The sequence below is a fragment of the Luteococcus japonicus genome, from assembly GCF_003752415.1.
In the GTDB taxonomy this organism is placed as follows: domain Bacteria; phylum Actinomycetota; class Actinomycetes; order Propionibacteriales; family Propionibacteriaceae; genus Luteococcus; species Luteococcus japonicus.
In genome coordinates, this window is record NZ_RKHG01000001.1 from 397,526 (window position 1) to 510,414 (window position 112,889).

The 112,889-nt window shown below is 66.3% G+C and carries 114 protein-coding genes, 4 tRNA genes, 3 rRNA genes and 2 pseudogenes (2 of these 123 running past the window's edge); 84 read left to right on the top strand and 39 right to left on the bottom strand.

Annotation, left to right across the window (positions count from 1 at the left end; genetic code table 11):
- Positions 1–442 carry the 3' end of a S9 family peptidase gene (locus EDD41_RS01835; protein WP_123574768.1) on the top strand. 1,604 nt of this gene lie to the left of the window's left edge, so 442 of the gene's 2,046 nt are visible here — the last part of the coding sequence; its start codon lies beyond the left edge, outside the window; it ends in the stop codon at positions 440–442.
- A 190-nt stretch (positions 443–632) separates the two neighbouring features.
- Positions 633–929, top strand: a complete 297-nt coding sequence (locus EDD41_RS01840) for a DUF4193 domain-containing protein (protein ID WP_094765322.1) — start codon at positions 633–635, stop codon at positions 927–929.
- A gap of 76 nt (positions 930–1,005) precedes the next feature.
- Here the strand turns inward: EDD41_RS01840 and EDD41_RS01845 are convergent, their stop codons facing one another.
- Positions 1,006–1,302, bottom strand: coding sequence for a DUF4235 domain-containing protein (locus EDD41_RS01845; RefSeq protein WP_094765321.1), 297 nt, complete (start codon positions 1,300–1,302; stop codon positions 1,006–1,008).
- Positions 1,303–1,456: 154 nt separating this feature from the next.
- Between EDD41_RS01845 and EDD41_RS01850 the strand changes: the two genes are divergently transcribed.
- The 4 genes from EDD41_RS01850 to EDD41_RS01865 are packed head-to-tail and all read left to right on the top strand — an operon-like array spanning position 1,457 to position 3,556.
- The gene (locus EDD41_RS01850; RefSeq protein ID WP_094765320.1) at positions 1,457–1,957 is read left to right on the top strand and encodes a DUF3093 domain-containing protein; all 501 of its coding nucleotides are present in this window, start codon (positions 1,457–1,459) and stop codon (positions 1,955–1,957) included.
- Positions 1,957–2,412 carry a dUTP diphosphatase gene (dut, locus tag EDD41_RS01855; RefSeq protein ID WP_123574769.1) on the top strand — a complete coding sequence of 152 codons (456 nt, stop codon included), beginning with the start codon at positions 1,957–1,959 and terminating at the stop codon, positions 2,410–2,412. Before EDD41_RS01850 ends, dut begins: the two co-directional genes overlap by 1 nt.
- 56 nt (positions 2,413–2,468) lie before the next feature.
- Complete coding sequence (locus EDD41_RS01860) at positions 2,469–3,161, top strand: DUF3710 domain-containing protein (RefSeq protein WP_094765318.1); 693 nt, start codon at positions 2,469–2,471, stop codon at positions 3,159–3,161.
- On the top strand, positions 3,158–3,556 hold the full coding sequence (locus EDD41_RS01865; protein ID WP_123574770.1) for an OB-fold nucleic acid binding domain-containing protein: 399 nt from the start codon (positions 3,158–3,160) through the stop codon (positions 3,554–3,556). The genes EDD41_RS01860 and EDD41_RS01865 overlap by 4 nt, the downstream gene beginning before the upstream one ends.
- Positions 3,557–3,568: 12 nt before the next feature.
- Here EDD41_RS01865 and EDD41_RS01870 read toward each other — a convergent pair whose 3' ends face one another.
- Together EDD41_RS01870 and EDD41_RS01875 are read right to left on the bottom strand one after the other, a co-directional pair.
- Positions 3,569–4,240 carry a potassium channel family protein gene (locus EDD41_RS01870; RefSeq protein WP_123574771.1) on the bottom strand — a complete coding sequence of 224 codons (672 nt, stop codon included), beginning with the start codon at positions 4,238–4,240 and terminating at the stop codon, positions 3,569–3,571.
- A 35-nt stretch (positions 4,241–4,275) separates the two neighbouring features.
- The gene (locus EDD41_RS01875) at positions 4,276–4,923 is read right to left on the bottom strand and encodes a potassium channel family protein (RefSeq protein ID WP_245995709.1); all 648 of its coding nucleotides are present in this window, start codon (positions 4,921–4,923) and stop codon (positions 4,276–4,278) included.
- 102 nt (positions 4,924–5,025) lie between these two features.
- On the opposite strand from EDD41_RS01875, the gene EDD41_RS01880 reads away from it, so the two are divergent.
- From EDD41_RS01880 to dxs, 7 genes are all read left to right on the top strand, one after another.
- A complete protein-coding gene (locus EDD41_RS01880; protein ID WP_123576795.1) occupies positions 5,026–7,029 on the top strand; it encodes an APC family permease in 2,004 nt (667 codons plus the stop codon).
- A gap of 41 nt (positions 7,030–7,070) precedes the next feature.
- Positions 7,071–8,267 carry a class I SAM-dependent RNA methyltransferase gene (locus EDD41_RS01885; RefSeq protein ID WP_123576797.1) on the top strand — a complete coding sequence of 399 codons (1,197 nt, stop codon included), beginning with the start codon at positions 7,071–7,073 and terminating at the stop codon, positions 8,265–8,267.
- Positions 8,268–8,290: 23 nt separating this feature from the next.
- The gene (locus tag EDD41_RS01890) at positions 8,291–8,479 is read left to right on the top strand and encodes a DUF6767 domain-containing protein (protein WP_123574772.1); all 189 of its coding nucleotides are present in this window, start codon (positions 8,291–8,293) and stop codon (positions 8,477–8,479) included.
- Between the two features lie 185 nt (positions 8,480–8,664).
- Entirely contained in the window at positions 8,665–11,340 is a 2,676-nt protein-coding gene (acnA, locus tag EDD41_RS01895; RefSeq protein ID WP_123574773.1) for an aconitate hydratase AcnA, read from the top strand.
- A gap of 172 nt (positions 11,341–11,512) precedes the next feature.
- Positions 11,513–12,337 (top strand): hypothetical protein, encoded by an 825-nt coding sequence (locus tag EDD41_RS01900; RefSeq protein WP_123574774.1) that lies wholly within the window; start codon positions 11,513–11,515, stop codon positions 12,335–12,337.
- 175 nt (positions 12,338–12,512) lie between these two features.
- Positions 12,513–12,995 carry a hypothetical protein gene (locus EDD41_RS16485; RefSeq protein ID WP_148060441.1) on the top strand — a complete coding sequence of 161 codons (483 nt, stop codon included), beginning with the start codon at positions 12,513–12,515 and terminating at the stop codon, positions 12,993–12,995.
- 63 nt (positions 12,996–13,058) lie between these two features.
- Complete coding sequence (dxs, locus tag EDD41_RS01910; RefSeq protein WP_123574776.1) at positions 13,059–14,981, top strand: 1-deoxy-D-xylulose-5-phosphate synthase; 1,923 nt, start codon at positions 13,059–13,061, stop codon at positions 14,979–14,981.
- On the opposite strand, the gene EDD41_RS01915 is transcribed toward dxs, so the two are convergent.
- Positions 14,972–16,252 (bottom strand): HRDC domain-containing protein, encoded by a 1,281-nt coding sequence (locus EDD41_RS01915; RefSeq protein WP_123574777.1) that lies wholly within the window; start codon positions 16,250–16,252, stop codon positions 14,972–14,974. The genes dxs and EDD41_RS01915 overlap by 10 nt on opposite strands.
- Before the next feature lie 32 nt (positions 16,253–16,284).
- On the bottom strand, positions 16,285–16,878 hold the full coding sequence (locus EDD41_RS01920) for a DUF3000 domain-containing protein (RefSeq protein ID WP_245995498.1): 594 nt from the start codon (positions 16,876–16,878) through the stop codon (positions 16,285–16,287).
- A gap of 104 nt (positions 16,879–16,982) precedes the next feature.
- On the opposite strand from EDD41_RS01920, the gene hemE reads away from it, so the two are divergent.
- The 4 genes from hemE to EDD41_RS01940 are packed head-to-tail and all read left to right on the top strand — an operon-like array spanning position 16,983 to position 20,611.
- Positions 16,983–18,020, top strand: coding sequence for a uroporphyrinogen decarboxylase (gene hemE / locus EDD41_RS01925; RefSeq protein ID WP_123576799.1), 1,038 nt, complete (start codon positions 16,983–16,985; stop codon positions 18,018–18,020).
- A gap of 43 nt (positions 18,021–18,063) precedes the next feature.
- Complete coding sequence (gene hemQ / locus EDD41_RS01930) at positions 18,064–18,777, top strand: hydrogen peroxide-dependent heme synthase (RefSeq protein ID WP_123574778.1); 714 nt, start codon at positions 18,064–18,066, stop codon at positions 18,775–18,777.
- Between the two features lie 35 nt (positions 18,778–18,812).
- Positions 18,813–19,583, top strand: a complete 771-nt coding sequence (locus EDD41_RS01935) for an ABC transporter permease (protein WP_245995499.1) — start codon at positions 18,813–18,815, stop codon at positions 19,581–19,583.
- 11 nt (positions 19,584–19,594) lie between these two features.
- On the top strand, positions 19,595–20,611 hold the full coding sequence (locus EDD41_RS01940; protein ID WP_123574779.1) for an ABC transporter substrate-binding protein: 1,017 nt from the start codon (positions 19,595–19,597) through the stop codon (positions 20,609–20,611).
- Positions 20,612–20,643: 32 nt separating this feature from the next.
- On the opposite strand, the gene msrB is transcribed toward EDD41_RS01940, so the two are convergent.
- Positions 20,644–21,096 (bottom strand): peptide-methionine (R)-S-oxide reductase MsrB, encoded by a 453-nt coding sequence (gene msrB, locus EDD41_RS01945; protein WP_123574780.1) that lies wholly within the window; start codon positions 21,094–21,096, stop codon positions 20,644–20,646.
- Positions 21,097–21,135: 39 nt separating this feature from the next.
- On the opposite strand from msrB, the gene EDD41_RS01950 reads away from it, so the two are divergent.
- Both EDD41_RS01950 and EDD41_RS01955 read left to right on the top strand, forming a co-directional pair.
- The gene (locus EDD41_RS01950; protein WP_123574781.1) at positions 21,136–22,194 is read left to right on the top strand and encodes a DNA polymerase domain-containing protein; all 1,059 of its coding nucleotides are present in this window, start codon (positions 21,136–21,138) and stop codon (positions 22,192–22,194) included.
- A 45-nt stretch (positions 22,195–22,239) separates the two neighbouring features.
- Positions 22,240–23,160, top strand: coding sequence for a PPK2 family polyphosphate kinase (locus tag EDD41_RS01955; RefSeq protein ID WP_094765391.1), 921 nt, complete (start codon positions 22,240–22,242; stop codon positions 23,158–23,160).
- An 82-nt stretch (positions 23,161–23,242) separates the two neighbouring features.
- Here EDD41_RS01955 and EDD41_RS01960 read toward each other — a convergent pair whose 3' ends face one another.
- The 6 genes and pseudogenes from EDD41_RS01960 to EDD41_RS01995 all read right to left on the bottom strand — a co-directional run bounded on the left by EDD41_RS01960 (position 23,243) and on the right by EDD41_RS01995 (position 27,114).
- Positions 23,243–24,031, bottom strand: a complete 789-nt coding sequence (locus EDD41_RS01960) for a sirohydrochlorin chelatase (RefSeq protein WP_123574782.1) — start codon at positions 24,029–24,031, stop codon at positions 23,243–23,245.
- A 436-nt stretch (positions 24,032–24,467) separates the two neighbouring features.
- Positions 24,468–24,827: pseudogene (locus EDD41_RS17315) on the bottom strand (SRPBCC family protein); the annotation flags it as partial.
- Between the two features lie 95 nt (positions 24,828–24,922).
- Positions 24,923–25,177: a VOC family protein gene (locus EDD41_RS01975; RefSeq protein ID WP_094765285.1), complete on the bottom strand. Its 255-nt coding sequence runs from the start codon at positions 25,175–25,177 to the stop codon at positions 24,923–24,925.
- Positions 25,178–25,192: 15 nt separating this feature from the next.
- Positions 25,193–25,315: a hypothetical protein gene (locus EDD41_RS17715; protein WP_256763716.1), complete on the bottom strand. Its 123-nt coding sequence runs from the start codon at positions 25,313–25,315 to the stop codon at positions 25,193–25,195.
- A gap of 285 nt (positions 25,316–25,600) precedes the next feature.
- Entirely contained in the window at positions 25,601–26,698 is a 1,098-nt protein-coding gene (locus EDD41_RS17320; protein ID WP_245995500.1) for a helix-turn-helix domain-containing protein, read from the bottom strand.
- A gap of 74 nt (positions 26,699–26,772) precedes the next feature.
- Entirely contained in the window at positions 26,773–27,114 is a 342-nt protein-coding gene (locus tag EDD41_RS01995; RefSeq protein WP_094765283.1) for a mycothiol transferase, read from the bottom strand.
- On the opposite strand from EDD41_RS01995, the pseudogene EDD41_RS18050 reads away from it, so the two are divergent.
- The 15 genes and pseudogenes from EDD41_RS18050 to EDD41_RS02075 form a co-directional block, all read left to right on the top strand.
- Positions 27,069–27,200 (top strand): annotated as a pseudogene (locus EDD41_RS18050) (helix-turn-helix domain-containing protein); the annotation flags it as partial. The gene EDD41_RS01995 and the pseudogene EDD41_RS18050 overlap by 46 nt on opposite strands.
- A gap of 205 nt (positions 27,201–27,405) precedes the next feature.
- Entirely contained in the window at positions 27,406–28,008 is a 603-nt protein-coding gene (locus tag EDD41_RS17325; RefSeq protein ID WP_245995502.1) for a helix-turn-helix transcriptional regulator, read from the top strand.
- Between the two features lie 246 nt (positions 28,009–28,254).
- Positions 28,255–29,370 (top strand): tyrosine-type recombinase/integrase, encoded by a 1,116-nt coding sequence (locus tag EDD41_RS02010; protein WP_123574784.1) that lies wholly within the window; start codon positions 28,255–28,257, stop codon positions 29,368–29,370.
- Positions 29,367–29,840: a hypothetical protein gene (locus EDD41_RS02015; RefSeq protein WP_123574785.1), complete on the top strand. Its 474-nt coding sequence runs from the start codon at positions 29,367–29,369 to the stop codon at positions 29,838–29,840. The genes EDD41_RS02010 and EDD41_RS02015 overlap by 4 nt, the downstream gene beginning before the upstream one ends.
- A gap of 56 nt (positions 29,841–29,896) precedes the next feature.
- Entirely contained in the window at positions 29,897–30,097 is a 201-nt protein-coding gene (locus tag EDD41_RS02020; RefSeq protein ID WP_123574786.1) for a helix-turn-helix domain-containing protein, read from the top strand.
- On the top strand, positions 30,097–30,486 hold the full coding sequence (locus EDD41_RS02025) for a hypothetical protein (RefSeq protein WP_123574787.1): 390 nt from the start codon (positions 30,097–30,099) through the stop codon (positions 30,484–30,486). Before EDD41_RS02020 ends, EDD41_RS02025 begins: the two co-directional genes overlap by 1 nt.
- The gene (locus tag EDD41_RS02030; RefSeq protein ID WP_123574788.1) at positions 30,479–31,651 is read left to right on the top strand and encodes an AAA family ATPase; all 1,173 of its coding nucleotides are present in this window, start codon (positions 30,479–30,481) and stop codon (positions 31,649–31,651) included. The genes EDD41_RS02025 and EDD41_RS02030 overlap by 8 nt, the downstream gene beginning before the upstream one ends.
- Complete coding sequence (locus EDD41_RS02035; RefSeq protein WP_123574789.1) at positions 31,648–31,854, top strand: hypothetical protein; 207 nt, start codon at positions 31,648–31,650, stop codon at positions 31,852–31,854. Before EDD41_RS02030 ends, EDD41_RS02035 begins: the two co-directional genes overlap by 4 nt.
- Positions 31,855–32,413: 559 nt before the next feature.
- Positions 32,414–33,778: a terminase large subunit domain-containing protein gene (locus EDD41_RS02045; protein WP_245995503.1), complete on the top strand. Its 1,365-nt coding sequence runs from the start codon at positions 32,414–32,416 to the stop codon at positions 33,776–33,778.
- A gap of 12 nt (positions 33,779–33,790) precedes the next feature.
- Positions 33,791–35,098 carry a phage portal protein gene (locus tag EDD41_RS02050; protein WP_123574791.1) on the top strand — a complete coding sequence of 436 codons (1,308 nt, stop codon included), beginning with the start codon at positions 33,791–33,793 and terminating at the stop codon, positions 35,096–35,098.
- A 17-nt stretch (positions 35,099–35,115) separates the two neighbouring features.
- Positions 35,116–35,574, top strand: a complete 459-nt coding sequence (locus EDD41_RS02055) for a hypothetical protein (RefSeq protein ID WP_123574792.1) — start codon at positions 35,116–35,118, stop codon at positions 35,572–35,574.
- 55 nt (positions 35,575–35,629) lie between these two features.
- The gene (locus tag EDD41_RS02060; RefSeq protein ID WP_148060442.1) at positions 35,630–36,019 is read left to right on the top strand and encodes a hypothetical protein; all 390 of its coding nucleotides are present in this window, start codon (positions 35,630–35,632) and stop codon (positions 36,017–36,019) included.
- A 118-nt stretch (positions 36,020–36,137) separates the two neighbouring features.
- A complete protein-coding gene (locus EDD41_RS02065) occupies positions 36,138–37,004 on the top strand; it encodes a phage major capsid protein (protein ID WP_123574794.1) in 867 nt (288 codons plus the stop codon).
- Complete coding sequence (locus EDD41_RS02070; protein WP_211336555.1) at positions 37,004–37,312, top strand: hypothetical protein; 309 nt, start codon at positions 37,004–37,006, stop codon at positions 37,310–37,312. Before EDD41_RS02065 ends, EDD41_RS02070 begins: the two co-directional genes overlap by 1 nt.
- A complete protein-coding gene (locus EDD41_RS02075) occupies positions 37,309–37,635 on the top strand; it encodes a head-tail adaptor protein (RefSeq protein ID WP_148060443.1) in 327 nt (108 codons plus the stop codon). The genes EDD41_RS02070 and EDD41_RS02075 overlap by 4 nt, the downstream gene beginning before the upstream one ends.
- Positions 37,636–37,874: 239 nt before the next feature.
- Here the strand turns inward: EDD41_RS02075 and EDD41_RS02080 are convergent.
- A tRNA-Val gene (locus EDD41_RS02080) sits at positions 37,875–37,946 on the bottom strand.
- A 353-nt stretch (positions 37,947–38,299) separates the two neighbouring features.
- Here EDD41_RS02080 and EDD41_RS02085 point away from each other — a divergent pair.
- The 22 genes from EDD41_RS02085 to EDD41_RS02190 all read left to right on the top strand — a co-directional run bounded on the left by EDD41_RS02085 (position 38,300) and on the right by EDD41_RS02190 (position 56,200).
- Positions 38,300–38,372: transfer RNA gene (locus EDD41_RS02085), tRNA-Gly, on the top strand.
- 46 nt (positions 38,373–38,418) lie between these two features.
- Positions 38,419–38,489: transfer RNA gene (locus EDD41_RS02090), tRNA-Cys, on the top strand.
- 1 nt (position 38,490) lies between these two features.
- A tRNA-Val gene (locus EDD41_RS02095) sits at positions 38,491–38,565 on the top strand.
- A gap of 149 nt (positions 38,566–38,714) precedes the next feature.
- A complete protein-coding gene (locus tag EDD41_RS02100; protein ID WP_123574796.1) occupies positions 38,715–39,833 on the top strand; it encodes an ATP-grasp domain-containing protein in 1,119 nt (372 codons plus the stop codon).
- Between the two features lie 111 nt (positions 39,834–39,944).
- Positions 39,945–41,957: a threonine--tRNA ligase gene (thrS, locus tag EDD41_RS02105; protein WP_245995504.1), complete on the top strand. Its 2,013-nt coding sequence runs from the start codon at positions 39,945–39,947 to the stop codon at positions 41,955–41,957.
- A 35-nt stretch (positions 41,958–41,992) separates the two neighbouring features.
- On the top strand, positions 41,993–42,520 hold the full coding sequence (locus EDD41_RS02110; RefSeq protein ID WP_179110694.1) for an HIT family protein: 528 nt from the start codon (positions 41,993–41,995) through the stop codon (positions 42,518–42,520).
- Positions 42,521–42,525: 5 nt separating this feature from the next.
- Entirely contained in the window at positions 42,526–43,224 is a 699-nt protein-coding gene (gene pgsA, locus EDD41_RS02115) for a phosphatidylinositol phosphate synthase (RefSeq protein WP_094765279.1), read from the top strand.
- Positions 43,221–44,066, top strand: a complete 846-nt coding sequence (locus EDD41_RS02120; RefSeq protein ID WP_094765278.1) for an LpxL/LpxP family acyltransferase — start codon at positions 43,221–43,223, stop codon at positions 44,064–44,066. Before pgsA ends, EDD41_RS02120 begins: the two co-directional genes overlap by 4 nt.
- On the top strand, positions 44,063–45,220 hold the full coding sequence (locus EDD41_RS02125) for a glycosyltransferase family 4 protein (RefSeq protein ID WP_245995505.1): 1,158 nt from the start codon (positions 44,063–44,065) through the stop codon (positions 45,218–45,220). Before EDD41_RS02120 ends, EDD41_RS02125 begins: the two co-directional genes overlap by 4 nt.
- 23 nt (positions 45,221–45,243) lie before the next feature.
- Positions 45,244–45,846, top strand: coding sequence for a cardiolipin synthase ClsA (gene clsA, locus EDD41_RS02130; RefSeq protein WP_094765389.1), 603 nt, complete (start codon positions 45,244–45,246; stop codon positions 45,844–45,846).
- Positions 45,843–46,631: a DUF881 domain-containing protein gene (locus tag EDD41_RS02135; RefSeq protein ID WP_123574798.1), complete on the top strand. Its 789-nt coding sequence runs from the start codon at positions 45,843–45,845 to the stop codon at positions 46,629–46,631. The genes clsA and EDD41_RS02135 overlap by 4 nt, the downstream gene beginning before the upstream one ends.
- 22 nt (positions 46,632–46,653) lie before the next feature.
- Positions 46,654–46,986 carry a small basic family protein gene (locus EDD41_RS02140; RefSeq protein ID WP_094765276.1) on the top strand — a complete coding sequence of 111 codons (333 nt, stop codon included), beginning with the start codon at positions 46,654–46,656 and terminating at the stop codon, positions 46,984–46,986.
- Complete coding sequence (locus EDD41_RS02145) at positions 46,979–47,770, top strand: DUF881 domain-containing protein (protein ID WP_094765275.1); 792 nt, start codon at positions 46,979–46,981, stop codon at positions 47,768–47,770. Before EDD41_RS02140 ends, EDD41_RS02145 begins: the two co-directional genes overlap by 8 nt.
- A gap of 133 nt (positions 47,771–47,903) precedes the next feature.
- On the top strand, positions 47,904–48,290 hold the full coding sequence (gcvH, locus tag EDD41_RS02150; protein ID WP_094765274.1) for a glycine cleavage system protein GcvH: 387 nt from the start codon (positions 47,904–47,906) through the stop codon (positions 48,288–48,290).
- Positions 48,291–48,409: 119 nt separating this feature from the next.
- On the top strand, positions 48,410–48,958 hold the full coding sequence (locus EDD41_RS02155) for a double zinc ribbon and FHA domain-containing protein (protein WP_370597008.1): 549 nt from the start codon (positions 48,410–48,412) through the stop codon (positions 48,956–48,958).
- Entirely contained in the window at positions 48,958–49,680 is a 723-nt protein-coding gene (ftsR, locus tag EDD41_RS02160; RefSeq protein WP_094765272.1) for a transcriptional regulator FtsR, read from the top strand. Before EDD41_RS02155 ends, ftsR begins: the two co-directional genes overlap by 1 nt.
- Positions 49,681–49,709: 29 nt before the next feature.
- Complete coding sequence (locus tag EDD41_RS02165; RefSeq protein ID WP_123574799.1) at positions 49,710–50,174, top strand: bifunctional nuclease family protein; 465 nt, start codon at positions 49,710–49,712, stop codon at positions 50,172–50,174.
- A 182-nt stretch (positions 50,175–50,356) separates the two neighbouring features.
- Positions 50,357–50,920 (top strand): MerR family transcriptional regulator, encoded by a 564-nt coding sequence (locus tag EDD41_RS02170; RefSeq protein WP_094765270.1) that lies wholly within the window; start codon positions 50,357–50,359, stop codon positions 50,918–50,920.
- Positions 50,921–50,970: 50 nt separating this feature from the next.
- Complete coding sequence (gene gcvP / locus EDD41_RS02175; RefSeq protein WP_123574800.1) at positions 50,971–53,838, top strand: aminomethyl-transferring glycine dehydrogenase; 2,868 nt, start codon at positions 50,971–50,973, stop codon at positions 53,836–53,838.
- Between the two features lie 96 nt (positions 53,839–53,934).
- Positions 53,935–54,999 (top strand): YhjD/YihY/BrkB family envelope integrity protein, encoded by a 1,065-nt coding sequence (locus tag EDD41_RS02180; protein WP_094765268.1) that lies wholly within the window; start codon positions 53,935–53,937, stop codon positions 54,997–54,999.
- A 122-nt stretch (positions 55,000–55,121) separates the two neighbouring features.
- Entirely contained in the window at positions 55,122–55,487 is a 366-nt protein-coding gene (locus tag EDD41_RS02185; protein ID WP_094765267.1) for a CidA/LrgA family protein, read from the top strand.
- 17 nt (positions 55,488–55,504) lie between these two features.
- Positions 55,505–56,200 carry an LrgB family protein gene (locus EDD41_RS02190; protein ID WP_211336556.1) on the top strand — a complete coding sequence of 232 codons (696 nt, stop codon included), beginning with the start codon at positions 55,505–55,507 and terminating at the stop codon, positions 56,198–56,200.
- Between the two features lie 99 nt (positions 56,201–56,299).
- Here the strand turns inward: EDD41_RS02190 and EDD41_RS02195 are convergent, their stop codons facing one another.
- Positions 56,300–57,532 carry a pyrophosphate--fructose-6-phosphate 1-phosphotransferase gene (locus tag EDD41_RS02195; protein ID WP_094765265.1) on the bottom strand — a complete coding sequence of 411 codons (1,233 nt, stop codon included), beginning with the start codon at positions 57,530–57,532 and terminating at the stop codon, positions 56,300–56,302.
- 133 nt (positions 57,533–57,665) lie between these two features.
- Between EDD41_RS02195 and EDD41_RS02200 the strand changes: the two genes are divergently transcribed.
- From EDD41_RS02200 to EDD41_RS02220, 5 genes are all read left to right on the top strand, one after another.
- Positions 57,666–58,085 carry a hypothetical protein gene (locus tag EDD41_RS02200; RefSeq protein WP_123574802.1) on the top strand — a complete coding sequence of 140 codons (420 nt, stop codon included), beginning with the start codon at positions 57,666–57,668 and terminating at the stop codon, positions 58,083–58,085.
- A 77-nt stretch (positions 58,086–58,162) separates the two neighbouring features.
- Positions 58,163–59,128, top strand: coding sequence for a hypothetical protein (locus EDD41_RS02205; RefSeq protein ID WP_123574803.1), 966 nt, complete (start codon positions 58,163–58,165; stop codon positions 59,126–59,128).
- A complete protein-coding gene (locus EDD41_RS02210) occupies positions 59,125–59,979 on the top strand; it encodes a hypothetical protein (protein WP_094765261.1) in 855 nt (284 codons plus the stop codon). The genes EDD41_RS02205 and EDD41_RS02210 overlap by 4 nt, the downstream gene beginning before the upstream one ends.
- A 20-nt stretch (positions 59,980–59,999) precedes the next feature.
- The gene (locus EDD41_RS02215; protein ID WP_094765260.1) at positions 60,000–60,623 is read left to right on the top strand and encodes an L-threonylcarbamoyladenylate synthase; all 624 of its coding nucleotides are present in this window, start codon (positions 60,000–60,002) and stop codon (positions 60,621–60,623) included.
- 29 nt (positions 60,624–60,652) lie between these two features.
- Positions 60,653–62,701 (top strand): M3 family metallopeptidase, encoded by a 2,049-nt coding sequence (locus EDD41_RS02220; RefSeq protein ID WP_123574804.1) that lies wholly within the window; start codon positions 60,653–60,655, stop codon positions 62,699–62,701.
- A gap of 12 nt (positions 62,702–62,713) precedes the next feature.
- On the opposite strand, the gene EDD41_RS02225 is transcribed toward EDD41_RS02220, so the two are convergent.
- A complete protein-coding gene (locus tag EDD41_RS02225; RefSeq protein ID WP_123574805.1) occupies positions 62,714–63,589 on the bottom strand; it encodes an HpcH/HpaI aldolase/citrate lyase family protein in 876 nt (291 codons plus the stop codon).
- 103 nt (positions 63,590–63,692) lie between these two features.
- Positions 63,693–64,382: a cation efflux transmembrane domain-containing protein gene (locus tag EDD41_RS02230; RefSeq protein WP_094765257.1), complete on the bottom strand. Its 690-nt coding sequence runs from the start codon at positions 64,380–64,382 to the stop codon at positions 63,693–63,695.
- Here EDD41_RS02230 and EDD41_RS02235 point away from each other — a divergent pair.
- Positions 64,381–65,301 (top strand): GNAT family N-acetyltransferase, encoded by a 921-nt coding sequence (locus EDD41_RS02235; RefSeq protein WP_123574806.1) that lies wholly within the window; start codon positions 64,381–64,383, stop codon positions 65,299–65,301. The two genes, EDD41_RS02230 and EDD41_RS02235, sit on opposite strands and share 2 nt — an antisense overlap.
- Here EDD41_RS02235 and EDD41_RS18265 read toward each other — a convergent pair.
- A complete protein-coding gene (locus EDD41_RS18265; protein ID WP_211336557.1) occupies positions 65,294–65,515 on the bottom strand; it encodes a DUF4870 domain-containing protein in 222 nt (73 codons plus the stop codon). The two genes, EDD41_RS02235 and EDD41_RS18265, sit on opposite strands and share 8 nt — an antisense overlap.
- Before the next feature lie 332 nt (positions 65,516–65,847).
- On the opposite strand from EDD41_RS18265, the gene EDD41_RS16710 reads away from it, so the two are divergent.
- Positions 65,848–66,006 carry a hypothetical protein gene (locus EDD41_RS16710; RefSeq protein WP_170165197.1) on the top strand — a complete coding sequence of 53 codons (159 nt, stop codon included), beginning with the start codon at positions 65,848–65,850 and terminating at the stop codon, positions 66,004–66,006.
- A gap of 51 nt (positions 66,007–66,057) precedes the next feature.
- Here the strand turns inward: EDD41_RS16710 and EDD41_RS02245 are convergent, their stop codons facing one another.
- From EDD41_RS02245 to EDD41_RS02265, 5 genes are read right to left on the bottom strand one after another with little or no spacing between them, the layout of a single operon-like run.
- Positions 66,058–66,810 (bottom strand): tyrosine-protein phosphatase, encoded by a 753-nt coding sequence (locus tag EDD41_RS02245; protein WP_170165198.1) that lies wholly within the window; start codon positions 66,808–66,810, stop codon positions 66,058–66,060.
- A 31-nt stretch (positions 66,811–66,841) separates the two neighbouring features.
- Complete coding sequence (locus tag EDD41_RS02250; RefSeq protein ID WP_170165199.1) at positions 66,842–67,762, bottom strand: DUF4031 domain-containing protein; 921 nt, start codon at positions 67,760–67,762, stop codon at positions 66,842–66,844.
- The gene (locus EDD41_RS02255) at positions 67,759–70,701 is read right to left on the bottom strand and encodes an FAD-binding and (Fe-S)-binding domain-containing protein (RefSeq protein WP_123574809.1); all 2,943 of its coding nucleotides are present in this window, start codon (positions 70,699–70,701) and stop codon (positions 67,759–67,761) included. Before EDD41_RS02255 ends, EDD41_RS02250 begins: the two co-directional genes overlap by 4 nt.
- Positions 70,702–70,728: 27 nt before the next feature.
- Positions 70,729–71,160: a hypothetical protein gene (locus tag EDD41_RS17080; protein ID WP_179110686.1), complete on the bottom strand. Its 432-nt coding sequence runs from the start codon at positions 71,158–71,160 to the stop codon at positions 70,729–70,731.
- Entirely contained in the window at positions 71,157–71,858 is a 702-nt protein-coding gene (locus EDD41_RS02265; RefSeq protein WP_148060444.1) for a hypothetical protein, read from the bottom strand. The genes EDD41_RS17080 and EDD41_RS02265 overlap by 4 nt, the downstream gene beginning before the upstream one ends.
- Positions 71,859–71,917: 59 nt before the next feature.
- Between EDD41_RS02265 and tpx the strand changes: the two genes are divergently transcribed.
- A complete protein-coding gene (gene tpx / locus EDD41_RS02270; protein ID WP_123574811.1) occupies positions 71,918–72,415 on the top strand; it encodes a thiol peroxidase in 498 nt (165 codons plus the stop codon).
- Here the strand turns inward: tpx and EDD41_RS02275 are convergent.
- Complete coding sequence (locus EDD41_RS02275) at positions 72,385–73,890, bottom strand: Hsp70 family protein (protein WP_123574812.1); 1,506 nt, start codon at positions 73,888–73,890, stop codon at positions 72,385–72,387. The two genes, tpx and EDD41_RS02275, sit on opposite strands and share 31 nt — an antisense overlap.
- 101 nt (positions 73,891–73,991) lie before the next feature.
- Between EDD41_RS02275 and EDD41_RS02280 the strand changes: the two genes are divergently transcribed.
- The gene (locus tag EDD41_RS02280; protein ID WP_123574813.1) at positions 73,992–76,061 is read left to right on the top strand and encodes a coiled-coil domain-containing protein; all 2,070 of its coding nucleotides are present in this window, start codon (positions 73,992–73,994) and stop codon (positions 76,059–76,061) included.
- Between the two features lie 21 nt (positions 76,062–76,082).
- Here the strand turns inward: EDD41_RS02280 and EDD41_RS02285 are convergent, their stop codons facing one another.
- Complete coding sequence (locus tag EDD41_RS02285) at positions 76,083–76,817, bottom strand: NAD-dependent protein deacylase (RefSeq protein ID WP_094765248.1); 735 nt, start codon at positions 76,815–76,817, stop codon at positions 76,083–76,085.
- A 213-nt stretch (positions 76,818–77,030) separates the two neighbouring features.
- On the opposite strand from EDD41_RS02285, the gene EDD41_RS02290 reads away from it, so the two are divergent.
- A complete protein-coding gene (locus EDD41_RS02290; protein WP_123574814.1) occupies positions 77,031–78,248 on the top strand; it encodes a TerC family protein in 1,218 nt (405 codons plus the stop codon).
- 33 nt (positions 78,249–78,281) lie between these two features.
- On the opposite strand, the gene ppk2 is transcribed toward EDD41_RS02290, so the two are convergent.
- A complete protein-coding gene (ppk2, locus tag EDD41_RS02295; protein ID WP_094765388.1) occupies positions 78,282–79,175 on the bottom strand; it encodes a polyphosphate kinase 2 in 894 nt (297 codons plus the stop codon).
- A gap of 207 nt (positions 79,176–79,382) precedes the next feature.
- Between ppk2 and EDD41_RS02300 the strand changes: the two genes are divergently transcribed.
- Entirely contained in the window at positions 79,383–80,603 is a 1,221-nt protein-coding gene (locus EDD41_RS02300) for a globin domain-containing protein (protein ID WP_123574815.1), read from the top strand.
- Positions 80,604–80,657: 54 nt separating this feature from the next.
- A complete protein-coding gene (locus EDD41_RS02305) occupies positions 80,658–80,996 on the top strand; it encodes an antitoxin (RefSeq protein ID WP_094765245.1) in 339 nt (112 codons plus the stop codon).
- 104 nt (positions 80,997–81,100) lie between these two features.
- Here the strand turns inward: EDD41_RS02305 and EDD41_RS02310 are convergent, their stop codons facing one another.
- Entirely contained in the window at positions 81,101–82,372 is a 1,272-nt protein-coding gene (locus EDD41_RS02310; protein WP_211336558.1) for a DUF445 domain-containing protein, read from the bottom strand.
- A gap of 41 nt (positions 82,373–82,413) precedes the next feature.
- Here EDD41_RS02310 and EDD41_RS16715 point away from each other — a divergent pair, with 41 nt between their 5' ends.
- The 4 genes from EDD41_RS16715 to EDD41_RS02325 are packed head-to-tail and all read left to right on the top strand — an operon-like array spanning position 82,414 to position 83,747.
- Positions 82,414–82,590, top strand: coding sequence for a hypothetical protein (locus EDD41_RS16715; protein ID WP_170165200.1), 177 nt, complete (start codon positions 82,414–82,416; stop codon positions 82,588–82,590).
- Positions 82,591–82,620: 30 nt separating this feature from the next.
- Entirely contained in the window at positions 82,621–83,160 is a 540-nt protein-coding gene (locus EDD41_RS02315; RefSeq protein ID WP_094765244.1) for a MarR family winged helix-turn-helix transcriptional regulator, read from the top strand.
- Entirely contained in the window at positions 83,147–83,536 is a 390-nt protein-coding gene (locus EDD41_RS02320; protein ID WP_143813975.1) for a hypothetical protein, read from the top strand. Before EDD41_RS02315 ends, EDD41_RS02320 begins: the two co-directional genes overlap by 14 nt.
- A 10-nt stretch (positions 83,537–83,546) precedes the next feature.
- The gene (locus EDD41_RS02325) at positions 83,547–83,747 is read left to right on the top strand and encodes a DNA ligase-like domain-containing protein (protein ID WP_123574816.1); all 201 of its coding nucleotides are present in this window, start codon (positions 83,547–83,549) and stop codon (positions 83,745–83,747) included.
- Here the strand turns inward: EDD41_RS02325 and EDD41_RS02330 are convergent.
- Positions 83,724–84,947 (bottom strand): IS110 family RNA-guided transposase, encoded by a 1,224-nt coding sequence (locus EDD41_RS02330; RefSeq protein WP_123576808.1) that lies wholly within the window; start codon positions 84,945–84,947, stop codon positions 83,724–83,726. The two genes, EDD41_RS02325 and EDD41_RS02330, sit on opposite strands and share 24 nt — an antisense overlap.
- A 177-nt stretch (positions 84,948–85,124) precedes the next feature.
- Between EDD41_RS02330 and EDD41_RS02335 the strand changes: the two genes are divergently transcribed.
- The gene (locus EDD41_RS02335; RefSeq protein ID WP_123574817.1) at positions 85,125–85,973 is read left to right on the top strand and encodes an ATP-dependent DNA ligase; all 849 of its coding nucleotides are present in this window, start codon (positions 85,125–85,127) and stop codon (positions 85,971–85,973) included.
- Between the two features lie 35 nt (positions 85,974–86,008).
- Here EDD41_RS02335 and treS read toward each other — a convergent pair whose 3' ends face one another.
- Positions 86,009–88,267, bottom strand: coding sequence for a maltose alpha-D-glucosyltransferase (treS, locus tag EDD41_RS02340; RefSeq protein WP_245995506.1), 2,259 nt, complete (start codon positions 88,265–88,267; stop codon positions 86,009–86,011).
- A gap of 20 nt (positions 88,268–88,287) precedes the next feature.
- A complete protein-coding gene (locus EDD41_RS02345) occupies positions 88,288–89,130 on the bottom strand; it encodes a hypothetical protein (protein ID WP_123574818.1) in 843 nt (280 codons plus the stop codon).
- A 79-nt stretch (positions 89,131–89,209) separates the two neighbouring features.
- Here EDD41_RS02345 and EDD41_RS02350 point away from each other — a divergent pair, with 79 nt between their 5' ends.
- From EDD41_RS02350 to EDD41_RS16500, 5 genes are all read left to right on the top strand, one after another.
- Positions 89,210–89,584 carry a PAS domain S-box protein gene (locus EDD41_RS02350; RefSeq protein ID WP_094765240.1) on the top strand — a complete coding sequence of 125 codons (375 nt, stop codon included), beginning with the start codon at positions 89,210–89,212 and terminating at the stop codon, positions 89,582–89,584.
- A gap of 46 nt (positions 89,585–89,630) precedes the next feature.
- Positions 89,631–89,756, top strand: coding sequence for a hypothetical protein (locus tag EDD41_RS17720; protein ID WP_256763679.1), 126 nt, complete (start codon positions 89,631–89,633; stop codon positions 89,754–89,756).
- Between the two features lie 53 nt (positions 89,757–89,809).
- Entirely contained in the window at positions 89,810–90,445 is a 636-nt protein-coding gene (locus EDD41_RS02360; protein ID WP_123574819.1) for a recombinase family protein, read from the top strand.
- A 211-nt stretch (positions 90,446–90,656) separates the two neighbouring features.
- Complete coding sequence (locus tag EDD41_RS16495) at positions 90,657–91,004, top strand: hypothetical protein (RefSeq protein WP_148060445.1); 348 nt, start codon at positions 90,657–90,659, stop codon at positions 91,002–91,004.
- Positions 91,001–91,390, top strand: a complete 390-nt coding sequence (locus tag EDD41_RS16500) for a hypothetical protein (protein ID WP_148060446.1) — start codon at positions 91,001–91,003, stop codon at positions 91,388–91,390. The genes EDD41_RS16495 and EDD41_RS16500 overlap by 4 nt, the downstream gene beginning before the upstream one ends.
- Positions 91,391–91,649: 259 nt before the next feature.
- On the opposite strand, the gene EDD41_RS02370 is transcribed toward EDD41_RS16500, so the two are convergent.
- Positions 91,650–92,252 (bottom strand): cadmium resistance transporter, encoded by a 603-nt coding sequence (locus EDD41_RS02370; protein ID WP_048695616.1) that lies wholly within the window; start codon positions 92,250–92,252, stop codon positions 91,650–91,652.
- A complete protein-coding gene (cmtR, locus tag EDD41_RS02375; protein WP_123574821.1) occupies positions 92,249–92,608 on the bottom strand; it encodes a Cd(II)/Pb(II)-sensing metalloregulatory transcriptional regulator CmtR in 360 nt (119 codons plus the stop codon). The genes EDD41_RS02370 and cmtR overlap by 4 nt, the downstream gene beginning before the upstream one ends.
- 202 nt (positions 92,609–92,810) lie before the next feature.
- On the opposite strand from cmtR, the gene EDD41_RS02380 reads away from it, so the two are divergent.
- From EDD41_RS02380 to EDD41_RS18060, 6 genes are all read left to right on the top strand, one after another.
- Positions 92,811–93,398 (top strand): recombinase family protein, encoded by a 588-nt coding sequence (locus EDD41_RS02380; protein WP_425454327.1) that lies wholly within the window; start codon positions 92,811–92,813, stop codon positions 93,396–93,398.
- Positions 93,399–93,405: 7 nt separating this feature from the next.
- A complete protein-coding gene (locus tag EDD41_RS02385) occupies positions 93,406–94,803 on the top strand; it encodes a Mu transposase C-terminal domain-containing protein (RefSeq protein WP_123574823.1) in 1,398 nt (465 codons plus the stop codon).
- A complete protein-coding gene (locus tag EDD41_RS02390) occupies positions 94,800–95,618 on the top strand; it encodes an AAA family ATPase (RefSeq protein WP_037161208.1) in 819 nt (272 codons plus the stop codon). Before EDD41_RS02385 ends, EDD41_RS02390 begins: the two co-directional genes overlap by 4 nt.
- 88 nt (positions 95,619–95,706) lie before the next feature.
- Positions 95,707–96,282 carry a recombinase family protein gene (locus EDD41_RS02395; RefSeq protein ID WP_123574824.1) on the top strand — a complete coding sequence of 192 codons (576 nt, stop codon included), beginning with the start codon at positions 95,707–95,709 and terminating at the stop codon, positions 96,280–96,282.
- Between the two features lie 63 nt (positions 96,283–96,345).
- The gene (locus EDD41_RS16505; RefSeq protein WP_148060447.1) at positions 96,346–97,578 is read left to right on the top strand and encodes a phosphoribosyltransferase-like protein; all 1,233 of its coding nucleotides are present in this window, start codon (positions 96,346–96,348) and stop codon (positions 97,576–97,578) included.
- 410 nt (positions 97,579–97,988) lie between these two features.
- A complete protein-coding gene (locus EDD41_RS18060; RefSeq protein WP_425454345.1) occupies positions 97,989–98,900 on the top strand; it encodes a reverse transcriptase family protein in 912 nt (303 codons plus the stop codon).
- A 1,495-nt stretch (positions 98,901–100,395) separates the two neighbouring features.
- Here the strand turns inward: EDD41_RS18060 and mqo are convergent.
- The 8 genes from mqo to EDD41_RS02445 form a co-directional block, all read right to left on the bottom strand.
- Positions 100,396–101,943, bottom strand: coding sequence for a malate dehydrogenase (quinone) (gene mqo, locus EDD41_RS02410; protein ID WP_245995507.1), 1,548 nt, complete (start codon positions 101,941–101,943; stop codon positions 100,396–100,398).
- 295 nt (positions 101,944–102,238) lie between these two features.
- Positions 102,239–102,355: ribosomal RNA gene (rrf, locus tag EDD41_RS02415) — 5S ribosomal RNA — on the bottom strand.
- Between the two features lie 73 nt (positions 102,356–102,428).
- Positions 102,429–105,529 (bottom strand): 23S ribosomal RNA (locus tag EDD41_RS02420).
- 328 nt (positions 105,530–105,857) lie between these two features.
- Positions 105,858–107,374 (bottom strand): 16S ribosomal RNA (locus EDD41_RS02425).
- The 16S, 23S and 5S rRNA genes sit together here, the layout of an rRNA operon.
- Before the next feature lie 575 nt (positions 107,375–107,949).
- On the bottom strand, positions 107,950–110,187 hold the full coding sequence (locus tag EDD41_RS02430; protein WP_123574826.1) for a glycoside hydrolase family 3 N-terminal domain-containing protein: 2,238 nt from the start codon (positions 110,185–110,187) through the stop codon (positions 107,950–107,952).
- On the bottom strand, positions 110,184–111,362 hold the full coding sequence (locus EDD41_RS02435; protein WP_123574827.1) for a phosphatase domain-containing protein: 1,179 nt from the start codon (positions 111,360–111,362) through the stop codon (positions 110,184–110,186). Before EDD41_RS02435 ends, EDD41_RS02430 begins: the two co-directional genes overlap by 4 nt.
- On the bottom strand, positions 111,362–112,714 hold the full coding sequence (locus EDD41_RS02440; protein WP_123574828.1) for an NUDIX domain-containing protein: 1,353 nt from the start codon (positions 112,712–112,714) through the stop codon (positions 111,362–111,364). Before EDD41_RS02440 ends, EDD41_RS02435 begins: the two co-directional genes overlap by 1 nt.
- Positions 112,711–112,889: the final stretch of an HhH-GPD-type base excision DNA repair protein gene (locus EDD41_RS02445; protein ID WP_123574829.1), read on the bottom strand. The gene runs 403 nt beyond the window's last position; only the last 179 of its 582 coding nucleotides appear in the window; its start codon lies beyond the right edge, outside the window; its stop codon occupies positions 112,711–112,713. Before EDD41_RS02445 ends, EDD41_RS02440 begins: the two co-directional genes overlap by 4 nt.

Here is a 112,889-nt window from a genome sequence, read left to right on the forward strand (position 1 = left end):
CTTCGGTGGCTACATGGCCAACTGGATTGCGGGCCACACGGACCGCTTCCGGTGCATCGTGAGCCATGCCAGCCTCTGGAACCTGGACAGCTTCGGCCCCACCACGGACATTCCCTGGTACTGGGGGATCGAGTTGGGGGAGCGGATGATGCGGGAGCACTCTCCGCACCGCTTTGCCGACCAGATCACCACACCGATGCTGGTGGTGCACGGTGACAAGGACTATCGCGTCCCGATCGGGGAGGGATTGGCGCTGTGGTGGGCGCTGACCAGCAACCATCCGGGGCCACCGGAGAGCCTGCCGCACAAGTTCCTCTACTTCCCCGACGAGAACCACTGGGTACTCACCCCGCAGCATGCGACCATCTGGTACGAGACGGTGCGCGCCTTCCTCGCCGAGCACCTGGAGGGCCAGCCCTTCGTGCGTTCGGACCTGCTCTGAGGACTGACCACTGGGGCGTACCGGGGGGCCTCCGTCGGACAGGGACGCGGGCATGTGATACACATGTGCCTGCCGTTGGGCACACACACGTTGCTTCGCGCAGGAACAATGCGCAGGCCAGAGGCGTTGTGGGGCACACCGGGAGCACTTCACGGCCCCCTGGGGCCCCCGGACGACAGGGAAGGATGACATGGCGACTGACTACGACGCCCCGCGCAAGACTGACGAGGACGTGAGCGAGGACTCGATCGAGGAGCTCAAGACTCGTCGCAATGACAAGAACTCGGGCAAGGTCGACGAGGACGAGGTGGAGGCCGCGGAAGCCTTCGAGCTGCCCGGCGCGGACCTGTCCCACGAGGAACTGACCGTGCGCGTGCTGCCTCGTCAGGCTGACGAGTTCACCTGTGGGTCCTGCTTCCTCGTGAAGGCAGCCAGCCAGCGGGCCGAGAGCCGCAAGGGCATCGACTACTGCGTCGACTGCGTCTGAGCAGACCCAGCGCACAGCAAACACAACGACGGGCCGCATCCCCAAGGGGTGCGGCCCGTCGTCGTGCCTGAAGAGGTCAGAGCTTGATCTTGGTCCTGCTGGCGGTGTCGAGTCGTTCGCCCGTGACCGCTTCGAAACGGCGGCCGACGAAGCGGTTGAGTGCCACCTGCGAGACGCCGAGCCCAAGGCCACTCGCGAGGGCCCAGATAGCGGCATGCGTGGCGGGCACCTCCGGGTCATTGGGGTCCGGCGGGTTGTCTCCCGTCGCAGCCTTCCAGGCGGCCTGCATGAGCTTCTGCGTGACGATGGTGGTGACGGTGCCGAGCAGGCCGGCGTAGATCTTGAAACCGATGTTCTGGCTCGTGGTGGCCATCTGGTCTCCCTCACTGTCTGGCCAAGTGTGCGTGCACGGCGGCCGGTCGATTCGACATGTCGAACTTGCACTTCCATCGTAGGCATTGCGCCGGCATGGCAGGCACACGAAAGGCCGACTTTCGCCACCGGCGGACCACGGTAGGTTGGTGCACATGCCCGAAGCACCCGTGCCCCACGATGGCCCCCGGCACCGCGAACACCTGGTGGTGCCCCCGTCCTGGTGGTTGTTGACCCTGGGTTTCGCCTTCACCCTGGTGGTGGCCGTGGGCGCCTACCTGAACCTGCAGTTCGGCGCCGCCGTTGCCGTCCTGTGCCTGCTGGCCATCGGAATCGCCTTCTGGGCCTATGGACACACCCTGTTGGCCGCCGACGACCGGGGCATCCGGGTGGACCATTCCCTGGTGGAATGGCCGTGGATCAGCAGCGTCGAGGTGCTGGACCGGTCGCAGGTCCACGACGCGATGGGCCCGGGTTCCGTGGCCACAGCCTGGTTCGTCACCCGCCCCTATGTGAAGGAGGCGGTCAAGGTGGTGCTGGATGATCCCGCCGACCCCCATCCCTTCTGGCTGGTCTCGAGCCGCCATCCGGAACGGATCGCCGCGGTGGCCGCACAGCACCTGACCCGCACCGCACCGACGACGCAGGAGCCCTGATGGAACAGATTCGTGCCGTGCGCCTGGACAAGGACCTTCCGCTTCCCGTGCGCGCACATCCTGGGGATGCCGGGCTGGACCTGATGACCACCACCGATGTGTACCTGGCGCCGGGGGAGCGGGCCCTGGTGGGGACGGGACTCGCCGTGGCCATCCCCGAAGGGTGGGTCGGTCTGGTCCACCCCCGCTCCGGACTGGCGGCCCGCAGCGGCCTGACGGTGATCAATGCCCCGGGAACCGTGGACGCGGGCTATCGCGGGGAGATCAAGGTCTGCCTGCTCAACACGGACCTGTCGCAGCCGGTCGTCCTGAAGCGCGGGGACCGCATTGCCCAGCTTCTGGTCCAGCGCGTCGAGCTACCGGTCCTGATGGAGGTGGAGGACCTGGGCGAGAGCTCACGCGGTGCGGGCGGTCACGGCTCCAGCGGCGGGGTGTCGGCCTGGCAGGCAGGATAGAATCGAGGACGTTGCCGCGGCGAGAGCCGTCGCGGCCCACCGGAGGGAAGGCCACCGTGAGCGAGAACGACCAAGGCATCGAGAACGAGCCCCAGGAGCAGGCCGAGGTCGTCGACCCCACAGATCCGAAGTGGGACGAGCTCGACGCCCAGGACTGGCGCGAGGACGGCCCCTTCGACCTCGACGAGGTGGACCTGGATGCCGATGACGTGGACCGTCTGGACTTCGGCAGCCTGATCATGACGCCCTTCGACGAGATGCAGCTCCAGCTGCAGATCGACGAGGCCACCCAGCAGGTCCAGGCCGCGCTGGTGATGCACGCCAACTCCGCCCTCGAGGTGGCTGTCTTCGGCGCCCCCGCCACCAGCTCCATGGCCGGTGACATCCGCCGCGAAATGGTCGAGGTCACCGAGCAGCAGGGCGGTGACGTCCAGCTGGCCGAAGGGCCCTTCGGCACCGAGATCCGTCGCGTCATCCCGCTGCAGAATGACGAGGGCGAGACGATGTACCACGTCTCCCGCACGTGGTTCGCGCACGGTCCTCGCTGGCTGGTGCGTGGTGTGCTGATGGGTGAGGCCGGAATGACCGAGGGAACCGATGGCCCCGCCGCGGTCCTGTATGAGTTCTTCCGCAATCTTGTCGTGCGTCGCGACGAGAGCCCGCGCGTGCCCGGCGACCTGATCCCGATGACCATCCCCGAGGAGCTGGTCGCCCAGGCTCCCGAGGATGGCGAGGTCCCCGAGCAGTGAGCAGGACTGCCTCCACCAGCGCCGAGCGCTCCCGCAGGGGGGCGCTCGGCCGGCTTGTGCGCCGGTTCACCACCACGGAAGGCCAGACCCAGGCCGAGGCGATGCAGGAAGAGGCCATGAGTGCGGGTTGCGCCAGCCTCTCGCACTGCCGGATGCGCGAGCAGGTGCGGGTGCGTGGCGTCATCTCGCAGGTGACGCTGAATCCGCGCGGTGTGAACCGCTGGTTGGAGGCCATCCTCGACGACGGCTCGGGGGAGGTCACCCTGATCTGGATGGGCCGACGGATCGTGCGCGGCATCGAACCCGGCCGCAAGTTGGAGGTGGAGGGACGCCTGACCCTCTTCGAGGGCAGGCCCACCATCTACAACCCGAAGTATTCCCTGCTGAACCTCTGAACCCGTCGAAACTCAGCCCTGGTCGTCTCGGGGCGCGAGCAGCTGCGAGAGTTCGGCCTCGTGCTCCGTGGAGACCACGAAGAGCAGCTCGTCCCCGCCCTCCAGCGCCCCGTCCGGGTGCGGGGCGACGGCGCGGCCGTCGCGGATGATGGCGACCAGGATGGCGTCGCCGGGGAAGGTGATGGCGCGCAGCATCTCACCGACGCGGGGACTCTCGCCCGGCAGTGTCATCTCGACCAGGTTGGTGCTTCCCTTGCCGAAGGTGAAGATCCGCACCAGGTCACCGACGCTCACGGCCTCCTCCACCAGTGCCGACATCAGGCGCGGTGTGGACACCGCCACGTCGACCCCCCAGACCTCGTCGAACATCCACTCATTGCCCGGGTGGTTGACACGCCCGACGGTGCGGGGCACGCCGAACTCAGTCTTGGCCAGCAGGGAGTGCACAAGATTGGCCTTGTCATCGCCGGTCGCGGCGATGCACACGTCGCAGGTGTCCAGCCGGGCCTCCTGCAGGGTGTCCAACTCGCAGGCATCGGCGTGCAGCCACTCCGCCTGCGGCACGGAGTTCGGCTTGATGGCCTTCGGGTCCCTGTCGATCAGCAGCACCTGGTGGCCGTTGACGATCAGCTCACGGGCGATCGAACGCCCCACATTGCCGGCTCCGGCGATCACGATGCGCATGGACTTCTCCTGGATGGTGGGAGTTTGGTGGTGGCTCAGTGCCGTTCGGGGGCCTCACCGAGGACCTGTTCGATCTCGTCGGTGCGGTCCAGCTCAATGGCGGCATAGAGCAGGTCACCGTCCTGCAGGACGGTTTCAGCGGTGGGCACCATGGCGGTGCCGTAGCGCTGGAGGAAGGGCAGGGGGGTGCGCACTGCCTGCTGGATCTCGCCGATGGTGCTGCCGATCCAGCCCTCGTGCACATGGACCTGCACCAGGCGGGCACTTCCGGACGGATCCCGCCAGACGGGCTCCGACCCCTCCGGCAACAGGCCACGCAGGACCTGGTTTGCGGCCCAACGGACAGTGGCCACAGTGGGGATGCCCAGGCGCTCGTAGACCTCGGCGCGGCCCTGGTCATAGATGCGGGCGACGACATTGTGCACGCCGAACTCCTCACGCACCACACGTGCGGCCAGGATGTTGGAGTTGTCGCCGCTGGAGACCGCGGCGAAGCCGTCGGCTCCCCGGATCCCGGCCTTGACCAGCACGTCGCGGTCGAAACCGACGCCCTTCACGGTGGTCCCACGAAATTCCGGGCCGAGCCGACGGAAGGACTCCGCATTCGTGTCGATGACCGACACGTCGTGGCCTCGCTTCTCCAGACTCCGGGCCAGGCTGGAGCCCACGCGTCCGCAACCCATGATGACGATCTGCACGCTGATTCCTCCACTTGCCGGGCACGACAGGTGAACGCTACCGCACCGGCTGCCGGGCGAGGGGCCCGGCTGGACTACAGTCTGGTCGTGAGTTTTTCGCATGCGGTCAAGAGACTGCTGGTTGGACGCAAGCTGGCGAGTACCCAGCTCGGCGAGACCCTGCTTCCCAAGCGCATCGCACTGCCGGTGTTCGCCTCCGACGCCCTCAGCTCGGTGGCCTATGCCCCCGACGAGATCCTGCTGACCCTGAGCCTGGCCGGAATGGCGGGCTTCGCCTTCAGCTGGCAGATCGGCCTGGTCGTGGCCCTGGTGATGGCCGTCGTCGTGCTGTCCTACCGCCAGACGGTGCACGCCTACCCCTCCGGTGGCGGTGACTACGAAGTGGCGACGGTGAACATCGGTCCCAGCGCGGGGCTCACCGTCGCCAGCGCCCTGCTGGTGGACTACGTGCTGACAGTGGCCGTCTCGGTCTCCTCAGGAGTGCAGAATGCCGAGGCCATGCTGCCCTTCCTCCGGGGGCACGAGGGTGTCGTGGCGGCCGTGGTGATTGCCCTGCTGATGGCGCTCAACCTGCGAGGGGTCCGCGAGTCGGGCACCATCTTCGCCATCCCGACCTACCTCTTCATGGCCGGCATCCTGGGCATGACAGTCTGGGGCTTCTTCCGGATCCTGGTCCTGGGAACCGACCTCCAGGCGGAGACCGCGTCCTGGAGTGTGCAGAGCACCAGCGAGTACGGCGCCTTCACCGGATTCCTGATGGTGGCGCTGCTGGCCAGGGCATTCAGCTCCGGCTGTGCGGCGCTGACCGGTGTCGAGGCCATCAGCAATGGAGTCCCGTCCTTCAAGCAGCCCAAGAGCCGCAATGCGGCCACCACGCTCGCCATGCTGGGCATCATCGCCATCACGATGTTGCTGGGCATCATCGCGCTGGCCAACCGCATCGGCGTCAAACTGATCGACCCCCAGGGCGGTTCCCACTATGTGACGCCCACCGGGGAGCACGTGACCACGGCCGGGCGCACCGTCGTCGGCCAGCTGGCGCGCGCGGTCTTCTTCGACAGCTTCCCGCTCGGTTTCTACTTCATCGTGACGGTCACCATGGTGATCCTCTTCCTGGCGGCCAACACCGCCTTCAACGGCTTCCCGACGCTCGGGTCGATCCTGGCCCGCGATGGCTACCTGCCGCGTCAGCTGCACACGCGTGGAGACCGGCTGGCCTACTCCAACGGCATCATCTCGCTGGCCCTTGCGGCCATCGGCCTGGTGCTGGTCTTCAACGGCTCCGTGACGGCCCTGATCCAGCTCTATGTGGTGGGCGTCTTCGTCAGCTTCACCATCAGCCAGTTCGGGATGCTGCGCCACTGGACACGGCATCTGCGCACAGAGACCGATCCGGAGGTGCGACGCCACATGCAGCGTTCGCGGGTCATCAATGCGGTGGGCCTGACCCTGACCGGCATCGTGCTCGTCGTGGTGCTGCTCAGCAAGTTCATGCATGGTGCCTACCTCGCCATCATCGCGATGGTGGTGGTCTTCTCGATGATGAAGTCCATCCGGCGCCACTACGACAAGGTCGCCAAGGAAGTGGCACTTGCGGGCGATGCGGACCGGGTCCTGCCCAGCCGGGTCCGGGCGGTGATCTTCGTCGGCGCCGTGAACAAGCCCCTGATGCGCGCGTTGAACTTCGCCCGGGCCACCCAGCCGTCGCACATGGATGCGGTGACGGTGGCCGTGGACGACGACGAGTCGCGTGAGCTCGTGGAGGCATGGGAGGCGGAGAACATCGACGTGCCGCTGAAGGTGATCGCCTCGCCCTTCCGTGAGGTGACCGGGCCCTTCGTCGAGTACGTGAAGCGGCTGCGCACGGACAATCCGCGCGACGTGGTGTGCGTCTACATCCCCGAGGTGGTGGTGGGGCACTGGTGGGAGCATCTGCTGCACAACCAGACGGCACTGGTGGTGCGCACCCGGCTGCACTTCATGCCCGGCGTGATGGTGACCAGCGTTCCCTATCAGCTGCGTTCCTCGGTGGATGCCGACGAGAAGTATGCGCACGACGACCCGACTGCGTGGCGGATGGTGGGCAAGTGATGACCGAGCACTCCGCCCCGATGACCGAGTCCTGCGCCCCGATGACCGAGCCCTGCACCCCGACGACCGAGCTTGTCGAGGTCGAGGTGGGCCCCGTCGCGCACGGTGGTCACTGCGTGGCTCGGCACGACGGGCGCGTCATCTTCGTTCGCCATGCCCTGCCCGGTGAACGGGTACTGGTGCGGATCACCGACGAGTCCCACAAGCGCTTCTGGCGCGGCGATGTCGTTGAGGTACTGCAGGCCTCGCCCGATCGGGTCGACCCGCCATGTCCGGTGGCCGGGCCGGGTGGATGCGGAGGCTGTGACTTCCAGCACGTCAGTGCGCAGGGGCAGCGCCGGTTGAAGGCCGAGGTGGTGCGCGAACAGCTCGATCACCTGGCCGGCATCGCCTGGGAGCCCTTGGTGGAGGCCGTGGAGCCACTGACCGGATGGCGGACCCGCACCCGCTTCGCCGTCGACCGTCCCGGTGACGACGAGGGCGGGTCGCAGGTTCCCGTGGTGGGCATGCGTGCGCACCGTTCGCACGATCTGGTCTCCCTGCCGGAGCAGGGCTGTCTGATCGCGGCGCCCGGAACCCCTTCTCCACAGCAGCTGGAGGAGGTGGCGGCCCAGGGCTCGTCCGACGAGATCCGCGTCGTGGTCCCCGCCCGAGGCAAGCCGGTCACCATCACCACCCGGGAGCAGGGCGCCGAACTGGTCCAGGAGCTGTGCGGCGGCCACGGCTATCGGGTGCGTGCCGACGGCTTCTGGCAGGTCCATCCGCGTGCGGCGGAGATTCTCGTGGGCGCCGCGATGGAGATGCTGCAGCCGGTGGCCGGGGAGAGCGCCCTGGACCTCTACTGCGGGGTGGGCCTGTTCGCGGGCGCGCTGGCGGACCAGGGGCTGGACGTGATGGGCGTCGAACAGGTGGACCGGGCGGTCCGGTTGGCCCGTCGCAATGTCCCGAAGGCACGCTTCATCTCCGCACCCCTGGCGAAGGCGCTGCGAAAGCTGCCGCCCGCGGTGGACGTGATCGTGCTGGACCCGCCCCGCACCGGGGCCGGAGCCCAGGTGGTCGGCCACCTGGCCGGGCTCGGGGCGCGAGCCATCGCCTATGTGGGCTGTGATCCGGCAGCCCTGGCCCGGGACCTCAGGACCTTCGGCGAACACGGCTACAGTGCGGAGGCAATCCGGGCCTTCGACCTGTTCCCGATGACCCATCACGTGGAGTGCGTGGCCCTCCTGGTCAAGGCTTGATCCCGGCGGAGGAGAATGGAGCCGTGCCCAAGTCCACCGCGAAGTGTCCGATGCGTCCCGGCGACCCGTGCAGCCTGTGCCAGCCCGGTGCCGATGGTCCGCACAACTGCGGGCTGGTCTACCTGGTGATGGATGACCCGGACCTGAGGGAGGCCTGGAACCAGAACCGCAAGGAACTGCGCCGCAAGGCGCAGGCCGAGAAGCACGCCTAGTCACACCCCATTTTGGCAAGGATTTCGGCACGTTATTAGGCGGTCCATGCGGTGGCAGGTGGGGGCGCGATATAGCAGACTGGCCTCGGAATCGACGTTTCGTCGTGCAGCCTCGACGAACGTGATATCTTGACATCAAGAGACTTTGGCGCAGTCGCCAGAGCAGCCCGAATCAGGAGTGATGCATGAGCGTCAACAGCTTTGGGGCCAAGAGCACCCTTGAGGTGAACGGCCAGTCCTACGAGATCTTCCGCGTCGACGCTGTCGAGGGGCACGAGAAGCTGCCCTACAGCCTCAAGGTTCTGCTGGAGAACCTGCTGCGCACCGAGGATGGTGCCAACATCACCGCCGAGGACATCAAGGCCCTCGCGGCCGGCGCTCCCACCGGCGAGCCCGACCAGGAGATCCAGTTCACGCCTGCCCGCGTGATCATGCAGGACTTCACCGGCGTGGCCTGCGTCGTCGACCTGGCCACCATGCGCCAGGCCGTCGCGGACCTGGGTGGCGACGCCGACAAGGTCAACCCGCTGGCTCCCGCCGAGCTGGTCATCGACCACTCGGTCATCGCCGAGTACTTCGGCACCGCTGACGCGCTGCAGCTGAACACCGACGTCGAGTACCAGCGCAACCTCGAGCGCTACAAGCTGCTGCGCTGGGCGCAGGGCGCCTTCGACGAGTTCAAGGTCGTCCCCCCGGGCACCGGCATCGTGCACCAGGTCAACATCGAGAACCTGGCCCGCGTGATCTTCCCGCGCACCGTCGACGGTGTGCTGCAGGCCTACCCCGACAGCTGCGTCGGCACGGACTCGCACACCACCATGGTCAACGGCCTGGGTGTGGTGGGCTGGGGTGTCGGTGGCATCGAGGCCGAGGCTGCCATGCTCGGCCAGCCGATCAGCATGCTGATCCCCAAGGTCGTCGGCTTCAAGCTGTCCGGCAAGCTCAACGAGGGCGTCACCGCCACCGACATGGTGCTCACCATCACCGAGATGCTGCGCGAGCACAAGGTCGTCGGCAAGTTCGTCGAGTTCAACGGCCCCGGCGTCTCCGAGGTGCCGCTGGCCAACCGCGCCACCATCGGCAACATGTCGCCCGAGTACGGCTCGACCATCGCCATCTGGCCGATCGACGAGAAGACCACCGACTACCTGCGCCTGACCGGCCGCGAAGAGGACCAGATCGCCCTCGTCGAGGCCTACGCCAAGGAGCAGGGCCTGTGGCACGACGCCGCCAAGGAGCCGGTCTACAGCGAGTACATCGAGCTGGACCTGTCCACCGTGGTTCCCTCGATCGCCGGCCCGAAGCGTCCGCAGGACCGCATCGTGCTCGCCGAGTCGAAGCCCTCCTTCGAGGAGTCCGTCAAGGCCTACACCGCCGATCCGGCCAAGACCGTCCCGGTCACCCTGGCCGACGGCACGAGCTTCGAGCTGACCAATGGTGCTGTGACCGTCGCCTCGATCACCTCCTGCACCAACACCTCGAACCCCAGCGTCATGCTGGGCGCCGCCCTGGTGGCCAAGAAGGCCTCGGACCTGGGCCTCAAGCCCAAGCCGTGGGTCAAGACCACCGTCGCCCCTGGATCGCAGGTCGTCACCGACTACTACGAGAAGTCCGGCCTGCAGAAGTACCTGGACGAGCTCGGCTTCAACACCGTCGGCTACGGCTGCGTCACCTGCATCGGCAACACCGGCCCGCTGATCCCCGAGGTCTCCAAGGCGATCAATGACAATGACCTGGCCGTCACCGCCGTGCTCTCGGGCAACCGCAACTTCGAGGGTCGCATCAGCCCCGACGTGAAGATGAACTACCTGGCCAGCCCGCCACTGGTCATCGTCTACGCGCTCGCCGGCACGATGGACATCGACCTGGCCAAGGACCCGATCGGCCAGGACAAGGACGGCAACGACGTCTTCATGAAGGACGTCTGGCCCACCACCGAGGAGATCGAAGAGGTCGTCGGCGGCTCGATCAGCGCCGAGATGTACAAGTCTCGCTACGCCGACGTCTTCGCCGGTGACCAGCGCTGGCAGAACCTCGACACCCCCGAGGGCAACCTGTTCGCCTGGGACGAGGCGTCCACCTACATCCGTCGCGCACCGTACTTCGACGGCATGCCGGCCGAGCCGACCCCCGTCGAGGACATCACCGGTGGCCGCGTGCTGCTGAAGCTGGGCGACTCGGTCACGACCGACCACATCTCCCCGGCCGGTTCCATCAAGGCGGACTCGCCCGCGGGCAAGTACCTCACCGACTACGGCGTGGCGCGTCAGGACTTCAACTCCCTGGGTTCCCGTCGTGGCAACCACGAGGTGATGATTCGCGGCACCTTCGCGAACATCCGCCTGCGCAACCAGATCGCGCCCGGCACCGAGGGTGGCTTCACCAAGGACTTCACCCAGGCCGACGCACCCGTGACGACGGTCTACGAGGCCGCGGAGAACTACCAGAAGGCCGGCACCCCGCTGGTCGTCCTGGCCGGCAAGGAATACGGTTCGGGCTCGTCGCGTGACTGGGCGGCCAAGGGCACCACCCTGCTGGGCGTCAAGGTCGTCATCGCCGAGAGCTACGAGCGGATCCACCGCTCGAACCTGATCGGCATGGGCGTCATCCCGCTGCAGTTCCCGGAGGGCCAGAATGCCGAGACGCTCGGTCTGGACGGCACCGAGACCTTCGACGTCACGGGTGTCACCGCGCTGAACGAGGGCGTGACCCCGAAGACCCTGCCCGTGGTGGCCACCAAGACTGACGGCAGCAAGGTCGAGTTCGACGCCGTGCTGCGGATCGACACCCCCGGAGAGCGTGCCTACTACCTCAACGGCGGCATCCTGCAGTACGTCCTGCGTCAGCTGCTCAAGAAGTGATCGACGCCCTCCCAAGGGCAGATCCAACCGGCTCGGACCGCGTCTTCCGCACGGAAGGCGCGGCCCGTCCGCGTTTTCGCTGACAACGAATCCAGGACTGGTGTGGACCGGGATGCCGCTACCTTCGAGTCAGCTTCCCGGCACTTGGCCGGGACCCACCGCAGGAGATCACGTGAACACTCGCAGCACCAAGTTCCTCGCCCTGTCCGCCGTCACCCTGATGGCGATGAGCGCATGCTCCAGCAAGGAGAGTGCCACCCCGGCGGCATCCCCGAGTTCCTCCTCGTCCGCCGCCGGCAATGCCGCAAACAGCGAGGCCAGCACCTCGCCGGAGGCCACCGCGGCGGCCTCGTCGGAGACGAGCAGCACCGAGGGCTCCGGTGGTGCCGCCGCGAAGAGCTACACCGATGCCCAGTTGGCTGCGATGCTGAAGGGCGCCAAGGCCAAGGGCATCGCACTGGAGCCTGCTCCCGCCTCGCTGACCAATCAGCTGAAGAAGACCGACGCCACCCAGCAGATCGTCAAGGCCATGCAGCAGGCCACGGTCAACCCGGCGGAGTGCAAGACGGCCAGTCTGGAGGCGGCCAAGCTGGCTCCGGTCGGAACCTCGGTGGCGGTCTCCGGTGCGGAGAAGCTGCCGCTGGTGGTGCTGCGCAGCCTCAAGTCCTCCGATGACGCGGTGAAGCTGATGGAGGCCCAGAAGAAGACCTCCAAGGCGTGCAAGAGCTACTCCATGACCATGACGGCGCAGGGCAAGAAGATCTCGATGAAGGCCGTCACCAAGGACCTCAAGCTGGACTCGGCCACCTCGCAGGACGAGTCCGGGCAGCTCACCACCCTGACCATGGACGGACAGACGATGCTCACGACGACGGCCTTCGGCCACGTGGACAATGTGTTGATCCAGGTCACGAGCCTGAGCAAGACGCCGGTCAGCGAGAGCGACCTGTCCACCATTCTGGAGGACGTCGCGAAGGCGGTCGACGCGAAGAAGTGACCGTCGCCTGATCCACCCCTCGAACCCCCGCGCAGACCAGGCGCGGGGGTTCGAACATCCTGTCGAAAAAATTGTCAGAGGCGCCCGGCAGCATCTTCCTCGAGGGGCTCACGGTGCAGGCTTGTCCGGCCGCGAGACCCATCCTAGTATCGAACACATATTCGAGGAGGGTGTCATGTCGGTGGCCTTTCGCCAGTATCCGGACCCACACAACCAGGGCGAGTTCCATGCCGGTGGGAGCCTGCGCGTGGTCCCGGCCCGGGAGGAGCGCCGAGCCGGGGCGGCACCGCAGCAGATCTACGTCCCACCCGGCTGGCCCACCGAGGTGCTGCCACCGGGGGCGCCGGACTGGGAGACCAGCGCCATCACCTGGCTGATGGACCAGTGCCCGGCGGACTACCGCGCCTATCCCGTACTGCGCCGCCATCCCGTCGTGCTGGCCCGCTTCGCGGCGGAATTCGTCGAGGGCCAGATCCGCTCCTCGCGTCAGGCCCTGGCCACGGCCCGCCCCAGCCTGGGGGAGTACGTGGAGCACGCCGTCCTGGACCAGGCGGCCGAGGCAATCCAGTCCGAGTGGGCACGCCTGGTGCGGGTGCGGCGTGCTGTGATGCTGGTGGAGGAGGCCCTGAGGGGCCGCATCTTCCTCCGCAAAATGTGAGCACCCAACATTGGGTGCCCTTGTGAGAGGAAGCACATGAGCAACGGCTCTAGGATGTCTCCCATGGCTTTGTTGGACCAGATCACCCAGCCCAGCGACTTGCGGGGGCTCACCAGTGCCGAACTGGACGAACTCGCGCGCGAGATCCGCGCCTTCCTGGTCACCAACGTGAGCCGCACCGGAGGCCATCTGGGTCCAAATCTGGGCGTGGTGGAACTCACCATCGCGATACACCGCGTCTTCGACTCGCCGAAGGACCCCATGGTCTTCGACACGGGTCACCAGAGCTACGTGCACAAGATCCTCACCGGCCGCGCAGGCCAGTTCGAGTCGCTGCGCCAGAAGGGCGGCCTGTCCGGCTATCCCTCGCGCTCAGAGAGCGAGCACGACTGGGTGGAGAACTCCCACGCGTCCACCTCCCTGAGCTGGGCCGAGGGAATGGCCAAGGCCTTCCGGCTCAAGGGCGAGGACAGGACCGTCGTGGCCGTGATCGGCGACGGCGCCCTGACCGGAGGCATGGCCTGGGAGGCGCTGAACAACATCGCCGTCCAGACTGACCTGAAGCTCGTGGTCGTCGTCAATGACAACGGACGTTCCTACACACCCACCGTCGGCGGTCTGGCCACCCACCTGGCCGGGCTGCGCACGGACCGGCGGTACGAGGCCGCGCTGGACGTCGCCAAGCGGAGCATCAACAAGGCACCCATCTTCGGCCGCCCCGCCTATGACCTGCTGCACGGCATGAAGACCGGCCTGAAGGATGTCCTGGCCCCGCAGGGCATGTTCAGTGACCTGGGCCTGAAGTACCTCGGCCCCATCGACGGTCACGACGAGGACGCGGTCGAGAAGGCCCTCGAACGGGCCAAGGGCTTCGGCGGACCCGTCATCGTGCACGTCATCACGCAGAAGGGGCGCGGTTTCAAGTTCGCCGAGGACAACGAGGAGGACCGTTTCCACGCGGTGGGCAAGATCAACGAGCTCACCGGTGAGCCGCTGAGTGCCGCGGTGCAGGCCACCTGGACCGACGCCTTCAGCGACCACATGGTGCGGATGGGGGACAAGCACCCCGAGCTGGTGGCCATCACCGCCGCCATGCTGCACCCCGTCGGGCTGGCCCGATTCAGCCAGGTCTTCCCGGACCGTGTCTTCGACGTCGGCATCGCCGAGCAGCATGCCGTCACCTCGGCGGCCGGCCTGGCGGCCGGTGGCCTGCACCCCGTCGTCGCCGTCTACTCGACCTTCCTCAACCGCGCCTTCGACCAGCTGCTGATGGACGTCGCCATGCACGGGCAGGGCGTCACCTTCTGCCTGGACCGGGCCGGCGTCACCGGCAGCGACGGCGCCAGCCACAACGGCATGTGGGACGTGTCGATGTGCTCGCTGGTCCCCGGCCTGCGGCTCTCCTCGCCGCGTGACCGCCAGCGGATGGAGGAGGCGCTGGAGACCGCGATCGGTGTCTGTGACGCCCCCACGGTGGTGCGGTGGAGCAAGGAGAAGCTGCCGGACCCGATCGAGGCGGTGCGCCACGAGAATGGGTTGGACCTGCTGCGCGTGGCCGAGGACGCCGAGGTTCTGGTGGTGGGCCACGGCCAGTTCGTCGGACTGGCGCTGGATGTCGCCGAGAGGCTGACGCGGCAGGGGATCGCCGCCACTGTCGTGGACCCCCTGTGGTCCATCCCGGTCAACCCGGCGCTGGTGGACCTGGCGGCGCAACACCGCCTGGTGGTCAACGTGGAGGACTCCATGGTTGCGGGGGGGACGGGCAGTGCCCTGTCCCAGGAGATGCGACGCATGCGGGTGCAGACGCCCCTGATGTGCTTCGGAATCCCGCAGGAATTCCTGGCGCACGCCGGCCGCAATGAGGTACTCGCAGCCCACGGGCTGACCGGTCAGGACATCGCACGCGAGGTACTGGGTTGCTACCTCGCCGGGACCACCGAGCCGGCCACCGACGAGGTCATCGCCACACCCCGCCGTCAGGCCTGAGGCTCGAAGAGCTCCAGCAGCACGGGCACCAGGTGCTCGCGCTGCCAGGGCCGTGCGCCCAGTTCAGCCAGACGCGCGTCCAGTGCGTCCGCGGTCAGCGCGGGCGGCTCGAAGGTGATCCGACGCAGTGTGTCTGGGCTGACCAGGATCTCCGGCGGCATGCCGAGCTCCTCGGCCAGTTCCTGGGTGGCCGGGCGCACGCGGTTCCACCGGGCGAAGGCCTCCGGGTGGCGGCGTTCCCAGCTGCGTGGCGGCGGTGGTCCGTCGGGGGTTGCCCGCATGGGCGGGAACTGCTTGGGGCCCATCTGTCCCACCCGTTCCAGGGCCTGCAGCCAGTTGTTCTCGTACTGACGTGCGGTCCGACGCTTGAATCCGTTGACCTGGCGCAGCTCATCCTTCGTGGGCACATGGGCCGGCTTGGTGCTGGAAGCCTTGGCCGCCAGGTCACAGATCGCCGCATCCTGCACCAGGCGGCCCGGCGCCTTGTCCAGCCGTTGGGCCAGTTCGTCGCGGAGCGTCCACACCTCACGCACGATGGCCAGCCCCAGCGGGCTGCGCACGTGGTGCACCCCATTGGTGCGCCGCCAACGGTCGGGACGGGGTGCCGGCTCGTCGGTGCAGTGCTCAACCAGCCAGGCGAATTCCTGACGAGCCCACTCCATCTTCCCGGCGCATTCCAGCTCCTCGGCCATCCGGTCCCGCAGCTCGACCAACAATTCCACGTCGAGGGCGGCATAGTTCACCCACTCATCGGGCAGCGGGCGCCGGGACCAGTCTGCGGCGGAGTGCTCCTTGAGCAGGCGCACACCGAAGAACTGCTCGATCATGGGCCCCAGGCCCACTCGGGGAAGCCCCAGCAGGCGGCCGGCGAGCTCGGTGTCGAACAGGGAAGTGGGAACCAGCCCGGCCCCCACCAAGCACGGCAGGTCCTGGGTTGCGGCGTGGATGATCCACTCGGCATCGACGACGGCCGCACCGAGTACCGACAGGTCGCACCGGCCGTCCGCGTCCTCGAAGGCCACCGGGTCCACGATGTGGGTTCCGGATCCGGCGCGACGGAACTGGAAGAGGTAGGACTTGTTGGAGTAGCGGAAACCCTGCGCCCGCTCGGCGTCCACGGCCAGTGGCCCCGTACCTCCGGCCAGCGAGTCGATGCAGGCCTGCAGCGCCTCCGGGGTGTCCACCACCGAGGGCAGCCCGTCGGCCGGGCTGTCGAGCACCGGCGGTGGCTCTTGGTCAAGTGCCTGCTGCTCAGTCTGGTCCTGCGTCATGTCTGTCTCCTCGGACGTCGAACGGCCCGGACTCATCGTCCTCGGCCCATGCGCGATCCCAACAGGACCACGCCGTGTGGCAGGGCAGGCAGCCCCGCGGTGGTGCACAGCAGGTCCTGCCAGGCCGCCAGATGGGGTGCCAGCCCATGGCCCTCGTCCAGCAGTGGCGTCCACGACGCACGGATCTCCACCTCGGCGCGGTCCGGTTCGTCCTGCATTGCGCCGAAACAGCGGCTGGACAAGGCTGTGACAGTTCCCGAAGCGGCAGTGTAGAGGGCGCCATGGTTGTCCAGGGCATCGGCCAGCCAGGACCAGCCCACCTCCGCGAGCAGCGGATCGGTGACCATCTCCAGGTCCACGTCCGCCCGAGCGAAGGTCACGCAGCGGAAGGTCCCTTCCCAGGCCTCATTCCCCTGCGGGTCGTGCAGCAGCACGAGCCGGCCGTTGCCAAGATCCTCGCCGTCGCTGACCACATCGGCCTGGACCGCCGCGGAATGGGGCGCGATGCGCTGCGGGGAGCCGATCCGTTCAACCCTGACCTCGGGACGCCACGAGTGGTTGTCCAGCTCCCGGGTGAGGCCGTCGAAATCCACGGCCCCGGCCTCGGGTGGTAGTTGAGCACTCACGCGGATGACCCTATGCACTGGGACGCCTCGTGCCGCACAGGCTCGCCGCGATGTGTCCGGCAGTCTGCGGGTGTGGTTGAATCCGACCCGTGACCGACGCACCCATGCCCGCCCTCCTGGCCGCCGCAACGCGACAGCAGGGAACCCAGCTTCCCGTCTGGTTCATGCGCCAGGCCGGCCGCTCCCTGCCCGAGTACCGCGAACTGCGGGTGGGCACCCGAATGCTCGATGCCTGCGCCGATCCCGGCATGATCCACGAGATCACCATGCAGCCGGTGCGCCGCCACAAGGTCGACGCCGCCATCTTCTTCTCTGACATCGTGCTGCCGCTCAAGGCCATCGGGGTGGACCTCGACATCGTCGCGGGCACCGGGCCCGTCATCGCCCACCCCGTGCGCACCCGCGCGGACCTTGACCAGCTCGTTCCACTGGAGCCGGGTCACGTCGGCTTCGTCACCCAGGCCATCCGCTCGATCGTCGACGAACTCGGCCCGACACCATTGATCGGCTTTGCCGGCGCACCCTTCACCCTCGCCAGCTACCTGGTGGAGGGTGGCCCCAGCAAGGACCACGCCCTCACCAAGTCCATGATGGCCGGCGACCCCGAGCTGTGGGACGAACTGTGTCGTCGGCTGGCGCAGATCTCGGGAGCCTTCCTGCGGGTCCAGATCGACGCCGGAGCCCGGGCCGTGCAGCTCTTCGACTCCTGGGCCGGAGCCCTGGCCGAGCGGGACTACCGCGAGCGCGTCCTTCCGCACAGCACCAGCGTCTTCGAGTCCCTGGGCGCGGCCGTGCCCACCATCCACTTCGGTGTCGGCACGGCGGAACTGCTGGGGGCCATGGCCGAGGCAGGCAGCGACGTGGTCGGCGTCGACTGGCGGACCCCGCTCGATCTCGCCAGCGCCCGGATCGGGGCGGACAAGGCGGTACAGGGGAACCTGGACCCCGCACTGCTGTTGGCGCCGTGGGAGGTCCTGGCGGAACGTGTCCGGGACGTCATCCGCGCCGGGGCCCAGGCCCCCGGTCACATCTTCAACCTGGGGCACGGTGTCCCGCCGAGCACCGATCCCGATGTACTGACCCGTATCGTCGAACTCATCCACACCGAGGGCCCCGGGCTGCGTGCAGCGGCCGACTGCTGAAGCCCAAGACCACACACCACCCACATAAGAGAAGGAAGCACCCATGGCACGTCTTGACGTCGACAAGATCAACTCGGAACTGAACTACACGATGTGGTCGGTCTTCGCCCGCACCACGGCGGTTCGCCCCGAGGCCGTCGAGGAGGCGCTGGCCGCCATCGAGAAGGCGACCGAGGGCAAGGGCCTGATGATCCGGGGCTTCTATGACGTCGCCGGCTTCCGTGCAGATGCGGACCTGATGGTGTGGTGGCACGCTCCGGACTTCGAGACCCTGCAGGACGCCTACCTGGCCCTGCGCGCGACGGAGCTGGGTGAGACCCTGATCCCCGTCTGGTCGCAGATGGCGGTGCATCGTCGGGCCGAGTTCAACCGCGCCCACATCCCCTCCTTCCTGTCCGGCGAGCCCGTGAAGAAGACCGTGGTGGTCTACCCCTTCGTCCGTTCCACCGACTGGTACCTGCTCCCGGAGGAGGAGCGCCGCACCATGCTGCGCGAGCACGGCCAGATGGCCGCCCCGTACCCGGGCGTGCGCGCCAACACCGTCTCCTCCTTCGCCCTGGGCGACTACGAGTGGATCCTCGCCTTCGAGTCCGACGAGCTGCACCAGACCGTCGACCTGATGCGTGACCTGCGTGCCGCCGAGGCCCGCCGCCACATGAAGGAGGAGCAGCCCTTCTTCACCGGGCGCCGCCGCGAACTGGCGGAGATCGTCGCGAGCTGGGGCACGCCCGCCGAGGGCGGCTGCGCCTGCTGCTGAGGCCCACCGGGCCGCGAGGGATGATGACGTCAAGGGTGGGAGATCGCACGCGGGCCGTGGTGGCTCCGCTGGCGCTCGCCCTCGTCCTCGTCGGCCTGTGGCAGCTGGTCGTGAGCACCGCCGGGTGGCCGGACTTCGTCCTGCCGGGGCCCAGGTCTGTGGCCGCACGGCTCGTGCAGGACCTTGCGGATCGCAGCACCTGGACCCATCTGGGCGTCACCCTGACCGAGGCACTGGGCGGTTGCCTGCTCGGCGCCGTGGCGGGCGTGCCCCTGGCCGTCGCCATCCATGAGTCCCGCTGGTTCTCCGCCGCCGCCAACCCCTTCCTGGGAGCCACCCAGGCCATCCCGGCGATCGCCCTGGCCCCCTTGCTGGTGTTGTGGGTGGGGTACGGGATGACCGGTGTGATGTTGTTGTGTGCCCTGATGGTCTTCTTCCCGATCCTGGTCAGCACGCTGGTGGGGCTTCGCCACGTGGACCCCGAGGTGATCGATGCGGCCCGGATGGACGGCGCGGGCCGCTGGGCCCAGCTGGTGTGGATCGAGGTGCCACTGGCCCTCCCGAGCACGCTGGCCGGCCTGCGCAATGGATTCACGCTGAGCATCACCGGAGCCGTGGTCGGGGAGATGGTGATGGGTGGCGAGGGGCTGGGCCAGGTGCTGAGCGTCCAGCGCGACGCGGTGGACACCCGCGGTATGTTCTCCACCATCATCCTGTTGTGCGCGGTGGCGTCGACGATCTACACCGTGCTGCGGGCCGTGGAGCGTCGCTCCAAGCTGGTAGCCGCGCAGCTCCGGGATGCCTGAGAGAGGATCCCATGACCACGTTCACCCGTCGAAGCCTGCTGTCCGCCTCCGCCCTGGCAGTCCTGGGCAGCGCCGCCTGCAATGGCACGGCCGTGCAGAAGGCGGACCAGTCCGCCAGCGCGCAGGCCTCGGCCACCATCGGCTTGACCTACATCCCCAACATCCAGTTCGCACCCTTCTACTGGGCCGCGGACAAGGGCCTGTTCGGCCAGCAGGGGGTGGCGGTGAGTCTGCGGCACCACGGCGCCAGCGAGGGCCTGTTCACCGCGCTCGGAGCGGGTCAGGAAGAGTTCGTGATCGCGGGGGCCGACGAGGTGCTGCAGGCCAATGCCGAAGGCTTGGACCTGGTCACCGTCGCCGGCTACTACCAGACCTACCCGGTCGTGCTGATCGTGCCGGAGGCGTCTCCCATCAAGGCCCTGAAGGACCTGGAGGGACACAGCATCGGGGTTCCGGGAGAGTACGGAGAGTCCTGGTTCGGGCTGCAGCTGGCGCTGCGCAATGCCAAGCTGAGCCGCAAGGACGTGTCGGTGAAGTCCATCGGCTACACCCAGCAAGCCGCTCTGGCCACCGGCAAGGTGGACGCCATCGTCGGCTTCCGCAACAACGACGTGGTGCAGTTCGCGCAGGCCGGCGTGAAGGTTCGTCAGATTCCGCTTGGTGACGAGATCCCGCTGGTGAGCAGCAGCATCGTCACCACCCGCAAGCTCGTGCAGGACCAGCCGGACCTGGTGCGGTCCGTCTGCCGGGCCATCGTGCAGGGTGTCCAGGCCGTGGTTGCCGACCCGTCGGCAGCGGTCGCCACGAGCTCGGCGCACATTCCCGGGCTGACAGCCGCCGAGACGCAGACTCGGGCGCGCGCCACTCTGGAGGCCACCATCCCGTTGTGGAAGGGTCCCGAAGTGGTCCCGCGCCTTGAGCTGGATGCCGACCGCTTCGTCGCCATGGAGGCATTCATGCGCTCCGCAGGGCTTCTCACCAAGAAGGTTGATGCGGCGAAGGCGGTCGACACCAGCGTCCTGTCCTGAGGCCCGGCCCGAGCGGGCGAGGGCTCAGGAGGTCATGCCGATTCGAGCGTCAGGCACACGGAGTTGATGCAGTACCTCAGGTCGGTGGGTGTGTCATAGCCCTCGCCCTCGAAGACGTGCCCCAGGTGCGAATCGCAGGCGGCGCACCGGACCTCGGTGCGGGGGCGGCCCGGGATGGACTCGTCCCGGAGGTAGACGACGCGGTCCTCCGCCAGGGGTGCGAAGAAGCTGGGCCATCCGCAGTGGGAGCCGAACTTCTCGTCGCTGCGGAAGAGTTCCGTGTTGCAGGCGCGGCAGCGGTAGACACCGGCCGTGGTGCTGTCGGTGTACTCGCCGGTGAAGGGCTGTTCGGTGCCCGCCTGGCGCAGCACCGTGTACTCGAGGTCATTGAGCTGGGCCCGCCACTCGGCCTCGGTCTTGACCACCTTGCCGACGGGGGCCAAGTCCTGGGTCTGCTCGGGGTGGATCTGTTCACTGTCTGCCATGCATACGAGAGTACCCGGCGAGGACCGTAGGCTGTCCGTATGCCGAAGAGCCCCGCCATCACACTCGACGTCGACGGTCGCGAGGTGCGCCTGTCCAGCCCGGACAAGGTCTATTTCCCGGAACTGGGGCTCACGAAGCTCGACGTGGCCCGCTATGTGATGGCCGTGGGGCCGGGGATGCTCGCAGGACTGCGGTGCCGGCCCACCACCATGGAGCGGTGGCCCGGCGGGGTGCACCCGGGGATGGTGATGGCCAGCCGCGCCGATGGGCGGGGCGATGCCTTCTACCAGAAGCGCGCACCCAAGGGGATGCCCGAGACCGTCAAGACGGCGACGGTGACCTACCCCTCGGGACGTACTGCTCCTCAGGTGACTCCGACGAGCATCGCGGATCTGGTCTGGATGGTGAACCTCGGCACCCTGCGCTGGCACCCGTGGCCGGTGACGGCACCCGACGCGGACCATGTTGACCAGCTGCGTATTGACCTGGACCCCCAGCCCGGCACCGATGTCCGCCAGGCGGCCACGGCGGCCCTGGAACTGCGCTCAATCCTGCAGGAACTGGGCCTGGAGGGCTTCTGCAAGACCTCCGGAGGCCGGGGACTCCACGTCTTCTGCCATGTGGTGCCCACCGACTTCATCGACGCGCGCCACGCCACCATCGCGATCGGCCGGGAGCTGGCGCGTCGCCTGCCGAATCTGGTCACGGTGAACTGGTGGAAGGAGGAGCGGGGCGAACGCATCTTCGTCGACTTCAACCAGATGGCGCGTGACCGGTTGATGGCCAGCGCCTACTCCATCCGCCCGGTTGCCAGTGCGCAGGTCTCCGCCCCGTTGGACTGGGACGAGGTTCCCGGGGTCGACCCCAGCCGCTTCACGGTGCAGACCATGCCGCAGCGCTTCGCGGAGTTCGGGGACCTGTGGGAGCCGCTGTACGCGTCGACGCCAGCCAGTCTCGAAAGGGCTCTGGCGTGGTACGAGCGGGACGTGGCCGCCGGCGAGGGGGAGCTGCCCTATCCGCCGGAGTACCCGAAGATGCCGGGGGAACCGCCGCGCGTCCAGCCCAGCCGCGCCCGACGGGCCGAGGAGCGCTCCTAGCGGAATCCGTGGCGGACGGTGGAATCCTGCGCCACAATGTCTGACATGGCAAAGAAGGCATCGTCCAAGAAGTCAGCCAAGGCGGAGAAGTCCAAGGCGGAGAAGGACCCGGTCGTCGGGAAGGACACCTCCCTGCGAGATCTGCTGCGCATCCAGCCCGGACCCGTGAAGGTCGCCGACCTGGATCCCAGCGCGATGCCGGGCTACCCGGGCAAGGGAAAGGCCGACGCCCCGGACCATGCGGCAGAAGTGGGCGCAAGGCTCAGCGACCTCCAGGAGAGGCTCTACGCCAATGGCCGCGAGGACGAGAATGCCCCCCGGGTGCTGATCATCCTGCAGGGCATGGACACGTCCGGCAAGGGCGGCGTGATCCGCCACGCGATCGGCATGGTGGACCCGCAGGGTGTGCTGCTGAAGGCCTTCAAGACGCCCACCGAGGAGGAACGCAAGCACACCTTCCTCTGGCGGATCAAGAAGGCGCTGCCCGATGCCGGCATGATCGGCATCTTCGATCGCTCCCAGTACGAGGACGTGCTCATAGTGCGCGTCGACGGTCTGGTTCCCGTCGAGGAGTGGGAGAAGCGCTATGACCAGATCAACAAGTTCGAGGCAGAGCTGGCCGCCGGCGGCACCAAGATCATCAAGTGCTTCCTCAATGTCAGCTCCGATGAGCAGAAGGCGCGCCTGACGGAGCGGCTGGAGAACCCGGAGAAGTACTGGAAGTACAACCCGGGTGACGTCGACTCGAGGAGCAAGTGGCCCGCCTACATGGAGGCCTACGGGGATCTCCTGGAGCGGTGCAATACCGACGAAGCCCCGTGGTACCACATCCCCGCTGACCGCAAGTGGTACCGCAACTGGGCCGTGGCCCAGTTGCTGTTGGAGACCTTGGAGGAGATGGACCTGTCCTGGCCCAGGCCGGACTTCGACGTGGAGAAGGAGAAGGACCGGGTGGCCAAGAGCTGACCAGGATGCCAGAGACGCAGAGGCGGGCCCCGAGTGGGGCCCGCCTCTGCGTCTGTCGTGGTCTGCCGCGTGGGGTGAGAGGTCACATGGCGTGACCGGCGTCGTCGCTCGCCTGCTCAGCGGGCATCGGGGCGTCGAGCAGTTCCATCGCTGCGAAGACGTAGCGTGCCATCACCAGGTCCAGGATGAACTCGTGGCTGCCCATCGGGGCCGAGACGGACTTCACACCGGCCGCCAGGGCCAGTTCCCGCATCGACTGGTAGTTCTCGTCGCCACTGATGTAGAAGCTGCCGACGGCGATGTGCCTCCTGCCCTGTGCCCGAAGAGTGGCCACGGCATGGGCAACACCCGTCCCGCTGCCGTCATGGAAGGCCACGACGCAGGGCAGCTTGTGATGCGCCGCCCATTGACGGGCCCGGCGGGCGATCAGGGCATTGCCGCGGGTGTCCCCGGCCTCCGCCGCCGACAGGACCAGCGCATCGAGCTCGACGACGTGGTTCTGCCGAAGGGATTCGCGGAGCCGGACATCCAGGACATTCAGCAGGTCCGTGGCGGGGCCGAGTGGGCGGGCCATGGTCATCGCAACCTGCGGGTGTGCCGCGCGGACCCGGTCCAGCATCTGGGTGGCCTGCTCGTTGACCTCGACGGCGTGCGTCACGTCGAGAGGGACGAAGACCATTTCCGTGACGCCGCGGGCCACCAGCGAGGAGACGACCGCGGGACCCGAGGGGGGACAATGGTCGAGGAAGGCGAGGACGACGTTGAGCTCGGGACGGGCCTGCTGCATCTCGATCCGCAGCTGGTGCAGGGTACTGGTCAGGGCGGGCTGGCTGGAGCCGTGGGCCAGCAGGATCAACGCCGGAGCAGTCATGTCAGAGCCTTCGTTCGGGGGTGGAGAATCCTTGGCGGCTCCCTTGCCGTGGTGCCCACACTGGCGGCACGACTCCCTCAACCGCAAGCACTAATCCATGATGTGAGATCCAGTATCACTATGTGGATGCTTTCTTGGCTCTTTCGGACACCCGGCTGCCGCAACTTGAACTGTGTGCCAGCCGCGCGAGGGGCAAAGGATCGTGTGGATTCCGGTCCCGCTCCAAGGATTCGTGCGTATTTGGCGTGCTTCCCGAAAGAATCATTGTCCCAAGAAAACTTTTGGAAGAGGGCCGCCTGGGCCGCACTGAGGCCATCGATTCTCCTGCCCTTGAGGGCAGCACTTGAAACTTCTAGCGCATGCACGAATTGTCGCCCAATGGGCGAGTGGTCACCTCGTGGACACCACCCCTCCGTACCCCTGAGACGGCGCGGTACTACTGCTCCTGCACCATCGGCCAGACCCGCGGCCAGCTGCTCCAGATGAACCTGCCAGCCTGCCGCATGCCCGGTTCCGGAAGCGGGCGGCCGCAGATCGGCGTGGTTGAGATGCAGGCGGGTGCCTGAGCCGTGCCGAGCCAGCCAGACCGTGACGAGTGATGGCGGTTCATCGGGGCCTGCCAGCTGACCACCAAGCCCTGGCCGGGGACGCAGCGGCGGATCGTCCAAGAGACCTGCGCCGCCGGGTCAACCTCATGGAAGACGATGCGGTAGTCACCGCCCTCCTCGGGGTCTGCGCTGAGGCTTCCCAGCCATCGAGAGGTGTGCTCCTTGTCCACGATGGCGTCCCAGACGTGGTCTGGGGCCGCCCCGAGAGACCTCCATCGTGATGGTGCTGGCGTCGTCTTCCCGGCGGATCGTGCCGGACAGTTCGTGCATCACGCGCCGCCTTTCAGGAGGCGTTCGCGGGCGGCTGCATCACCAGCAGGCGCGCGCCCCGAGGGTCGGCGATGGTGGCCAAGGGGCCCCACGGTGAGTCGACCGGCGCCTTGACAACCTGTCCGCCCAATTCCGTGGTCCGGTCCAGGGCAGCCGCGATGTCGCTGACCGCGACGGTGATCTGCCAGAACGACGCTCCGTCCTCGGAGCGCATCATCCCGCTGGTGGCCTCGTCCACCGGACCATTGGTCGCGTAGTCGTCGTCCATGGCCACGTGGTTGAACTAGAAGACCTCGGTGTAGAAGGAGCTGGCTGCCGCCATGTCGGTCGTCACGAGTTCGAACCAGATCGGGGTTCCTGGCCGGCCGGTGAAGGAGTATCCCTCTGTGTCGCCCGCCTGCCACATCGCAATCGTCGCCCCGGTGGGATCGGCAACCGTTGCACAGCGCCCCGCGGGGCCGACATCGCTCCCAGGGGTCCGGATCTGTCCAGATGGGCTCACCCTTCGTTGACCCCGGGCCGGGTGACACGTCAGGACGGGCCACTGCGACACGACCCGGCTCAGACCCCCGGATAGGAATCGAGGTGCCACCAGTGACCGTCGAAGTCTGCAATGCAGGCATGCGGCCGCCATGCGGAGCCTCGTTGGGCTCGGTCACCACGCTGGCTCCATGCTGGAGCGCGATCGCAACTAGGGAGTCGACGTGGTCATCGTGGCGACGACCACATTGCAGATGCCGGGCCCGTAGTGAGGGTCGTCGTCACGGGTGGAACCGAGCATGACGCCGCCGTTCTCGCGCCAGTTCAGTTGGGCGTGGGTGACCCGGGATCCGTCGTCCCGGTCACGCACGACCATGGCAGTCGTGAGGCCAAGGGCCTCCAGGAAGGCGATGCCCGGTCGGCATCGGTGTGGCGCAGGCAGTGGAAGAGCTGTGGTGCGGTCATGGCACCCAGCTTCACGGGTCAGGGGTCCTTGAGTCTTGGAGCTTTGGGAAATCCTCCCTGGACTGGCGCAATGTCCAGCCGGCCACCGCCTTCCACTCACGGGAGAGGTGGCTCCGGTCACTGAAGCCCGCGCTGGGAAGGGCAGGTCGTCCAGTGTCGCGAACCGGAAGCCCAGGTCGATCACGCCGGGTGCAAGGACCGGTGCCGGGTGCAGGGCGACGACGAGCCTGGTGGGCGCCAGCACTTCGCGGGGCGCGGCGCCGGGTCGGACGTGGAAACCAAGCAGCCATGGGGCTCCCGGGTGCAGGGGGAGCGGGACCACCTCGTCGAGGTCAGCGAGGGTTCCGGCCGTGGGCAGGCCGATGGGTGCTGGGCTTCGATACCACCCCAACCACACGCGTCCGCCGGCAACACCTTCGGGCAGTACGGGCCGAATCCGCACGAGCATCTGGCGTGGGTCGGCCACGGTGAACGGCTTGGGCTCGCTGTCCTCCAGGTGGCGTGCCGGGTGACGCAGGCGCGCGGGTGGCGTTCCCACCGTTGCGGCGAATCGGCGGCTGAAACTGGACAACGAATCGAAGCCGATCTCCATGGCAATGTCGATCACCGGAGCGTCCTCGGTCAGCAGGAGCGCTTTCGCGGACTCGATGCGCAGGGCCGTCAGGTAGGCACTGGGGCTGACGCTCTTCGTCGCGGTGAATGCGCGCGAGAAGTGGTGCCGGGAGTATCCCGCGTGGTCTGCCAGATCGGCCACCGTCACCTGCTCGCGGTGGTGCTGCACGGCGAAGCGCGCCACGCGGGCAAGTGCCTCGGCGCCCAGTCGGGTGATACTCGGCTCGGTCACGGGAATGACGCGACACAGCCGCGGGGCGAAGGGGGAGGGTTTCTGGCCGGGGCCTGGGCTCCGCCCCCGGTCCGTCACGGGGTCCCGGGTGCCTGCCAGGGCTTCACGAACTCGTTCGGTTCCCACCCTTCCACGGCGGACAGGAGCTCCGGAGCTGTCGCACCGTCGAGTTCCTCACGGATGATGTCGGCATGTCCCGCCTGCCGGGCGAACTCCTCGACGTGACCGACGTAGAGGTATCGAAGCTTGGCAGGCCGTGCCTCGTCCATGCCATACCAGGGCATCGGGCCGACTGGCAGCTCGGCCTCCAGATCTCCGCCGCGGCACATCTCCAGGTACTGCTCCCGCACTGCGTCGAAGGTGGTCAGCAGTGCGTCGAGGGTCTCGTCCTCGCTGGCGGGGAAGCGAGCTCGCAGAACGGTTGGGAGTCACCAAGCGCACCATCAGACGCGACGTGACACGGCTCCGCGAGCTCGACTACCCCGTGGAGGCCGCCCCGGGCCTCGATGGTGGCCATCGGCAGGGCGCCGGGCGTCGACTGCCACCCCTGCTGCTCGAGAACGATGAGGCGGGGGCCTTGGGCGCCTGCCTTCGGATGGCGGCCCCGTCCGGCACCGACTCGGTGGGGGAGGCCGCACTGCGGGCGTTGACCAAGCTGGACCAGGTCTTGCCACCCAAGCTCCGCGCTCTCGCCACGGCCTTGGACGATGCCACCCCAGGCGATCCCGCGGGGCCGGCCCGCGGTGGACCTGGCCGTGCTGCAACAGCTCTCGATTGCGCAACGCGACCACACCGTCCTCCGCTTCGGCTACCGCAAGCCCGACGCAAGCCGCACCTCCCGCGAGGTGGAACCGGCGCGGTTGATGACCCAGGGCGAGCACTGGTACCCGCGGGCCTTCGACCGTGGACGCGAGGACTGGCGGGTCTTCCGGATCGACCGGATGACCGAGGTCACCGTCACCACCTGGACCTTCACCCCGAGCGAGCCGCCGCCGGGTGACTTCCAGCGCGACATAGCCAGGCGGTACCCGTGCGTCGTCGAGGTCGAGATGGCTGTGGACGTCGACGCCGGGGCGGCACGGGTCCCCGCGGCCCACCGTGACGGCTTGGAGCCCACCTCCACTGGGTGCCGATTCCGGGTCGGTGCTCCCACCTGGGACGATCTGGCCTGGCACATGCTCTGGGCGTCGCGAGAACTCGGGCAACCCCTGATCATATGGACGAAGGCCCACAAGGTGCTGCTGTGCGCCACGCCATGGCGGCGATTGCATCGAATGCGCGAGATGTCATCCACTCGGGCTGATCGGTAGGCGGTCGGCGGGGACGAAAGTAGCCCCTGACGAGCGTTTCCGCTTGCCAGGGGCTACTTCACAGGGGTGGGCGATACTGGGTTCGAACCAGTGAACGGGGGTTGTGTCGGATACTGAGTGCCACAAGGGAAAGCGCCGTCTGACTAGGTGTTGCTCCAAACAGTGACGCTGGACTATGATGGACGCGAGTGGACAGGAATCCCCTTCCATCCGACACGTATCCGACACGAAACGGGGCATCGGGCAGTGGCCAAGCGATCCTTCGGGCAGATCACCAAGCTCCCCAGCAAGCGGTTCCGTGCCCGCTACACCGGCCCCGACACCCGGCTGCACAACGCACCGCACACCTTCGACACCCGCGAGGATGCCGAGGCCTGGCTGGCCGACGAGCGACGGCTGATCAGCGCCGGGGGATGGGTGGCCCCGGAGGACCGGAAGGCGGAGGCCAAGCGCGTCGTCCTCACGTTTGGCGAGTACGCCGAGCGGTGGCTGGCCGGCCGCGACCTGAAACCCCGCACCCGGGAGCACTACCGCAAGCTGCTGGACCATGAGCTATTGCCCACCTTCGAGAACATGCCGCTGAGGGCAATCAGCTCCGAAGCGGTCAAGGACTGGCACGCGGGCATGGGCAGAGCCCGCCCCACCCTCCGCAGTCACTGCTACGGGTTGTTGCGGACGATTCTGGGGTGCGCCGTGGATGACGAGAAGATCCCGATGAACCCATGCCACATCCGCGGCGCCGGCAACGTGAAGCGCGCCAAGAAGGTCGAGCCCGCCACGCTGGCGCAGCTGGAAGCCATCGCGGCCGCAATGCCCGAGCGCTACCGGCCCATGGTCATGCTGGCGTCGTGGTGTGCGCTGCGCTTCGGGGAGCTCGCCGAGCTGAGGCGCAAGGACCTGGACCTGTCCAACGGCGTGATCCACGTCCGTCGAGGCGTGGTGCGCGCCGAGCATGGAACCGTCGTCGGGACCCCGAAGTCCGAGGCTGGCATCCGTGACGTGGCGATCCCCCCGCACCTGCTGCCGATGCTGAAGGAACACCGCGCCAGCATGGCCTCGTCGTCGCCCAACGCGCTGTTGTTCCCCGCCGCTGATGGCGTCTCCCACATGGCTCCCAGCTCGCTCTACCGGGTGTTCTACCCCGCCCGGGCAGCTGCTGGCCGGCCTGACCTGCGCTGGCACGACCTGAGGCACACCGGCGCCGTGCTCGCCGCCCAGACCGGCGCCACGCTGGCCGACCTGATGAACCGCCTAGGCCACTCGACCCCCGGTGCCGCACTGCGCTACCAGCACGCGGCACAGGACCGAGACGCCGAGATTGCCCGCAAGCTCTCCCAGATGATGACAGGACTCACCGCATGACCGATCAGTGGCTTGATCCCGACCAGTGGACCATCGACTTCACGGTGAGCGTGACGTGCGACCACCGCAACCCCGACACCGGGACGCCCATGTCCGACGCCCCGCCCGCCGTGGTCTACCAGCACGCCCATGTCGTGCCGACCGGCCTGCGGATCGGATATAGCCCGTGGCGGGTGCCACCTGGCCCGTGGGCAGAGAACTTCCAGAGCAACATCGAGGTGTGGAAGTTCCGCGGCGTCACCAGGGAGGAGTTCTGGTCCGGTTCCTACGTCGCCGAGCACGGCATCCCGAAATCCCGGCACGATATCACCTGCGACGACTGCGGCACCATCGTCCCGTTGCTCGACAACAAGTTCATGTGGATCTGCGACCAGCTGATGCAGGCCGGTCTGGACAAGATCAGCCTGCACGGACTCAAGTTGGCGGCGCAAGCTGCCCAGAAGTTGACAGCAGTGGACACTAGCGTCTAGTGTCTAAACCGTAACCGGGCCGACCCGGGCATTCATCATGCCCGAGGAGGCCCGAAGTGCGTTCCGCACCCAAACCCGCATCCGTCACCATCGCCGAGCTCGCCGAGCAGTGGGGCTGCTCCGACAAGACGGTCCGCCGCCTGATCAGCTCCGGCCAACTGCCGGCCTACCGCGTCGGCAAGCGCCTGATCCGCATCCTCCAGGAGGACGCCGACAGCTTCGCCCGGCGCATCCCTTCCGCCAAGGTCGTCGCCTGATGGCGGCACGAGACAGCCGCCCGGGCTTCGAGCGTCCATACGAGGAAGCCGACCGTGCCGCCATCCGGCGCCTGATCCACCAGATCGACGAAGACCCCAAGTTCCTGGACAAGATCTACAACCGCATGGTGGCCGATCTGATCCAGAAGCAGATGGCATCACACTGGTATGCCGCCGCAGCGGACTACGAACGCAATGGAGATCGCTACACAGCTGCCGCCTGCCGCGTTCATGCCCACGTCCTGAAGGACGGGAACCTTCTGGACGACGAGATTGCCGACGACATGCTGATCTACCGAGCCGCCCCCACGCCCCTGCCAGATATCGCCCCCATGAGGGACGAACTGCTGGACATGATCGAGGGCGAGCTGGAGGCGCGACATGTCTGATCTGCAAGCCTTCAGCGCCACCGACTTGATGGCAATGAACTTCCCGGAGCCCCGCTGGGCCGTCCGCGGCCTCATCTGCGAAGGACTGAACCTCATCGTCGGTGCCCCGAAGTTCGGCAAGTCCTGGTTCTGCCTGAATCTGGCTGTCGCCATTGCTTCTGGCGGCAAGGCACTGGGGCAGATCGAGGTCGAGAAAGGCTCCGTACTCTACTGCGCCTTGGAGGACACTCCCCGACGTCTCCAGTCGCGCCTGAACATCGTCCTGGGGGGTGACGAGGTGCCCGACGGCATCACCTTCGTCACCGAGATGCCGCGGATGCCCGAGGCCACCAACCTGATCGCTGAATGGCTCCACGAGCATCACGACGCCCGCTTGGTGATCATCGACGTGCTGCGCAAGGTGCGCTCTGCTGCAGATGGACGCACCGGGCGCTCTGCCTACGACGAGGACTACGACTCGCTGGGCTCCATCAAGCGGCTGGCGGACGAGTTCGGCATTGCCGTGCTCGTCGTCCACCACACCCGGAAGATGGCCGACGAGAGCGACGTCTTCAACGAGGTGGCCGGATCCACCGGCATCACGGGCGCGGCCGACGCCATCTTGGTGGCCAAGCGGTCCCGCAATGCCGCTGATGCCGTGCTACACCTCACTGGCCGTGACGTGGTCGAGTCGGAGTTTGGGTTGCTGTGGGACGAGACCCGCTGCCAGTGGAACCTGGCTGGCGACTCGCTGAAAGAGGCCGCCCACGCCGCCGTCACCGCCAAGGTGATGGGCAACGTCGGAGACACGATGCTGCAGATCATCGAGCTGGCCGCGACCTATCCGATGGGCATTCGTGCTGCCAACGTGGCCGATGCCTTGTCGATCCCCGAGGACACCGCCCGCCGGTACATGTCCCGAGCGGAGAATGAGGGGCGCCTGGAGCGAATCGGACGCGGGATCTATGCCAGTGTCCGAAGTGTCCCGAGTGTCCCATTGCCTAGTCAGGAGCACATTGCCGATGTGATCCCACTGTCCGGAGTGTCCCGTTCATCCCGGCCTAATGACGAATCGGACAACGGGACACATCGGACACCGGACATATGCGCAACGTGTCACGAACCGATGGCCATCGTCGAGCCAGGGCAGACCACACACCCCAACTGTGGAGGTGGGGACCAGTGAGCAACCGACGCAAGGCCCAAGCGATCCAAGCCCTTGATGCCATGTGTGACCAGCTACCCATCCCCGGTGGCTGCCTCGACTGCAACGCCGAGCAGACCATGACCCGTGACAGCAACGGCGTCTACCGCATCACCATCCACCACGAAGACACCTGCCCGTGGCTGGCCGGCATCGAACGACGAAAGGGGGAGACCACATGCTGAAGCCCTGCGCCGTCTGCGGTGAGCTCTCCGAACAGAGCCGCTGCCCCGAGCACCAGCCCAAGAAGGCGAAGGTGCGCACCGACATCGACAAGTACCACTGGAAGCAGCTGTCACGACGGGCGCGCCGGATGCAACCCTTCTGCTTGCTCTGTGGCACCACCGACAACCTGCAGGCCGACCACAGTCCCCGCGCCTGGGCACGCTCCATAGCCGGCCTCCCGATCCGACTGGTGGACGTGAACGTCCTCTGTGGCCCCTGCAACAGCGGCGCGGGATCAAGCCAGCCCAGAAGTGCCCGCTATGACCTCTGGGAAGCCACAGGAGCCGATCTGACGGCCTCAACGCCTGACCAGACGCTGCTCAGTACCCAGGGGGGTAGGGGTGCGCACGAGGCTTCTCCCCTCCGCGGTGAGGCAAAGTTTCGCTCTCAGTTGGGAATGACTCCCAATAAGGCGGCGTCATGGCGGGGCTGAGGGCTGGCGCGAAGACCGCGATCACGGCTGAACCGCTTGACTTCACTGGTTGGCCGACGGACCGAGCGGAGCGTCGGGTCAGGTTCGTGGAGCAGTTCGTCATGGTCACCAAGGGCGTCGGTGCCGGAGAGCCCTTCAAGCTGCGCATCTGGCAGAAGGAGATCATCACTGGCGCGTTCGCACCTGGGCGCCGGTCGGCTCTGGTGAGCCTGCCGCGTGCGAATGGCAAGTCGGCCTTGGCTGCTGCCCTTGCCGTTGCTGAGCTGTTCTGTGGCCCGTCATCGGCTGAGGTGCTGGTGGTGGCTTCTGACCAGCGTCAGGCGTCCATCGTGTTCAACCTGGCGCGTCGGATGATCGAGATGAACCCGGAGCTGGCCGAGCGGACGCAGATCTACAAGGACCGCATCGTCGTGCCCGAGAACGACGCGACGATGATGGCCCTTCCTGCTGATCCTTCGGCGCTGCACGGGTGGGACCCGTCACTGTTGATCGTCGACGAGCTCCACGTCGTGACCGAGGACGTGTGGGAGGCCGTCACGTCGGTGTCCGGCAAGCGTCCCGAGTCGCTGGTGCTGGCCATCTCCACCCCGGCCACGTCGTCCGACAGCGTCATGTGGAAGCTCGTCCAGCATGGCCGCGACGAGACCGACCCAAGCTTCTTCCTGAAGGAGTTCTCCGCGCCGGACGGCTGCGCTATCGACGACCGGGAGGCGTGGCGGCAGGCCAACCCCGCGTTGGGCGACTTCTTGACCGAGGACGGGTTGGCCAGCGTGATGAAGACCATGCGGGAGCCGAACTTTCGAATCCTCAGGTTGGGGCAGTGGACGAAGGGAACGGATGCCTGGCTGCCCTTCGGGGCGTGGGCCGATTGCGCTGCCGAGGATGAGCGGGTTGTTGGTCCCCGTGAGCGGGTCTGTCTCGGCTTCGACGGCAGCGCCAGCGGTGACAGCACGGCGCTGGTGGGCTGCACCATCGGTGAGCGTCCGCACCTGTTCGTCGTCGGCCTGTGGGAGAACCCCGGCAAGGACGACTGGCGCGTCCCGCGGGCCGAGGTGGACCGGGCGATCAGGAAGGCCTTCGAGGACTTCAACGTCGTCGAGCTGGCCTGTGATTTTTGGGGCTGGCGCTCCGAGATCGAGACCTGGGCGAAGCGTCACGGCGCCCGTCGGGTGATCGAGTACGACACCTCCTACCGCAAGCGGATGTGCCCGGCCACCGACAAGTTCTACGCGGCCGTGATGGACCAGAACCTGACCCACGACGGCAACGAGGACTTGGCCGCCCACATGGCCCACGCTCACGTCACCGCCACACCCCAGGGCGACGCGATTGTGAAGCAGAAGCGCATGTCCGCCCGCAAGATCGACCTGGCTATTGCGGCCATCGTCGCGCACGACCGAGCAACCAACACCACCACCACCAAGCGCCGGCGCTCCGTCGGCTTCGTCTAGAAGGACACACACATGAACGATCTCGAGACCATGATCAGCACCCTGCAGATCATCGACAACGACGCAGTCCGCCGGACGCGATGCAACACCTACTACAACGGCAAGCAGCCCTTGGCCTTCCTGGCTCCCGAGGCCCGCACCGCCCTGGGCAACCGCTTCGGGGTCCTGAACTCCAACACCTGCCGCGTTGCCGTGAACGCGCTGGTGGAGCGCCTTCGGATCACCGGCTTCACCGGACCGGAGGCCATCGCACTGTGGGAGGACTGGCGACGCAACGACCTGGACCAGCTGGCCCCGGTCGCCCATCGTGAGGCCCTGATCACCGGCGAGGCCTTCGTCATCGTGTGGGCCGACGCCGCTGGCAACCCGCAGGTCACCATCGAGAGCCCGGAACAGGTAGCCGTGCAGCGCCACCCTGCCACCGGGACCGTCACCGCTGCCGCCAAGCGCATCGAGCACAAGGACCACACCGAGGCCGTGTTGTACCTGACGGACCGCATCGTGAAGTTCCGTTCGCAGGCCACCGGCGCCGTCCTGCACGGCTTCGAGGCCGTCGAGACCATTCCCAATCCGTTGGGCATGGTTCCGGTGGTGCCGCTGCGCAACACTGAGCGCCTGACTGGCCCCGCCGCCAGTGAACTGGATGACCTGCTGCCCCTGGTTGATGCCCAGTCCAAGCTGTTGGCCGACTTGATGGTGGCGTCCGAGTACGCCGGCCGGCCGCGCCGCTGGGCAACCGGCATCGAGCTGGAAGAGGAGGACGTCCTCGACGCCGACGGCAACCCGACCGGGGAGACCCTCGAGGTCAACCCCTACCCCGAGGGCTCGCGGATGATGGTTGCCGAGCCCCAGGAGGCAAAGTTCGGGCAGCTGCCCGCCGCCGACCTCGCCGGTTACGAGGCTGCCATCCGCGTCCTGCAGGCGCAGATCAGCGCGGTCTCTGGGCTCGCTCCGCACTACTTGGGGGTCCACGGGGATCAGCCTGCCTCCGCCGATGCGCTGAGGGCGTCTGAGGCCGCCCTGGTGGCGAAGGTGGAGGCTCGCCAGCTTGCCTTCGGCAGGGCATGGGAGGCCGTCGCCCGCCTCATGCTGGCCGTGCGCACCGGCCGACGTCCCGAGACCGTCAACGTGGCCGTCCAGTGGGCCGATGCCGCGACCCGCTCCATCGCCCAGGAGGCCGACGCCATCGTGAAGCTGTTCGCTGCCGGCCTCATCCCGCAGTCCTACGCGCTGCAGCGTCTCGGTTACTCCGACGACGACATCCGCCAGATCACTGCCGCCAGCCCGGCGACGACCACAACCCCGGCCACCCCGGCCTGACCCGAAGGAGAACCAGCATGACCAACGAGAACAAGATCACCGAGACCACCCCCGAGACCACCGACGAGGCCACCGAGACCAGTGGGTCCGGCGACGAGAACGTGACACTCGTGACAGATGTGACACCGACCGCGAACGAGGGTGTCACGACCGACGAGCCTGAGAGCTTCCCCCGCGAGTACGTCGAGAAGCTGCGCAAGGAGGCCGCCGACAACCGCGCCAAGGCGAAGGCTGCCGAGGCTCTGCAGCATGAGGTCTTCGGCCTTCGTGTCGCCGCCCTGGGCAAGCTCCACGACGCCAGCGACATGCCCTTCGACCCGGCTCTGCTCGAGGACCCCGACAAGCTCGCTCAGGCCGTCGACGAGCTCGTCACCCGAAAGCCCTACCTGGCCCGTCAGGTGGTGGCCGGGAGTATCGGTCAGGGTGCCGCACCGGCCACCCCGTCCGTGTCCCTGATCGACGCGCTGAGGGGCTGACAAGCGACCCTCACGGGCTCACACTAAGTAGCACGACCAAAATAGGAGTTAAGCAATGGCTGAAGTAGGTACATGGGGAGCACCATCGGTTGGCATGTTCCCGAAATGGCAGGGAGGGATGTCCGTCGACTTCAAGAAGGACAGCGACAGCGATGTCTACGCCATCACAGGAATTGATCGTGACGAGTGGACGATTATCGGCTTCGAGTGGCGCGCCAGTGACCGTCAGTGGGGTGACGTGAATGCCATCGTCGTGCCCAGCGAGGTCAGGATTAGTGAATCACCGACGAGGATCGAAGCCACGGCTTTGCGGCTGCACGATGTCAGCATCACCGACATCCTGCCGAAGATCGTCCACAAGGGTGATTTCCGTATGCGGCGGAGTCATCTGGCGAACTCCGAGATCACGATCACCTCCTTGGGTGACGTGCCGGAGCAGGATTGACACGTTACCCCCTAGGGGTATCATGGGGGCGTCGGGTTGATCCCGGCGCCCCTTTCGCTTGTGCCCCTGGCGGGCAGGCAATCACCGTAGATTCCAACCCCGCCTCAGGAGGCACATCATGTCCGAACCCGTCATCACCCCCCCGGTCCACATCGAGACCGCGGCCGAGAACCCCAGCATCATCAAGGATGCCGTCGCCAAGATCCTCGTCGAGCCCCTGCAGGCCGCGAGCGTGGTCCTGTCCAACGGCCCGAAGATCTTCGACAGCTCCGAGCCGCTGATCATCCCCAAGCTGACCACGAAGACCACCGACCCCGGCTGGTACGGCCAGGGTGAGGAGATCGGCACCGCCGACGTTGACTTCGACGAGATGACGCTGCTGCCCATCACCCGCAAGTCCCTCAAGGTCATCAGCGTGGTGTCGAACGAGCTGCTGCGTCAGGCCAACGCGGTGAACCTCGAGGGCGTCATCCGCCAGAAGCTCGTCACCGACGTGACCAACAAGCTCGACGATGCCCTGCTGAAGGGTGACGGCGCTGGTGACACCATCACTGGCATCCTGAACCAGGCCGGCGTGACCAAGGTCACGGCCGATCCCGCCACCATCGACGGGTTCCTCGCCGGTCTGGCTGCCATGGCCGCCGTCGAGGAGCAGCCCAGCGTTGCGTTCATGTCCGGCGCCGACTACTTCAAGATCCTGGGCCTGAAGGACGGCCAGAACCGTCCCCTGGTGCAGCCCGACGTGACCCGCGCCGCCGGCATGCAGCTGCACGGCGTGAAGCTCGTGGTGACCAACAAGCTGGCCGCGGGCAAGACCATGCTGGTGAACATGTCCGAGGTGGCCATCGTGCGCGACCTGGCCGCCCAGGTGACCCCGCTGAAGGAGGCCTTCGCCACCAAGGACTCCACCGGCATCCGCGTCGTCACCCGCTACGACCTGGGCCTGCTGCGCCCCGAGGCCGTCGCCATCGTGAGTGCCGCCTGATGATGCCGACTCCCGAGTCCGTGGCGGCCTTCCTGGGCCGTGGTGACGATCCAGCGACCGTCGCCGCGGCTCGGGAGACCCTGCCCATCGTCGCCGCCATGGCGAGGTCCTACACCCGCGACCGTGGCTTCGACGAGAGAGACCCCGCCTATGACGTGGCCGCAGTCCTGGTGACCGCTACGGCCCGCTTGATGGCCAACCCGGAGCAGCTCGCCAGCACTGTCGGGGAAGTGACGCTGGCCGGATGGCAGGGCTGGACGTTGGCTGAGACGTTCGTCTTGAACCGCTACCGGGTGAGGTCAGCATGATGGGCTTTCGCACGAAGATTCGCTTCGCTCGGCAGGGCCAGGAAATCGACTGGGACTCTCACGGCAACCCGATCTACGGCCCCAGCGTCGATGTCACCTACTGGGGCGAGATCCAGCCCTTGTCGAGCGTCGAGAAGGGACCGATCAGCGCCCAGAGCACCGTCACCCTGCAGAAGGTCTACCTTCCCGCCCACGCGGCCCTGAGCGGCGCCGACCGCGTGACCATCGACGGGCGTACCTACGAGCTGACCGGCGATCCCGAGCGACACATGGTCGGTGGGCATGTCCACCACCAGACCGTCGTCGTGAAGCACGTCACCTGAGACTTCTGCGTCAACGCGCCCAAGTCGAGACGGTCAGGCTCGATGTTTCCGGGAGCGAAGGGCGGGAGCCGGTCCAAGCGACGGAGCCAGCATTGATCGCACCTGCGCAGAACAGAACACCCCCAGCAGCCGTGGAAAGCTGCTGGGGGTGTTCTGCGTCCGACACGTATCCGACACGGGCCGAAATGAGGACGGCCCCTGACGAGCGTTTCCGCTTGCCAGGGGCTACTTCACAAGGGTGGGCGATACTGGGTTCGAACCAGTGACCTCTTCGGTGTGAACGAAGCGCGCTACCACTGCGCCAATCGCCCTTGCGTTGAGAAACACTAGTGCCATCCCGGGCGAAAGCACAAATCGGCCACATGACCTGCCCTCAACGAGCGAACCACGGGCAGGTGACATGAGCTCGAACGAAGGAGGCAAGGGCCACGGGAGGGGACCGAGGGCATGGTTTCGGCACGGTGAACACGGGTGAATCACGCCGATGTGACTCTCGATTTGCACATCCAGAAATCCCTCCGCTAGTGTTCTCAACGCACCGCTTCGGGGCGCTGGTTCGAAGAGCTGGCAAGCCGAAAAAGGATTTGAACCGAATCGCAAGATCCGATAGAGTCCTCTGGTGCGAAGCGCGAGGGAGTCCGCAAGGATGAACTCAAGCAAACATGCGGACGTGGCTCAGTTGGTAGAGCATCACCTTGCCAAGGTGAGGGTCGCGGGTTCGAATCCCGTCGTCCGCTCGGAGAGGCTCTCGCCCCATCCCCATCGGTGAGGTCCATCCTTCACGGTGGAGTGGCCGAGAGGCGAGGCAACGGACTGCAAATCCGTGTACACGGGTTCAAATCCCGTCTCCACCTCGGGCGGTTGGCGCAGTGGTAGCGCGCTTCCCTGACACGGAAGAGGTCACTGGTTCAAACCCAGTATCGCCCACCACCAAGAAGGCCCGCAGATTTTCTGCGGGCCTTCTTTTTGCGTTGCTGCGTTGAGAACGACGGGCCTCCAGACTTGGTGTTGGCTGAAGGCTGTTCCCGGCTGCGCCTTCACGGGGCGTGGAGACCCAGGCACCACATAACATCGAATCCATGCCCACACCCATGAGCGCAGAGCGGAGCGCTCCGCGTCCCATGGTGGTCTTCGTCGATCTGGGCACGATGCTCTCCTTCGACCAACTCGCTGCCTGCCTGCACCGTCGCGGGATCGAGGTGGTCCACGTGACGGTCGCCGACAATCTCCTCGCCCGGGTCAGCTCACGCGTCCTCTATGACCAGAGCCACTACTTCAGCACTCCCGAGGACCTCGATTCGATCCTCGGGGCCCTGCCGGCCGAGCGGGTGGTGGACGTGCAGTGCCCCGAATTCCTGCTCGACGACGTGATCCATGCGGCTCACCGTGCGGGCTTCCCCGGAAGGGTGGTGGAGGCCTTGGAGCATCGCTTCACCTGGCGGGACAAATTGGTGGTGTCCAGGGCGCTGACCGAGGAAGGGCTTCCCGTTCCTCCCGTCGAGCCCCTGCTGGGCCTGTCTGGCCCTCAACTCGTGCACGACCTGGGCCTTCCCCTGGTGATCAAGCAGCGGATCGGGTCGGGCGGCGAGGGTGTGCGCATCGTCTTCGACGTCGCGCAATTGGATGGGGTCGTCGACGAGCTCGGCGGCGACCCGGAACAGCTCTACGCCGAACGCTTCGAACCGGGCGAGACCCTCTGTTATGCCGCCGCGCACCACGATGGGGTGGTGACGGAACACGCTGTCTATCGCACCATCCAGGCGACCGCCGCGGAGGGCCCTTCATCGACCATCGAGGTGACCGACGATCCCGAGGTCGCCCGCGTGGGAGATCTTCTGGTCAGGCAGATGAAGGGCCTGGGGCTGGTGAACCTGGACCTCGTCCGCGACAAGCAGGGCACACCCCAGGTCGTCGACGTGAATCTGAGGGCGTGGCACTCGATCGTCGCCCTCGGAGCCGCCGGGCACCACTTCGTGGAGTCCTACCTGGAGTGTCTGGGTGTTGACTTCGCCCAGCCCCGGCGTCCTCGGCCATTACACGGGCGCGAGGTGCACGTCTTCCCGGACCAGACTCCCCGAACGGGAGCCCGATGGCCCACCGTGCGACGCTTCGTGGGGGACTGGGCCGGACAGCGCCGCGTGCTACCTGCGAAGTATGTCGCGGTGCAGCTCCTGCTCTTCCTGCGTCGCCTCCTCTGAGCGGGCCGCGAGCAGTCCTCTCGCCGATCGGGCAGAATGGGGTGCGCGTCCGTTGACGCAGCCACCGCGCACGTCCCCTGTCTGGGCGCGCGCACGAAGAGAGGAAGCCCAGTGAGCACGATCACCATCCAACGCGAAGGCCAGACGACGGAACAGGTGATCGAGACCACCACCACGGGTCTGGACCTCTTCGGCGACGACCGCTCCATCGTGGCCATGCACGTCAATGGCGAGACCCAGGACCTCCAGCGAACCCTGCACGAGGGGGATGTCGTCGAGCCCGTGCTGATGACCAGCGACGAGGGATTGTCCATCGTGCGCCACTCCGCCGGGCACGTCACTGCCCAGGCGCTGCAGAGCATCTTCGTCGAAGCCAAGCTGGGGATCGGGCCTCCCATCAGTGACGGCTTCTACTACGACTTCCAGTGCGAGCCGCTGACCCCCGAGGACCTGAAGGCCGTCGAGAAGAAGGCCACGCAGATCATCAAGGAGAAGCAACGCTTCGTGCGCCGCGTCGTCTCCGAGGCCGAAGCCCTGGAGGCCGAGAAGGATGAGCCTTTCAAGCTGGAGCTGATCCAGGACAAGGGCGGCAGCAATGACGAGGACGGCTCCTCGGTCGAGGTCGGCGGCGCCGAGCTGACCATCTATGACAACGTCCGCCGCGACGGCAGCGTGGCCTGGTACGACCTGTGCCGCGGCCCGCACGTGCCCCACACCGGCTACATCAACGCCTTCGCCCTCACCAAGAGCTCCGCCGCCTACTGGCGCGGTGACCAGGCGAAGGCACACCTGCAGCGTGTCTATGGCACGGCCTGGGCCAGTCGTGAGGACCTCAAGGCCTACCAGGAGCGGCTGGCCGAGGCCGCCAAGCGTGACCACCGCAAGCTGGGCGCCGAGCTGGACCTGTTCAGCTTCCCCGAGACGCTGGGTGCCGGCCTGCCGGTCTTCCACCCCAAGGGTGGCGTCATCATCCGTGAGATGGAGGACTACGTCCGCCAGGCCCACGTCGACAACGGCTTCGTCTATGTCAAGACGCCCCACATCAGCAAGGAGGACCTGTTCTTCACCTCGGGTCACCTGCCCTACTACGCCGATGGCATGTTCCCCGCCATGGACGACAACGGCACCGCCTACCGCCTCAAGGCCATGAACTGCCCGATGCACAACGAGATCTTCCGCAGCCGTGGTCGCTCCTACCGTGAGCTCCCGCTGCGGCTGTTCGAGTTCGGCACCGTGTACCGCAACGAGAAGTCGGGCGTGCTGCAGGGCCTCACGCGCGTGCGCACCATCAGCCAGGATGACTCGCACAGCTATGTGACCCCGGAGCAGGCCCCCGAGGAGATCAAGCACCTCTTGCAGTTCATCTTGAAGCTGCTGCGCGACTTCGGGCTGGACGACTTCTACCTGGAGCTGTCCACTCGGGACGAGGACGGCAAGAAGAAGGACAAGTTCATCGGTTCCGACGAGCAGTGGGCCACGGCCACCGAGGTGCTGCGCCAGTGCGCCGAGGAATCCGGGCTGGAGTGCGTGCCGGACCCGGGTGGCGCCGCCTTCTACGGCCCGAAGATCTCCATCCAGGCCAAGGATGCGATCGGCCGGACCTGGCAGATGTCGACGATCCAGTACGACTTCAACCAGCCCGAACGCTTCGGCCTGCAGTTCACGGCCAGTGATGGCAGCCACCAGCAGCCGGTGATGATCCACTCGGCGAAGTTCGGCTCCATCGAGCGCTTCTTCGGTGTTCTGGTGGAGCACTATGCCGGTGCCTTCCCGGCGTGGCTGAGCCCCGTGCAGGTGATCGGCATCCCCGTCGCCGGCGAGTTCAACGAATACCTGGCCGAGGTGCTCTCCCAGCTGGAGAAGCGCGGGGTGCGGGTGGAGATGGACACCTCCGACGACCGATTCCCGAAGAAGATCCGCAATGCGACAAAGCAGAAGGTGCCCTTCATGCTGATCGCCGGTGGTGAGGACCGCGAGGCAGGTGCGGTCAGCTTCCGCTACCGCGATGGATCGCAGCGCAATGGCCTGCCGGTGGCCGAGGCCGTCGACCAGATCGTCGAATGGGTCGAGTCCCGTCGCAATGACTCGCCCTCGGCGGCCGAAGCGGAGGAATCCCAGGCGTGAGCGACGACCAGCCCCTGCTCGAGTTCGCCGATTCGATGGCGGGTGTCCCGGATGCCTTCCAGCGCTTGTGGACCCCCCATCGGATGGCCTACATCAAGGGGGATTCGAAGCCGACGGACAGCACGGAGAACCAGTGTCCCTTCTGCGTGAAGCCGCAGCGACCCGACGATGACGGGCTGATCGTGCACCGGGGCGAGACCTGCTTCGTGGTGATGAACCTCTTCCCGTACTCGCCGGGTCACCTGTTGGTCTGTCCCTACCGGCACATCTCCTGGTACACCGACGCCAACGAGGCGGAGGTTGCGGAGATGGCGGTCCTGACCAGGACGGCCATGGACGTGCTGATGGAGGTCTCCCGTCCGGCCGGCTTCAACATCGGGATGAACCAGGGGGAGGTTGCCGGCGCCGGCATCGCCGCCCATCTGCACCAGCATGTGGTTCCACGCTGGCAGGGGGATTCCAACTTCCTGCCGATCATTGCCCAGACCAAGGCCGTACCCCAGCTCCTCGACGATGCGCGCCAGGCGCTCGCTGCGGCGTGGCCGACGACCAGCAAGGACTGATCCGAATGGTTGAACGACTCCGCAAGGGCTATGCGGCCGCCATGACACCGGCCGCCCGTCTGTTCATGGCGCTGCGCATGACACCGGACATGGTCACCTGGTTGGGGACCCTGCTGGTGATCGTCGTCTCCCTGTGGCTCGTGCCCGCAGGACACCTGTGGCAGGCAGCACTGGCCATCACCTTCTGCGTCCTCACCGACGGGGTGGACGGCCAGATGGCCCGGATGACGAACCACAAGTCCGCCTACGGCGCCTTCCTGGACTCGACCCTGGACCGGGTGGCCGATGGCGCGATCTTCGGTGCCGTTGCCCTCTGGTATGCCGGGGGCGGGGACTCGGTCCTGCTGGCGGGAGCCGCCATTGGGGCGCTCGTCATGGGACAGGTCACCAGCTACGCCAAGGCCCGCGGGCTGGCGCTCGGATTCAAGGTCTGGGGTGGGCTCGCGGCCCGGGGCGACCGTCTGCTGGCGCTGTTGCTGGGCATGCTGCTGACCGGTCTTGGCCTGTGGTGGGCCATGCCGGTGGCACTGGGCTACCTGCTCTTCGCCAGCACCTGGACGGTCCTGCAGCGCATGGGCCAGGTCAAGCAGCAGGCCCGTGAAGCCGAGGCACAGGGCATCGAGGTCATCGATCCGCAGGCCACCGTCGCTGCCGAGCATGCCGGCGAGCAGACCCTGCACCGCAAGGAGCGTTCGCAGCCATGAGCAGGATGGGCCTCGCCCTGGCTGTGGCCGGTGACGTGCCACCCGTGCTGTGGCGGCCGATGGTGCAGATCGCATCGTGGGCCGTGGCCCTTCGGCCGCCTCGGCCGCTGCGGCAGTGGCAGCTCAACGCCTGCGTGGTGACCGGCACCATGCCCGGCCGCCGCGACACCGCCCGGGCAGCAGCCAGCTGGGCGCGCAATCTGTTCGAATCCACCCAGCTGGAGCACTGGAGCCATGAGGACATCCGGGCCAGCATCCTTGTCGACGACGAGGACCGGGCACGGCTGCTGGTCGCCCATCGCGAGGGGGGAGCGGTCATCGCCCTGCCGCACATGGCTTCCTGGGATCTGGCCGGTGCCTGGGCCTGTCTGGAGGGGATGCCGGTTGCCACCGTCGCCGAGGAGCTCGAGGAGTCAGAATTCGCCTACTTCACGCGTGTGCGGGAGCGGCTCGGGATGCGCATCCACGGACACCGCACACCCCACATCCTCAGCCTGTTGGAAGCCGATGCGCGCGATGGTCGGCTGGTCTGTCTGGTGGGGGACCGCAACTTCGGCCGCGGCGGCGTTCCGGTCTCCTGGCCCACGGCGACGGGGGCGGTGCGGGTGCGGATGCCGGGCGGCGCCGCGCACCTGTCTTTGACCACCGGCGCGACCCTGCTCGGTGTCGCGTGCCGCTACGAGGGCCGACGGATGCGGTTGGTCGTCTCCCAGCCCATTGCCGGCGGCGACGTGGCCGGCCGAACACAGGGGCTGGCGGACTTCTTCGCTGCCCAGGTCCAGCAGGACGTCGTCGACTGGCACGTCCTGGTGCGCTTCTTCCCCGGAGTGGTGGCGCGGTGAACGACTGCCTGCGGGTCGGCCTGGTCTGCCCGTATTCCTTCGCACGTGCCGGGGGCGTGCAGAACCATGTTCTCGGACTGGCCGGCTGGTTGCGTTCGCAGGGACACAGCGTCTCGATCCTGGCGCCCGGGCGGCCCACCGCGGCAATGCTGCACGGCGCGGGCCTCGGCGCCACGGACTTCACCTCCGCGGGCCCGGCCATCCCGGTCTCCTACAACGGCTCGGTGGCCCGGATCAACTTCGGACCCGCCGCCGCCCTGCGGGTGCGCGACTGGCTCAAGCACGGGCATTTCGACCTGGTTCACGTGCACGAGCCGATGACGCCGTCCATCTCACTGCTGGCACTGGGCCGTGCCCGGGTGCCCCTGGTGGCCACCTTCCACACGGCCACCCCCGGCTCTCGAACCATGGGGCTGGCCTACCAGCTGCTGCCGCAGGCCGCCGAGCGGATCGACCGCTCGATTGCCGTCTCGCGGACGGCAGCTCGGGTGGCCGAGGCACACGGAGGACCACGTTCGACGGTGATCGGCAATGCCATTTCAGTCCGCGAACACCCGCTGGCCGAATGCACCGCGCGCTGGCGGGCCGGCGACCATCCGCGAGTGACCTTCGTCGGACGCTATGACGAACCGCGCAAGGGGCTCTCCGTCCTGCTCGACGCGCTGCCCGTCGTGCGTCGCCGTCATCCCGACCTGCGCGTGCAGGTGGTCGGGGCCGGGACGGCCAGGAGGACAGCGGGGGTGCAGTTCACCGGCCCCCTGGATGACCGGGGCCGCAACGAGGCATTGGCCACGTCCGACGCCTACGTGGCACCACACACGGGACGAGAGAGCTTCGGCATCGTCCTGCTGGAGGCCCTGGCCTCCGGCGCGCCCGTGGTGGCCTCCGACCTGCCCGCCTTCCGCGAGGTGGTCAGCGACGAGCACGGCCCGGTGGCAGACCTCTTCCGCCCGGGGGACCCGCAGGCCCTCGCCGAGGCGCTGCTCACCAGCCTCGCGCGGCCCCGCGGCCAGTGGGAACGGCGCGGCAGGCGTCGCGCCGAGGCCTTCGACTGGAGCGTCGTGGGGCCCCAGGTCCTGGAGGTCTACCGCAATGCCGCGGGGAGCGCGTCCTCGGCGGCACCACGTGGGCGATCGCCTAGGCTGTGGGTGTGAGCAATTCCATCCCCGGGCCAGACATGCGCGGCGTGCGCCCGGCGGAGCGCTCCTATGACACGGATCGTGTGCTGACGCTGCCCAATGTGCTGAGCTTCCTGCGGCTCACCGGGGTACCCCTGTTCCTGTGGATGATCCTGGGTCCGCATGCCGACGGTTGGGCGGTCATCCTGCTGATGTTCGCCGGGTTCACCGACTGGCTGGACGGAACGCTGGCCAGGGCCTGGCATCAGACCTCACGGCTGGGCCAGATGCTCGACCCGGTGGCCGATCGCCTGTACATCGGCTCCACGCTCATCGCCCTGGCCCTGCGCGACGTGATCCCGTGGTGGCTGGTGGCCCTCCTGGTGGCCCGCGACCTGATGATGGTGGCGCTCGTGCCCCTGCTGAAGACCCGCGGCTACACCAGTCTGCCCGTCCACCTGATCGGCAAGGCCGCCACCTTCTGCCTGCTCTACGCCTTTCCGCTGGTGCTGCTGGGGGCCGGGGACTCGGGCGTGGCGACCCTCGCCCGCGTGGTGGGCTGGTCCTTCGCCATCTGGGGCAGCGCCCTGTACTGGTGGGCCGGCCTGTTGTATGTCCGCCAGACCTGGCACCTGATGCAGACTCCACGGATCCCGCGATGACCCAGCCCAGCCGTTCCCCTGCCGCGAGCATGGACCTGCTCGCCTCGATCCAGCGCAATGCCCTGGAACCGGACTACCGCCGGGCGCGTCCCGGGGGAGAGGCCGGGCGGCGGCCCGCACTTCGCGTGGTGGGCATCGCCCTGGCCACCGGACTGTTGGCGATGGCCGCAGCACAGACGAGCCGCTCTGCTCCCAGCGCCCAGGCCGAGCGCACCGAGTTGTTGGACAGGGTTCGCTCCGCGCAGGTCCGCCAGGAGGAGTCCGTGGCCCGGATCGCGTCCCTCGACGCCGACGTCCGCCGCCTGCAGGAGGAGAACCTCGTCAGCTCGCACGACGGTGACCAGACAGAAGGCATCGTCACCGGCCGGGTGGCAGTCACCGGCCCAGGAATCGTCCTTGACCTGGATGATGCCCTGTCGGCCACCGATGGCGCCCAGCCTGCACGCGTGACTGACCAGGACCTTCGTCGCCTCGTCAACGGACTGTGGCTCTCCGGTGCCGAGGCGATCGCCGTGAACGGGCACCGGATCACGGCGCGGACCGCCATCCGCCAGGCCGGCTCGGCCATCACGGTGGACTACCGTTCCCTCAACCATCCCTATCGGGTGGAGGCCATCGGAGATCCCCGGCAGCTGGGTTCTCGGCTGGCCGCCGCCCCGGCCGGCCACTGGTGGAACTTCCTCAAGGACAACTACGGCCTGGCATACCAGGTCACGACGGCCGAGGACCTCACCCTGCCCGCCGATCCCGGCCTGGGGGTCTCCAAGGCCCGGGTTGACCGATGACCACAGCTTCCGGAGGATCACGATGATCGCACTGCTCGGCCTCGTCCTGGGGGTCCTTCTGGGCCTGTGGTTGGAACCCAGTCTCCCCACGGCCCTGCAGCCCTACCTGCCGATCGCCATCGTCGCGGCGCTGGACGCGCTCTTCGGCGCACTTCGCGCCTATCTGGAGGGGACCTTCACGGACAAGGTCTTCGTGGTGAGCTTCATCTCCAATGTCCTGATCGCGGCCATGATCGTGTGGGTCGGTGACCTGATCGGGGTCGGCTCCCAGCTGTCGACGGCCGTCGTCGTAGTGCTGGGCATCCGCATCTTCACCAATTCGGCTGCCATCCGCAGAGCCCTGATCCATGCCTGAGCCGACGCCAAAACCCGACGGGCAGCTCGAGGCGGAGCGCAGCCACCGCGAGGTCCTGCGCTCGGAGTACCCGGCCTGGGACCGTCTGCTGTCGGACTTCTTCCGTCCCTCCACCGGTCAGGCGATCATGGCAGTCGTGCTCTGCCTCGTGGGCCTGCTGGTGGTCATGCAGGTCCGGGCCAAGAATGCCGACGACTCCCTGGGTTCGATGCGGCGCACAGACCTGGTCCAGCTGCTCGACCAGCTCAATGCGGAACAGGAGCGCCTCGGGCAGGAGTCGGCCCGGCTGGAACACACTCGCGAACAGCTCGCGAGCGGCGCGGATGCCCGCCGGGTCGCCGAGGCGGAGAACCGCAAGCGGCGCGACGAGCTGGCGATCCTCGCCGGAACCGCCCCCGCCAAGGGACCCGGCATCCGCATCACGATCGTCGATCCCCAGGGCAAGGTGGGAGCAGACCTGTTGCTCGATGCCGTCGAGGAATTGCGGGACGCCGGTGCCGAGGCGATCGAGATCGACGACCAGGTCCGGGTGGTGGCACAGACGTGGTTCTCCCAACAGGACGGTTCGCTGGTGGTCGACGGCCAGCAGGTCCGCACGCCGATCACGCTCGATGTGGTGGGGGAGCCTCACGCGCTGGAGGAGGGGGCGCGCTTCCGCGGTGGTCTGGTCAGTCAGGTTCAGGCCGAACAGGTCGGTGGGCACGTGTTGATCTCACGGCTGGAGAGCGTCCAGGTCTCATCCCTGCACCACGTCACCACGCCTCAGTGGGCCCGCCCTGCCTGACCCGAAGGGCGTGACGAGCGCAGCCTGACTAGGAGAATGTCTGTGAGGGCTGGCGTGCGAAGCCCATCTGGGCGTTAGGCTAGTGGCGCCCCCGACGGGCAACGTCGGGCAGACCTGCAAAGGAGCGATTGCGATGTCCCGTTTTCCCGAGGACCTGAAGTACAGCGAAGAGCACGAGTGGGTGCGCGCCGGCAACGGATCAACTGTTCGGGTCGGCATCACGGACTACGCGGCGCAGGCACTGGGCGACATCGTCTACGTCTCCCTTCCCACCGTCGGTGAGGAGATCGCCGCGGGAGACTCATGCGGCGAGCTGGAGAGCACCAAGAGCGTCTCCGACGTGTTCTCCCCGGTCTCCGGTGTGGTCACCGCGGTGAATGACAACCTTGCCGATGCTCCCGAGACGGTCAACAGTGACGCCTACGGTGATGGTTGGCTCTTCGAAGTGGAGCTCGGCGCCGACGCGGACACCGATTCCCTGCTCGACAGCGACGCGTACGCTGAACTCGTCGGCGAGTGATCGCGCACGGCAGGACGACAACCTGACAGAATGAAGGCTGTTCGCCCCGGCGGGGCGAACAGCGCCGGCGACGGGCAAACCCGTCACCATGCCTCGTACCTCAGGGGGGACGTCTCCGGATGTCCCTCCGCGCCAGTCGAATGGAGAACGGACCAATGGTGGAGTGCAGCCGATGCGGTCGTGAGGTGGACCCCCAGGCGAACTTCTGTTCGCACTGCGGTGAGCGAATCGTCGCCGTCGACGGACAGGCCGCCGAGGTGGCAGGGGACAGTACCCGGATGATCCCCGTGGTCACTGAGGTGACCGGCACCCTCGAGCTGGGGCCGGATGATCTCGCTGCGGTCAGCGCCCTGCCCATGGAGCATGCCCTGCTGATCGTGGAGCGCGGCCCCGGGGCCGGAGCGCGCTACCTGCTCGACAATGACGAGGTGACCGTTGGACGGCACCCGGACTCAGACATCTTCCTGGACGACATCACCGTCTCCCGGCACCACGTGAAGTTCACCAAGCAGGACCAGAACTGGTTCGTCGAGGACCAGAACAGCCTCAACGGCACCTACGTGAACCGCACGTTGGTGGACGGGCAGGCGCAGCTGCGCCAGGGCGACGAGGTGCAGATCGGCAAGTTCCGCATGATCTTCTTCGTGAGTGAGCCTGGTCTGCGCTGATGCCCCAGCCGCTGCGTTCCATCGGCCAGGTGCTGGCCATCCTGAAGGTGGAGTTCCCCGACGTCTCGATCTCCAAGATTCGCTTCCTGGAGAGCGAGGGCCTGCTGTCACCCGAGCGGGCGCCCTCGGGCTACCGCCGCTACTCCCAGGCCGACATCGACCGGTTGCGGTACATCCTGCGAGTCCAGCGGGACCACTACCTGCCGCTGAAGGTGATCCGCGAGCACCTGGACATGATGGACCGTGGCGAGCAGCCTCCCAACCTGGAGGCACCCCCACCCACCCCGAGCGCCCCGGTGACACCGCCGGAGGCCGAGTTGCCTCCTGCCGTCCCCTTCGCACGTCAGGATCGGCAGGCGGGCCCCCGAAAGCCCATCCGTCTCACGCGCCGAGAGCTGATCTCCACCTCGGGAATCAGTGAGCAGGTCTTGGTGGACCTGGAACGCCAACAGCTGGTCAGCCCGCGGCGACAGACCAATTTCTACGGGCGCGAGGCACTGACCATCTGCGTCGTCGCCAGGAAGCTGCAGCTCTACGGCATGGACTCCCGGCACCTGCGGGCCATCAAGCAGTCCGCGGAGCGGGAAGCCGGGCTCGTCGAACAGGCCGTCGCCCCCTTCCTCCGTCGACAGAACTCGCAGGCCACGGAGGCCGCCCGGGAGGTGACCCAGTTGGTCATTCACGCCCACGCGGCCATGATGCACTCCTTGATCGAACGCTGAGCATCCGTCGCGCGAGCTAGGGTGGAGGCATGCCTGAACTTGACGTCGTGGGAGTCCGGGTGGACGCCCCCTCCGGGGCCCCCATCCTGTTGCTGCAGGAATCCGGTGGCACCAGGGCCCTGCCCATCTGGGTGGGTGCTGCGGAGGCCTCGGCCATCGCCAATGCCCTCGAAGGCCTGGTCCCACCCCGTCCCATGACGCATGACCTGATGGTTCGCCTGCTCGCGGAGCTGGGCCATGACCGGGTGAGTGGACGCATCACCGGGATGCAGGATGGCGTCTTCCATGCAGAGCTCGAGGTCGACGGCCATGTCCTGGCCGCACGTCCCTCGGACGTGGCGGCGTTGGCGGTGCGCAGCGGCATCGTGATCACCGCGCCGGAGTCACTGATGGATGAAGTTGGGGTTGAGGTCGAGGAACCAGCCCAGGACGAGGTGGAGCAGTTCCGGGCCTTCCTGGACCAGGTCAATCCAGACGACTTCGAGGCTTCATAACCACTGGTCAGCGGGCACTCTCAAGCAGAGCTTCACCTCGCGTTCGAGCATTTCCCCTTGTCAAAGCGATTTTTCTGGTCCTTGGCGATATCGCGAGCGGGTTGCGGCGTGTTCATTGCCCCAACCCACCGTCGCCCTTTACGGTCGATACACAGACATTGCACTTCGAAGGGCAGGACCAGATGAACCAGGCGAACGAGGCACTTCCCGTGACGGCGTCGGCCGCCCAGGACGCCCTCTTCGATGGCGACTTCGCCCCCCTTCCCGACGACCTGGGCTTCCGTGGGCCCGTGGCCTGCAAGGCCGCCGGCATCACCTATCGCCAGCTGGACTACTGGGCGCGCACCAACCTGGTCATCCCGGGTATCCGGGGCGCCGAGGGCTCCGGCACCCAACGCCTGTACTCCTTCCGCGACATCCTGATGCTCAAGGTGATCAAGCGCCTGATCGATGCCGGCATCTCGCTGCAGCAGATCCGGGTTGCCATCGACCACCTCCGTGAGCGTGGTGTGGAGGACCTGACCCAGGTCACCCTGATGAGCGATGGTGTCAGCGTCTACGAGTGCACCAGCGACCTGGAGGTCGTCGACCTGCTGCGCGGAGGTCAGGGCATGTTCGCCATTGCCCTGGGCGGCGTCTGGCGCGACATCGAGGGCACCCTGAGCGTCCTGCCGACCGAACGTGCCGAGGCGCGCAAGGAGCAGGCCGACCCACCCGTCACACGCCCCATGCTGCGCGCGATCTGAACAGCCTCCTGGCACTGCCGGGCAGCCCCGCCAGCCGCTAGTGTGAATCCATGGTGACCACGGCTAGCGCACACATCTTCAGCACCCGCCACATCGGCCCCAGCGACGCGGAACGTCGCGAGATGCTGGAGCACCTGGGTCTGCAGGAACTCGAGGACCTTGCCCAGGCCCTGCCCGCGGCAATTCGGATGGACGGGCCACTCGACCTTCCGGAGGCCCTGACCGAGTCGGCAGTGCTGGACGACCTGCGGGCCCTGTCGGAGATGAACCATCCGAAGCGCGCCATGATCGGCCTGGGCTACCACGGGACCATCACGCCGCCGGTCGTGCGACGCAATGTGCTGGAGGACCCGGCCTGGCACACGGCCTACACGCCCTACCAGCCGGAGATCAGCCAGGGCCGTCTGGAAGCCCTGCTGAACTTCCAGACCATGGTCAGTGACCTCACCGGACTGCCCACGGCCGGCGCCTCCCTGCTGGACGAGGCCACTGCCGTTGCGGAGGCGGTGGGTGTGGCCCGACGCACCACTCGCAAGGGCAATGTGGTGCTGCTCGATGCGGAGATCCTGCCCCAGTCGGCAGCCGTCGTCCGCACCCGCGCCGCCGCCCTCGGGTGGGAGGTGGTCGAGGCCGAGGACCTGGTGGCCGCCCTCCAGCAGCACGAGGCCTTCTGCGTCGTCGTCCAGCTTCCCGGTGCCAGCGGTGTCGTGCGGGGGGCCGCGGATCTTCGCTCCATCAGCGACAAGGCCCACGAGAACGGCGCCACTGTCGTGGCCGCGGCCGACCTGTTGGCCCTGACACGTCTGGAGTCGCCCGCCTCCTGGGGGGCGGACATTGCGGTGGGTTCCACCCAACGTTTCGGCGTGCCGCTCTTCTACGGCGGTCCGCACGCCGGCTACATCTCCGTCCGCGCCGGGCTCGAGCGTTCGATGCCCGGACGCCTGGTGGGTGTCTCGGTGGACGCCGACGGAACCCCCGCCTACCGGCTCGCACTGCAGACCCGTGAGCAGCACATCCGCCGGGAGAAGGCCACCAGCAATATCTGCACGGCCCAGGTGCTGCTGGCCGTCACCGCCAGCATGTATGCCGTCTACCACGGCCCCGAGGGCCTGCGCAGCATCGCCGACCAGATCCATGGCAAGGCGCGCATGGTGGCTGCCGCCCTGCGCACCGGCGGCTTCCAGCTGGCCAGTGAGCACTTCTTCGACACCCTGACCGTGGCCGCGCCCGGCCGGGCGACACAGATCGTCGCGGCCGCTCGCGACAGGGGAGTCCACCTCCGTCAGATCGACGCGGACCACGTCGGCATCAGCGTGGGCGAGGACAGTGACCAGACGGCCCTGCAGGCCGTCGCAGAAGCCTTCGGCGTCAGTCTCGACGAGCAGGCCGGCGTGGGTGACCTGGCGGGTCATCAGCGCGGGGAGGACTACCTGCTGCACCCGGTCTTCAACAGCTACCACTCCGAGACGCTGATGCTGCGTTACCTGCGTGCGCTCTCGGACCGGGACTTCGCACTCGACCGTGGCATGATCCCATTGGGTTCCTGCACGATGAAGCTCAACGCGACGGCGGAGATGGAGCCGATCAGCTACCCGGGCTTTGCGAACCTGCACCCCTTCTGCCCGCTGGAGGATGCCAAGGGCTACGCCATGATGATCGAACGCCTGGGCCAGTGGCTCGAGGCCATCACCGGCTATGACCGCGTCAGCCTGCAGCCCAATTCCGGAGCCGCCGGTGAGTATGCAGGCCTGATGGCGATCCGCAGCTACCACCTCGCCCGTGGTGACGAGCAGCGCACCATCTGCCTGATCCCGTCCTCGGCCCACGGCACCAATGCCGCCTCCGCCGCCATGGCGGGCATGAAGGTGGTGGTGGTCAGGGCCCTGGCCGACGGCTCCATCGACATGGATGACCTGCGGGCCCAGGTGGACAAACACCGCGACCAGCTCGCAGCGATCATGGTGACCTACCCGTCGACCCACGGCGTCTACGAGGACACCATCACCGAACTGTCCCGGCTGGTGCACGAGGCCGGTGGCCAGGTCTATGTCGACGGTGCCAACATGAACGCCCTGGCCGGCCTGGCGCAGCCCGGCAGGTTCGGCGGCGACGTGAGCCACCTGAACCTGCACAAGACCTTCGCCATCCCGCACGGCGGTGGCGGTCCCGGCGTCGGCCCGATCGGGGTCCGGGAGCATCTGGCCCCCTACCTGCCCAACCACCCGTTGGTGCCCGAGGCTGGCCCCGAGAGCTCCTACGGGCCGGTGGCGGGTGCCCCGTGGGGTTCCGCGGGCGTGATGCCGATCTCCTATGCCTACATCGCCATGATGGGCGCGCAGGGGCTGCGTGAGGCCACCCTCAATGCCATCCTGAACGCCAACTACATCGGCAAGCGCCTGGAGGGGCACTTCCCGGTGCTCTACGCCGGCGCGGACGGCCGTGTGGCCCACGAGTGCATCCTCGACCTGCGAGGCATCACCAAGACCAGTCATGTCACCGTCGACGACGTCGCCAAGCGCCTCATCGACTACGGTTTCCACGCCCCGACGATGAGCTTCCCGGTGGCCGGCACCCTGATGGTGGAGCCCACGGAGAGCGAGAGCAAGTACGAACTGGACCGCTTCTGCGACGCGATGCTCGCGATCCGCCGGGAGATCGCCAAGGTCGAGGCGGGGGAGTGGGAAGGCCAGAACAACCCCTTGGCGAATGCCCCGCACACCCTGGCCCGGGTGACGGCCGATGAGTGGACCCATCCGTACAGCCGCAGCGAGGCGGGCTACCCGGCCGGGCGGCATGCGGGCCCGATCGCGGGGGTGGGCCAGGACAAGTACTGGCCGGCCGTCGCGCGCATCGACGGCGTGCACGGTGACCGCAACCTGGTCTGCTCCTGCCCGCCCATCGAGAGCTACCAGGACTGACCGACACCGGATCCCCAACACGGCCCGCGCCGCTTGCCCGTCAAGCGGCGCGGGCCGCTACCCTCTTGGGGACGGAAACGTGACCTAGGGGGATCGATGGGGCTGTGGCGGTGGCTGAAGCGCACGCCGTGGTCTGCCCACCTCATTCGCGCCAATGACCGCTTCCAGAACCGGATGGGAAACCAGCTGGCGGGCGGCATCACCTACTTCTCCGTGCTGACACTCATCCCGGCCCTGATGTTCGCCTTCAGCTTCCTGGGCTGGACCCTGACGGTCTACAAGCCGGAGTGGCTGATCACCCTGACGGACCGGGCCATTCGTGAGGTCGGCGCCATCGCCGGCGGTGCGGCCGCCGTGAAGCAGATCAACCTGGCCTTGAACAACTGGCCCAAGGTCCTGTTGATCGCCGTGCCGGTGGCCGCCTACTCGGGCTCCGGGTGGATGGGCAACCTGCGCGGTGCCGTCCGCGCCCAGTGGCGCCCCGAGTTCGACATGAGTCCTCCGGGCCGCAACTGGGTGGCGGAGCGCTTCGTGAACCTGCTCTACTTCGTGGCCCTGATCGGGGCGCTGATGGTCTCCTTCACCATCGTGACGCTGAGCGGGAACTTCGCGGGCCGAGTGGTGGACTGGTTGGGGATCGATCAGACGGCAGGGGTGGAGAGCACCCTGCAGCTGGGCGCCATGCTGCTGACCGTGCTGCTGTCCAGCCTGCTCTTCTGGTTCCTCTTCCACGTGCTCCCGCAGTACCGGGCACCGCTGAAGGACATGCTCAAGGGCTCCTTCGGGTCCGGCGTCACGATGACGGCGCTGCTCTACGGCACCACCCAGCTCATCACCTGGTTCTCCAAGAGCCTGTCCACCGTGGTCTTCGGCAACATCATCATCGTGATGCTCTTCTTCAACCTGTTCGCCAGGTTGATCCTGTTCGCGGCCGCGTGGATCGCCACCAGCTACCAACCGGCCACGCCTCGCAAGTACTCCGAGGTCGACCTGCCCTTGCGTCGACGCTCCGACGTGATGACGGTACCGGGTCACTGGGAGGCCGCCGAGGCCGCGCGGCTCAACGACGAGAAGGCCAAGCAGCGGGAGAAGCTCGCCAAGGAGGAGGCCCGGCGGCTGGAGAGCGAGCACCGGCGGCACCGCAGGATCTTCAAGGTCTGACGCAGCGCCCGTGTGATTGGTTGGGGCGCTGCGGGAGCGTAGTATGGTCTTACCACTGACCCTTCGTGGGGCAGTTCCCGGACGATGACGACGCGGTGCGCCGTCGCCGCGGGAAAGAGACCATGATCGAAGGACTTTTCCAGCTCCTCATGTGCCAGCTCGTGGGCACCCTGCTCTCCCAGGCCCTGCACCTGCCGATTCCGGGCCCCGTGGCCGGCATGTTGTTCCTGCTGGCCATCCTGACGGTGCGTCGCCCGGGGGTTGAAGCCCCGGTGATGCGTGCCGGTGGACGGATCCTGCAGGACCTGCCCCTGCTCTTCATCCCGGCCGGCGTCGGCCTGGTGACCTGTCTGGGCCTCTTGCGGCACCAATGGCTGCCGATCGGCGCCGCCATGCTCCTGGGCTGGGCCGCGGGTCTGCTGGGCACGGTCTTCGCTTCGCGGGGCGGGCTGGCGCGCAATGCGTCGGACCCGGACGAGGGGCAGTGAGGCACATGCTCCCGTCCTTGCACCAGTTCACGACCACCCCATTGTTCGGCGTGACCCTGACCATCGGCGCCTACGGCGTGGCACACCGCCTGTGGCTGCGCGGCGGCCGACATCCGCTGCTCACCCCGGTGCTGGTGGCCATCGCCCTGGTGGTCGCCGTACTCCACGTCGCCGGCGTCGGATATGCGGACTACCTCACCGGGGGAGACCTCCTGAGCTTCCTGCTGGGCCCCGCCACCGTGGCCCTGGCGGTTCCCCTGCACCGGGCGGGACCGTCCATCGGTCGCATGCTCAGGCCCGTGCTGATGGCCGTCCTCGTCGGCAGCACTGCGGCCATGGCCACCACCGTCGTGGTCGTCAGGCTGTGTGGCGGCACACCACAACTGGAGGCGACGCTGGCACCCAAGTCCGCCACCACCCCGATCGCCATCGTGCTGGCCAGTTCGACAGGTGGAGTTGCGGCGCTCGCCGCCGTGGTGACCGTGCTGACCGGGGTGCTCGGCGCCGTCGCCGGCCCCGGCTTGCTCCGAGCAGTGGGCATTCACGATCCCCGGGTCCGTGGACTCGCGCTGGGCGTGGCATCACATGGCATCGGCACCAGCCGCGCCCTGGAGGAGGATCCGCTCGCGGGGGCCTTCGCCGCCCTGGCGATGGCACTGTCCGGGATCAGCACGTCGCTGCTGATGCCCGGGGTACTGGCCCTGCTCGGCTGATCCGGAGCCGCGTGGCAAGACGAGGGCCCGGCCACCACCGAAGTGGAGGCCGGGCCCTCGTGACTCAGCGTCAGGGTCCGGGGGCACAGCCCCCAGATCTCAGTGCTCGGGGGCGTGCGCCACCGGCTTGGGCGCACCCTGACCGATGGTCTCAAGCATCTGACCGAACCATTCCTGGTTGATGTCGAAGGGCTTGCCACCCTTGATGCGCGGGAAGTCGATGACGCTCAGCACGTCGCCGGCCTCCTCGTCCTGGCCCACGACGCCCGGCTTGCCGGCCAGCGCCGAGTCCACGGCGAGGTCCGTGCACTGCTTGATCAGGGCCAGGTCCGCGTCATTGGCGGCAGCGGCGCGGCTGTAGTAGCCGGACTTCTGCACCATGACCTTCTCAGCCTTGAGCAGCTTGGCGAACTGGTCGCCGAACCACTTGCCGGGGTTGACCTTGTCGAGCTTGACGTGGCCGAAGGGATCCCGCGGGACCTCCTCGCCGGCCTTCTCCATCTCCGCGATGATCGACTCCAGGCCCGCGCCCTCCGACAGGAAGATGGTCACATTGCCCACCTCGTCCATCACCTTGTTCAGGCGCTCGGCCTCGGCCCCCAGGTCCAGTTCGGCCTCCGGTACGTAGACGGCGTGCACGTCCCAGGCGTCCTTGCTCAGACCGATCTCGGGGATCCAGGTCTCGACGCTGTCCAGCCACTCGCGGTACTTCTGGGCAGTGGCGGCGGTCAGCCAGCCACAGTTGCGGCCCATGACCTCGTGGATGATGAGCATGCGCGAGCCGGAGTTGTGCTCACCGATGATGTTGCGGGCGAAACCGGCGCCCTGCTCGGCGGCGGTCCAGGCCCCCAGCGACTGCTTGATCGGGATGACGTCGTTGTCGATGGTCTTGGGCAGGCCCACGACGGTCAGTTCGTAGTCGTTCTCGTGCAGGTAGGCGGCCAGGTCGGCGGCGGTGGTGTTCGTGTCATCGCCACCAATGGTGTGCAGCACGTCCACGCCGTCAGCCACCAGACGGTCGGCGGCCACCTTCAGCGGATCCTCGCCCTCCTTGACCAGACCACGCTTGACCAGGTCCGCGGCATTGGTCAGCTTGACCCGGGAGTTGCCGATGGGGGAGCCGCCGTACTGGTGCAGGACTGCGGCATTCTCACGCACGGCGGGGGTCACGGTAAAGTAGTCACCCTTGAGCAGGCCCTGGTAGCCGTGCTTGTAGGCGATGATCTCGACGTCGGGGGCAACCTCGGTGTAGCGCTCGATGAGACCGCCGACGGCAGACGACAGACACGGGGCGAAACCACCCGCGGTGAGCAGCGCAACCTTCTTGACCATGTTGGTCCAGACCTTTCGTAGAAGCTATGTGGCTCCAGCCTATCCAAGTCGACGGGCGGGGGAGCCAGACCGGGTGCACTGGGCGGTCCTGTGAGCCTCGTCATAGGGCTGTCCCCGCTGCCAGACTCCGGGCATGACCTGCCCACCCCCACACCAAAGCGCCAGCGCCGGCGGCGACGACCGCGGCTCCAGCCTGACGGCGATGACGGCCCCCGTCATCATGGCGCTCTTCCTGGTCGCGGGGCTGGTCGTCGACGGCACGGCACAGGTCCGGGCCCATCGACGGGCCGAGGTGGTCGCGGCCCATGCAGTGCGTTCCGGCTGCGATGCCGGTGCGGCACGACGCCTGGTCGGTCAGGACGGTTCCGGTGCCGCCCTCCGTGCCGCACGCCAGGTGCTGGACGACGAGGGCCTGAACGGTTCCGCGAGCATGCACGACGGAATGCTGGACGTGACCACGAGCACCACCGTGCCGACCACCTTCCTCGCACTGCTCGGCGTGGAACAGCTCACGGCCAGTGGCGCGGCGCGCGGCGAGCTGCACCGGATCTGAATGCTCCCCTCGTCGCACACGCTAAAGTCTTGATGAGTCAGACACGATGGGGCACCATTCATGATGACAGTTCGCGTGTGACCAACCCAGAGGAGGCCCGGCGCGTGCCAGACAAGGAAGCCCGGGCCTTCGCAGCGGAGCAGGACAACCGATTCTCCACGGCGCTGTCCACGGCTCTGGCCCGTCAGGGGCTGACGCTGGAACAGGTGGTGCGTCGGCTCGAGGAGGCCGGCAAGCCCGTCTCCCAGGCCACCCTCAGCTATTGGCAACGTGGCCGGGCGCTGCCCACCCGGGAGAGTTCCCTGGCGGCGATCGCAGAACTCGAGCGCATCCTGCGCCTGCCCATCGGGCACCTCACCAGTTCCCTGCCGAGCGATGCCTTCAGCCGCTGGCAGCCCTTGCACCACCTGGCCCTCTCGGACCGGGTCACCGCCCTGCTCGAGGCGCTGCAAGTTGATCCCTACGGCGATGTGGCCACCGACTACGTACATGCCCGCGTGACGGTCCTCGAGGACGACCGCGCCCGGGTGGAGACCACCCGGGAGGTGGTACGTGCGCTCCACGACGGCCTGAACCGGACGGCCGTCGTGCTGGGCACCAATGGACCCGAGGACGAGCTCCCCCTGGTGGAAGCCGGGACGGGCTGCGAGCTGGGCCGCGTGGTGGACCTGGGGGAGCGCGGCCTGATGGCGGTCGAACTCCTGCTGCCACACCCACTGACCGCCGGTCAGCCACACATGCGGTCATTCACGACGAAATGGCACGGCACCGACCCCGATTCAGGCGGCGATGTCCAGCGCGTCCTGAAGACCAGCATCCCCTTCCTGGTCTTCGAGGCCCATTTCCTGGGCTCTGTGCCGTCGGTGGCGGCCTACGAGACGACGCCCTACGACTACGAGCCGGACATCGCCAAGCGCCATCCCCTGCGGCAGACCGTGCCCCGGGGGCGTCATGCGCAGGTGTGCCTGGCCGACCCACCGCCCGGCTGGCACTGCCTGTCCTGGGACTTCGAGGGTGTCGAGGAGAACGGTGGACAGTCATGACCGACACCAGCCCCAGCACTGCCTTCGCCGGAGCCCTCAGCCGGGCCGTGTCCGAAGGCTCTCTCACCCTGCAACAACTCAGCCAACGTCTCGGCGAGCTGGGGACCCCGCTGTCGGCCGCCACTCTGAGCTACTGGTGCTCGGGCCGCTCCGTCCCGGCCCGGGCGCGTTCTCGCCAGGCCGTCACACATCTGGAACGGCTGCTGGACCTCGTCCCCGGGCACCTGGTGAGCTCACTCCCGGGGGCCCTCAATGCCCGCTGGAACCCGTCGGTCGGCGTGGCGGACCTCAAGGCCGTGCAACTGGCTGTGGCCGGAATGGGAATGGACCTCGACCGGCATCTGGAGGCACGCGTCATCACCGACGAACTGACCGTGTCGGAGGATGGGCAGCGGATGCAGCTCACCACTCACCAGTTGCACTGGGCGGATGCCAAGAAGGTCTCCCGGTTCCCCGTCCTGATGCCCCTGCCACACCCGAACGCCCGGCTGGAGTCCGCCTCCGCCGAGGCGGGTGCACACCTCGGCAGTCACCAGATCCTGCCGGCCGCCGGCGTCCTCGCCATGGAGGTCCGGCTGGACCACGAGCTGCGGCGGGGTGACCTGGGGCAGATCCGCTACGAGGTGAGCTGGGCGTGCGACGAGCCCATCACCCAGTACACGAGACGCCTGCCCATCGTGCTGGGGCGCCTGGCACTGGCCGTCGCCTTCGAGGGTGACCCGCCGCGCACCGTCGTCCACGCCCACCTCGCCCAGCACGGCACCGCATCCCGCACCGAGCTGCCTGCGGGGCCACAGGTCCAGACATGCATCGCCGAAGCTGCCGCCGGAATCCACCGGCTGGAATGGTGAACGGGGCCTAGACTGCGGGCATGGCCCGCTATCTCGACGTCCATCCCGCCAATCCTCAGCCGCGTGCACTGGCACAGGCGGCCGCCGTGATCCGCGACGGAGGCCTCGTGGCCTACCCGACTGACTCGGGTTTCGCGCTGGGCTGTGCCATGGGAAACCGGGACGCACTGGACCGGATCCGCCGGCTCCGCCAGCTCGACGACAAGCACCACTTCACCCTGGTGGTCAGCGAATTCGCCCAGCTGGGGCAGTGGGTGGAGATGGACAACTGGCAGTTTCGTGCCATCAAGGCGGCCACGCCCGGCCCGTACACCTTCATCCTCAAGGCCACCCGGGAACTGCCCAAGGCGATGCTGAACCCGCGCAAGAAGACCGTCGGCGTACGGATCCCGGACCACGTGACGGCACTGGCCCTGCTCTCGGAACTGGGGGAGCCCTTGACCTCCTCGTCGCTGATCCTTCCCGGCGAGGACGAGCCGCAGACCGATGGTTGGACCATCGCCGACGCACTCGGTCATGAGGTGGACCTGGTCCTTGATTCCGGCGATGTGGGCGCAGGCCCCACCACGGTGGTGGACTTCACCGGCGACGAGGTCCAGGTGGCGCGCACGGGCGCAGGAGACCCCGCACCCTTCGAGGGGTGACCCGGCCCGGCCGTGGCTAGGGTGGGCGCATGCCCAATCCCTTGCTTGACGCCGCAGACCGTCCCTTCGGGCTCCCCGACTTCACCGTCCTGGAGACCGAGCACCATCGCGAGGCACTCGAGGCCGGCATGGCAGAACAGCGCGCCGAACTGGAGGCCATCGTCGGCAATCCGGATGAACCCACCTTTGACAACACCGTCCGGGCCCTGGAGGCCTCGGGCCGGTTGCTGGGACTGGCACGGCGCATCTTCCACAACCAGGTCGCGGCAGACTCCGAAGACGCCCTGCGCGCCCTGGACAGCGAGTTCGCGCCCCTCCTGGCGGCCCATGGAGATGCCCTGCTGCTGGATCCAGAGCTGTTTGCGCGGGTCAGCGCAGTGCGCGAGGCCCTGGACGGGCTCGGGCTGGACGCGGAGTCCCGATTCCTGGTCGAACGCACCTGGCGACGCATGCAGTTGGCCGGTGCTGGGCTCGACGACCCACGGCGCTTCCGGCTGATGGAGGTCAACCAGGAGTTGTCCCGGCTGATGACTCGCTTCCAGGAGAACCTGCTCGCGGAGACGAATGACCTGGCCGTGCCGTTCCGAGATCCGGCTGAACTCGACGGGCTGTCCGATTCCCAGCTGAGTGCCTGCCGAGCGGCGGCCGAGGCGCGCGGACTCGACGGCTTCCTGGTGACGTTGGTGCTCTTCAGCGACCATCCCTTCCTGGCCCAGCTCACCCAGCGCGAAAGTCGGCGACGGCTGTACGAGGCATCCACCCAGCGGTGCAACCGCGGAAAGGAGCACGACAACAACGCCCTGGTCTCACGGATCACCGCCCTGCGCGCCGAGCGTGCGGGTCTGCTGGGACATCCCAACCACGCGGCCGTCGTCGCGGCGGACGAGACCGCGGGCACGCCCGAACGGATCGACGAGGTGGTGCAACCCTTGGTGGCACCGGCGCTCGCGAACCTGGAAGGCGAGGCGCAGTCCCTGCAGTCCAGGATGGACGCGGACCATGCGGCCAGGGGAGTTCCCGCCGAGCCGCTGGCACCCTGGGACTGGTCCTTCTACGCGGAGCAGGTGCGCCGCGAGCGCCACGCGGTGGATACCGCTGGCCTGAGCTCCTGGTTCGAGTACGAACGCGTCCTGACAGATGGTGTCTTCTGGACGGCGACGCAGCTCTACGGCATCTCCTTCGTCGAGCGCCCGGACCTGGTGGCCTACCATCCCCAGGCGCGCACCTTCGAGGTGCTGGACGTCGATGGCAGCACGCTGGGCCTGTTCATCCACGACGTCTTCACGCGTGACTCGAAGCGTGGCGGGGCGTGGATGAACAATCTTGTGGAGCAGAACCACCTGTTCGGCGAGCTTCCCGTGGTCTGCAACAACCTGAACGTCCCGCAACCTGCCGAGGGGGAGCCGGTGCTGCTGACCCTGGACGAGGTGACCACGATGTTCCACGAGTTCGGCCACGCCCTGCATGGCCTGCTCAGCGATGCCACCTACCCGAGCCTGTCCGGCACCAACGTCTCCCGTGACTTCGTCGAGTTCCCCAGCCAGGTCAACGAGATGTGGATCACCTGGCCGGAGGTGGTCGCGCACTACGCCCGCCACCACACGACGGGCGAGCCGATCCCGGCCCAGGTCCTGCAGGCCATGGAGGCGGCCAGCACCTTCAACGAGGGCTTCAACACCACCGAGTACCTGGCCTCGGCACTCCTGGACCAGCAGTGGCACCGGCTGGAGCCCGGCGCCGTCGTCGACGATGTGCAGGCCTTCGAGCGGGAGGCACTGGACAGGATCGGGCTGGCCAACCCGTGGATCGGGCCGCGCTATCGCAGCACCTACTTCTCACACACCTTCGCCGGCGGCTACGACGCGGGCTACTACTCCTACATCTTCTCCGAGGTGCTGGACGCCGACACCGTCGAATGGTTCACCGAGAACGGAGGCCTGCTCCGGGAGAACGGCCAACGCTTCCGCGACGAGGTGCTCAGCCGCGGACTGACCCGGGACCCTCTGCAGGGCTACCGAGCCTTCCGGGGCCGCGACGCGCGCATCGAACCGCTCCTGGCGCGTCGCGGCCTCGGGTGAGTTCGGCCCGCCTCAGCAGTGGTAGGTGTCGCTGGGGGCGGGGAAGTGGTGGTAGCCGTCCGGCGGCGTCAGCCCGAAGGCCTGCGCGAGGGTCAGGATCTTGTTCGCCCGCGCCAACCGCGGCAGGTCGGAGCCATTGCGGATCTCGGCGCCCGCCTCGTTGAACTCCTTGAGGAAGTCCAGCGCCCAGGACATGTCGTTGATGCTCGGCGCAAGGATCTCGTTGACGATGGGGGTCTGCTCAGGCATCAGGCAGATCTTGCCGGTCATCCCGAACTGTGAGGTCACACCGGCCGAATCGGCCAGGGCGACGCCCGTGGCACCCACGGCCGGGCCGTCGATGGCGCCGGGCAGGCCTGCCGCCTTGGAGGCGATGGTGAACTGGCTGCGGGTGTAGGCCAGCGTGGTGGGGTCGTCGTCAAAGCCCGTGTCACGTCGGTAGTCACCCAGGCCGAAGGCGAGCCGGAAGGTGTGGCGGCTGGCGGCGATCTGTGGAAGGTAGGTGATCCCGCGAGCGGTCTCCACCAGGGCCACGATCGGCGTGCCGTCGGGCAGCATGGCGGCGGTGCGCATGACGTGCTCGGGTCCCTCGACCATGGCCAGGAAGATGCCTTCCAGGCCGGGGAGGGCCGCCAGGGACTTGAGGTCCGCCTCCCACCACTCGGTGCCGAATCCGTTGATCCGCACCCAGGCGTGGTGCTCCCCGCTGGACAGGTGCTGGACGACGTTCTCGCGAGCCTGGGCCTTGTTGGCCGGGGCCACGGCGTCCTCGATGTCCAGCACGACGATGTCCGCCTGCCCGACGTGCGTGAAGCGGTCGGTGTGCAGTCCGTTGACCAGCAGCCAGGAGCGGGCGAGGTCGGGGCCAATGGTGGGAGCGTCGGTCACGTGAGTGCCTCTCGTCGTCGAACGGGTGGTTCTGGCGACGAGGCTACGGGATCCCTTGACGTCAAACTAGAGTCTCGTGCCGCGAGATGGCCCGTCTCACGTCCTAGTCATCGTCGATCTCTTCGCCGGCCAGCGCCCTCGCGGCCAGCGTCTCGCTCTCGGCCACTTCCCACACCTCGCGGGCGGCCGTGACGTTCAGGGCGACAATGAAAAGGCCCAGCGCAATGTCCGGCCATCCGGACCTGGTGGCCCAGGTGAGGCCACCCATGGCAATGATGGCCAGATTGGCGATGACGTCATTGCGGGCGGCCAGGAAAGCGGCCGCCGTCATGGACCCGCCATGGTGGCGCCACCGGGCCAGCACCCAGGTGCACAGCAGGTTCACCGCGATGGCACCACCGGCCGTGACGAGCAGGGACAGGACCTGCGGAGGCTCCGGATTGCGGAACTTGCTCACTGCCTGCCAAACGGCCGCCAAGGCAGGCAGCAGGATGATGCCGGCCATCACCTTCCCGGCGACGGCCCGTCGGGACAGGCTCCAGCCGAGGGCCAACGCGATCAGGCTGTTGACCGCGAAGTCCTCGAAGAAGTCCACCGAGTCCGCGAACAGGCTCACCGAGCCGATCGCCAGGGCGACGATGCCCTCCACGAAGAAGTAGCCCAGGTTCAGCAGCGCCACCAGCAGGACGGTGCGGCGCAGGCCGGAGCGAAGTTCGGGTGAGTCGTCGAGGCTGGGGCCGGGAAGATCATCGTGGGTCACCACGCCATTGTGCCGCGCTAGGTTGTAGCGCATGCACCAACCCGCCCGGATCAGCCTGCGCCATGTCGATGCCGAAGGGCGGGCCCATGACCTCGTGGGGGACCTCGTGCTCTCTGACCAGGAACGGGTGGTGGTGCTCCCCGCCGGCCGCGGGCCGGTGGAGCTTCCGCGCAGCGCCGTCCAGGTCATGCGACGCGTGCCACCGCGCGTGGTGCGTCCCACCTCGTCCGTGGACGACATGGTGCGGCTCACATCACGGGGATGGCCGGGCACCGAGGTGGTCCGGATGGGTGGCTGGAGCCTGCACGCCGGCGGTGGCTACTCGCGCCGCGCCAATTCCTGTCATCCGACGGGCGATGCGGAGCGGCCCTTGGACGAGGCGCTGGACGGGCTCAGCGCCTCCTATCGCCACCGCGGGCTGAGGCCGTGCCTGCAGGTGGCGGCACGGGACCTGACCGGCGACGAGCCGGGCGCCCTGCTGGATGCGGCGCTGGCCGCCCGCGGATGGCACACGGCCACCCCCTCAAGCGTGATGACGGTAGACCTGCGCGCCGCCCCGTCGGATCCCCCCACACCGCTGGAGTGGTCAACCACGCCCGGGGACATCTGGCTCGGCGTCGACCCCTCGCAACATCCCGACCGGGTCGAGGTGCTCGCCTCGGCCGACGCCCACTACTCCACCTGGCTGACCGGCGGCAGGGCCGTGGCAGCTGGCCGGATGGCGATCACCGACGACTGGGCTGGCCTGAGCTGCCTCGTCGTGGACCCTGCCCTGCGGAGGAACGGACATGGCCGTGCCCTGACCATCGCCATGATGGCCAGGGCACGTGAGCTGGGCGCCAGATGGGCCTACCTGCAAGTGGCCGACGAGAATCCACGCGCCCAGCGACTCTACGAATCGCTCGGCTTCCGCGTGCACCACCGCTACCACTACCGCGAACTGGTCAGCTGAGGATCCGGGTCTGGAAGGGGTAGCGGTAGTCCTCTCCCTGCAGGGACTTCAGGGTGCCGCGCAGGTGGCACCAGACCTGCATGATCGTGGTCACGATGAAGATGATCGCGGCCACCGGCGAGCCGATGATGGTGAAGACCAGGATCCAGGCGACGACATTGGCCAGGGTGAGCCAGATGTTGAAGTTGAAGGCGCTGGCCGCCGCGCGGCGCACGTAGGGGAGCGGTCCTTGTACAGGAGCCACATCACGAGCGGCCCCAGGAAGGGCAGTGACCCCACGCTGAAGACCAGCGCGATCAGCGTCGAGCCGTGGGCAAGGGCGGCCGCGCTGCGATCCTCGGTGGGGATCACATAGTGCTGGCCGTACTGGTTCGGGTAGGCATTGTTGGGGTAGCCGTAGTTGCTCATGACTCCATGGTGACCCAGTCCAAGGCCGCCATGGGGCCGCCCACGGGGTGGACCGGGGTGCACTCAGGGAATGATCCGGGGCGGCCGGTGCTTCCGGGAGCCCCTCCGTAGAGCCCTTGCCCCGCTAGGGTCTTCGGCATGTTCTTGTTCGTCGCCGCCGGGCTCGTCCTGCTCGCACTGCCACTGTTGGTGTTGCTGGTGTGGTCTGCCGCACGCGAAGCGCATCTGCGGCAGGAGCTACGACGCAAGGCCCTGTCCACACCCCACACCCTGCTCGACCAGCAGGATTCCGAGTGACTGCCGTGGAGGGATGCCGGTGCACCGCCTGGGGCGGTCCGAGCCGGGTCGTCAGAGCTTGCGGCGCAGCTTGGTCAGGGTGACCTCGTCGAGGCCCAAACCTTCGCGGAGATAGCCGTCGAGGCCGCCGTACCCAGCGGCCACCTCGTCGAGACCGGCCTGTAGGAAGGCCAGGTCAACCCGGTTCATCGGGCGGTTGCGGCGGGCCAGGCGTCGGCCCCCACGCAGTGTGTCGGTGCGCCACCGGAAGGTGGCCATGTGGTCAACCAGGGGCTGGCTGGCCAAGTAGTCGGCCCGGATCTGGGCCAGCGAGTCACCATGGACATGTTGCAGGAGAAGTGCGATCCATCCGGTGCGATCCTTGCCGTCCGTGCAGTGGAAGAGCACGGCACCCGGTTCATCGGCGATCAACAGCAGGGTCTGGGCGATGCGCTGAAGCTGGCCCTGGTCAGTGACCATCCGGCGATAGCGGGCCTTCATCGCCTCGATCGTGTCGGCCTCGGTGATCCGCTGCCCAGGGGTCGTGTGTCCCGTGCCGTGCAGGTCCACGAGGGTGTTGCGGATCCCCTCAACATGGGGGTCGGGGAAGTTCGCGGCGACCTCCTGGGTGCGCAGGTCGATGACGAGCCGGATCCCGAGTTCCGTCAGCCGCCGACGATCCGACGCAGTGGCCCCCCAGAGCAGTGACGAGCGATAGACGCCCGTTCCGGGACGGGTCGTCGACGTCACGGGGCGCAGGTTGTACACACCAAAGGGGACGTGGACGCGGGTGGTCATGGCACGCAGCACCGACAGGCCGTTCATGGCCCCGACCCTACCGGGCAGCTGCGCCCGGTCAGGGCCAACCGGGATGGGCCCGCTCGTTGGCCAGGTTGCCCCGGGCGCGCTCCTCCCAGACACCATGCCCGTGCTCCGTGTGGAAGATCCGGTCCTGGGCAAGGAAGGTGTCCAGCACATGCCCCCGGCCGCTGCGCCAGTCCTGGGGAGAGACATGTGCGTACTCCAGCCGGATGTCCCGCACGCTGACGTGGTAGCGCCCGGGCACGCTGGCGAGGATGGCCATGTCCGCGTCACTGACCCGGGCTCCCGCGGCATCACCCGGCGCCGGGCGGTGGTCCACGGTGAGGAGGACAAGGCCCTCCACCTCGCGTACAAGGTCGGCGGGCGCTCCGACGGCGCCGAGGGTCTCTACGGCCCACCGGGCCGAGGCGCGTTCGTCCTCGCCCGCCCGTCCTTTGTAGACGACGTCGTGGAAGATCGCCGCCAACCGCTCCGCCACCGGTGCCGTCTTCAGACCGTCTGCTTGCGCCAGCGTCTCCAGGTGACGCAGCATCTCGTCGACATGACGCAGGTCGTGGTACCGCCGGGCCGGCTCGGTGTGGGCCTCGACGAGGGCGTCCACCGCCGCCGTCACCAGGTGTGGTCCGGCGCCCCATCCGGCCAGCAGTTCCTCGGCCACCGTGGACACCCGGGCGCGAGCGCGTCGCCGCCTGGGGGCGTGGTCCGCCGGCAGGACCCGCAGGCCACCGGTGCGAAGCCGCAGCACCAGGTCTCGCTCGTCGAGGAGGGTCGCCCCTTGGGCGAGAGCGGGCTCCCAACGGTCGACGGCGAGGTCGTAGTGGTCATGGTCGAATCCGCGAGGATCCAGACCGAGGGTGAGCGCGAAGTCGTGGAGTTCCCACAGGCTCGCGTCGCTGACCAGGTGGCCATAGACGGTGCCGTGTGCCGGCCAGCGTGGCGTGTCGACAAGGATCACCGGGTGAGCTCCTCCAGCAGAAGGACCACGGACTCGAAGGGCTTGCCGGTGGCCTGCCGCAAGCCCATCTCGCAGGTGCGGTTCGAAGAGACATAGGCTTGGCTGTCACCCAGGTCCGCCAGCTCCTGCTCCGTGGCCGAGGCGACGAGCTCTGGGTGCAGCAGCCCCCGATCCCCGGCCGTGCCACAGCAGGCCTGTGCAATGGGCACATGGACCGTGCGGGCCAGCGCCTCGCAGATCCGCAGCATGTCCGCGGCCTGTCCCAGCTGGCGTGCCGAACACCCGGTGTGCACCGTGACCTGGTCCAGGCGGCGCGACACCTCGAGCGTCGGCAACAACTCGGCCGCCCATCGAGTCGGATCCATCACCTGCACCGCGGCGAAGCGCTCAGCCAGATCCGCAGGAAGGTGCGATGGCAGTTCCTGGATGAGCGCCTGGGCGCAGGACGAGGCATCGATCACCACAGGGAGGCGCCCCTCCTCGCTCCAGGCGAGCAGGGCACGCGCCATCCGGACGTACATCGCGTCACGGGCGTCGGGGTATCCCTTGCTGCCGAAGGGGGTGCCGCAGCACAGGCCGTCGACGTCGTCGGGAATCCACACCGGCCGTCCCGCCCGGGCAGAGACACTGACCAGGGCTTCGGACAGCCCCAGGCCGCCCTGGACCCCCGGGTCCCGCCCGAAGATCCGGTTCACGCAGGCGGGGAAGTAGACGGCACAGGCCTCCTGGCTTGCCGTCCGAGGCAGTTTCCGCGCGGCGGGCCGGGGCATGGGTCCGGCCACCGAAGGCACGAGGTCCGCGCTGGCAACCCGTCGCAAGGCCCCCGTCACCAGTGCCAATGGTTCCGTGCCCACACGCTGCTGGACGAGGTCGGCGGCCGTGACCGCCGCCCGGGCAACTGCACTGACGGGCCCCCAATGGTCAGACATCCAGGAAGCGGTGCGCTGGCTCGTGGGGGAGGCCTGGGCGACACGCAGGGACTTCATCATCGCGCCGGTGTCGATGCCGTACGGACAGGCCTCCGCGCACGAGGAATCCACGGCACAGGTCTCCACGGCCTCGTACCGGTACTCGTCCAACAGGGCCCGGGTCAGTGGGGAATCAGGCTCCTGACGAGCCATCTCCCGCCGCAAGGCGATCCGCTGGCGTGGTGTCGTGGTGACATTGCGACTGGGGCAGACCGGCTCGCAGAAGCCGCATTCGACGCATCCGTCTATCACCGGGTCCGCCAGCGGATCCTGCTTGAAACGCTTCAGGTGCACCTGCGGATCCTTGGTGAGCATCACATCCCTGCCCAGGACACCGTGTGGATCCGCCAGCTGCTTGATCCGCCACATCATGCCGGTGACCCGTTCGCCCCATTCACGTTCCACGAAGGGCGCCATGTTGATGCCGGTGCCGTGTTCGGCCTTCAAGGACCCCTGGTACTTGTCCACCACCAGCGTCGCGAAGGCCTCCATGAAGTCCGAGTACTGCTGGCGTCCCTCGGGCGTCGCGAGGTGGGTGGCCAGGGTGAAGTGCATGTTTCCGTAGGCGGCATGCCCCACCACCTGCGGGTTGAAGCCATGGTGCGTCAGCAGTGCCGACAGGTCCCGCACACCCTCCGCGAGCCGGTCGGTGGGAAAGCAGACGTCCTCGTTGACATTGACGGCACCGACGGGCTTGTTGAGGGCCATGTCACTGGCCAGACCGCTACGGACCCGCCAGCCGAGGGCCATGACTGCCGGGTCCGTGCTCAGGATCACGGGCAGCAGCGGAGACAGGGGAGCGGCGCACCGACGCATCTGCTCCTGCAGTGCCTCGATCTCGGCCTCGTCCTGCCCACCGAATTCCACCAGCAGGGAGACACCGTCGGGCGGCAATGTGGCCCAGTCGGCCGGCGCTCCCGGCAACCGGGAAGCGGCGGAGACCAGGCTGGAGGACATCATCATCTCCACCGCCTCGGCACCGAGTTCGCGCACCTGGGTCACCAGCTCCACGGCGGATGCGGCATCAGGGAGGTGCACCCAGCCCAGTCCCAGGACAGGGGGGATCGGCAAGGTGTCCATCACGACCTCCGCGATGAAGGCCAGGGTTCCTTCGGAACCCACCAGCAGGCGTCGGAAGATCTCCAGGGGGGTGCTGCCATCCAGCAGGGCTCGCATCGTGTAGCCGGTGGTGTTGCGGATCGAGTACTTGCGACGCAGGAAGTCCGTCAGTTGCGGATCTTCCAGGACCTCTCGTCGCAGCTCCATCAGCCCCTGGGCGAGGGCCGGTTCGGCGCTCGCGAAGCGCTCTTCGGCATCGGGGGCGGCGGTGTCGATGATCGTGCCCGAGGCGGTGACGAAGGTGGCCGAGCGCAGGGTGGCATAGGCGCTGCGCTCCATCCGGCAGCGCATCCCGGCGGCATTGTTGGCCACCACTCCGCCGAGACATGCCGCACGCGCGCTTGCCGGATCCGGGCCGAGCCGTCGGCCGTGGCGTGCAAGCACGGCATTCGCGTGCTCGAGGACGGTTCCAGGCCGGGCGCGAAGGGTCTGGCCGTCCTCCTCCACCACCATCCCGGACCAGTGCCGACGCACGTCCACGAGCACGCCGTCGCACTGGGACTGCCCGGACAGGCTGGTGCCACCGGCCCGGAAGGTGGCGTTGAGGCCATGCTCGGCACAGTGGCGGAGCACGGCCGCGACCTGCTCGGCGGTGCGTGGGCTGACGACGACTTGGGGGACCAGCCGGTAGGGGCTCGCATCGCTGGCATGCCTGACCAGGTCCGATGCGCGGGCGTGCACCTGTTCCTCTCCCAGAAGGGCTTCCATGGCCCGGCGCAGGTCCGGGTGACTGCCACCGGCCAAGGATGGGTCCAGCCGATCCTCCGCGGGCGCGCAGGACGCGTCGATCACGCGGTGCAGCCCCCGGCGGCCAGGCTGCGGGGCGCTTGCGGACTGCGTGTCAACTTCCATGGGGGTCCTCCAGTGGTTTGGGTGGATTCACGGCTCGACCAGTCGGCAGGCCCCCAGCACGAGCCCGGCGCCGGAACATGCCACCAGGACGCTGACGAAGGTGCCGATGATGAACCTCTCGGCGGCACCCGTGGTGGTGGCCTTCAGTTCGGGATAGCGGGCCAGGCCCTTCATGGCCAGGCAGATGGCGATGGCTTCCGGGTAGTGGGCCACCAGGCCGGCATAGATCGCCAGCCGCTCCAGCCGCCCGATCCATGCTCCGCCGCGCAGCTGCGTCGCCGCAGCCACAACGCCCGCTGGCTGGGAGTCGGCGGACGCCTCGGCACCGCGGGGAGAAACCGTGCTGCGGTCGACCCGGCGAAAGACGGCCTGGACCACCGGCGCTCCCACCAGGACGACGACCACGCCGCCGACCATGACCACCAGGGCCTGGAGCGCTCCGGACAGAAGCGGGCTCATGCCGCACCACCCGTCCCGGAGCCCAGCCCCTCCTGGAGCGATCCGAGCAGTCCGGCGCACAGCTCCCGCCCGCGCACACCCACCTCCCAGCCGGCTCGCTGGTGCCGCTGACTGGCGGCCGACGGGCTGATCCCCAGGCGTTGCGCCGCCTGGCCCACACCGATGCCTTCGTCGAGCAGTTCCACGATCTGCCACCCTTCCACGCTTCGCCCCTTCAGGAGGCCCTCCAGCAGCCACAGCGCCGATTCCGCGTCGTGCAGCGCCCGCTGCGTGTCCCTTCTGTCGTCACCATAGGGGCCGGCACCGACATTGCCGGCCCTGCCCGGACGCTGGCACTCCAGGGCCAGCCCGGTGGGGGTGGAGTGGGCTCGCTCGATGGCGGCACGGGCCGCCAGGTAGGCGCCCCCGCGGGCGCTGCGGGTGGAGCGCGGAAGCGGTGACTCGACGCCTCCCAGCCCAATGCCGATTCGCCAGTCACCGAGCCGTACCAGTTGCTCGAACACCGTGAGGACCATGTCCGGGTTGGGCAGCAGCAGCTGAAGCTCATCCCCGGCGGTGCGTTCAGCCGGGAGGAGTTCCTGGCCTCGCAGGCCGTGCTCCAGGGCGGCCAGCGCCTCGGGGACTCGATCCTCGGATCGACGTGAGTGTCGCTGGTCGGCGGTCACGGCGAACACGCTCGTGAAGTCTGGATCCTTCATGTTCACATCTTAAGCCTGAGTCCTTAACACGTCGAGACCGGCTGTGCTAGACAAGAGGCATGGCTACCACTGCATTCAAGGGCACCCCGGTCAACACCTCCGGCGAACTGCCCACCGTCGGATCCTCCGCCCCCGCCTTCGACCTCGTCGGCGCAGACCTGTCGCCCGTGACCTCCGAGTCGCTGGCCAGCAAGCGCGTCGTGCTCAACATCTTCCCCAGCGTCGACACCGGTGTCTGTGCCACCAGCGTGCGCAAGTTCAATGAGCTGGCTGCCGGCCTCGAGAACACGACCGTCATCAATGTCAGCAAGGACCTCCCCTTCGCGCAGGCCCGCTTCTGCGGCGCCGAGGGCATCGAGAACGTGACCGTCGGCTCGGACTTCCGCGGCAGCTTCGCCGACGACTACGGCGTCCTCCAGACCGAGGGCCCGCTCCAGGGCCTGCTGGCACGCGCCGTGGTGGTCATCGATGCCGACGGCACCGTGCTGCACTCGCAGCTGGTTCCTGAGATCACCACCGAGCCCGACTACGACGCGGCCGTCGCAGCCCTCGGCTGAGCCGTCACGCTGAATCCGTCGTCCAGATCGGTCACCCGCACGGTGATGATCCCGTGGGGATCCACCGTGTAGACCTCCTCGACAAGATGCCCCTGCTCCAGGCGCACCACCGGCGCCTGGAGCAGGTCTTGTCCGCGGCGAAGTTCGGGGTCGAAGGGGAAGATGAGCTCACCACGCGGTGACAGGTCCCCGACGGGTTGTCCGGCATCGTCGAGGCGCCCGTACTCCACGAAGCGGAACCACCCGATGTTGTGCGCCGCACGGTAGCGGCGGGTCACCACCACCTCGTCGGTGACGCTGACCCGGTGGTCCGGCGCCAGGATCGCGTCGAAGCGCACCTCGCGCCCCGCATCCCCCTCCCGGAAGACGCCGAAGCCGCGGGAGAGCTGCTCGGTGAGGGTGTAGCCCGCCTCCGGGTCTGCGGCAATGGCCAGTCCAATGGCGGTCGAGGCGCCGGGATAGGGGGAGCGGCGCACCCTCCGTCCGAAGCGTTCGCGCAGCACCCGTGGCACCAGGGGCAGGCCCGATGAGCCGCCCACCAGGTACAGCCCCGCGAGGTCACTCGCGGCGGCATCCAATCCGGTGACCAGCGGCTCCATGACCTGCAGGCTCTGCTCGACCAGCGGGGTCGAGGCCCGGTAGAAGTCCGCGACATCCAGGGCCACCATCTGGTCCCCGACCTCGACGCCCAGCCGACGCGTCTGCGGCGTCAGACCCTCCTTGGCCTCGCGGCACTGCTCCACCAGCTCGTCCAGCGCGCGCTCGGGGAGGTCCTGCTCCCGCACCCCGGCCTTCTCCAGGACCAGGTCCGCCAGCAGCAGGTCGAAGTCATCGCCGCCCAGCCGGTTGATGCCGACGGAGCCGAGGACCTCATGGTCCGCATTCTCGACACTGACCAGCGAGGCGTCGAAGGTGCCACCGCCCAGGTCATAGACGAGGACGCAGTTGCGTCGTGAGGTCACCGTGCGGTGCTGGCGGTGGGTGTACTCGAATCCTGCTGCCGAGGGTTCGTTCAGCATGGCGCCCACCTCGAAGCCGGCTCGCCGGAAGGCCTCCAGGGTGAGCAGCCGCTGGGCGGTGTGGGCGTGGGCCGGCACGCCGACGACGACCGCTCCGATCGGCTCGCCCTCGGGCAGGGTGGAGGACTGCTGCAAGGCCTCTCTCAGGGCCGTGAAAAAGCTCGTCACCAGGTGCAGCAGGGCAATCTGCTGCCCGTCGACGTCGATGACGGACTCCAGCGTGAGGTCAGGGTCAGCCAGGTGACGCTTCACGGAACGAATCAGACGCGCCCCGGAACGCGCGGCGGTCTGGGCCGCGAAGCCGTGGACGAGCTTCCCGTCCACCAGGGCACTCACGGTGGGGAAGTGGGAGTGATAGTCGTGATCCAGGTCGAGGAAGTCGACGACGGGGTAGTTCCCCCGGTCTGCGACCGCCACGACGGTACGGGTGGTTCCGAAGTCGATGCCAAGGTGCATGCCTCAAGCCAACCATGCCGGGCCCTCCTGGGGCGGCGATCCGCCCGGGCCTCGGAACGGGCACGTCGAGCGCCCGCGGATGTGCTGCCAGAATGGGAGCCATGGCAGACAACCAACCCCGCGACGACCACGCCAAGCAGCTCAAGCAGGCCATCTCCCGCACCAAGCAGCTGCGGGGCTGGGTCTCCAGCGACCCCGGCCGCAGTGACGACTTCGTGGACGCCCTCAACGAGGCCACCGGTCTGCGCCTGCTCTCCCGGCTGTGGGCAGAGGCCGCCCCAGAGGCCACCGAGGCCGTCGGTGCCGCGGACAAGCTTGTCGCCTCCCGTGGGCCGGTCGGTCCCTACACCCCTTTGGTGGATGCCGGCCGCTATTTCACGGCCCTGACCCACGTCGCCACGGTCCAGAGCGGGATGAACCTGCCCGAGCATGCCGGCATGACCATTGGCGCCGCCTTTGCCTGGAAGGACCAGCTGACCCGCGACGGCCTGGCCGATGAACTCCTGCCCCGGACCGCGGTGTGGGCACTGCTGGCCCGCGCCCGGGGTGCCCTTGCCGTCGGAGACCTGGCCCAGGCCAATGCCCAGGCGGATGCCGCCCTGAACCGCGCCCGCGAGGCCGAATTCAGCGGCGCCGAGACCCTCATCCTGCTGGAGGCGCTGCGCACCGACGCCGATGCCCGCTTCGCCGTGGACTTGACGGACCAGTCGATCGACCTCCTGCACGAGGCTGTGGCCCGCTGGCAGGAGTGGACCCGCGCGGACCTTGAGCAACTTCCCCGAATGGCAAAGGCCCACCTGGAACGCCTCGTCGGCCCCGTCGTGCCACTGCGACGCGACCTCGCCGACCGGCTCGCCTGGGCAGGACGCTGGGACGAGGCGCTGACGGTGCGCGAGGAACTCTCCACCCTGCTGCACCGCACCGCCGCACGCCGTGGCGAGCAGGGACGCGTCGACCTGGCGGTCGCTCGCGGGGACCAGACGTGGACCCTGGCCGACGCGGGCCGTGCCCAGGAGGCGCTCCGGGCCGGCGCCGATGCCCAGCAGGCGCTGCAAGCCCTGTTCAAGGCGGAGAAGCCGGTTGGTTCCCACCTGCCCACCCAGGCACTCGTCGCCCCGGCGCTGGCTCGCGCCGAGCTGGCCGCCGGCCACCCGGACAGGGCGCTGGCCGCCCTCGACCAGTTTGCGAACCGGCTCCAGGCCCACCAGTCCGTTCCGGTCGGTGCGGCCGCACGCGCCGTCGCCCTGCTCGTCCGAGCCCAGGTCCAGGATGCCCTGGCCGATGGCGGTGCGGCCGCCACTTCCCGCGCCCAGGCCGACCAGTTGGTGGGGGACGTGCGTGCCCGCGAGGTCGAGCGAGCGCACCACTCCGCCCAGGACGGCTTGGTCCTGGCCCGTGGCCGCTCACGCGGCATGGTGCTGCCCAGCCAGCTGCCCACCCCGCACTGGGAGGTCCCCGACTCCGCCGCGTCCCTGGCCCCGAGCGGCGCTCGCCTGGCTGGCCTGGAGCAGGTCAGCGACGAGGAGGCCATGCGTCGCATCGACGAGGTGCGCGACCAGGAGGCCCGCGAGAGGGCGGTCGCCGAACTGCGCCAGGCCACCGAGCGCGCCGAACGCGAACGCCAGGATGCCGAGCGGCGCTCTGAGCGCGAGGCAGCCGCACAGGCCACCCGAGAGCAGACCGAGCGTGAGGCCGCCGCCCAGGAACAGTCCCAGCAGGAGGAGGACGCGCGCATGGAGGCGGAGGCGCTCCTGATCCAGCGGGAGCACGAGCACGCCGAACAGGACCGTCTTGCTGCCGAGCGTGCCGAGGCAGAACGTCAGGAAGCTGAGCGTGCCGAGGCAGAGCGAGCCGAGGCCGAGCGTCGGGAGGCGGAGCGTCGGGAGGCGGAGCGTGGAGAGGCCGAGCGACCGACCACCCCAGCCGTCAGCCCGCTGGATGCCCTGCGCGAGCGTGCCGCCGAGGCTCGACGCCGCGGGGACAAGGCACTCATCGAGAGCTCCCATGAGGATCTGATCGGCGCCCTGGAGGCTCCGGCGCAGGCAGATCCGCAGCGCCACGGCCGCGAGCTGGTCAGTGCCCTGGAGCACCTGTCCGAGGCCCAGGGCTGGTGGGGTGGCCGCGCCGCCGGCAAGCGCGCCAAGCAGCTGCAGAAGCAGTGGCAGCTGTGAGCCGCTTCTGATCGGCTCGACTCAGCTCGGCAGCACCGCATCCACAGCGCTGCCGAGCACCTCGCCGAGGCTGTCGTGGATGACCAGCGTCGCCTGGTCGTCGTAGGGGGTCGCATCGCGGTTGACGAGGACCAGCTGCCGGCCTCGGAAGAAGCGGAGCAGTCCGGCGGCGGGATGGACGTTGAGCGACGTGCCGCCGACGATGATGACGTCACAGCCCAGGATTGCCTCGATGGCCTCGTCCATCACCCGAGAGTCGAGGGCCTCCTCGTAGAGGACGACGTCGGGCCGGACCATGCCGCCGCACGCGGGGCAGGCCGGCACCCCGGTGCTAGTCACCATCCAGGCCATGTCCTGCGGGGCGCCGCAGTCCACGCAGTGGTTGCGGTGCGCAGAGCCGTGCAGTTCGAGCACTCGTCGCGAACCGGCGGCCTGGTGCAGTCCGTCGATGTTCTGGGTGATGACGGCCGCCAGCTTCCCGGCCTCCTCCAGACGTGCGAGCGCCGTGTGGGCGCGATTGGGGCGGGCTTCGGGGTGCAGCAGGCTCGTGCGGTGGAAGTCGAAGAAGGCCTCTGGATCCTGCACCAGGCAGCTGTGGCTGAGCAAGTACTCGGGTGGGGGAGCGTCGGGCGTGGCACTGACATAGAGCCCCGCGGAGGAGCGGAAGTCTGGGATCCCGCTCTCGGTGGAGATCCCGGCGCCACCGAAGAAGACCGTCGAAGCCGTCCCTGCCAGTACCTCAGCCAGTTCGTCCATGGGCCCAGTCTTCCACCGGCACCGACAGAACCAATGTGACAAATCACACATCGACTCTCTAGAATTCATCAGGTCGACGGCTGGGCATCGCTCTCGTCGGCCCTCCTGAGGCGAACGACCAGATGGTCTCGTCTCGGTGCAAGACACCGAGCCGCACCAGCCCGCAACGCATCCGCGTCGCGGGCCCGGAAAGCGATCCTCTGGGAGTTTCCCGTGCACGTTTCCCCGCTGGTCTGGGGCCTGACCGTCACCTTCATCATCGGACTTCTGCTGTTCGACTTCGTCTTCCACGTCCGCCAGGCCCACATCCCGACGCTGCGGGAGGCGGCAATCTGGTCCGCCATCTACGTGGGTATCGCCATCATCTTCGGCCTGGGGATCTGGGCCCTGGCAGGCAACCAGATGGGCACCGAGTACTTCGCCGGCTACATCACGGAGAAGGCGCTCAGCGTCGACAACCTGTTCGTCTTCCTCATCATCATGACCAGTTTCAAGGTGCCTCGTGCGGACCAGCAGAAGGTCCTCCTCTTCGGCATCGTGGTCAGCCTGATCGCCCGTACCGGCTTCATCTTCGTGGGAGCCGCACTGATCAACTCCTTCGCCTGGGTCTTCTACATCTTCGGCCTGATCCTGCTGGTCACGGCAGGCAACATGCTCAAGCCCGAGGACACCTCGGATGACCATGGCGCGGACAACTTCATGATCCGCATCGCCCGTCGACTGTTCAAGACCAGCGAGCACTATGACGGCGACAAGCTGTTCACCATGGTCGACGGCAAGAAGGTGATGACCCCGATGCTGCTGGTGATGGCAGCCATTGGTGGCACGGACATCCTGTTCGCGCTGGACTCCATTCCGGCCATCTTCGGTCTGACGCAGTCCACCTTCATCGTCTTCACCGCGACCGCCTTCAGCCTGCTGGGGCTGCGCCAGCTCTTCTTCCTGATCGACGGCCTGCTGGACCGCCTGATCTACCTGTCCTACGGCCTCGCGGCGATCCTGGGCTTCATCGGCGTCAAGCTCATCCTGCACGCACTACACGAGAACACGCTCGGCTTCATCAACGACGGCCAGCACGTCAAAGTGGTGGAGATCAGCACCGGATTGAGCCTCAGCGTGATCCTCGGGGTCCTCGCCCTCACGATCATCGCCTCGCTCGTCTCTCCCAAGGGCAAGGCGCAGACCGCGGTCAACAATGCCCGTACCCACGCCCAGACCTATGTGGACCTGGAGTGGGAGAGCGACCAGACCGAGCGGGAACGCATCTACGCCCGGCTCACCCGGGAGCGCGCGCAGATCGAGCTGCTGCCGACCCGTTACCGCGACGACATCCGAGACCAGCGGGAGCTGACGGAACTCTTCGCGCGGGCCGACGAGTTGCACCAGCAAAGGGTGCGTGAGGGGCACGGGACCCGCAGCGTCCTGACCTGAACGAAGACCCCGGGCTGGCCGTCGCGAGGGCGGTCAGCCCAGGGTGTCCCTTCCACGGGTGACGATCAGCGGATCGGGCTCATGCACCACCGAGCTGTCCTTGCCCTCGTAGTCGAACTGGTTCAGGAAGAAGCGCATCGCATTGATCCGGGCTCGCTTCTTGTCATTGCTCTTGATGCTCCACCACGGCGCGGTGTCGGTGTCGGTGGCCGCGAACATGGCATCCTTGGCGGCCCCGTACTCCTGCCATTTGTCGAGGCTCTCGATGTCCATCGGGGAGAGCTTCCACTGGCGAACCGGGTCGATCTGGCGGATGGCGAAGCGGGTGCGCTGCTCACCCTGCGTCACGGAGAACCAGAACTTGGTCAAGGACGTGCCCGAATCGGTGATCATCTGCTCCAGCATCGGCGCCTGGCGCAGGAACTGCTGGTAGTCGTCCTCCGCGCAGAAGCCCATCACACGCTCCACGCCGGCCCTGTTGTACCAGGAGCGGTCAAAGAGCGTGATGTCCCCGGCGGTGGGGAAGTGCTGCACATAGCGCTGGAAGTACCACTGGCCCTGCTCGGTGCTGGTCGGCTTGTTCAGGGCGACGGTGCGCAGGTGGCGCGGGTTCAGGTGCTCCTCGAAGCGCTTGATGGTGCCGCCCTTGCCTGCCGCGTCCCGGCCCTCGAAGACGATGATGTGCCGGGCACCGGTCTCCTGGGTCCAGTACTGGAACTTCAGCAGCTCCACCTGCAGGGCGTACTTCTCCTGCTCGTACTCGTCGCGCTCCATGCGCTCGTCATAGGGGTAGTCCTCACGCCAGGTCTCGACCGCCGAGCCGCCGGGATCGATCAGGTCCGGGTCCGAGCCCGCAACGTCTGGGAGCACGCTGTAGCCGCTCTCGCGCAGCCGGTCGATGTACTCGCGAAAGTCCATGTTGCTCATGTCTTCGAACTCGATGCTCACACTTGCCCCTCAGTGGTCCAGAACGCCCGCACCATCCTAGGGAGACAGGCCGCAGCTCCGACGCCGAAGAGGGGAGCTCGTTCGCAGAGTTCGCCCCGTGTACACCTGCCGTCCAACCAGAACGGATAATTTGCACGGTTTCCATCGGGGAATATTGTGGGGGAGTACCGACCCACAGGAGGAACCATGGCCCAGCACGTCCCCGTCGACGAGCAACTCAGCGCCGCCCACACACAGACCATCAAGGCGACGCTGCCGCTGGTGGGATCCAAGATCGACGAGATCACCCCCATCTTCTACCAGCGCATGTTCGATGCCCACCCCGAGCTCCTGCGCGACACCTTCAATCGCGCCAACCAGAAGCAGGGAGCCCAGCAGAAGGCCCTGGCCGCCTCTGTCGCCCATTTCGCGATGATGCTGGTGGACCCGGCCAGGCCGAACCTGGATGACCTGCTCAGCCGCATCGGACACAAGCACGTCAGCCTCGGCATCACCGAGGACCAGTACCAGATCGTCCACGACAACCTGTTCGCCGCCATCGTCGAGGTCCTCGGTGCGGACGTCGTCACCGCCGACGTGGCCGAGGCCTGGGATGAGGTCTACTGGATCATGGCCCGCACCTTGGTCCGCTTCGAGAAGAAGCGCTATGCGGAACTCGGCGTCCCCGACGGCAAGGTCTTCCACACCGTCACCGTCGCTCGTCGCACCGACCTGTCCAGCGACACCGCCAGCTTCGAGCTCGTGGCCCGCGACGGGGACCGGTCGCTCAACGGCTTCGCGCCCGGCCAGTACATCTCCGTGCGCCGAACCCTGGCCGACGGCGCCGGGCAGCTACGCCAGTACAGCCTGTGCAATGCCGGTGGTGACGGGACCTGGCAGATCACCGTCAAGAAGACCCTCGGACAGGGGTCCCCCGACGGCGAGGTGTCCGGCTCGATCATCGCCGGCCTGCACGCCGGCGACGAGCTCGAGGTCAGCCTGCCCACCGGAGACCTCGTGCTCGACGAGGGCACCAACCCGGTCGTGCTGATCAGCGCAGGGATCGGCGCCACACCCATGCTGGGCATGGCCCGTCACCTCGCGACACGGCCGGGCAAGCGGGAACTCGTGGTGCTGCACGCGGACCACGACGCCAATGACGCCGCCCTCGTCGAGGAGCTCTCCCAGGCAACCGAGCAGGCAGGGGGCACCTTCCACCCGTGGTTCACCCACGGTTCGACGCTGGGCTCCACCAGCGGGCGGATGAACCTGGAGCGCGTCGAACTGCCCGAGGGCGCCAGCTACTACCTCTGCGGTTCCAATGGCTTCCTGCAGGCCATGCGCTCCCAGTTGGCCGAGCGGGAAGTTCCCGCGGAGTCCGTCCACTTCGAGCTGTTCTCGCCCAATGACTGGCTGCTGCCCGCCTGAAACGCCCTAGGCTTCGGGCAGCGGCGGCCGTGCCGCCCGACGAAAGGAATCCCAGTGGTTGACATCAATGCCATCGTGAACAAGGCCGAGGCACTGGCCAAGGAGCACCAGGACGAGGTCCGCAAGGCCATCGACGCGGTGGAGGACCAGATCGACGCGCGCACGGGCGGCAAGTACAGCCAGCAGGTGGACCAGGCGGGCAATGCCGTCGAGGGCCGCCTGGGGCTGCCCGAGCCGAGCGCCCCCGCTCCGGAACAGCCGTCGGAGCCGACCCCTCAAGCCCCGGCGCAGGAAGCGCAGGCTCCCGCCCCCACCGAGCACACGCAGGCACCCGCGTCCACCGAGGAGGCAGGCAGCGCCCAGACCGCCGACCAGCAGGCGACACAGGCCTGACCTGCCGCACCACACCTGCTGCACCACGCCTGCTGCACCACGCCTGCTGCACCAACACAATGGCCGAGGTGGCCGGGTCCCTATGAGGTCCCGGCCGCCTCGTCTCACACCAGCTGGCTGACGGCATGGATCACCAGACCAGCCAGGCAACCCACCACGGTGCCGTTGATCCGGATGAATTGCAGATCCCGTCCGACGAAGAGCTCGATCCGCTCCGAGGCCTCATCGGCATCCCACCGGTCCACGGTGGACGAGATGACGGTCGCCAATTCCTCCCCGTAGGTGTCCACCAGGAAGCCCACCGCATCGACCACCCGGCCATCGAGCCGGGACCGCATCTGGTCATCGCCGGCCAGGTGCTCCGCGGCATCAGCCAGCCACTGGTCGGCGCGCTGCCACAGCCCCGAGGCGTCGTCGTCCAGAGCGACGGCGATGGACTCCCGCACGCTCTCCCAGAGCTCCACCACGGCCGGCCCCACCGAGGGGTTGTCCAGCAGCCGCTCCTTGATGTGCTCGGCCTTCGCCATGATGGCCGGATCGTGGCGCAGGTCGTCGGCCAGTTTGGCCAGATAGGTGTCGACGGCCTTGCGGAAGGGATGCCCAGGCTGCGTGCGCACGGCCATCGACCATTCGAGGGCCTGTTGGTATCCGAAGCCTGACACCTGCTTGTCGATCCAACGAGGGCTCCATGCCGGCGCCCGTTCGCCGATCACGTGGCGGGCTGCATCCGGATTGCGCTCGAGCCAGCCGTGCAGCTCCTTGGCCAGCACGTCGACCAGCTGCTGGTGGGAACCATCCCGCACGACGTCCGCCAGCAGGTCGCCGGCCAGTGGGCTCATCTGTTGCTGCCGCAGCCGGGGGAGGACTGTCTCGGTGACCAGGCCCTCCACGTCCTGAGGGCGGACCCTGTCCAACAAGGCACGCAACCCACGCACCACCTGGCCCAGCGCGCGACGTCGGTTGGCGGGGGACTGCAGCCAGTTGGCCACCCGCTGGGCCACCTGCGCGTCGCGGACGCGCTCGCGGAAGATGTCGGCGGTCAGGAAGTTATTGGTGACGAACTGTTGCAGGCTGCGTCCCAGCTCATTCTTGCGCCGCTTCACCAAGGCCGTGTGGGGGACCGGGATCCCGAGGGGGTGACGGAAGATCGCGGTCACGGCGAACCAGTCGGCGAGCGCGCCCACCATGGCCGCCTCGCTCCCGGCGTTCACCCAACCCATCCAGCCGCTGCGCACGTCGCGCAGCGTCACCAGGTACAGGACCGCGGCCAGGACCAACAGGCCGGTGGCAAGCGCGCGCATCTTCCGCAGGTCTGCGCGTCGTTCGGCGTCACCGGGTGCGTCCATCATCATGCTCACCCGTCCAGTCTGGCCCATGCCTCCAACTGCTCGCAGGTCCGGGCTGGCATGCTGGTGCGGTGAAGTCCTCCCCACTGGCTGCCCTCGTCGCCCTCGTCCTCGCGCTGGTCCTGTTCTGGTTCGCCGCGCAGGGCTACAACGTGGTGCGCTGGCGCATCCGCTACATGATGCCGGCCTTCATCTCCGGCGTCCTGGTGGGCGTCGTGTCCACCCTTGTGCTCGTCGGCCGACGCTGAGCACGCGACGGCTCGAGTAGTCTTGCCCGCATGCCCCAGCCCTTTGACAAGCAATGGCTCACCGTTGATCAACAGCGGGCCTGGCGTCTGTTGTTGGTGGTGATGAGCCAGCTGCCCAGCGACCTCAATCGCCAGCTCCAGGCGGATGCGGGGCTGTCGTTCCAGGACTTCGACGTCCTGGTACATCTGCGCGAGAGCAAAGGGAATCGATTGCGGATCGGTGAACTGGCCGAGGCGCTGGGCTGGGAACGCAGCCGCACGTCACACCATGTGGCACGGATGGGCGCTCGGGGCCTGGTCTGCCGGGAGAGGGTCGACGGCGACGGCCGGGGCGCCTGGGTCATCGCCACGGACCGTGGCCTGACCGAGCAGGAGGCGGCGGCGGCAGCCCACGTCGAACTGGTGCGACGCCTGCTGTTCACCGACATGCCGGAAGAACAGATCCACGAGCTGGGAGACACGCTGGCAGTGATCACCCGCAATCTCGGCTTCACCCCGCGGGAGATGTGGCATGTCGAGTCCAACGACGAGAATGACAAGGCACAGGAGGATGAGAGTGGCAAGCAGTGAAGTGGTCGGTCCGGAGGCGGACGGGACCACGTCCGGCACATGGGCCGTGGTGGTCTCCGCCTTCGCGGTGATCGCGACGGCCGCCGCCTGCGGGATCCTCTTCCGTGGCTATCTGGCGCTTGCCCGGCTGCCAGGTGAGGTGCCGCCCCTCGACCAGGTGCCCGACACGCCCCAGACCCAAGGCCCGATGCAGTGGATGCAGTTCGGCACGTGGGGCCTGGCCCTGGCTGCCCTTCTGGCACTGGTGGGCCTGGTGGCCGGCGTCCGTCTGGTGCGTCGTCCCGACGGCTTCAATCGCGGGGTCTGGGCAATTGCGCTTGCCGCGTGCACGCCGGTGCTGGCTGTGATGCTGCTGGCCGGCATGGGCGCCACCTAGTCCGACGGCCATGACCGACGCCTGGCAGCCGATGCTGGCCACCATGGGGAGCATGGAGGCGCTGGGTCCGGATGAGGGCCAGTGGCACTTCGAGGTGAAGTGGGACGGCTACCGCGCCCTCGTCCACCAGACATCCGACCACAGCCTGCGACTCCGCTCCCGCGGGGGGCTGGACCTATGTTCCTCGTCAAGCGGCGAGGGGCATAGGTGATGGCTCTGGTGTTGGGGCGGGTGCCCGGTAGGGCTCCCGGTTCTTGATCATCGCGAACAGGACATCACAGCGTCGGCGGGACAGGCAGATGAGGGCGGCGTTGTGTTTCTTGCCCTGCGCTCGCTTGCGGTCGTAGTAGGCCCGACTGGTCGGGTCCTTCAGTGCCGCGAAGGCGGACAGGAACAGGGCTCGTTTGAGGTGCTTGTTCCCGGAGCGGGCGGGGAACTCCCCGCGGATGCTGGTGCCGGAACGGCGAGTGACCGGTGCGAGGCCGGCGTAGGCCGCCAAGTGCCCGGCGGTCGGGAACTGTGAGGCATCGCCGACGTCGAGCAGGATCCGTGCTGCGGTCCTGACCCCGACGCCTGGCATCGAGGTCAGGACCTCGGCAAGAGGGTGAGCATCAACCACTTTCTCGACCTGGACAGCCAGCTCGGCGCGCTGATCCAAGGTGGCGCGCAGCGACGCGGCCAGCTTGGGCAGGACCTGCTCGGCCGCTGCCGTGCCCGCAACGGTGACGGTCTGCTCCGTAAGAGCTTGGGTGATGGCGTCGGCGAAGTCCTGCGCGTTGCGCGGATAGGCCTTCGTGATCACCCTGAGCAGCTTCGATTTCGACGCTGCTGCCATGCCCTGGGGGCCGCCGAGTTGCTCGACAACGGCCAAGCCCTGTTTGGTGGTCAACCTGGGTCCGACAACGCGCTCCAAGGCGGGATGGATCTGGGTGAGCAGGCCGCGGATGCGGTTCGACAACCGGGTCGCCTCGGCTGCGAGGTCCTCATCGAACCCGACCAACACCTTCAACTCGGCGAGGGTTTCCTCGCCGGCATCGACCCGGCGCAGCGTGTGGGGCATCGTCCTCGCGGCATCCGCGATGATGAACGCATCCCGGGCGTCAGTCTTCGCGTTTCCCGGATAGAGATCGGCGGCGCGGCGCATCGCCAACCCGGGCAGGTAGGCAACCTGGATGCCCATCGACCGGGCGACAGCGATCGGCAGCGCACCGATCGTGTTCGGCTGGTCAACGACAACCAGCACCCGCCCATGGGATTGGAGCTTGTCGAACAGTTCCTCGAGTCGCTTCTGGTCCTGGGGCAGGGGCTTGTCGAAGACACGTTTGCCGGCAGCATCGAGGGCGCAGGCGTGGTGGGCTTGTTTGCCCACGTCGAGCCCGCACCAGATGTCGAAACCGCTGTCCTGATTCATGACGCCCACCATCCTTGCATCGAAGCGACGGTCGTCGTGGTTGGTGATGCGTCAGCTGCCGGCACCCACGTTACGAAGAGACCTCAATGCTGGGCCGTGTCCCTATCAGCGGTCGGCTGGCGCCACCAGGCCCGGTGACAACACCCCCCGGATCATCAAAGACAGGGGCAGTAAGTCATGCCGGGCCCGGCGACCGTAACCCCGCCCTACGGGGTCACCAGCAAGGTAACGGGGCTGGACCTGGCGCCGTCCTATCCCGAGCTGCGGGAGGTGCAGGAGCTTCTGCAGGGGCAGGATGTCGTCCTCGACGGGGAGATCGTCGCGCTGACAGCCGACGGACGTTCTGACTTCGAACTCCTGCAGAACCACGGACGGGCGGGTTCCTCGGGGGCACACCTGATGCTCTTCGACCTGCTCCACCTGGACGGTCACGATCTGCTCCGCATGCCCTACCTGCAGCGCCGCGAACTGCTCCTCGCCCTGGTTGGGAGGGGCACCGCCCATGTCCATGTGCCCGAGACCTTCGGCCCCGAGCGGGAACTCGCCCTGACCGCGAGCGGGCAGCTGCGGTTGGAGGGGCTGGTGGCCAAGCGGGTGGGCAGCACCTACCAGCCGGGGCGCCGCAGCGAGGACTGGGTCAAGATCAAGAATGTCTTCACACAGGAGGTCGTGGTGGTCGGTTGGAGTCGTGGCAGCGGAAACCGCAGTCACGGCCTCGGCTCGGTGCTACTGGCTGTGCCTGACGAGTCAGGCGTGCTGCACTGCGTCGGCAGCGCGGGCAGTGGTTTCAGCGTCGCCGCACAGCAGGAGGCACGGGAACGGCTGGCCTTGTGCGAGGTGGACCACAATCCCGGCGTCGTGGGTGTCCGGCCCGCGGAGTCACGCGGTCTCACATGGGTCCGTCCTGGGCTGGCGGCCGAGGTCTCGCACTCGATGTGGACCGCGGCGGGCAGGTTGCGTCACCCGGTATGGCGCGGATGGCGCGACGACCTCGACCCGATGAACATCGTGCGAGGCGAGGGCTGAGGGTCCCCGCCCCGCACGAACATCGGTGTCCGGACTCAGGCAGTTGGCTCGCGCACGATCAGCGCCATGCCACCGAAGGGGGGCAGAGAGACGTGGAAGCCGCCCAGGTCATCGACATTGTCCACCTTGCGACGGGCGGACAGGTCGAAGACGCGGCCTGCGGGGATCTTGTGCGACTGGACCCGCCCCTGGATCTTCTCGGCCCCGAAGTTCAGCACGGTCACCTGGGTGGCACCGATCTCCAGCTTGTTCACCAGGACCAGCAGGGACTTGTGCGCCACCTCCGGAACGTCGACCAGTGCGGCCGACGCAATGCCATTGCGCTTGCGGATCTTGAGGATCTGCGCGAGCCGCGAGGCAAAGGAGTTCTGATTGCCCAGCTGCTCCGGGAGCGATCCATACAGGCACCGGGCGCGCGGCATTCCCGATGAGGAGGACTCCGCCTCCGGGTTGCTGCCCAGCAGGTCATAGGCTCCACGCTCCAGCCAGCGGGTGTCACCGGTGCTGACCAGCTGCTTGACCTGCTCCCGCGGCACGGGAAGGGCCCCGACGAGGTCCCAGCCGGACAGCGCGAAGACGCCCGGCTGCCAGGCGTTGTACATGCACAGCAGCAGGTGAGCCTGCATGATCCGCTTGACGTCGGCGTCGGTGATCTCGTCGAAGTCGGTGATGCCGAGCGTGGCCGTGATGATGGAGGCCGTGGTGCAGGCGATGCCGTTCTGGGTGAAGACGGCGTTGTAGGGGCCGGCATTGCCGGTGAGCTTCTGGCGCATCGTCTCGCGGATGTGCTCGCTCATGTCCGCACCGGTCCAGTCCTTGCCGTCAAGGTGGTAGGTCTCGTCCTTGTGGTTGTTGGCGAAGTGGACCAGCTCGTAGGTCAGCTCGTCATGGTTCTGCAGGGCATGTACCAGGGAGGCCTGGTCGATGCCGGTCGCCGCGGCCTCGCGCAGGGTGAGGCGAAGGAACTCGCTGTCACCGGTGGCCATGGCGTACTGGTATGCGGGCCGGGTCACGAAGTCGTAGCTGAGGTCTGGGCCCACCGCGGAGGTGTTGCGAATGTCGTCCATGCCCAGGTTCATCTCCTGGAAGGTGAAACCACCCACCTTGCGCACCATGGAGCCGATCAGCTGGTTCGCGGCCTGGCTCAGCGGGTGTCCCTCGGACCAGGCAGCGGCCTGGTCGGTGGACTTCTCGACGCCGAGGAAGCCATTGGCATCCAGTCGCAGACCACCGGAACCAAGATCCAGCAGGGAGTGCAGGGCATCGCCCATCACCAGGCGCATGCCGGCGAAGGTCGGGTCGAGCCAGTTGATGGACGGCTGGCCCTCCTTGAAGTAGTGCAGGTAGACCCAGCGACGCTTCACGCCCTTGTGGTCGTAGACCTCCGGGGTGCAGGACCAGTTGGTCTCCTTGACGCCGGGCTCGTAGAAGATGACTCGCTGCATCTCGCCGATGATGAAGCCGGCCTCGGCCAAGGCACGCTCGTGCATCGGGTCAAGGTTGACGGAGTCCTCACCGACGGGAACCTCGGGGAGCAGGTGCCAGGCATGTTCGGGGATGTCGATCATGTGGTAGATGCCTGGGTAGTCCCGGTAGTTCAGCGTCGCCAGGCGGAAGTCCGCACCCTTGCCGGTGTGGGCGGGAATGATGTCATCAATGATGGTGCCGCCGTGCTTGGAGGCGTTCTCGCACATCTCGCGGAACTCCGCCTCGGTACCGAAGACCGGGTCCATCGCCATGCTGATCCGGTCGAAGTGACCGTCGACGCTGGGTGTGGGCTTCCAGCCTGTCACTCCACCGGCCAGCTTCACGGGACCCGTGTGGACCGCGTCGATCCCCACCTGCTCGAAGGCCTCCCAGAGAGCCTCCGAGCCCAGCGCACCCAGGAAGGACTGGCCGGGCTCGTTGATCATGCTGAGCGGATAGGCCGTGAACCAGACCGATGCGGTCTGGAGCGCGGCACGCGGGTCCGGGGCCGCGAATGGATTTGCCCACATCTGGTGGCTGCCGGCCAGCTGACGCGCCACGGTCGTGGCGTCGTGCAGCATGGACTGGCCCTCCAGCCACTCGACATAGGCATGGTTGCGCCCGTCGGCCTCGAAGGGAGGCGTCAGCGGACTGGCATCGCGCCCACCCCGGTGTCGCGTGGCCCGGGGCCGCACCATCGGGGGCCGTGCGGCGAAGCGCTGCTGCTCGAAGCTGATCTCGGGCAGGATCTCCTCGAGCGGAACGCCCTCGGCGTTGACGTCATCGCCCTGCAGGGGCTCGGGAGTGGTGTTCTTGGGAGTGCTCACCCACCACAATCTAGTGGGTCTCAGCGACGGTTGCGGAGCTTCATCAGTTCCCGATGCTGGGCCGCACTCAGCGACTCCATACCCTTCTCACTGATCAGATCCAGCAGCTCGTCGAGGCGGGCATCATCCTTGGCACGCGACGCCTGACGCTTGGCCTGTTCCTTGGCCGCGCGAGTGGGTCTGCCCGGCTTGGCGGGACGAGAGGCCGAGGCCAGGCGGGGGATCCAGTCGTAGTCTCGCAGGAGGCCGAGGCGACGGGCGATCAGGGCGACGAGCACGAAGGCCAAGGCCATCTCCAGCAGCCCGAAGACGTTGCGCCCGGCCAGCATCTGGAGTGCCTGCACCCCCACCAGGACGGCGCCGATCAACCATGCCGGGATGCCGAAGAAGAAGGGTCGCCTGGGGTATTCGGCAATCCAGAGCAGCAACACGATGAACTGCACCATGCCGATCCCGGCCAAGGCAGCCCACGAGTTGAGGCCGAGCCCGACGATGGTGGCGGCCACGGTCAGGGCTGCCCAGATCCCGACCAGCAGGCGGGCCATCCGCGCCTTGCCGATCTGCACCTCCAGTTCGGTGCCGAAGATGTAGAAGAAGAACAGGTTGAGCACGTCCCAGATGCTGATCTGGTTGGCCAGCGGCCAGCTCACCACCCGCCAGACCTCACCGTTCAGCACCTGATGGGGAGTGAACATGAACAGTTCCGCCAGACCAGTGCCGCCGGTGGACATCGTCACCAGCACGTCGACGATCCAGGAGATCAGCACGGCGCCGACGACTAGCAGGGTGGTGCCCACCTCTGTGCGTCCAGCCTTGAACCAGTGGTCCCGCAGGTCATTGCCCTTGGAGAAGTATCCGCTCACCCCGACATTCTCCCAGATGCGGCAAGCTTCCCCGGACGGTCGCTGGACCGGCTGGACCGGCACGAAGTAGCTTGGGCCCATGGAGCACGCAGAACTGCTGTCCCGCACCGTCGACCAGGCGGGCGATGCCATCGTCGTCATCGACCGCGAGGGCCTGGTCCGTGCATGGAACCGCAAGGCCGAGGAGCTCTTCGGACACAAGGGAGCGGACATGCTGGGGGAGCCGCTCACCGCGATGATCCCCGAGCGGCTGCGTGCCCCGCATGACAAGGGATTCAAGGCCGCCATGGACAGCGGACACCTGGCCTCTGACGGCCGGGCTCGACGCACGAAGGCGCTCAGGCCAGATGGCTCCACGGTCTACGTCACCATGACATTCGCCGTGGTGACCGATGCCGAGGGTCAAGCGCTGGGTTCGGTGGCCGTGGCCCGGGAATGGGTCAGGGATGCCTGAGGCCGAACCGACGCCGGGGGAGCGGCGGAGCGAAACGGCCGTTGCCATGGCTGCGATACGCGAGGTCGTGGCGCTCATCGATGCGGGTGAGTTGACGGCAACTGCCGCACAGCGAGGATTCCTGCTGGGCGCCATCGCGGCCCAGGACAACAATCCTTTGCTGTACAAGTAGGGACCGTTTGTTGTACGCTGCGGGGGAGAGCAGCCCCCGACAGAAGGATCACCGTGCGAGCACTGGGTTACATTCGCGTCTCCACCAGCGAACAGGCCACTGAGGGCACCAGCCTGGAGGTACAGACCGACGCACTGCTGCGCGATGCACGACGTCGCGGCTGGGAGATCGAGATCGTCTCCGACGCGGGAATTTCCGCCGCGGGAGGGGATCAAAAGTCGCTCAAAGCTGCTCTGGCAAGCCTCGATGATGGATCACATGACGTCTTGATGGTAACCCGTCTCGACCGCCTGACCCGCTCAGTGGCGGGCCTCGGCGCCATCCTGGCCCGTGCGCAGGCCAATCAATGGGAACTGGTGCTGCTGTCGCCAGGAATCGACACCACGGAGCCAGCGGGCCGTTTCACGACGTCGATCCTGGCCTGTGCCGCCCAGTACGAACGCGATCTGATCAGCCAGCGAACCCGAGAGGCGCTGGCACACCGCAGATCCCAGGGTGGCAGCCTGGGCAGACCGCGCAATGTGGATGCGGGCGTGGTGGAGCGAATCAAGCAGCAGCGCGCGCACAAGAAGTCACTGCGAGCAATCGCGGAGCAGCTCAACGCCGAAGGAGTCCCGACGGCACAGGGTGGCGCACGGTGGCATGCGTCGACTGTGTCGGCAGTCCTGAAGTCATACGAGGACCAGTAGATACGAGGACCAGTAGACCCGAGGGGAGAGCCTTCCTCATGCCATATTGTCATAATGTCGCTTATCGGTCATATCTCCACGAGTTGCCCACCGCCCGGCGGCACTTGATGTCCGTTGACATTGAACATGTCTACTGTGACATTCATAGTGTCCTTCTCCGGTCTTCAGCAGTTTTGACACATAGATGTCCGCAGCCACCTAGGCTTCCCGTATGGCGACGTCAGAAGGTGTGAGCACCTCGGCAATCGACGCCGCAGAAATCCGAGTGAAGTTCTGCCTGGACGGCCAACACGCCACCGAACAGGCCGCATCAGAACTTGCTCATACCGATCTGGCAAGCCTCACCCCGATCACAAAGGCGCCGGCGTACAGCGGCCGGCGTGGCTACTCCGGCTACTGGTGGTTGGCGTCCGTGCGCCGCAGCGTGCCCTTCTCAACCCTCAGCGAAGTCGACATGCTCATTTCGCTCGACTATTCGAACAAATATACGCAATTCATTCACAACCCCTTCCGGATCTCTTGGCCCACCTCCTCGAGGAGTAAGCGAAGGCAGCGATGAACCAACTCAACCTGGACGAGAGCCTGTATCGCCAGCAGCAAGTCCAGAACAACTTCATTCCCAACTGGAGTCGGGCCAGCCGCCCCGAGCGCGATGCGGTCTCGCTGGCACGCGACAATTACGTAGGTATGGCGCAAGCGGACCTCGGCTTGGCCGCCACTGAACCGAAGTTCGCGGCCGGTGCGCGAATCCAACCTGCGCCCCATCCAGAGTGGCGCGACTGGCGCGAGCGCGACATCTACTACGAGGACTTGGCCAGCACTCGCCTCGCCGAGCTCCAACCCGCCAATGGAACTGGTGGCCCCCGCGGACTAGGACCGAGTACCGCTGGTCCGACCACAGCTCGCCCTGACTGCACCCAACTCAAGTCCACACCCCAGACATGAGCCGAAGAGACTCAATACTGGAGCGTGAAGGGTGTTGCAATGGGGTACACCCCATTGCAACATGAGGCGCATCCCGCCACGCGTGTCGCTATAGGGCGCTGGAACATGCTGTGGCTTCGTTCGCTTGGTGGCGGGGTTTTTGCAGCGCTCCGTGGCGGTCTTGTTGCCGCGATCACGCAGGACTGGCTGCAGGTAGGTGTCGCGGTCTGAACCGAGAGGGGTGCGCCCGGTCGGGGCCGTTTGGATCGCTGCCGCTACGTCAGAGTCCGAAGGCTCCGCCGCTGACGAGGATCACGATGCCGAGGCCGATGAGAACGATGGGGAAGAGGATGTGCTCCCAGCGTTCGAGCACTTCGGCGATCGGGGGGCGGGTGGCGACGAACTTTGCCAGGGCCACCAGGACCGCGACGAGCGCGAGGAAGATGATGCAGTAGGCGACTACTGCGAGAGGTTCCACGCTGAGGAAGACAGGGGTGTAGACGCCGATGTTGTCGCCGCCGTTGGCAAGGGTGACGCCTGCGACTGTCCACACGCCGACCTTCTTGCCGGCAACCTTGACCTCGTCGTCATCGTCGTCATCGTCTCCGCGCCAGGCCTGCCATGCGGCCCAGAGGCCGAGGCCCAGAGGGATGAGACCGAAGTACGGGATGGCTGCCGAGGGCAGGAATGCTCCGGCACCGATAGTCACCAGGACCGCGGCACCGAGGATGCCGGCGAATCCGAGGTACTGGCCGGCCAGAATGCGGGCGGTAGTGCCGCGCTGGCCTGCCCCTCGCGCGAAGAAGAGGGAGAGCACGATGATGTCGTCGATGTTGGTCGCTGCGAACAGGCCCATCGCCTGCAAGACCGAGGTGAGGATCATGCGCCCTCCCCAGCTGCGTCGCATCCGGGAAGCGAGCAGGCGGGATCGATGCACGGGGCGTCTTCGTCCACTGCCAGGGTGGCATCGACCAGTGCCGTCAGCGCCTGCGCCAGGTGCGAATCGGCGATCTCATATCGTGTCCGAGGACCCTCGGGCTCGGAGACGACGATCCCGCAATCGCGCAGGCATGCCAGGTGGTTGGACACGTTCGGGCGTGTCAGGTCCAGATCTCGGGCCAGTTCCGCCGGGTAAGCGGGATGGTCGAGCAGGGTCAAGATGATCCGGGATCGAGTGGGGTCGGCCAGTGCACGACCCAGGCGGTTCATCACGTCGAGACGCGAAGCAATAGTCAGCATGGACTGAACTATACAGCGCGCACTGAACACTCGGTCACAGGCGTCAGCCCAGATCGCATGCCCGTAAGGGGAACCCTCACCGGAGACCACCGCTACTTATCGAGAGGAACGACGGCACGCCTGGCGGGCTGTCCCGTAAGACCCGTCCGGTGAACTGTCCGGTGAAGGGAGGCTATATGACACACTGGGGAGCATGTCCCCCTTGAAGGTCGGCTATGCCCGAGTCTCCACCGACGAGCAGGACCTGACCGCGCAGCGTGACGGACTCGCGGCGTTCGGCGTCGATCCCAAGCGCATCTACGTCGATCACGGGCTCACGGGCCGCAACGCCGACCGTGAGGGACTGCGGCAGGCGCTGGCAGCGTGTCGGGACGGCGATACATTCGTGGTCCCCAAGCTCGATCGGCTGGCGCGTTCGGTCCGTGATGCCCACCAGATCGCCGACGACCTCGCGGCGCGGGAAGTGAAGCTGAGCATCGCCGGATCGGTGTACGACCCGACCGACCCGATGGGGAAACTGTTGTTCAACGTGCTGGCGATGGTCGCCGAATTCGAAGCCGACCTCATCCGTGCCCGCACCCGCGAGGGGATGAAGGTCGCCAAGGCCAAGGGCCGGCTGCGCGGGAAGTCACCGAAACTCACCCCCCGGCAAGAAGCTCACCTCGTCCAGCTACATGCCGCCGACGAGCACACCGTGGGCGAGCTGGCCGAGCTGTTCAGCGTGGGCCGCTCCACGGTCTACCGCGCCCTTCAGCGCGCCGAGCGCGGGCGCGAGAACGCCTTGCAGTAGGTGCGTCGTGGACGCTCGAGCGCGGTGGCGAATCCTCAGGCTCCACGTCGAGGACCAGGTGCCCCTCGCGCGCTTAGCTCGCGAGACCGATGTTGGGCTGCGGACCCTGGAGCGCTGGCACGCCCGCTACCGCGCCGACGGCTACGCCGGACTGGAGACAGCCTCGCGAGCGGACACCGGCTCCCGCCGCCTTCCGCCCGACCTCGTCCACCTGATCGAGGGCCTGGCACTGAGCAAGCCGCGGCCGGCCATCGCCACCATCCACCGCAAAGTCACCGGCATCTGCGCCGCCCGGAGATGGCCGGTCCCCTCCTACTCGGTGGTCTGGGACATCGTGCGGACCCTGGATCCCGGCATGGTCACCCTCGCCCTGGAGGGCGCAGCGTCCTACCGCGACAAGCACGAGCTGGTGCTACGCCGGCAAGCAGAGCTGCCCAACGCGATGTGGCAATCCGATCACACCATGCTCGACATCCTGGTGGTGGGCACCGACGGCAAGCCCGCACGGCCATGGCTGACAACGATCCTCGACGACTGCTCCCGGGCGGTCTGCGGCTACACAGTCTTCCTGGGCGCACCGTCGGCGATGAGCACCGCCCTGGCGCTGCGCCAAGCGATCTGGCACAAGACCGACCCGGCCTGGCCGATGTGCGGCCTGCCCGACGTGCTCTACGTCGACCACGGCAGCGACTTCACCAGTGACAAGCTCGCCCACACCGCCGTCGACCTCCACATCCGACTGATCCACTCCACCGTCGCCCGACCCCAGGGACGGGGCAAGATCGAGCGGTTCTTCGGCACCATCAACACCGAGCTACTCGCCACCCTGCCCGGACACATCACCGAAGGGCACCCCTGGCCGACACCGAAACTGTCCCTGGCCGCCCTCGATAGCGCCCTGGAGGCGTTCGTGGCCACCTACAACGACCGCACGCACAGCGAGCTCGGAACCTCCCCGCGCAGCGCGTGGATCGCCGATGGCTGGCTGCCCCGAATGCCCGAGAGCCTGGAAGACCTCGACAGACTGCTGTTGACCGTCGCCAAGACCCGCGTCGTGCGCCGCGATGGCATCCGCTTCCAGGGCCTGCGCTACGTCTCGCCAACTCTGGCCGGCTACGTCGGACGCTCGGTCGTGATCCGCTACGACCCCCGCGACATCACCGAGATCCGCGTCTTCGATCACGACGAATTCGTCTGCAAGGCCGTCAACCAAGAGCACCACGACCAGAAGGTCAGCCTCAAGGAGATCCAGGCCGCGCGCAACGCCCGCCGCCGGGCGCTGCGAGCCGGCATCAACGAACGCATCGCCCTCGTGGCCGCACCTACCGAGACGCCACGGATCACCGAAGCACCGGCTCCGGCGCCGAGGTCGGCGTTGAAGATCTACAAGGAGGACCTCAGGTGAGCCAGCGCTTCATCGTCACCAAGGAGCACCGCCGCTTCACCGAGTTCGCCGACGCCGTGCGCCGCGGGCACACCATCGGTTTGTGCTTCGGATCAGCCGGCGTAGGAAAGACACTCTCCGCGCGCCGCTACGCACACTACGAGAAGGCTCATGACCTGCTGACCTACTGGGGGCCGCGCTCCGACAACGACGCCAAGATCTACGCCGCCTTGAACCGGAGCCGCACCGTGCTCTACACCCCCAGCGTGCTGACCACCCCGCGGACCCTGAAGGACGAGCTGACCCAAGCCATCACCCGCACCAACATGTGCATCGAGCAGCACCTCGTACCTCCCGGCACGGCCACTCCCGAGGCCTGGGGATGGCGACACGGCAGGAACTACGTGGAGCTGATCATCGTCGACGAGGCCGAACGACTGCGTCCCGCCGCTCTGGAACTGCTGCGCGATCGCTACGACCGCGACGACATCGCCCTGATCCTGATCGGCATGCCCGGCCTGGAGAAGCAGTTCAGCCACTACCCCCAGTTCTACAGCCGAGTCGGCTTCGCCCACCAGTACCGGCCCCTGGGACAAGACGAACTGCTGTTCGTCCTCGAGCGACACTGGCGATCCCTCGGCAAGACCCTCGACCCCGACGACTTCACCGATGCCCAAGCCATCGCAGCCATCGCACGGATCACCCGCGGCAACTTCCGGCTCCTCGAACGCCTCTTCCCCCAGATCCAGCGGGTCCTGAAGATCAACGAACTCGACACCATCACCAACGACGTCATCGAAGCCGCACAGAGCACCCTGGTCATCGGTGTCACCTGACCCCGCCACGAAGCGACCGAAGAACCCCGCCATTCAGCAGACGAAGTCACAAACATGCAGTGCAACACTTCTGTTCGGAGGTCTAGACATGGCGCCACAGGGACAGGTGGTCGGTTACGTTCGCGTCTCGAGCGAGCAACAGAATCTGGCGCGTCAGCTTGAGAGCATCGGAGAGGTGGACCGCTTCTTCCAGGACAAGGTCAGCGGTGGATCGCGATCGGCACGGGTCGGCCTTGCCGAGTGCCTGCGTTACATCCGCGACGGCGACACAGTGCGCGTTGCTTCGATGGACCGGCTCGCCCGCTCCCTCGTCGACTTGCAGCAGATCGTCGACGAGATCCTTCAGAAGGGTGCGTCGGTGCAGTTTGTAAAGGAGGGGCAGACCTACTCCCCCTCGACTGATGATTCCATGAGCCGCTTGCTTTTGCAGATCCTTGGAGCCTTCGCCGAGTTCCAGCGTAACCTCATCCGAGAACGTCAGGCGGAGGGGATCGCCATTGCGAAGGCGAACGGACGCTATAAGGGGCGAGCTCAGTCCCTCAGTCCGGCGCAGATCGAAAGCGCAAAAGAACTGAACGCGCAAGGAATCCCCAAGACACGTATCGCCCGCGAGTTCGGAGTAAATAGATCGACCCTCTATCGAGCGCTCAAGAAGCATCCATAACAGAACGGCGACAGTACACCCACGCCACGCCCGACCCAACCAGTAAGTAGAGGATCTTTAGACATGCCTCTCCAGCTCCCCAGCTTGACACCCCGCGGCCAGCAATGGCTTGAAAACTTCGACGAACAAGACAAAACGCTTGCGGAGATGCTCCTTGACTCTTTGCAGATGGCTACCACGGAAGAGATCCAAGCAGGCTTAAGACGCGCATTGAGTGATTCCAACTACAAGGGTCCTACGCTGCTAATACCAGTGGTCGCGATCGAGGATATCCTTGACTTGGCACCATACTCTCTTACCCGAGCCGGCGAAAGCCGGAGACAACGCGGGGATAACTTGAGGCAATCCCTGATTGCCTATCAAGACTTTCATGTAGGAAAATTCATCGCTGGCACGCCGGGCAGTGAAGGGATTCTAGGAAACATCATCCGAGATTTGACAAACGAGGATCCTAGCCGTTGGGTTGCCCCGTCATCCAGCATTGATGAGGTTCGCAGGCGACGAGTGCGGAGTTGTGTGCTGCTCACCGACTACTCGGGCTCGGGATCCCAGGTGTCACGAATGCTTGCAACATTCGCACGCAACACCACTTTCCGCAGCTGGCATTCATTCGGTTGGGTCCGCTTTCACTCCCTGTGCTACGCAGAATCTCCAGCATCGATCGATTCACTCTCGCGGAACAAATTGATCCAGACTCAAAGTCGAGTCATGGAGGCTCGAACTCTGAATACCTGCGGATGGGATTCGAAAACCAAAGCAGAAATCGAGAACCTTTGCATTCGCAAGGCTGGCCGGAAGAATCGCAGCCAAGCACTAGGCTACGCCGAAAGTCGAGGAATGTTCACGACAGAGTATAGAATCCCAAATAACACGCCCTATATTCTCCGGAAGACGGGTGGTGGCTGGAAGTCATTTGGTATAGGGGAAGGTGGTCGACAAATCCCAATTGAACAGTCGGAAGTCCTAAAACAAAAGGTAGAGCACGATGGAATTTTGAACCACAATTTTAGAGGCCGCAAGTTGGCGAAGGACGATACCTTTGCTCAAAAACTCCTATTCTGCCTGAGCGCCTACGAGTTACGCTTGCCAACCCAAGCGATTGTCTCACAAAATAGATCTCTGTCTGAATCCAGGGTCCACGAGTTAACCCAAGTCCTTCGTGGCCTAAGCCTGGTGGACGACAACCTGCGCATCACGGAGAGTGGCCGACGCGAGCTGCTTCGAGCAAAGAAGCGCACGGCTCGACCACCCATGCTTCCAAAGACCGAGCATCCGTACTATCCTGAACTCGGATGAGGAGCATCCGTAGGTGCGCCTAGATTGCCACCCATCGCGGTGGTCGGATCTCGGGTTGGACTTCTAAAGTCCCGCCTCCGCACGAGCTTCCGCTACGCCTGAGTTGCGACCTCCCACCCCCGGTGGCGTGTGCCTTTCCGGGTGCAGGAGCCCGCAACCGAGGGGACTTCGTCAAAATATTGGGTAGGTTCATGTCTATAGATGCTCCTCATCTCTACCGAAAGGCGGCGCTCGCCGCGGGTAGGTCCAACGCGGCCGTTGAAGCAACTCTCTCGCGAGCTCACACCACGGCACTGAGGGGTGCCGTGCCAATCTTTTCTCTCGGTCACCTGGCGAGGCTATCAAACGTCGACTATCAATTTCTGCATGACGTCGTCTGCCGCAAGGTCGATCCGTACCAATCGATCACCATGAGAAAGCCCTCAGGGAAGATCCGCCCTATTTCGGCCCCCAATCAAGAACTAAAAGCGGTGCAGCAAGTCATCCTTTACCGAGCGCTAAGGAACCTGGATCCAAATCCCTCTAGCTTTGCATACACCAAAAATTTATCGGTGCTCGACTGCGCCAAGCGTCATGTAGGTGCTAGATGGGTAATCAAGATGGATTTGCGAGACTTCTTTTCATCAGTCGACGAGAGATCTGCGTACAGAACTTTCATCAAAAGGGGATACGCCTCTCTGATGGCTTTTGAAATGGCCCGTATTTGCACTCGGGACAGGTCCCCAAGACGAGGGGCACGTGAATACGTGGACCGATACCCACGTATCCCGGGCTACGCATGTGGTTCCGTGGGCATGCTACCGCAAGGCGCTCCCACCAGCGGCGCGCTTGCAAATGAAGCCGCTAGACCGCTTGATCGCAAGTTAGCTTCTCTCGCTGCTTCGTCCGGAGGGATCTACACGCGCTACTCGGACGACCTAGCCTTCTCGTGGGCTCAAGATGTCGACAGATCACACTTACATGGCTTTGTGTCGAATGTCACGGAACTGTGTGCCTTGCAGGGATTTTCTGTCCACCGCCGAAAGACGCGCATCCTCTCGCCAGGATCCCGAAAAGTCATATTAGGGCTCTTGGTCGATGAGTCCAGCGTTCGCCTATTGCCAGAATTTAAGCGACGCGTGGACAACCACATTCGTTGCGTCGCAAAATTCGGCGCTTCAAAACATGCAGAAGAGCGCGGATTCATGTCAATTTTTGAGATGGTGAATCATGTTGATGGCTGCTTGGCCTACAGCCATGGAATCGAGCCTGGTTGGACAGAGGTACGAAACACCAAATGGAAGGAGGCACTGTCAAAATCTGGTATCCAGTCTGCAACTTAGACTCTTCGTCTGATTTCTCCTGAACATGGCGTTTCAGACATTCCGCGTGTCCTTCTCCGAGATCGATCGGTTTTGACACGCAGTTGTTCTTAGCGGCAACATGAGATTCCTGTTGCAGCCCCGCGCGGCGCGTGGTGACGTTGAGCCAACCCGCCGGCGCCGGTCAGATCAGGGAACCCAGTGCCCGACCATCGCACTCACAGCGCCCGTCCATACTGTCTCCAATACGAACTGGTAAAATCTGCGAGGACTCGTTGAGCCGTTACTCGTTACACATACTTCGCCACACTGCATAGGCGTCTCCTTCCCAAAAGACCTCGGAGGCCTCTCGCTTAGCAGACAAACCGCTGCGAGCACGACTAGACACGTGATTCCCGAAATAACCGGGTGTTGATCGAACACACCGACACTGGGATCCGTGACGCGACCGACACTTGGAGAGTAGCACCTGGAGATGCCGGCTGGTTAGCGCTTGAGAACGTAGCTGACAGTCGCCCACCCACGGGTGTAAGGAGAGGGGCTATCCGCACACAGCGCCCCTTCCACAGTTCCGCGACCAGCCACTCGCTTCTATTGAGGCAACTAACCCCTGATCGCCTCTAGGCAGCGATCCGGATGTGACATGATCCGTGTCACGGATTCGTACTGCTCGTCTGCCACGTTCGTGTCAAACCCCTAGTCACCGTCTCGGCCCCATGACATGTTCCGTGGCGCCGGACACTTGATGTCCGTTGACACTGAACATGCCGTTTCAGACAGGCGAACCGACAGCCCGGCAACCGCTCGATGCTTTGGCCCGCCTGGACCTGGATCGGCTAACACCCATCCCCACCACCCCACTAGCGAGGCAGACCCCTCGAAGGGGATCCATTCTGCCTTTGGCACGTAAGGCCCCACTTCCAGACGAGTAGCCGCCGACCTCATCGATGTTCGTGGACGTGGCCATCGCCGTAGGACAGGACCGTGTCAAGCTAAAGCGCGCCCTGATGGACTCGGCATCAGTACCGATCGGGACTCCAAATCTCTGGCCTTCCACCTCAAACCACAACTTGGAGTCGGCAGGATCGAGCGTCTGGCCGTAGCCTACGATAGGTCCGCACTCCGTGCGCACGTACTCCCCCACGGCCGTTCCCGACAAGGAACCCACCGCTTCTCTTTGAAGTCGTCTGCGACTGCGGCTCGGGACGTGGGAAGACCCCTGACTCAAGTGTGGTCCGTCCGATTGATGGACACGTGCTGTACTTGAGCGAGATGGAGCGGAACATCGACCTTTTGGTGGTGTCTCACTTCGACAGTGACCACATCAACGGGGTGCAGCACCTAGCCGAAGAGCTGGAGAGGCGCTCGGTGGAAGTGAAGCGCGTCTGGGCACCGTTGCTCGATCCCATCACGCGCGTGGTGGTCGCTCTGTCGGGCCCGGCTTGTGCGCCCCCGGACAGGACAATGGGCGCCACACCGCATGGTGTGGCGCCCTCCTCGCTCTCCGATGGGTGCGTCAGCCTTGGGTCTTCGCAGGTCCCGCGAGCTTGAGCGCCTTGGCGGTATGTTCCATGACCTCATACGCACGTTCGGGGTTGTCCGAGAGCTTCTCGCCGTAGGAGGGAATCATCTCCTTGAAGCGGGGCTCCCACTCCCCGATCTTGTCCGGGAAGCAACGAGACAGCACGTCCAGCACGATCGGGACGGCCGTCGAAGCGCCCGGCGACGCGCCCAACACGGCGCCCAGGGTGCCGTCGGCCGAGGTGACCACTTCGGTACCGAACTCCAGGCTGCCGCCCTTGCCCTTGGCGTCAGTCTTGATGATCTGCGCGCGCTGGCCCGCCTTGATCATGTGCCAGTCAGTGATGCTCGCCTTCGGGGCAAAGGCACGCATCTCGGCCAGCTTCTGCGCGGGCGTCATGAAGATCATCGTGGCCAGCATCTTGATCAGCGGGATACTGTCCTTCGCGACGTTCAGCACGGCACCGACATTGTCCGTACGGATCATCTTCGGCATGTCCAGGACAGAACCGTACTTCAGGAAGCGCGGGTCGATACCGGCATAGGGGCCGAAGAGCACCGAGCGGCTGCCGTTGATGATGCGCGCATCCATGTGCGGGTTCGACATCGGCGGCGCACCGACCGGGGGCTTCGCGTAGACCTTGACCTTGTGCTGCTCCACGACCGACGGGTCATCGGTGGACATGAAGGCGCCAGTCACGGGGAAGAGCGCGTAACCCTGGACCTCGGGGATTCCGGCCTTCTGCAGCATCTTCAGCGCCCAACCACCGGAGCCGTTGAAGACGAACTTGGCGCGGACGAACTTCTCGCCGCTCTTCTTCCCGCCGAACTCACCGCGGTCGACGATTCGCAGGGTCCAGGTGCCGTCGGTGTTCTGCTTGAGGTCCGTGACCTCCTTCGAGGTCTCCACATTGACGCCGTGGAAGTCCAGGTAGTTGAAGATCTGCGTGGTGATCGAGCCGAAGTCGACGTCGGTACCAGTGGGGTCATAGGTGACCTCGATGTGCTCCTGCGGATCCCGGCCATCGACCAGCATCGGCGCCCACTCGCGGATCTTCTCCTGGTCATCGCTGAACTCCATGGCCGCGAAGAGCGGATTGGTGCGCAGGGACTCCCAGCGCTTGCGGAGGAACTCCACGTCGTCGTCGCCAGTGACGATCGACATGTGCGGGCACGGGTTCACGAAGGTCTCCGGGAGACCCAGGATCCCCTTCTCCACCAGGTGGGCCCACAGCTGACGGGTCTGCTGGAACTGCTCGTTGATCTGGACCGGCTTGGCATTGTCCATCGTGCCGTCGGGACGTTCCTTGGTGTAGTTGAGCTCGCAAAGACCCGCGTGACCGGTGCCGGCGTTGTTCCAGGGGTTCGAGGACTCCTTGGCAACCTTGGGCAGGCGCTCGTAGCCGACGATCTTCCAATCTGGCTGCAGCTCATTCAGGATGAGGCCTATGGTGGCACTCAGGACGCCACCACCAATCAGTGCGACGTCGACTTCTTCTGCCTCGACAGGCCACTTGTTGGGCTTCCGCTTCGCCAGTGCCACGGCTACTCCTCACAGGTCCTTGCACACATGTTTTGTCTGGTGACCCGAACAGGCATCCGCCGTGGCCGTCGGAGCCCGCTCTTTCGTGCGAGGGACCCCCGGCAGTGCACGGGCAAACGCCCAAGGTCAGGGCTGGGCTCCACCGTATTGCGTTCCGTCCTCCAGCACCAGCCGCGGTGCCAAATCATGCCGAGAGGTGAACCAGCGGCAAAACGGCAGCCCGCCGCCCCGTGTCCGGGCATGTGAAAACACCCCCTGGGTTGATCATTGCTGATCACCCAGGGGGTGTTTGTAAGTCCGGCGGTGTCCTAGTCTCCCACAGAGTCCCCCCTGCAGTACCATCGGCTCTAAAAGGCTTAACTTCCGGGTTCGGAATGGGACCGGGTGTTTCCCTTTTGACATGACCACCGAAACACTATGGAAATATCAGTCGATTCCCGACCATATTTCGGGAACCACACAGTGGACGCGTAACACCTTTGTAGAAATACAAGCCCTCGGCCTATTAGTATCGGTCAGCTCCACACATTGCTGTGCTTCCACATCCGACCTATCACCCCGTGGTCTACAGGGGGCCTTACCAGATTATTCTGTGGGAACCCTCATCTTGAAGCGTGCTTCCCGCTTAGATGCTTTCAGCGGTTATCACTTCCCAACGTAGCCAACCAGCCGTGCTCTTGGCAGAACAACTGGCACACCAGAGGTTAGTCCGTCCCGGTCCTCTCGTACTAAGGACAGCTCTTCTCAAGATTCCTACGCGCGCAGTGGATAGGGACCGAACTGTCTCACGACGTTCTAAACCCAGCTCGCGTGCCGCTTTAATGGGCGAACAGCCCAACCCTTGGGACCGACTCCAGCCCCAGGATGCGACGAGCCGACATCGAGGTGCCAAACCATGCCGTCGCTGTGAGCGCTCGGGCAAGATCAGCCTGTTATCCCCGGGGTACCTTTTATCCGTTGAGTGACGGCGCGTCCACATGCCACCGTCAGATCACTAGTCCCGACTTTCGTCCCTGCTCGACCTGTCGGTCTCACAGTCAAGCTCCCTTGTGCACTTACACTCAAAACCTGATTGCCAACCAGGCTGAGGGAACCTTTGGGCGCCTCCGTTACCTTTTGGGAGGCGACCGCCCCAGTCAAACTACCCATCAGGCACTGTCCCTGAACCAGATCATGGTCCTAGGTTAGATATCCAGAACAGCCAGAGTGGTATTTCAACGTTGACTCCACAACCACTGGCGTGGCCGCTTCAAAGTCTCCCACCTATCCTACACAAGCTGTACCGAACACCAATACCAAACTATAGTAAAGGTCCCGGGGTCTTTCCGTCCTACTGCGCGTAACGAGCATCTTTACTCGTAATGCAATTTCGCCGAGTTCATGGTGGAGACAGCGCCCAAGTCGTTACTCCATTCGTGCAGGTCGGAACTTACCCGACAAGGAATTTCGCTACCTTAGGATGGTTATAGTTACCACCGCCGTTTACTGGGGCTTAAGTTCACCGCTTCGACTTGCGTCTAACAGTTCCCCTTAACCTTCCAGCACCGGGCAGGAGTCAGTCCGTATACGTCCTCTTTCAAGTTGGCACGGACCTGTGTTTTTAGTAAACAGTCGCTTGGGCCTGGTCTCTGCGACCCTCAACGCCGTCAGCAGCAAGTGCCTGGACGTGTCAGGTCCCCCTTATCCCGAAGTTACGGGGGTATTTTGCCGAGTTCCTTCACCATGATTCTCTCGATCGCCTTGGTATTCTCTACCTATCCACCTGTGTCGGTTTAGGGTACGGGCGGCTCACAACTCGCTCACGAAGCTTTTCTAGGCAACATAGGATCACTCACTCAACCAACCAAAGTTGGTCTCCCCATCATGTCTCAGGCTTGATGAAACGCGGATTTGCCTACGTCTCGCCCTACACACTTGACCCGGGACAACCATCGCCCGGGATGAGCTACCTTCTTGCGTCCCTCCGCAGCTTGCCTACTACATCATTGGTTCACAGACTCATGTGACCATCACCCGAAGGATCCAGACACACTCGCGTGCTTAGCATCAAATGATTCAGCATGGACGTTGTTTCGCCGGTACCAGAATATCAACTGGTTGTCCATCGACTACGCCTGTCGGCCTCGCCTTAGGTCCCGACTTACCCAGGGCAGATTAGCTTGACCCTGGAACCCTTGGATATTCGGCGGACGGGTTTCTCACCCGTCATTCGCTACTCATGCCTGCATTCTCACTCGTGTGCTCTCCACGACTGGGTCACCCCGCCGCTTCACCGTGCACACGACGCTCCCCTACCCATCCACACACCTGCCGTAAGGAGGTTAATATGTGAATGCCATAGCTTCGGTGGATAACTTGAGCCCCGCTAAATTGTCGGCGCGGAATCACTTGACCAGTGAGCTATTACGCACTCTTTCAAGGATGGCTGCTTCCAAGCCAACCTCCTGGTTGTCTGCGCAACTCCACATCCTTTTCCACTTAGTTATCGCTTAGGGACCTTAGCTGATGATCTGGGCTGTTTCCCTCTCGACTACGAACCTTATCGCCCGCAGTCTCACTGCCGCGCTCTCACTTTCCGGCATTCGGAGTTTGGCTGATTTCGGTAAGCTTGTGGGCCCCCTAGACCATCCAGTGCTCTACCTCCGGAAAGAAACACGCGACGCTGCACCTAAATGCATTTCGGGGAGAACCAGCTATCACGTAGTTTGATTGGCCTTTCACCCCTATCCACAGCTCATCCCCTCGGTTTTCAACCCAAGTGGGTTCGGTCCTCCACGACGTCTTACCGTCGCTTCAACCTGGCCATGGATAGATCACTACGCTTCGGGTCTAGAGCGTGCGACTCAAACGCCCTGTTCGGACTCGCTTTCGCTACGGCTTCCCCACACGGGTTAACCTCGCCACACACCACTAACTCGCAGGCTCATTCTTCAAAAGGCACGCCGTCACCCCAAAGGGCTCCGACGGATTGTATGCGATCGGTTTCAGGTACTATTTCACTCCCCTCCCGGGGTACTTTTCACCTTTCCCTCACGGTACTTGTCCGCTATCGGTCACCAAGGAGTATTTAGGCTTAGCGGGTGGTCCCGCCAGATTCATGCGGAATTTCAGGGGTTCCGCACTACTTGGGGTGACACTCACAAGTGAACAACTTACGACTACGGGACTATCACCCGCTCTGGTCCAGCTTCCCAACTGGTTCGCCTTCATTGATCATTTTTTACTTGTCGACAGAATGACAGTACTGTCAGAGTGGCCCCACAACACCGCATGTGCAACGCCTGTCAGCTATCACACACACACGGTTTGGCCTCTTCCGCTTTCGCTCGCCACTACTCACGGAATCACGGTTGTTTTCTCTTCCTGTGGGTACTGAGATGTTTCACTTCCCCACGTTCCCTCCAACTACCCTATACATTCAGGTAGAGGTTGCCGGACATGACTCCGGTAATTTCAAGGTTTCCCTATTCGGAAATCCACGGATCACAGCTCGTTTACCAGCTCCCCATGGCTTATCGCAGGTTACAACGTCCTTCATCGGCTCTTGGTGCCTAGGCATCCACCGATCGCACTTAGTAGCTTGTAAAATTCTACAAAGATGCTCGCGTCCACTGTGTAGTTCTCAAAATACGGGCGACACCACAACATCAACCAGGCAAAACCCGATCTCAATCCATGGCTCGACAAGAAGGCGTCACCAACATGACCGACCCTTCAGGACCCAACAGCGTGTCACACCACCATCCACCAATCCCCACTTTCCACTCCCCCACAACAGGGGCTGTACTCACGAAAACCAGCATCCGATGATGCCTCAGTCAATGTTCCACAATCCAGAGCCACACTGGCCGTGAACGAACGCCACGGAACCAGGTGAATGACAACCACAAAAGCAGCTGTTCAAAGCTCCTTAGAAAGGAGGTGATCCAGCCGCACCTTCCGGTACGGCTACCTTGTTACGACTTAGTCCTAATCACCAGTCCCACCTTCGACAGCTCCCTCCTCACGGTTGGGCCACTGGCTTCGGGTGTTACCGACTTTCATGACTTGACGGGCGGTGTGTACAAGCCCCGGGAACGTATTCACCGCAGCGTTGCTGATCTGCGATTACTAGCGACTCCGACTTCATGGGGTCGAGTTGCAGACCCCAATCCGAACTGAGACCGGCTTTTTGGGATTCGCTCACCCTTGCAGGTTCGCAGCCCTTTGTACCGGCCATTGTAGCATGCGTGAAGCCCTGGACATAAGGGGCATGATGACTTGACGTCATCCCCACCTTCCTCCGAGTTGACCCCGGCGGTCTCCAATGAGTCCCCACCATTACGTGCTGGCAACATTGGACGAGGGTTGCGCTCGTTGCGGGACTTAACCCAACATCTCACGACACGAGCTGACGACAGCCATGCACCACCTGTATACCGACCAAAAAGGGGCATCCATCTCTGAATGTTTCCGGCATATGTCAAACCCAGGTAAGGTTCTTCGCGTTGCATCGAATTAATCCGCATGCTCCGCCGCTTGTGCGGGGCCCCGTCAATTCCTTTGAGTTTTAGCCTTGCGGCCGTACTCCCCAGGCGGGGTACTTAATGCGTTAGCTGCGGCACGGATCACGTGGAATGTGACCCACACCTAGTACCCACCGTTTACGGCGTGGACTACCAGGGTATCTAAGCCTGTTTGCTCCCCACGCTTTCGCTTCTCAGCGTCAGGAAAGTCCCAGAGAACCGCCTTCGCCACCGGTGTTCCTCCTGATATCTGCGCATTCCACCGCTCCACCAGGAATTCCGTTCTCCCCTAACTTCCTCTAGTCTGCCCGTATCAGAAGCACGCTCAGTGTTAAGCACTGAGATTTCACTTCTGACGCAACAAACCGCCTACAAGCTCTTTACGCCCAATAATTCCGGACAACGCTCGCACCCTACGTATCACCGCGGCTGCTGGCACGTAGTTGGCCGGTGCTTCTTCTACGCATACCGTCACTTTCGCTTCGTCTGCGTTGAAAGCGGTTTACAACCCGAAGGCCGTCATCCCGCACGCGGCGTTGCTGCATCAGGCTTCCGCCCATTGTGCAATATTCCCCACTGCTGCCTCCCGTAGGAGTTTGGGCCGTATCTCAGTCCCAATGTGGCCGGTCGCCCTCTCAGGCCGGCTACCCGTCGAAGCCTTGGTGAGCCACTACCTCACCAACAAGCTGATAGGCCGCGAGCCCATCCCAATCCGCCGGAGCTTTCCAACACCCACCATGCGGCAGACGCTGAATATCCAGTATTAGCCGCCGTTTCCGGCGGTTATCCCAGAGACTGGGGCAGGTTACTCACGTGTTACTCACCCGTTCGCCACTCGTGTACCCCGAAGGGCCTTACCGTTCGACTTGCATGTGTTAAGCACGCCGCCAGCGTTCGTCCTGAGCCAGGATCAAACTCTCCGTTGAAAAATATCGACAACCACCACAAGGATGGCAACGTCGTCAATCAACAATGAATCCAACCACTGACAAAAAAACACCAAAACTGGCATTCCAATCAATAATCATACTCAAAGAAACCATAACCACCACCACAAACCCCCCACAAAGGAGAGATCCGAAAGCAATGGCCACGGGTAAAACTTGGCATTGACTTTAGACACGCTGTTGAGTTCTCAAGATTCGGGCACGATCCGCGCTTCAGGCCTAACAACCATCCGCTTGGCGACTTCAAATACTTTATCAGGTTTCCAGCGATTTTCAAATTCGCTTTCCGCCTGATTGGAATTCAATTCCTTTCGGAATTTCCCTCCGATTTACTGCTTGAAGCAGCTTGGAGAACATTACCCGTCCGGCACCTGTGATGCAAACCGGGCTGCTTTCCAATACCGCTCTGGTAATGCAGCCGCCACACTCAAGAAGTTGGGTGGACGGCGACTTCGCCAGCCCATCGTTCCTCAGGACCGAAGTCCCTTGTTTCGAGAGCTGGATCAGCATACACAGCCAGATCCTTCGGCGCAAGACCCAACTTGGAAGTGCCGTCATTCCACCCAGAAGGTGGCGCTGACAAGGTCCTGTGCCCGGGAGCTGTGCCCCACCAGCAGCCGGAACTCCCCCGGCTCCACGCGTCGGGCACCCGCGGCGTCCACGATCGAACACTCATGAACCGGCATGAGGAGCTCGATCCTGCGTGATTCCCCGGGGTAGAGGTCGACCTGACAGAAGTGCTTGAGCTCCTTGCCGGCCCACGTCGCGGAGGTCACCACATCGTGGAGGTAGACCTGAACAGTCTCGCGTCCAGGGCGGCTGCCGGTATTGGTCACCGTCACCATTGCCCTCAGCTCATCGTCCACGCCCACATGATCTTTCAGGACCTCCAGCGATCGGAAGGCAAAGCTGGTGTAACCGAGTCCCTCCCCAAAGACGAAGGCAGGGTCCTGTGTGAGGTCTGCATATCGGCTTCCATGCTGGCCCCGCACCTGGTTGTAGTGAACGGGTTGCTGGCCGACGTGGAAGGGAATCGTGATCGGAAGCCGGCCCGAGGGTTCGATCCTGCCCAGGAGCAGTTCGGCCACGGCGCGTCCACCCTCCATGCCCGGGTTGAAGGCCTGCACCAGCGCGGCGGCGTTCAGCGCGCTGGCCGGCAGCGCCAAGGGCTTGCCCGAGACCACGACCACCACCATCGGCGTGCCCGTCGCAGCGACGGCGTCGAGCAGGGCCACCTGCCCGCCCTGCAGTTCCAGTGTTGCCGTCGACTTGCCTTCACCCGTCAGGTCGACATTGTCACCGACCACCACGACGGCGATATCGCTTCCACGAGCCAACTCGACGGCACGCTCCACCTCTTCGTCATCAACCGGGGCCGCAACGAAGGGGCTCCACACGGGCTGATCATCCTCGTAGCCGACGAGTTTCGCGCCCTCCCCGATCAAGGCGCCGCGTTCGTGATCCACCACCCAGCCCTCCGGGACAATCCCCCGCAGGCCCGTGAGGACCGTGGAGACCAGGTCACGCGGCATGTACTCGCGCATCCATTCCACCTGTCCCGAGGCGGCAGCCCAGTCGCCGAGCTGGGCCTGGACGTCATCGGCATTGGGGCCCAGGACCGCGACACGGCGAGTGGAAGCCTGCGGGGAGAGCGGCAACGTTCCGTCATTGCGCAACAGCACCAAGGATCGGCGGGCCTGCTCCAAGGCCACCTCGCGGTGGGCTGCGCAGCCGATCACCTCCCGCTGGCGCTCGACATGGGGATGGCGAGGATCCTCGAAGAGCCCCATGTCCATCTTGAGGCGCAGGATGCGCCCCACTGCCTCGTCCACCTGCTGCATGCTGACCAGACCACGGTGAACCGCCTCCTGCGCGCCCTCGAAGAAGTCCGGAGTGGTCATCACGAAGTCATTGCCACAGCGGATCGCCATGGCCGCGGCCTCGGTGATGTCCGCAGCAATGCGCTGGGCCGTCATCAAGGAACCCACATTGTTCCAGTCCGTCACCAGCGTGCCCTCGAAGCCCCACTCACCGCGCAACACCTCGTTGAGCAGCCAGTCATTCGCCGTGATCGGAACCCCATCGATCGATTCGTATCCGAGCATGAAGGAACGGGCACCCGCCCGAGCCACTCGCTCGAAGGGCGGCAGGAACCAGGAGCGCAGCTTGCGTCGTGAGATGTCTGCCTCGGAGGCATCCCGCCCACCGATGGTCTCGGAGTAGCCGGCGAAGTGCTTCGCGCAGGCCAGGATCGCCGTGGGATCACCCAGGCCCTCGCCCTGGTAGCCCCGAACCATCGCCACGCCCAGTTCCCCCAAGAGGTGCGGGTCCTCTCCGAAGGTCTCGTCCACTCGTCCCCAGCGCAGGTCACGAGCGATGCAGAGAACCGGACTGAAGGTCCAGTGGATGCCCGTGGGTGCCACCTCGCGCGCCGTCATGCGTGCTCCCTGCTCCACCAAGGTGGGATTCCACGTGCAGGCCATGGCCAGCTGCGACGGGAGAATCGTCGCCCCTGGCCAGAAGGAGTGACCGTGGATGCAGTCATCGGCAACCAGCAGCGGGATCTGCAGACGAGAGCGTGCCACCAGGGCATGGGCGCGGGCCAGGCGCTCCGGTGCCGTGTGGAGGATGGATCCCGCATGACGGTGCAGGACGATGTCCTCGAGGTCCGTCTGCGCGTCGAGCTGGAGCATCTGCCCCACCTTCTCCGCCAAGCTCATCCGGCCCAACAGGTCTCTGACACGCGCGTCGACGGACAGGCTGGCGTCGAGATAGGGCAAAGCTGCACTCATGAGGCCATTCCAGCCCCGTCGGCCAAGTCCCGCTCGAACAGGGCACGCATTGCCGCCTCCTGCTCACCGGAATCCCAGACGATCTCCTCCAGTGCCTGAGCGGCCTCATCGACGACATGCTTCCAGCGCGTACGCGAGATCAGCCCCAGTTCGAGGGCCTTCGCGGCGGCCCCCACATAGGTGTCATGGAACCAGACCCGGTGTTCGGCATGCTCGCGTCGCGCCTGGATCCCGGTGTCCACCACGTCGTGGATGAAGACGGCGTCCATCGCCTCGGGGAACTCCTGCCACAGCCGCTCCCCCACCTGCACGTCACCCTGACCCGAATCTCCCATGAAGGTCATGCGGTACTCCGGATAGAGCTGCACATGGTGGGCGATGTTCTCCAGCTTCTTGCCGGCCATCGTGTCCAGGCTCAGCAGACTGAACGGGCTGCCGGACATCACCGACAGGTCCGCCACGCCTGCCTTCTTGAGGCTCTCCCGCGAGTGGTTCTCCACCAGTCCGAAGAAGTCCATCGGCCGCGCCGTGACAAAGGTGAGGTCCCCGATGCTCAGCGGATCATCGTCCGGCCCCATGTCCAGGGCCTCCTGGAAGGCCAGGACACCGGGGTAGAGGGTTCCCCGGGGATAGCGGTGGTCATGCAGCTTGCAGAAGACGGTGTCATCGATGTCCGAGAGCACTTTCGCCTCGGTGACCGGCATTCCTTGCGCCTGCGCGTGGATGTGATCAAGCACCCGTTGGCGGATGTCGCGGTCATCAAGGTCCTTGAAGACCAGGCCTTCCAGGTCATGGTGGTCGCTGCGCAGGTTGACGATGTTCTTCAGGTGGGTGAGTTCCGCGCCCTCGACGGCGCAGACCAGACCCGCGATAGCCTCCTCGCCCCGGTGGCCGGTGCGTCCGGTCTGCAGGCCGTAAATCACCGCGGCCCGGGAGTGCAGGTCCAGTTCGCCGGCCCGCTGGACGGCCACCAGGTCGATCACGGCATCGCGGTTCCGGGGCCCCAGCAGATGGTTGTCAAGGGCACCGAGCAGGCGATCCGCCGTGTGGTCGTCGAGCAGCTCATTGAGCTCCTCCGTGTCAAGGGCCCGGAGCAGCGCCAGCAGGCGCCCCTCCTCGTCCTCCCCCGTGGAATGCGCCAGCAGTTCACGCACCAGGCCCAGTTCCGCACTCATCAGATGTCCTTTCGCAGCGATTCGGGGCAGCGCACCATCAGGGCCCGCGGGTCCACGTCGATCTCGAGGTGCACCACCGGGCCAAAGACGTCGCCGTCGAGTTGCAGGGCCGTCGGTTCCTCAGGCTCGATCACCAGGCGTCGCGCCACCCCGTGCACCAGCACAGGACTGTCGGCGCGACGACGAAGCCCCGCCCAGGCCACCGGGATCCATTGCCACAGGTGCGTGACGCGCGCTTCCATGGTGCGCAGCAGCCCGTCGTCGAGACGAGCTTCGGGGAAGATCTCGATCCCCAGTGGAATGCGCCCCGCATTGCCCACCAGGAAGCTCCACACCGCCCGGGCGTGAGCCGGACGTCCGTCGACGGCGATCATCATCCGCACCGGAGGCCGTACCAGGTGGCGCACTCCGGACTCGAAGTAGGCGGCCCAGCCCAGACGTCGCTTGAGGTCCGGCCGCGTCGCCAGCACCGTCTCGGCATCGTGGCCCAGCCCCGCGAGCACCAGGAAGAGGTGGTCGCGAGATGCCTGCGTCGGCACCGCGGCGGTCCTGAAGCGTGCCACGCCCAGGTCCAGTGGGCGCCCCGAGGCATCCATCGCCACCTCGACCGCCGCCTCAAGGCGGCGCGGAGACAGCCCCAGGTTGCGGGCGAAGATGTTGGCCGTGCCCAGCGGGATGATGGCCATCTCCACACCGGTGCCGCGCAGCCTCTCCGCCACGGCCCGCACGGTGCCATCACCACCCCCGACGATGACCAGATCTGCGCCCATGGACAAGGCCGACTCGGCCTGACCCCCTCCGAAGTCCTGCCGCGAGGTCTCTAGGACCACCGGCATCGGCCACCCTCGCCTCGCGGCCCCGGCCGAGAGCAGTTCCACGGCCCTGGGATAGCCCTTGGCCACCGGGTTGAGGATCGCAACCGGGGACCGGGGTATACCGCTGTTCGCGTGCCCCGCTGGCTCGGCCAGCCGTGCGGCAACCGCAATCTCAGCGGGCAACCAGTCCAGGCCCGGCAGCTCGTCCGGAAGACACCAGCGCACTGCCCGGTGCTCGGAACCGACGGCGGGCAGCGCGTCCGCGCAGCTGACGTGGAAGACCCTCATGCCCAGGCGCTCGTTGATCGGCCACAGTCCGTCGGGGTGCAGCACCTCGGCCCCCACCCGTACCTCGCATCCCAGTTCCTCGCGGATCTCCCGGACCAGGGCTTCGCGGGCCGATTCCCCGGCCTCCACCTTTCCGCCGGGAAACTCCCACAGCCCCGCCAACTCCGTCGGTGTGGCACGCTGGGCCGCCAGAATCCGCCCCTCGTGCTCGATGACGGCGGCCACGACAAGCCGGCGGGCGGCGGTCATGCCAGTTCCTGCTTGGCCTGCCTCGCCAGCGACTTGGCGGCCTTCTTCGTCTCCCGCACGCGCAGCAGGGACTCGGCATCGGTGATGTCGGCCACCGAGCGGAAGCCGTCCAGTCCATAGTCACCCGCGGCCTCGCGCCACCCCTCAGCGGTCAGCCCTCGCCGCTTGCCCAGCA

Bases quoted from the DNA above. Each gene is read 5' to 3' on its own strand.
- acnA (WP_123574773.1), top strand. From the start codon at position 8,665: ATGAGCGTCAACAGCTTTGGGGCCAAGAGCACCCTTGAGGTGAACGGC.
- EDD41_RS18060 (WP_425454345.1), top strand. From the start codon at position 97,989: ATGAGAAAGCCCTCAGGGAAGATCCGCCCTATTTCGGCCCCCAATCAA.
- EDD41_RS01915 (WP_123574777.1), bottom strand. From the start codon at position 16,252: ATGACGCAGGACCAGACTGAGCAGCAGGCACTTGACCAAGAGCCACCG.
- EDD41_RS01875 (WP_245995709.1), bottom strand. From the start codon at position 4,923: ATGGGTTGCGGACGCGTGGGCTCCAGCCTGGCCCGGAGTCTGGAGAAG.
- EDD41_RS02330 (WP_123576808.1), bottom strand. From the start codon at position 84,947: ATGAATCAGGACAGCGGTTTCGACATCTGGTGCGGGCTCGACGTGGGC.
- EDD41_RS01870 (WP_123574771.1), bottom strand. From the start codon at position 4,240: ATGCGCATCGTGATCGCCGGAGCCGGCAATGTGGGGCGTTCGATCGCC.
- cmtR (WP_123574821.1), bottom strand. From the start codon at position 92,608: ATGCTGACTATTGCTTCGCGTCTCGACGTGATGAACCGCCTGGGTCGT.
- EDD41_RS01885 (WP_123576797.1), top strand. From the start codon at position 7,071: ATGACCGAGCCCTGCACCCCGACGACCGAGCTTGTCGAGGTCGAGGTG.
- EDD41_RS02220 (WP_123574804.1), top strand. From the start codon at position 60,653: ATGCCCAATCCCTTGCTTGACGCCGCAGACCGTCCCTTCGGGCTCCCC.
- EDD41_RS02145 (WP_094765275.1), top strand. From the start codon at position 46,979: ATGCCTGAGCCGACGCCAAAACCCGACGGGCAGCTCGAGGCGGAGCGC.
- EDD41_RS02435 (WP_123574827.1), bottom strand. From the start codon at position 111,362: ATGAGTGCGGAACTGGGCCTGGTGCGTGAACTGCTGGCGCATTCCACG.
- EDD41_RS02195 (WP_094765265.1), bottom strand. From the start codon at position 57,532: ATGGTCAAGAAGGTTGCGCTGCTCACCGCGGGTGGTTTCGCCCCGTGT.
- EDD41_RS02280 (WP_123574813.1), top strand. From the start codon at position 73,992: ATGGCAGACAACCAACCCCGCGACGACCACGCCAAGCAGCTCAAGCAG.
- EDD41_RS02055 (WP_123574792.1), top strand. From the start codon at position 35,116: ATGACCAACGAGAACAAGATCACCGAGACCACCCCCGAGACCACCGAC.
- EDD41_RS02060 (WP_148060442.1), top strand. From the start codon at position 35,630: ATGGCTGAAGTAGGTACATGGGGAGCACCATCGGTTGGCATGTTCCCG.
- EDD41_RS02030 (WP_123574788.1), top strand. From the start codon at position 30,479: ATGTCTGATCTGCAAGCCTTCAGCGCCACCGACTTGATGGCAATGAAC.
- EDD41_RS02235 (WP_123574806.1), top strand. From the start codon at position 64,381: ATGCACCAACCCGCCCGGATCAGCCTGCGCCATGTCGATGCCGAAGGG.
- ftsR (WP_094765272.1), top strand. From the start codon at position 48,958: ATGCCCCAGCCGCTGCGTTCCATCGGCCAGGTGCTGGCCATCCTGAAG.
- EDD41_RS17080 (WP_179110686.1), bottom strand. From the start codon at position 71,160: ATGAGCCCGCTTCTGTCCGGAGCGCTCCAGGCCCTGGTGGTCATGGTC.
- EDD41_RS02050 (WP_123574791.1), top strand. From the start codon at position 33,791: ATGAACGATCTCGAGACCATGATCAGCACCCTGCAGATCATCGACAAC.
- EDD41_RS02015 (WP_123574785.1), top strand. From the start codon at position 29,367: ATGACCGATCAGTGGCTTGATCCCGACCAGTGGACCATCGACTTCACG.
- EDD41_RS02140 (WP_094765276.1), top strand. From the start codon at position 46,654: ATGATCGCACTGCTCGGCCTCGTCCTGGGGGTCCTTCTGGGCCTGTGG.
- EDD41_RS02440 (WP_123574828.1), bottom strand. From the start codon at position 112,714: ATGACCGCCGCCCGCCGGCTTGTCGTGGCCGCCGTCATCGAGCACGAG.
- EDD41_RS02335 (WP_123574817.1), top strand. From the start codon at position 85,125: ATGCCGGGCCCGGCGACCGTAACCCCGCCCTACGGGGTCACCAGCAAG.
- EDD41_RS02165 (WP_123574799.1), top strand. From the start codon at position 49,710: ATGCCTGAACTTGACGTCGTGGGAGTCCGGGTGGACGCCCCCTCCGGG.
- EDD41_RS02110 (WP_179110694.1), top strand. From the start codon at position 41,993: ATGGCGGGTGTCCCGGATGCCTTCCAGCGCTTGTGGACCCCCCATCGG.
- EDD41_RS02430 (WP_123574826.1), bottom strand. From the start codon at position 110,187: ATGAGTGCAGCTTTGCCCTATCTCGACGCCAGCCTGTCCGTCGACGCG.
- EDD41_RS01850 (WP_094765320.1), top strand. From the start codon at position 1,457: ATGCCCGAAGCACCCGTGCCCCACGATGGCCCCCGGCACCGCGAACAC.
- EDD41_RS02325 (WP_123574816.1), top strand. From the start codon at position 83,547: ATGACCGACGCCTGGCAGCCGATGCTGGCCACCATGGGGAGCATGGAG.
- EDD41_RS02275 (WP_123574812.1), bottom strand. From the start codon at position 73,890: ATGCACCTTGGCATCGACTTCGGAACCACCCGTACCGTCGTGGCGGTC.
- dxs (WP_123574776.1), top strand. From the start codon at position 13,059: ATGGCTTTGTTGGACCAGATCACCCAGCCCAGCGACTTGCGGGGGCTC.
- EDD41_RS17715 (WP_256763716.1), bottom strand. From the start codon at position 25,315: ATGTGGCAGGCGGGCGACACAGAGGGATACTCCTTCACCGGCCGGCCA.
- EDD41_RS01975 (WP_094765285.1), bottom strand. From the start codon at position 25,177: ATGGACGACGACTACGCGACCAATGGTCCGGTGGACGAGGCCACCAGC.
- EDD41_RS02285 (WP_094765248.1), bottom strand. From the start codon at position 76,817: ATGGACGAACTGGCTGAGGTACTGGCAGGGACGGCTTCGACGGTCTTC.
- EDD41_RS01840 (WP_094765322.1), top strand. From the start codon at position 633: ATGGCGACTGACTACGACGCCCCGCGCAAGACTGACGAGGACGTGAGC.
- EDD41_RS02300 (WP_123574815.1), top strand. From the start codon at position 79,383: ATGGCCCAGCACGTCCCCGTCGACGAGCAACTCAGCGCCGCCCACACA.
- EDD41_RS02070 (WP_211336555.1), top strand. From the start codon at position 37,004: ATGATGCCGACTCCCGAGTCCGTGGCGGCCTTCCTGGGCCGTGGTGAC.
- EDD41_RS02075 (WP_148060443.1), top strand. From the start codon at position 37,309: ATGATGGGCTTTCGCACGAAGATTCGCTTCGCTCGGCAGGGCCAGGAA.
- EDD41_RS17325 (WP_245995502.1), top strand. From the start codon at position 27,406: ATGCCACCCCAGGCGATCCCGCGGGGCCGGCCCGCGGTGGACCTGGCC.
- hemQ (WP_123574778.1), top strand. From the start codon at position 18,064: ATGGCACGTCTTGACGTCGACAAGATCAACTCGGAACTGAACTACACG.
- EDD41_RS01955 (WP_094765391.1), top strand. From the start codon at position 22,240: ATGGCAAAGAAGGCATCGTCCAAGAAGTCAGCCAAGGCGGAGAAGTCC.
- EDD41_RS02255 (WP_123574809.1), bottom strand. From the start codon at position 70,701: ATGGAAGTTGACACGCAGTCCGCAAGCGCCCCGCAGCCTGGCCGCCGG.
- EDD41_RS16710 (WP_170165197.1), top strand. From the start codon at position 65,848: ATGTTCTTGTTCGTCGCCGCCGGGCTCGTCCTGCTCGCACTGCCACTG.
- gcvP (WP_123574800.1), top strand. From the start codon at position 50,971: ATGGTGACCACGGCTAGCGCACACATCTTCAGCACCCGCCACATCGGC.
- EDD41_RS17720 (WP_256763679.1), top strand. From the start codon at position 89,631: ATGGCTGCGATACGCGAGGTCGTGGCGCTCATCGATGCGGGTGAGTTG.
- EDD41_RS02370 (WP_048695616.1), bottom strand. From the start codon at position 92,252: ATGATCCTCACCTCGGTCTTGCAGGCGATGGGCCTGTTCGCAGCGACC.
- clsA (WP_094765389.1), top strand. From the start codon at position 45,244: ATGCGCGGCGTGCGCCCGGCGGAGCGCTCCTATGACACGGATCGTGTG.
- EDD41_RS01845 (WP_094765321.1), bottom strand. From the start codon at position 1,302: ATGGCCACCACGAGCCAGAACATCGGTTTCAAGATCTACGCCGGCCTG.
- EDD41_RS01950 (WP_123574781.1), top strand. From the start codon at position 21,136: ATGCCGAAGAGCCCCGCCATCACACTCGACGTCGACGGTCGCGAGGTG.
- EDD41_RS02210 (WP_094765261.1), top strand. From the start codon at position 59,125: ATGACCGACACCAGCCCCAGCACTGCCTTCGCCGGAGCCCTCAGCCGG.
- gcvH (WP_094765274.1), top strand. From the start codon at position 47,904: ATGTCCCGTTTTCCCGAGGACCTGAAGTACAGCGAAGAGCACGAGTGG.
- EDD41_RS02310 (WP_211336558.1), bottom strand. From the start codon at position 82,372: ATGGGCCAGACTGGACGGGTGAGCATGATGATGGACGCACCCGGTGAC.
- EDD41_RS02155 (WP_370597008.1), top strand. From the start codon at position 48,410: ATGTCCCTCCGCGCCAGTCGAATGGAGAACGGACCAATGGTGGAGTGC.
- EDD41_RS01960 (WP_123574782.1), bottom strand. From the start codon at position 24,031: ATGACTGCTCCGGCGTTGATCCTGCTGGCCCACGGCTCCAGCCAGCCC.
- EDD41_RS16485 (WP_148060441.1), top strand. From the start codon at position 12,513: ATGTCGGTGGCCTTTCGCCAGTATCCGGACCCACACAACCAGGGCGAG.
- EDD41_RS02215 (WP_094765260.1), top strand. From the start codon at position 60,000: ATGGCCCGCTATCTCGACGTCCATCCCGCCAATCCTCAGCCGCGTGCA.
- EDD41_RS02180 (WP_094765268.1), top strand. From the start codon at position 53,935: ATGGGGCTGTGGCGGTGGCTGAAGCGCACGCCGTGGTCTGCCCACCTC.
- msrB (WP_123574780.1), bottom strand. From the start codon at position 21,096: ATGGCAGACAGTGAACAGATCCACCCCGAGCAGACCCAGGACTTGGCC.
- ppk2 (WP_094765388.1), bottom strand. From the start codon at position 79,175: ATGAGCAACATGGACTTTCGCGAGTACATCGACCGGCTGCGCGAGAGC.
- EDD41_RS02230 (WP_094765257.1), bottom strand. From the start codon at position 64,382: ATGCGCTACAACCTAGCGCGGCACAATGGCGTGGTGACCCACGATGAT.
- EDD41_RS02395 (WP_123574824.1), top strand. From the start codon at position 95,707: ATGGCGCCACAGGGACAGGTGGTCGGTTACGTTCGCGTCTCGAGCGAG.
- EDD41_RS02245 (WP_170165198.1), bottom strand. From the start codon at position 66,810: ATGAACGGCCTGTCGGTGCTGCGTGCCATGACCACCCGCGTCCACGTC.
- tpx (WP_123574811.1), top strand. From the start codon at position 71,918: ATGGCTACCACTGCATTCAAGGGCACCCCGGTCAACACCTCCGGCGAA.
- EDD41_RS02200 (WP_123574802.1), top strand. From the start codon at position 57,666: ATGACCTGCCCACCCCCACACCAAAGCGCCAGCGCCGGCGGCGACGAC.
- EDD41_RS16500 (WP_148060446.1), top strand. From the start codon at position 91,001: ATGAACCAACTCAACCTGGACGAGAGCCTGTATCGCCAGCAGCAAGTC.
- pgsA (WP_094765279.1), top strand. From the start codon at position 42,526: ATGGTTGAACGACTCCGCAAGGGCTATGCGGCCGCCATGACACCGGCC.
- EDD41_RS02100 (WP_123574796.1), top strand. From the start codon at position 38,715: ATGCCCACACCCATGAGCGCAGAGCGGAGCGCTCCGCGTCCCATGGTG.
- EDD41_RS16495 (WP_148060445.1), top strand. From the start codon at position 90,657: ATGGCGACGTCAGAAGGTGTGAGCACCTCGGCAATCGACGCCGCAGAA.
- EDD41_RS02170 (WP_094765270.1), top strand. From the start codon at position 50,357: ATGAACCAGGCGAACGAGGCACTTCCCGTGACGGCGTCGGCCGCCCAG.
- EDD41_RS02185 (WP_094765267.1), top strand. From the start codon at position 55,122: ATGATCGAAGGACTTTTCCAGCTCCTCATGTGCCAGCTCGTGGGCACC.
- EDD41_RS02135 (WP_123574798.1), top strand. From the start codon at position 45,843: ATGACCCAGCCCAGCCGTTCCCCTGCCGCGAGCATGGACCTGCTCGCC.
- hemE (WP_123576799.1), top strand. From the start codon at position 16,983: ATGCCCGCCCTCCTGGCCGCCGCAACGCGACAGCAGGGAACCCAGCTT.
- EDD41_RS02315 (WP_094765244.1), top strand. From the start codon at position 82,621: ATGCCCCAGCCCTTTGACAAGCAATGGCTCACCGTTGATCAACAGCGG.
- EDD41_RS02350 (WP_094765240.1), top strand. From the start codon at position 89,210: ATGGAGCACGCAGAACTGCTGTCCCGCACCGTCGACCAGGCGGGCGAT.
- dut (WP_123574769.1), top strand. From the start codon at position 1,957: ATGGAACAGATTCGTGCCGTGCGCCTGGACAAGGACCTTCCGCTTCCC.
- EDD41_RS16505 (WP_148060447.1), top strand. From the start codon at position 96,346: ATGCCTCTCCAGCTCCCCAGCTTGACACCCCGCGGCCAGCAATGGCTT.
- EDD41_RS02265 (WP_148060444.1), bottom strand. From the start codon at position 71,858: ATGAAGGATCCAGACTTCACGAGCGTGTTCGCCGTGACCGCCGACCAG.
- EDD41_RS02120 (WP_094765278.1), top strand. From the start codon at position 43,221: ATGAGCAGGATGGGCCTCGCCCTGGCTGTGGCCGGTGACGTGCCACCC.
- EDD41_RS02065 (WP_123574794.1), top strand. From the start codon at position 36,138: ATGTCCGAACCCGTCATCACCCCCCCGGTCCACATCGAGACCGCGGCC.
- EDD41_RS01940 (WP_123574779.1), top strand. From the start codon at position 19,595: ATGACCACGTTCACCCGTCGAAGCCTGCTGTCCGCCTCCGCCCTGGCA.
- EDD41_RS02025 (WP_123574787.1), top strand. From the start codon at position 30,097: ATGGCGGCACGAGACAGCCGCCCGGGCTTCGAGCGTCCATACGAGGAA.